Source organism: Agrococcus terreus (genome assembly GCF_014645235.1).
GTDB lineage: Bacteria > Actinomycetota > Actinomycetes > Actinomycetales > Microbacteriaceae > Agrococcus > Agrococcus terreus.
Window position 1 is genome coordinate 279,646 of record NZ_BMLM01000002.1, and the last position, 112,942, is coordinate 392,587.

Annotated in this window: 102 protein-coding genes, 2 tRNA genes, 1 other RNA gene and 1 riboswitch (2 of these 106 running past the window's edge); of the genes, 39 read left to right on the forward strand and 66 right to left on the reverse strand. The window is 73.9% G+C overall.

Annotated features, from left to right (window positions below):
• Both IEW90_RS11165 and IEW90_RS11170 read right to left on the reverse strand, forming a co-directional pair.
• On the reverse strand, positions 1-631 hold the 5' end (the start) of the coding sequence (locus IEW90_RS11165; RefSeq protein WP_188718367.1) for an ABC-F family ATP-binding cassette domain-containing protein. Its footprint begins 1,163 nt before the window's first position; only the first 631 of its 1,794 coding nucleotides appear in the window; it begins with the start codon at positions 629-631; the stop codon falls past the left edge of the window.
• 285 nt (positions 632-916) lie between these two features.
• Positions 917-1,840 carry a 4-(cytidine 5'-diphospho)-2-C-methyl-D-erythritol kinase gene (locus tag IEW90_RS11170; protein ID WP_188718368.1) on the reverse strand — a complete coding sequence of 308 codons (924 nt, stop codon included), beginning with the start codon at positions 1,838-1,840 and terminating at the stop codon, positions 917-919.
• Between the two features lie 98 nt (positions 1,841-1,938).
• Here IEW90_RS11170 and IEW90_RS11175 point away from each other — a divergent pair, with 98 nt between their 5' ends.
• On the forward strand, positions 1,939-2,328 hold the full coding sequence (locus tag IEW90_RS11175) for an MmcQ/YjbR family DNA-binding protein (protein ID WP_188718369.1): 390 nt from the start codon (positions 1,939-1,941) through the stop codon (positions 2,326-2,328).
• Positions 2,329-2,350: 22 nt separating this feature from the next.
• On the opposite strand, the gene IEW90_RS11180 is transcribed toward IEW90_RS11175, so the two are convergent.
• On the reverse strand, positions 2,351-2,881 hold the full coding sequence (locus IEW90_RS11180; RefSeq protein ID WP_188718370.1) for a hypothetical protein: 531 nt from the start codon (positions 2,879-2,881) through the stop codon (positions 2,351-2,353).
• 15 nt (positions 2,882-2,896) lie between these two features.
• Entirely contained in the window at positions 2,897-3,757 is an 861-nt protein-coding gene (gene rsmA / locus IEW90_RS11185; protein ID WP_188718371.1) for a 16S rRNA (adenine(1518)-N(6)/adenine(1519)-N(6))-dimethyltransferase RsmA, read from the reverse strand.
• A gap of 143 nt (positions 3,758-3,900) precedes the next feature.
• Here rsmA and IEW90_RS11190 point away from each other — a divergent pair, with 143 nt between their 5' ends.
• On the forward strand, positions 3,901-4,476 hold the full coding sequence (locus IEW90_RS11190) for a hypothetical protein (RefSeq protein WP_188718372.1): 576 nt from the start codon (positions 3,901-3,903) through the stop codon (positions 4,474-4,476).
• 53 nt (positions 4,477-4,529) lie between these two features.
• On the opposite strand, the gene IEW90_RS11195 is transcribed toward IEW90_RS11190, so the two are convergent.
• Positions 4,530-5,642, reverse strand: a complete 1,113-nt coding sequence (locus IEW90_RS11195; protein WP_188718373.1) for a mannose-1-phosphate guanylyltransferase — start codon at positions 5,640-5,642, stop codon at positions 4,530-4,532.
• A gap of 140 nt (positions 5,643-5,782) precedes the next feature.
• Here IEW90_RS11195 and IEW90_RS11200 point away from each other — a divergent pair, with 140 nt between their 5' ends.
• The 8 genes from IEW90_RS11200 to IEW90_RS11235 all read left to right on the forward strand — a co-directional run bounded on the left by IEW90_RS11200 (position 5,783) and on the right by IEW90_RS11235 (position 15,291).
• Complete coding sequence (locus tag IEW90_RS11200) at positions 5,783-6,934, forward strand: glycosyltransferase family 4 protein (RefSeq protein ID WP_188718374.1); 1,152 nt, start codon at positions 5,783-5,785, stop codon at positions 6,932-6,934.
• 185 nt (positions 6,935-7,119) lie between these two features.
• The gene (gene sdhC, locus IEW90_RS11205; protein ID WP_268236839.1) at positions 7,120-7,500 is read left to right on the forward strand and encodes a succinate dehydrogenase, cytochrome b556 subunit; all 381 of its coding nucleotides are present in this window, start codon (positions 7,120-7,122) and stop codon (positions 7,498-7,500) included.
• Positions 7,500-7,958: a succinate dehydrogenase hydrophobic membrane anchor subunit gene (locus tag IEW90_RS11210; RefSeq protein WP_188718376.1), complete on the forward strand. Its 459-nt coding sequence runs from the start codon at positions 7,500-7,502 to the stop codon at positions 7,956-7,958. Before sdhC ends, IEW90_RS11210 begins: the two co-directional genes overlap by 1 nt.
• A 28-nt stretch (positions 7,959-7,986) precedes the next feature.
• Complete coding sequence (gene sdhA / locus IEW90_RS11215) at positions 7,987-9,774, forward strand: succinate dehydrogenase flavoprotein subunit (RefSeq protein ID WP_188718377.1); 1,788 nt, start codon at positions 7,987-7,989, stop codon at positions 9,772-9,774.
• Positions 9,775-9,896: 122 nt separating this feature from the next.
• Positions 9,897-10,715, forward strand: coding sequence for a succinate dehydrogenase iron-sulfur subunit (locus IEW90_RS11220; protein ID WP_188718838.1), 819 nt, complete (start codon positions 9,897-9,899; stop codon positions 10,713-10,715).
• A gap of 112 nt (positions 10,716-10,827) precedes the next feature.
• Positions 10,828-11,646, forward strand: coding sequence for a TspO-related membrane protein (locus IEW90_RS11225; protein ID WP_188718378.1), 819 nt, complete (start codon positions 10,828-10,830; stop codon positions 11,644-11,646).
• A gap of 49 nt (positions 11,647-11,695) precedes the next feature.
• A complete protein-coding gene (locus tag IEW90_RS11230; RefSeq protein ID WP_188718379.1) occupies positions 11,696-13,636 on the forward strand; it encodes a dynamin family protein in 1,941 nt (646 codons plus the stop codon).
• Positions 13,633-15,291 (forward strand): GTPase family protein, encoded by a 1,659-nt coding sequence (locus tag IEW90_RS11235; protein WP_188718380.1) that lies wholly within the window; start codon positions 13,633-13,635, stop codon positions 15,289-15,291. The genes IEW90_RS11230 and IEW90_RS11235 overlap by 4 nt, the downstream gene beginning before the upstream one ends.
• 163 nt (positions 15,292-15,454) lie before the next feature.
• Here the strand turns inward: IEW90_RS11235 and ptsP are convergent, their stop codons facing one another.
• Positions 15,455-17,101, reverse strand: a complete 1,647-nt coding sequence (gene ptsP, locus IEW90_RS11240) for a phosphoenolpyruvate--protein phosphotransferase (protein WP_188718381.1) — start codon at positions 17,099-17,101, stop codon at positions 15,455-15,457.
• Positions 17,102-17,188: 87 nt separating this feature from the next.
• Here ptsP and IEW90_RS11245 point away from each other — a divergent pair, with 87 nt between their 5' ends.
• From IEW90_RS11245 to IEW90_RS11260, 4 genes are all read left to right on the forward strand, one after another.
• Positions 17,189-18,154 carry a YhjD/YihY/BrkB family envelope integrity protein gene (locus IEW90_RS11245; RefSeq protein ID WP_188718382.1) on the forward strand — a complete coding sequence of 322 codons (966 nt, stop codon included), beginning with the start codon at positions 17,189-17,191 and terminating at the stop codon, positions 18,152-18,154.
• Positions 18,155-18,219: 65 nt separating this feature from the next.
• The gene (locus tag IEW90_RS11250) at positions 18,220-19,047 is read left to right on the forward strand and encodes an exodeoxyribonuclease III (protein ID WP_188718383.1); all 828 of its coding nucleotides are present in this window, start codon (positions 18,220-18,222) and stop codon (positions 19,045-19,047) included.
• 9 nt (positions 19,048-19,056) lie between these two features.
• The gene (gene trpS, locus IEW90_RS11255; protein ID WP_229679646.1) at positions 19,057-20,052 is read left to right on the forward strand and encodes a tryptophan--tRNA ligase; all 996 of its coding nucleotides are present in this window, start codon (positions 19,057-19,059) and stop codon (positions 20,050-20,052) included.
• The gene (locus tag IEW90_RS11260) at positions 20,049-20,621 is read left to right on the forward strand and encodes a GNAT family N-acetyltransferase (protein ID WP_188718384.1); all 573 of its coding nucleotides are present in this window, start codon (positions 20,049-20,051) and stop codon (positions 20,619-20,621) included. Before trpS ends, IEW90_RS11260 begins: the two co-directional genes overlap by 4 nt.
• 18 nt (positions 20,622-20,639) lie before the next feature.
• On the opposite strand, the gene lipA is transcribed toward IEW90_RS11260, so the two are convergent.
• Positions 20,640-21,671 (reverse strand): lipoyl synthase, encoded by a 1,032-nt coding sequence (lipA, locus tag IEW90_RS11265; RefSeq protein ID WP_188718840.1) that lies wholly within the window; start codon positions 21,669-21,671, stop codon positions 20,640-20,642.
• Between the two features lie 65 nt (positions 21,672-21,736).
• Positions 21,737-22,420 carry a lipoyl(octanoyl) transferase LipB gene (gene lipB / locus IEW90_RS11270; RefSeq protein ID WP_188718385.1) on the reverse strand — a complete coding sequence of 228 codons (684 nt, stop codon included), beginning with the start codon at positions 22,418-22,420 and terminating at the stop codon, positions 21,737-21,739.
• A 129-nt stretch (positions 22,421-22,549) separates the two neighbouring features.
• Positions 22,550-22,677, forward strand: a riboswitch (FMN riboswitch).
• Between the two features lie 46 nt (positions 22,678-22,723).
• Between lipB and ribD the strand changes: the two genes are divergently transcribed.
• The 5 genes from ribD (at position 22,724) to IEW90_RS11295 (ending at position 27,674) form a co-directional block, all read left to right on the forward strand.
• On the forward strand, positions 22,724-23,737 hold the full coding sequence (gene ribD, locus IEW90_RS11275; protein WP_188718386.1) for a bifunctional diaminohydroxyphosphoribosylaminopyrimidine deaminase/5-amino-6-(5-phosphoribosylamino)uracil reductase RibD: 1,014 nt from the start codon (positions 22,724-22,726) through the stop codon (positions 23,735-23,737).
• On the forward strand, positions 23,737-24,348 hold the full coding sequence (locus IEW90_RS11280; protein WP_188718387.1) for a riboflavin synthase: 612 nt from the start codon (positions 23,737-23,739) through the stop codon (positions 24,346-24,348). The genes ribD and IEW90_RS11280 overlap by 1 nt, the downstream gene beginning before the upstream one ends.
• On the forward strand, positions 24,345-25,604 hold the full coding sequence (ribB, locus tag IEW90_RS11285; RefSeq protein WP_188718388.1) for a 3,4-dihydroxy-2-butanone-4-phosphate synthase: 1,260 nt from the start codon (positions 24,345-24,347) through the stop codon (positions 25,602-25,604). The genes IEW90_RS11280 and ribB overlap by 4 nt, the downstream gene beginning before the upstream one ends.
• Positions 25,604-26,077, forward strand: coding sequence for a 6,7-dimethyl-8-ribityllumazine synthase (gene ribH / locus IEW90_RS11290; RefSeq protein ID WP_188718389.1), 474 nt, complete (start codon positions 25,604-25,606; stop codon positions 26,075-26,077). Before ribB ends, ribH begins: the two co-directional genes overlap by 1 nt.
• A 238-nt stretch (positions 26,078-26,315) precedes the next feature.
• Positions 26,316-27,674 (forward strand): MFS transporter, encoded by a 1,359-nt coding sequence (locus tag IEW90_RS11295; RefSeq protein WP_188718390.1) that lies wholly within the window; start codon positions 26,316-26,318, stop codon positions 27,672-27,674.
• Between the two features lie 70 nt (positions 27,675-27,744).
• On the opposite strand, the gene surE is transcribed toward IEW90_RS11295, so the two are convergent.
• From surE to IEW90_RS11320, 5 genes are read right to left on the reverse strand one after another with little or no spacing between them, the layout of a single operon-like run.
• Positions 27,745-28,491 carry a 5'/3'-nucleotidase SurE gene (gene surE, locus IEW90_RS11300; RefSeq protein ID WP_188718391.1) on the reverse strand — a complete coding sequence of 249 codons (747 nt, stop codon included), beginning with the start codon at positions 28,489-28,491 and terminating at the stop codon, positions 27,745-27,747.
• A complete protein-coding gene (locus IEW90_RS11305) occupies positions 28,491-29,417 on the reverse strand; it encodes a 1-phosphofructokinase family hexose kinase (protein WP_188718392.1) in 927 nt (308 codons plus the stop codon). Before IEW90_RS11305 ends, surE begins: the two co-directional genes overlap by 1 nt.
• Before the next feature lie 57 nt (positions 29,418-29,474).
• Positions 29,475-30,311 (reverse strand): ABC transporter permease, encoded by an 837-nt coding sequence (locus tag IEW90_RS11310; protein WP_188718393.1) that lies wholly within the window; start codon positions 30,309-30,311, stop codon positions 29,475-29,477.
• Complete coding sequence (locus tag IEW90_RS11315) at positions 30,308-31,180, reverse strand: ABC transporter permease (protein WP_188718394.1); 873 nt, start codon at positions 31,178-31,180, stop codon at positions 30,308-30,310. Before IEW90_RS11315 ends, IEW90_RS11310 begins: the two co-directional genes overlap by 4 nt.
• The gene (locus tag IEW90_RS11320; RefSeq protein WP_188718395.1) at positions 31,177-32,103 is read right to left on the reverse strand and encodes an ABC transporter ATP-binding protein; all 927 of its coding nucleotides are present in this window, start codon (positions 32,101-32,103) and stop codon (positions 31,177-31,179) included. The genes IEW90_RS11315 and IEW90_RS11320 overlap by 4 nt, the downstream gene beginning before the upstream one ends.
• A 95-nt stretch (positions 32,104-32,198) precedes the next feature.
• On the opposite strand from IEW90_RS11320, the gene IEW90_RS11325 reads away from it, so the two are divergent.
• From IEW90_RS11325 to IEW90_RS11335, 3 genes are read left to right on the forward strand one after another with little or no spacing between them, the layout of a single operon-like run.
• Complete coding sequence (locus IEW90_RS11325; protein ID WP_188718396.1) at positions 32,199-32,402, forward strand: AsnC family protein; 204 nt, start codon at positions 32,199-32,201, stop codon at positions 32,400-32,402.
• Positions 32,403-34,193: an ABC transporter ATP-binding protein gene (locus IEW90_RS11330; protein WP_188718397.1), complete on the forward strand. Its 1,791-nt coding sequence runs from the start codon at positions 32,403-32,405 to the stop codon at positions 34,191-34,193. It begins immediately after the preceding gene.
• A 34-nt stretch (positions 34,194-34,227) separates the two neighbouring features.
• A complete protein-coding gene (locus IEW90_RS11335; RefSeq protein WP_188718398.1) occupies positions 34,228-35,136 on the forward strand; it encodes an NADP-dependent oxidoreductase in 909 nt (302 codons plus the stop codon).
• A gap of 55 nt (positions 35,137-35,191) precedes the next feature.
• Here the strand turns inward: IEW90_RS11335 and IEW90_RS11340 are convergent, their stop codons facing one another.
• The 11 genes from IEW90_RS11340 to topA all read right to left on the reverse strand — a co-directional run bounded on the left by IEW90_RS11340 (position 35,192) and on the right by topA (position 47,618).
• Positions 35,192-36,664, reverse strand: a complete 1,473-nt coding sequence (locus IEW90_RS11340; protein ID WP_188718399.1) for an NAD-dependent succinate-semialdehyde dehydrogenase — start codon at positions 36,662-36,664, stop codon at positions 35,192-35,194.
• Positions 36,665-36,725: 61 nt separating this feature from the next.
• The gene (locus IEW90_RS11345) at positions 36,726-38,885 is read right to left on the reverse strand and encodes an MMPL family transporter (protein ID WP_188718400.1); all 2,160 of its coding nucleotides are present in this window, start codon (positions 38,883-38,885) and stop codon (positions 36,726-36,728) included.
• A 50-nt stretch (positions 38,886-38,935) separates the two neighbouring features.
• Positions 38,936-39,508 carry an isochorismatase family protein gene (locus IEW90_RS11350; protein ID WP_188718401.1) on the reverse strand — a complete coding sequence of 191 codons (573 nt, stop codon included), beginning with the start codon at positions 39,506-39,508 and terminating at the stop codon, positions 38,936-38,938.
• Between the two features lie 9 nt (positions 39,509-39,517).
• Entirely contained in the window at positions 39,518-39,679 is a 162-nt protein-coding gene (locus IEW90_RS11355) for a hypothetical protein (protein ID WP_188718402.1), read from the reverse strand.
• Positions 39,676-39,939, reverse strand: coding sequence for a hypothetical protein (locus IEW90_RS11360; protein WP_188718403.1), 264 nt, complete (start codon positions 39,937-39,939; stop codon positions 39,676-39,678). The genes IEW90_RS11355 and IEW90_RS11360 overlap by 4 nt, the downstream gene beginning before the upstream one ends.
• 159 nt (positions 39,940-40,098) lie before the next feature.
• Positions 40,099-41,130, reverse strand: coding sequence for a hypothetical protein (locus tag IEW90_RS11365; RefSeq protein WP_188718404.1), 1,032 nt, complete (start codon positions 41,128-41,130; stop codon positions 40,099-40,101).
• A 116-nt stretch (positions 41,131-41,246) separates the two neighbouring features.
• Positions 41,247-41,319: transfer RNA gene (locus tag IEW90_RS11370), tRNA-Thr, on the reverse strand.
• An 86-nt stretch (positions 41,320-41,405) separates the two neighbouring features.
• The gene (locus IEW90_RS11375) at positions 41,406-42,968 is read right to left on the reverse strand and encodes an alpha/beta hydrolase (RefSeq protein ID WP_188718405.1); all 1,563 of its coding nucleotides are present in this window, start codon (positions 42,966-42,968) and stop codon (positions 41,406-41,408) included.
• Positions 42,969-43,044: 76 nt separating this feature from the next.
• Positions 43,045-44,190: a DNA polymerase III subunit delta' gene (locus IEW90_RS11380; RefSeq protein WP_188718406.1), complete on the reverse strand. Its 1,146-nt coding sequence runs from the start codon at positions 44,188-44,190 to the stop codon at positions 43,045-43,047.
• A gap of 51 nt (positions 44,191-44,241) precedes the next feature.
• Positions 44,242-44,874, reverse strand: coding sequence for a dTMP kinase (tmk, locus tag IEW90_RS11385; RefSeq protein WP_188718407.1), 633 nt, complete (start codon positions 44,872-44,874; stop codon positions 44,242-44,244).
• Positions 44,871-47,618, reverse strand: coding sequence for a type I DNA topoisomerase (gene topA / locus IEW90_RS11390; protein ID WP_373284784.1), 2,748 nt, complete (start codon positions 47,616-47,618; stop codon positions 44,871-44,873). Before topA ends, tmk begins: the two co-directional genes overlap by 4 nt.
• Positions 47,619-47,927: 309 nt before the next feature.
• Here topA and IEW90_RS11395 point away from each other — a divergent pair, with 309 nt between their 5' ends.
• Positions 47,928-48,866: an SDR family oxidoreductase gene (locus tag IEW90_RS11395; RefSeq protein WP_188718408.1), complete on the forward strand. Its 939-nt coding sequence runs from the start codon at positions 47,928-47,930 to the stop codon at positions 48,864-48,866.
• A 66-nt stretch (positions 48,867-48,932) separates the two neighbouring features.
• Positions 48,933-49,772, forward strand: a complete 840-nt coding sequence (locus IEW90_RS11400; protein ID WP_188718842.1) for a helix-turn-helix transcriptional regulator — start codon at positions 48,933-48,935, stop codon at positions 49,770-49,772.
• Between the two features lie 14 nt (positions 49,773-49,786).
• Here IEW90_RS11400 and IEW90_RS11405 read toward each other — a convergent pair whose 3' ends face one another.
• From IEW90_RS11405 to IEW90_RS11425, 5 genes are all read right to left on the reverse strand, one after another.
• A complete protein-coding gene (locus tag IEW90_RS11405) occupies positions 49,787-50,155 on the reverse strand; it encodes an Rv3654c family TadE-like protein (RefSeq protein ID WP_188718409.1) in 369 nt (122 codons plus the stop codon).
• A complete protein-coding gene (locus IEW90_RS11410; protein WP_188718410.1) occupies positions 50,155-50,490 on the reverse strand; it encodes a hypothetical protein in 336 nt (111 codons plus the stop codon). The genes IEW90_RS11405 and IEW90_RS11410 overlap by 1 nt, the downstream gene beginning before the upstream one ends.
• Complete coding sequence (locus IEW90_RS11415) at positions 50,471-50,644, reverse strand: DUF4244 domain-containing protein (RefSeq protein ID WP_188718411.1); 174 nt, start codon at positions 50,642-50,644, stop codon at positions 50,471-50,473. Before IEW90_RS11415 ends, IEW90_RS11410 begins: the two co-directional genes overlap by 20 nt.
• Before the next feature lie 150 nt (positions 50,645-50,794).
• Positions 50,795-51,643, reverse strand: coding sequence for a type II secretion system F family protein (locus IEW90_RS11420; protein ID WP_188718412.1), 849 nt, complete (start codon positions 51,641-51,643; stop codon positions 50,795-50,797).
• Entirely contained in the window at positions 51,640-52,665 is a 1,026-nt protein-coding gene (locus tag IEW90_RS11425) for a TadA family conjugal transfer-associated ATPase (RefSeq protein WP_188718413.1), read from the reverse strand. Before IEW90_RS11425 ends, IEW90_RS11420 begins: the two co-directional genes overlap by 4 nt.
• A gap of 295 nt (positions 52,666-52,960) precedes the next feature.
• On the opposite strand from IEW90_RS11425, the gene acs reads away from it, so the two are divergent.
• The gene (gene acs / locus IEW90_RS11430) at positions 52,961-54,904 is read left to right on the forward strand and encodes an acetate--CoA ligase (protein WP_188718414.1); all 1,944 of its coding nucleotides are present in this window, start codon (positions 52,961-52,963) and stop codon (positions 54,902-54,904) included.
• 189 nt (positions 54,905-55,093) lie between these two features.
• On the forward strand, positions 55,094-56,059 hold the full coding sequence (locus tag IEW90_RS11435) for a hypothetical protein (RefSeq protein WP_188718415.1): 966 nt from the start codon (positions 55,094-55,096) through the stop codon (positions 56,057-56,059).
• 96 nt (positions 56,060-56,155) lie between these two features.
• Here IEW90_RS11435 and IEW90_RS11440 read toward each other — a convergent pair whose 3' ends face one another.
• Together IEW90_RS11440 and sp36 are read right to left on the reverse strand one after the other, a co-directional pair.
• Positions 56,156-56,596 (reverse strand): RidA family protein, encoded by a 441-nt coding sequence (locus IEW90_RS11440; RefSeq protein WP_188718843.1) that lies wholly within the window; start codon positions 56,594-56,596, stop codon positions 56,156-56,158.
• A 14-nt stretch (positions 56,597-56,610) separates the two neighbouring features.
• Positions 56,611-56,778 (reverse strand): Sp36 family protein, encoded by a 168-nt coding sequence (gene sp36, locus IEW90_RS11445; RefSeq protein ID WP_188718416.1) that lies wholly within the window; start codon positions 56,776-56,778, stop codon positions 56,611-56,613.
• Positions 56,779-56,827: 49 nt separating this feature from the next.
• On the opposite strand from sp36, the gene IEW90_RS11450 reads away from it, so the two are divergent.
• The 3 genes from IEW90_RS11450 to IEW90_RS11460 all read left to right on the forward strand — a co-directional run bounded on the left by IEW90_RS11450 (position 56,828) and on the right by IEW90_RS11460 (position 60,484).
• Positions 56,828-59,431, forward strand: coding sequence for a transglycosylase domain-containing protein (locus IEW90_RS11450; RefSeq protein WP_188718417.1), 2,604 nt, complete (start codon positions 56,828-56,830; stop codon positions 59,429-59,431).
• Positions 59,432-59,459: 28 nt separating this feature from the next.
• Positions 59,460-60,365: a metallophosphoesterase gene (locus IEW90_RS11455; protein ID WP_229679647.1), complete on the forward strand. Its 906-nt coding sequence runs from the start codon at positions 59,460-59,462 to the stop codon at positions 60,363-60,365.
• Between the two features lie 45 nt (positions 60,366-60,410).
• Positions 60,411-60,484, forward strand: a tRNA-Pro gene (locus tag IEW90_RS11460).
• 70 nt (positions 60,485-60,554) lie between these two features.
• On the opposite strand, the gene IEW90_RS11465 is transcribed toward IEW90_RS11460, so the two are convergent.
• From IEW90_RS11465 to IEW90_RS11475, 3 genes are all read right to left on the reverse strand, one after another.
• Positions 60,555-61,148: a thymidine kinase gene (locus IEW90_RS11465; protein WP_188718418.1), complete on the reverse strand. Its 594-nt coding sequence runs from the start codon at positions 61,146-61,148 to the stop codon at positions 60,555-60,557.
• Positions 61,149-61,193: 45 nt separating this feature from the next.
• Positions 61,194-61,667 (reverse strand): helix-turn-helix transcriptional regulator, encoded by a 474-nt coding sequence (locus tag IEW90_RS13925; protein ID WP_188718419.1) that lies wholly within the window; start codon positions 61,665-61,667, stop codon positions 61,194-61,196.
• Between the two features lie 162 nt (positions 61,668-61,829).
• Positions 61,830-63,350 (reverse strand): malate:quinone oxidoreductase, encoded by a 1,521-nt coding sequence (locus tag IEW90_RS11475; protein ID WP_268236832.1) that lies wholly within the window; start codon positions 63,348-63,350, stop codon positions 61,830-61,832.
• A 107-nt stretch (positions 63,351-63,457) separates the two neighbouring features.
• On the opposite strand from IEW90_RS11475, the gene IEW90_RS11480 reads away from it, so the two are divergent.
• Complete coding sequence (locus IEW90_RS11480; RefSeq protein WP_188718421.1) at positions 63,458-63,856, forward strand: hypothetical protein; 399 nt, start codon at positions 63,458-63,460, stop codon at positions 63,854-63,856.
• Positions 63,857-63,916: 60 nt separating this feature from the next.
• On the opposite strand, the gene IEW90_RS11485 is transcribed toward IEW90_RS11480, so the two are convergent.
• The 5 genes from IEW90_RS11485 to ffs form a co-directional block, all read right to left on the reverse strand.
• A complete protein-coding gene (locus IEW90_RS11485; protein WP_188718422.1) occupies positions 63,917-64,993 on the reverse strand; it encodes an aspartate-semialdehyde dehydrogenase in 1,077 nt (358 codons plus the stop codon).
• Positions 64,990-66,264, reverse strand: a complete 1,275-nt coding sequence (locus IEW90_RS11490; protein ID WP_188718423.1) for an aspartate kinase — start codon at positions 66,262-66,264, stop codon at positions 64,990-64,992. The genes IEW90_RS11485 and IEW90_RS11490 overlap by 4 nt, the downstream gene beginning before the upstream one ends.
• Before the next feature lie 79 nt (positions 66,265-66,343).
• On the reverse strand, positions 66,344-66,943 hold the full coding sequence (recR, locus tag IEW90_RS11495) for a recombination mediator RecR (protein WP_188718424.1): 600 nt from the start codon (positions 66,941-66,943) through the stop codon (positions 66,344-66,346).
• A 4-nt stretch (positions 66,944-66,947) separates the two neighbouring features.
• Positions 66,948-69,233 (reverse strand): DNA polymerase III subunit gamma and tau, encoded by a 2,286-nt coding sequence (locus tag IEW90_RS11500; RefSeq protein WP_188718425.1) that lies wholly within the window; start codon positions 69,231-69,233, stop codon positions 66,948-66,950.
• Between the two features lie 132 nt (positions 69,234-69,365).
• Positions 69,366-69,462, reverse strand: an RNA gene (ffs, locus tag IEW90_RS11505) — signal recognition particle sRNA small type.
• A 76-nt stretch (positions 69,463-69,538) separates the two neighbouring features.
• Here ffs and IEW90_RS11510 point away from each other — a divergent pair.
• Positions 69,539-70,309, forward strand: a complete 771-nt coding sequence (locus tag IEW90_RS11510; RefSeq protein ID WP_188718426.1) for a cytochrome b5-like heme/steroid binding domain-containing protein — start codon at positions 69,539-69,541, stop codon at positions 70,307-70,309.
• A gap of 64 nt (positions 70,310-70,373) precedes the next feature.
• On the opposite strand, the gene IEW90_RS11515 is transcribed toward IEW90_RS11510, so the two are convergent.
• Both IEW90_RS11515 and pta read right to left on the reverse strand, forming a co-directional pair.
• A complete protein-coding gene (locus tag IEW90_RS11515) occupies positions 70,374-71,564 on the reverse strand; it encodes an acetate/propionate family kinase (protein WP_188718427.1) in 1,191 nt (396 codons plus the stop codon).
• On the reverse strand, positions 71,561-73,684 hold the full coding sequence (pta, locus tag IEW90_RS11520; RefSeq protein WP_188718428.1) for a phosphate acetyltransferase: 2,124 nt from the start codon (positions 73,682-73,684) through the stop codon (positions 71,561-71,563). The genes IEW90_RS11515 and pta overlap by 4 nt, the downstream gene beginning before the upstream one ends.
• 217 nt (positions 73,685-73,901) lie before the next feature.
• Here pta and IEW90_RS11525 point away from each other — a divergent pair, with 217 nt between their 5' ends.
• From IEW90_RS11525 to IEW90_RS11540, 4 genes are all read left to right on the forward strand, one after another.
• A complete protein-coding gene (locus IEW90_RS11525) occupies positions 73,902-76,952 on the forward strand; it encodes a S8 family serine peptidase (protein WP_188718429.1) in 3,051 nt (1,016 codons plus the stop codon).
• 253 nt (positions 76,953-77,205) lie between these two features.
• The gene (locus IEW90_RS11530; RefSeq protein WP_188718430.1) at positions 77,206-77,565 is read left to right on the forward strand and encodes a response regulator transcription factor; all 360 of its coding nucleotides are present in this window, start codon (positions 77,206-77,208) and stop codon (positions 77,563-77,565) included.
• Positions 77,562-78,530 carry a HEAT repeat domain-containing protein gene (locus IEW90_RS11535; protein ID WP_188718431.1) on the forward strand — a complete coding sequence of 323 codons (969 nt, stop codon included), beginning with the start codon at positions 77,562-77,564 and terminating at the stop codon, positions 78,528-78,530. Before IEW90_RS11530 ends, IEW90_RS11535 begins: the two co-directional genes overlap by 4 nt.
• On the forward strand, positions 78,527-79,993 hold the full coding sequence (locus IEW90_RS11540) for a glycosyltransferase family 2 protein (protein WP_188718432.1): 1,467 nt from the start codon (positions 78,527-78,529) through the stop codon (positions 79,991-79,993). The genes IEW90_RS11535 and IEW90_RS11540 overlap by 4 nt, the downstream gene beginning before the upstream one ends.
• 18 nt (positions 79,994-80,011) lie before the next feature.
• On the opposite strand, the gene IEW90_RS11545 is transcribed toward IEW90_RS11540, so the two are convergent.
• From IEW90_RS11545 to IEW90_RS11605, 13 genes are all read right to left on the reverse strand, one after another.
• Positions 80,012-81,664, reverse strand: a complete 1,653-nt coding sequence (locus tag IEW90_RS11545; RefSeq protein WP_188718433.1) for a sensor histidine kinase — start codon at positions 81,662-81,664, stop codon at positions 80,012-80,014.
• A gap of 2 nt (positions 81,665-81,666) precedes the next feature.
• Complete coding sequence (locus IEW90_RS11550; protein ID WP_188718434.1) at positions 81,667-83,556, reverse strand: helicase HerA-like domain-containing protein; 1,890 nt, start codon at positions 83,554-83,556, stop codon at positions 81,667-81,669.
• A 41-nt stretch (positions 83,557-83,597) separates the two neighbouring features.
• Positions 83,598-84,818, reverse strand: coding sequence for a multidrug effflux MFS transporter (locus IEW90_RS11555; RefSeq protein WP_188718435.1), 1,221 nt, complete (start codon positions 84,816-84,818; stop codon positions 83,598-83,600).
• Positions 84,815-86,035 (reverse strand): amidohydrolase, encoded by a 1,221-nt coding sequence (locus IEW90_RS11560; protein WP_188718436.1) that lies wholly within the window; start codon positions 86,033-86,035, stop codon positions 84,815-84,817. Before IEW90_RS11560 ends, IEW90_RS11555 begins: the two co-directional genes overlap by 4 nt.
• Positions 86,036-86,143: 108 nt before the next feature.
• Positions 86,144-86,620, reverse strand: a complete 477-nt coding sequence (locus IEW90_RS11565) for an SRPBCC family protein (protein WP_188718437.1) — start codon at positions 86,618-86,620, stop codon at positions 86,144-86,146.
• A 105-nt stretch (positions 86,621-86,725) separates the two neighbouring features.
• Positions 86,726-87,973 (reverse strand): multiple monosaccharide ABC transporter permease, encoded by a 1,248-nt coding sequence (gene mmsB / locus IEW90_RS11570; RefSeq protein WP_188718438.1) that lies wholly within the window; start codon positions 87,971-87,973, stop codon positions 86,726-86,728.
• Positions 87,957-89,507, reverse strand: a complete 1,551-nt coding sequence (mmsA, locus tag IEW90_RS11575) for a multiple monosaccharide ABC transporter ATP-binding protein (protein ID WP_188718439.1) — start codon at positions 89,505-89,507, stop codon at positions 87,957-87,959. Before mmsA ends, mmsB begins: the two co-directional genes overlap by 17 nt.
• A 93-nt stretch (positions 89,508-89,600) precedes the next feature.
• On the reverse strand, positions 89,601-90,725 hold the full coding sequence (gene chvE, locus IEW90_RS11580; RefSeq protein WP_229679649.1) for a multiple monosaccharide ABC transporter substrate-binding protein: 1,125 nt from the start codon (positions 90,723-90,725) through the stop codon (positions 89,601-89,603).
• 71 nt (positions 90,726-90,796) lie between these two features.
• A complete protein-coding gene (araA, locus tag IEW90_RS11585; protein ID WP_188718440.1) occupies positions 90,797-92,317 on the reverse strand; it encodes an L-arabinose isomerase in 1,521 nt (506 codons plus the stop codon).
• Entirely contained in the window at positions 92,314-93,024 is a 711-nt protein-coding gene (locus IEW90_RS11590) for an L-ribulose-5-phosphate 4-epimerase (protein WP_188718441.1), read from the reverse strand. The genes araA and IEW90_RS11590 overlap by 4 nt, the downstream gene beginning before the upstream one ends.
• Positions 93,021-94,751, reverse strand: coding sequence for a ribulokinase (araB, locus tag IEW90_RS11595; protein WP_188718442.1), 1,731 nt, complete (start codon positions 94,749-94,751; stop codon positions 93,021-93,023). The genes IEW90_RS11590 and araB overlap by 4 nt, the downstream gene beginning before the upstream one ends.
• A 340-nt stretch (positions 94,752-95,091) precedes the next feature.
• Positions 95,092-96,120, reverse strand: a complete 1,029-nt coding sequence (locus IEW90_RS11600) for a LacI family DNA-binding transcriptional regulator (protein ID WP_188718443.1) — start codon at positions 96,118-96,120, stop codon at positions 95,092-95,094.
• Positions 96,121-96,190: 70 nt separating this feature from the next.
• Entirely contained in the window at positions 96,191-96,631 is a 441-nt protein-coding gene (locus IEW90_RS11605; RefSeq protein WP_188718444.1) for an SRPBCC family protein, read from the reverse strand.
• Between the two features lie 102 nt (positions 96,632-96,733).
• On the opposite strand from IEW90_RS11605, the gene IEW90_RS11610 reads away from it, so the two are divergent.
• A complete protein-coding gene (locus IEW90_RS11610; RefSeq protein WP_188718445.1) occupies positions 96,734-98,080 on the forward strand; it encodes an MFS transporter in 1,347 nt (448 codons plus the stop codon).
• 381 nt (positions 98,081-98,461) lie between these two features.
• Here the strand turns inward: IEW90_RS11610 and galK are convergent, their stop codons facing one another.
• Both galK and galT read right to left on the reverse strand, forming a co-directional pair.
• A complete protein-coding gene (galK, locus tag IEW90_RS11615) occupies positions 98,462-99,607 on the reverse strand; it encodes a galactokinase (protein ID WP_188718446.1) in 1,146 nt (381 codons plus the stop codon).
• Positions 99,600-100,754 (reverse strand): galactose-1-phosphate uridylyltransferase, encoded by a 1,155-nt coding sequence (galT, locus tag IEW90_RS11620; protein WP_188718447.1) that lies wholly within the window; start codon positions 100,752-100,754, stop codon positions 99,600-99,602. Before galT ends, galK begins: the two co-directional genes overlap by 8 nt.
• Positions 100,755-100,811: 57 nt before the next feature.
• Here galT and IEW90_RS11625 point away from each other — a divergent pair, with 57 nt between their 5' ends.
• Entirely contained in the window at positions 100,812-101,660 is an 849-nt protein-coding gene (locus IEW90_RS11625) for a DeoR/GlpR family DNA-binding transcription regulator (RefSeq protein ID WP_229679650.1), read from the forward strand.
• A 317-nt stretch (positions 101,661-101,977) separates the two neighbouring features.
• Here IEW90_RS11625 and IEW90_RS11630 read toward each other — a convergent pair whose 3' ends face one another.
• Positions 101,978-103,132 carry a cystathionine gamma-synthase gene (locus IEW90_RS11630; RefSeq protein ID WP_373284764.1) on the reverse strand — a complete coding sequence of 385 codons (1,155 nt, stop codon included), beginning with the start codon at positions 103,130-103,132 and terminating at the stop codon, positions 101,978-101,980.
• Positions 103,129-104,499, reverse strand: a complete 1,371-nt coding sequence (locus tag IEW90_RS11635; protein ID WP_188718449.1) for a cystathionine beta-synthase — start codon at positions 104,497-104,499, stop codon at positions 103,129-103,131. The genes IEW90_RS11630 and IEW90_RS11635 overlap by 4 nt, the downstream gene beginning before the upstream one ends.
• Before the next feature lie 40 nt (positions 104,500-104,539).
• On the opposite strand from IEW90_RS11635, the gene IEW90_RS11640 reads away from it, so the two are divergent.
• On the forward strand, positions 104,540-104,905 hold the full coding sequence (locus IEW90_RS11640) for an MGMT family protein (protein ID WP_229679651.1): 366 nt from the start codon (positions 104,540-104,542) through the stop codon (positions 104,903-104,905).
• A 17-nt stretch (positions 104,906-104,922) separates the two neighbouring features.
• On the opposite strand, the gene IEW90_RS11645 is transcribed toward IEW90_RS11640, so the two are convergent.
• Positions 104,923-106,734, reverse strand: coding sequence for an ABC transporter ATP-binding protein (locus IEW90_RS11645; RefSeq protein ID WP_373284765.1), 1,812 nt, complete (start codon positions 106,732-106,734; stop codon positions 104,923-104,925).
• A 172-nt stretch (positions 106,735-106,906) separates the two neighbouring features.
• Here IEW90_RS11645 and IEW90_RS11650 point away from each other — a divergent pair, with 172 nt between their 5' ends.
• A complete protein-coding gene (locus tag IEW90_RS11650) occupies positions 106,907-107,380 on the forward strand; it encodes a DUF6226 family protein (RefSeq protein ID WP_188718452.1) in 474 nt (157 codons plus the stop codon).
• Here the strand turns inward: IEW90_RS11650 and IEW90_RS11655 are convergent.
• The 7 genes from IEW90_RS11655 to IEW90_RS11685 form a co-directional block, all read right to left on the reverse strand.
• Entirely contained in the window at positions 107,377-108,063 is a 687-nt protein-coding gene (locus tag IEW90_RS11655; RefSeq protein ID WP_188718453.1) for an MBL fold metallo-hydrolase, read from the reverse strand. The genes IEW90_RS11650 and IEW90_RS11655 overlap by 4 nt on opposite strands.
• Positions 108,060-108,272: a helix-hairpin-helix domain-containing protein gene (locus tag IEW90_RS11660; RefSeq protein WP_188718454.1), complete on the reverse strand. Its 213-nt coding sequence runs from the start codon at positions 108,270-108,272 to the stop codon at positions 108,060-108,062. The genes IEW90_RS11655 and IEW90_RS11660 overlap by 4 nt, the downstream gene beginning before the upstream one ends.
• A gap of 148 nt (positions 108,273-108,420) precedes the next feature.
• Positions 108,421-108,807 (reverse strand): 50S ribosomal protein L7/L12, encoded by a 387-nt coding sequence (rplL, locus tag IEW90_RS11665; protein WP_188718455.1) that lies wholly within the window; start codon positions 108,805-108,807, stop codon positions 108,421-108,423.
• Between the two features lie 33 nt (positions 108,808-108,840).
• Positions 108,841-109,359: a 50S ribosomal protein L10 gene (gene rplJ / locus IEW90_RS11670; RefSeq protein ID WP_021009793.1), complete on the reverse strand. Its 519-nt coding sequence runs from the start codon at positions 109,357-109,359 to the stop codon at positions 108,841-108,843.
• A 220-nt stretch (positions 109,360-109,579) separates the two neighbouring features.
• Positions 109,580-111,079 carry a sensor histidine kinase gene (locus tag IEW90_RS11675; protein ID WP_188718456.1) on the reverse strand — a complete coding sequence of 500 codons (1,500 nt, stop codon included), beginning with the start codon at positions 111,077-111,079 and terminating at the stop codon, positions 109,580-109,582.
• Between the two features lie 15 nt (positions 111,080-111,094).
• On the reverse strand, positions 111,095-111,838 hold the full coding sequence (locus IEW90_RS11680; RefSeq protein WP_188718457.1) for a response regulator transcription factor: 744 nt from the start codon (positions 111,836-111,838) through the stop codon (positions 111,095-111,097).
• Positions 111,839-111,965: 127 nt separating this feature from the next.
• Positions 111,966-112,942, reverse strand: partial view of a phosphotransferase enzyme family protein gene (locus IEW90_RS11685; RefSeq protein WP_188718458.1) — the 3' portion only. Its footprint extends 19 nt past the window's final position; 977 of the gene's 996 nt are visible here — the last part of the coding sequence; its start codon lies beyond the right edge, outside the window — the gene reads right to left on this strand; its stop codon occupies positions 111,966-111,968.

The following is a 112,942-nucleotide window of genomic DNA, read 5'->3' on the forward strand; positions in this document are numbered from 1 at the left end:
ATGCCGCGTAGCCGCCCTCGAAGGGCTCGACGATGCGGTCGTGGACCTCCCACGTGCCCGTGCACACCGCATCGAGGAACCAGCGGTCGTGCGTGACGGCGACGAACGCTCCGCGGCCGGTCGCGTAGCGGGCGTTCAGGTGGTCGGCGAGCCAGGCGATGCCCTGCACGTCGAGATGGTTCGTGGGCTCGTCGAGGAACAGCACGTCCCAGTCGCCCGCGAGCAGCTGCGCGAGCGCGACGCGGCGGCGCTGGCCGCCCGAGAGGTCGCCGACGCGGCCATCCCACGGCAGGTCGCCGACGAGGCCGGCGATGACGTCGCGGATGCGCGCGTCGCCCGCCCAGTCGTGCTCGTCGCGATCGCCGACGACGGCCTCGCCGATCGTCGCGTCGCCGTCGAGGGTGTCGCGCTGGTCGAGCACGCCCACGCGGATGCCGCCGCGGCGCGTGACGCGGCCGCTCGTCGGCTCGAGCGTGCCCGCGAGGATGCGGAGCAGCGTCGACTTGCCGTCGCCGTTGCGGCCGACGATGCCGATGCGGTCGCCGTCCTCGAGGCCGAGGGAGATGGAGTCGAAGACGGTGCGGGTCGGGAATGCGAGCCCGACCTTCTCGGCGCCCAGGAGATGTGCCATGTCCCCTCCATCCTCCCATCCGCCGCGCGCCGCCTCCGCCGCGGCCGCAACTGCTGCCCTGGCGCGCCCCGAGCGGCGGCGCCCGGCGATCGGCGGTCGTCGCATGCGGCCGATGGGTCACTGCTTGCGATCACTGGTCACGTCCTGCGGGGAGTGGTCGCTTCCAGCAGCCGATCCTGACCACTCGATGCAAGGAGTGACCACTCGGGCGCAGGACATGGCCGCTCGCGAGGGGGCGAAGCGGAAGGAGGCGAGCCGCGGAGCGGGGCGAGGCGGGCGCGCGACTCAGTCGACGAGGCGGGCGCCGCCGACGGGGCCCGTGACCTTCACCGCGTGGAGCTGCGCGGTCGACAGCGAGATCTGCAGCTCGATCGCCGACTCGAGGTCGTCGCAGAGGAACGCGACCGTGGGGCCGGATCCGGAGACGATGCCCGCGAGGGCGCCGGAGCGCTCCCCCAGCTCGAGCGTGCCCGACAGGCGCGGCATCAGGCGGAGGGCCGGCGCCTGCAGGTCGTTCTGCAGCGCGTCGGCGAGCATCGACGCGTCGCCGGCGCGCAGCGCCTGCAGCACGCGCGCCTCGACGGTCGGCACGTCGTGCGCCGGCGCGATGTCGGCGGCGTGCACGGCGCGGTGCTCGTCGAGCGCGCGGTAGACGTCGGGCGTCGAGAGGCCGCCGTCGGCGTAGGCGAGCACCCAGTGGAACTGCCCCTTCGCGAGCGCCGGGCTCAGCCGGTCGCCGCGGCCGGTGCCCACGGCGGTGCCGCCCGCGAGCGCGAAGGGCACGTCGGCGCCCAGCTCCGCGGCGATCTCGTGGAGCGCCTCGCGGCCGAGGTGCAGCCCCCACAGCTCGTCGCACGCCACGAGCGTCGCGGCCGCGTCGGCGCTGCCGCCGCCCATGCCGCCGGCGATCGGCACGTGCTTCTCGATCGAGAGCGAGACGCCCGAGCTGATCCGGCCGCGGCGCGCGAGCGCCATCGCGGCGCGGATGGCGAGGTTGTCGGCGCCGGTCGAGAGGCCCTCGTGGGCGATCGGGCCCGAGAAGCGCACCGAGAAGTCGTCGGCGTGCGTGGCCTCCACGAACTCGTAGAGGCTGACCGCCTGGTAGGCGGTCGCGACGTCGTGGTAGCCGTCGTCCTGCAGGGCGCCCACGCCGAGGTACACGTTGATCTTGCCGGGCGCCTTGGCCCGCACCGTGCTCCTCTTCACCACGGCTCGACCCTACTTGGATCGGGCATGCCCTCCTGCACAGCGGCTGGATGCGGCAGGCACCTCCGGACCGCGTGGGCGCGCGGGGCTAGCCTCGCCTCGTGGCGCACGGGATCACCTTCGACCCGGCGGATCCGCTGCTCGCGCGGGTGCGCGCGATCGCGGTGGCGCTGCCCGGGGCGCAGGAGAAGATCTCGCACGGCCGGCCGGCGTGCTTCACCCGCAAGGTCTTCGCGTTCTCCGCGGGCACGACGAGGGCGGAGCACGCCGAAGGCCTCCATCCGCACCGCCTGACCGTGCTGCTCGAGCCCGACGAGCGCCTGGCGATGCTCGAGGAGGGCGCGATCGAGCCCGCCTACCTCGGCCCCTACGGCTGGATCGCCGTCGACCTCGAGGGGGCCGACTGGAGCCTGGTGGCCGAGCTCATCGACGCCTCCTACCGCATGACCGCCACGAAGCGGCTCGTGGCCGAGCTCGACGCCCGCGGCTGAGCGCGTCGCCCGAGCGCGTCCCTCAGCCCGCGGCGGCGTCGAGGATCGCGGCGATCGCCTCGCGCGCGGGTTCCATCGCATCGGCGCTCGGCAGGCGCTCGATGGTGACGTTCACGGGGGTGCCCGAGCGGTTCGGCGGCTGCGCGGCGATCGCGAGCCGCGTGCCGTCGGCGAGCCGCCAGCGCACGACGGGCATCGACGCCGCGAGGTTCTCGCCGTGGGGCGCGCCGTGCCTCGCCTCGACCTCGGCGCGCACGCGGTCGAGCGCCTCGAGCCGGTCGCCGGGCATCGTGCGGGTGCGCGCCGCCGTGAAGGTGCCGTCGGCCTGCTGGCCCGGCAGCCGCCCCTGGTGCGCCTGCTCGAAGTCGACCGCGATGCCCTGCGCCCACCAGCCGTCGACGCCGTGCGCCTCCACGAGCCAGCGCGCGATCCGGGCGTGCGGCCAGGCCTGCGCACCGGCGTCGAGCAGCAGCGCCCGCCAGCCCTCGTGGTCCCGGCCGGTCGCGGCGCGCAGCGCCTCCGGCCCCATGCTCCGCTCGATCGGCCGCGCCATCGCCGGCTCCCCTCGTCAGTCGCGCAGCTGCTGCGCGATCCGGATGAAGTCGGCCAGGGCCAGCGCCTCGCCGCGCTCGGTGGGCGCGACGCCGGCGGCCTCGAGCGCCTCGGAGGCGGCGGCCGACGAGCCAAAGACGCCCGAGAGCGCCTGACGGAGCATCTTCCGTCGCTGCCCGAACGCGCCGTCGATCACGCGGAAGGTCGCGCGCCGCAGCACCTCGTCGCCGAGCGACGGGCCGCGCCGGAAGCCGACGAGCACCGAGTCGACGTTCGGCACCGGCCAGAAGATCTGCCGCGACACGTCGCCCTCGAGCGCCCACGGCCCCCACCAGGCGACCTTGGCGCTCGGCGAGCCGTACACCTTCGAGCCGGGCTTCGCGGCGAGCCGGTGGCCGACCTCGGCCTGCACCATGACGAGGGCGCGATCGACGCTCGGGAAGCGCTCGAGCAGGTGGATGAGCACGGGGACCGACACGTTGTACGGGAGGTTCGCGACGATCGCGCGCGGCTCGTGCGGCAGCGACTCGATCGTCAGCGCGTCGTGGTGCACCACCTCGAGCCGCGCCTCCGGCTGCTTCGCCGACACCGTCTCGGGCAGCAGGCGCGCGAGCCGCTCGTCGATCTCGACCGCCGTCACGCGGCAGCCGGCCTCGGTGAGCCCGAGGGTGAGCGAGCCGAGGCCCGGCCCCACCTCGACCACGTCGAGCCCGGCGACGTCGGCCGTGCGGACGATCCGGCGCACGGTGTTGGCGTCGTGCACGAAGTTCTGCCCCCAGCGCTTCGTGGGCGTGAGGTCGAGGGATGCGGCGAGGCGGCGGATCTCGGCGGCCCCCAGGAGGGCATCGGCACCGCGGTCGGTCGGGGTCTCGCTCACCCGGCCAGCCTACGCGGCGCGCGGGCGGCCGCCGCGGCGTCGCGAGCAGTTGCGCGCGGGCGGTGCGCGCGTGCAGAGCGCCCCCAGCACGGGCCGCCACACTGGGAGCGCGCCACGGCGGCGCGGAACGGACGGAGGCTCCCATGCGCACCTCGCACCTCGGCATCGCGGCGGTCGCCGCCCTCGCCCTGCTCGTCACCGGCTGCGCGTCGGCGCAGCCCGGCAGCACCGGAGCGCCCACCACGACCGCCGATCCCGCCCCCTCCGAGTCGGCGCCCGCGACCCCGACCCCGACCCCGACCCCGACGCCGTCGCCGAGCGACAGCGACGACGACATGGACGACGACGCCACGCCCATCCCCGACGCGCAGATCGCCGCGCTCGACGTCATGGACGCGGTGAGCACCGACGGCGCCGCCGCGCTCTGGGCGGAGCCGGGCACGTCGCTCGCCGTGTTCATCGGCGGCTCCGGCTCGTCGAGGTGCGTGCCCGAGCCCGACGGCGCGGAGGTCGAGGACGGCGCGATCGTGGTCGAGTTCACCGCGCCCGACCTGTCGGCGATCAGCTGCACCGCGGACTTCCGCGTCTACGGCTGGACGTTCCCGATCGACGGCCCGGTCGACGCGAGCATGCCCGTCGACGTGCGCGTCGAGGGGCTGAGCCCCGACGCGAGCTCGGTCGTCGAGCTCTCGGTCGGGCCCGACGCGCTCCTCCCGTAGCCGACGGCGCGCGACCGCGCGCGGTCGCGCGCGGTCGCGCGCGGACGCGCCGCCTACAGCGCGTCGGTGTTGCCGCTGCGGCGCACCGCGTCGACGACCTGCTTCACGCGCTGCGCGTTCGCGGTCGTCGTGACGAGCAGCGCGTCCGGCGTGTCGACGACGACGACGTCGCGGATCCCGACCACCGAGACGATGCGCTTCGACTGCGAGACGACGATGCCGGAGGCGGAGTCGGCGAGCACGGTGCCCTGGTCGCCGAGGATCGCGAGCCGGCCGCGGCGGCCGCCGTTGTGGAGCTTCGCGACGGCCGAGAAGTCGCCGACGTCGTCCCAGTCGAAGTCGCCCGGCACGACGACGAGCCGGCCCCGCGCGGCGGCGGGCTCGGCGATCGCGTAGTCGATCGCGATCTTCTTCAGCTGCGGCCAGATGCGGTCGACCGCGGGCCCGCGGCGGGCGGGCTCGTCCCACGCCTCGGCGAGCTCCTCGATCTGCGCGGCGAGCTCGGGCTCGCCCTTCGCGAGCTCCTCGAGCAGCACGTCGGCGCGCGCGATGAACATGCCCGCGTTCCACAGGTGGTCGCCGCCCTCGACGTACTCCCGCGCGACCTGCGCGGAGGGCTTCTCGACGAACGCGCGCACGACGGCCGCGCGCGGCGCGCCCTCGACGCCCGCGGGCTCGCCCGCGTGGATGTAGCCGAAGCCGATCGCCGGCTCGGTGGGCGTGATGCCGATCGTCGCGATCGCGCCGGCGCGCGCCGCGGCGACGGCCTCCGCGACCACGCGGCGGAAGGCGCGCTCGTCGTCGATGACGTGGTCGGCGGCGAAGGAGCCGACGATCACGTCGGGCTCGCGGCGGCGGAGGATGGCGGCGGCCAGGGCGATCGCGACGGTCGAGTCGCGGGGGTCTGCCTCGAGCACGATGTCGGCGTCGTCGAGCTCGGGGATCTGCGCCTCGACGGCGGCTCGATGCGCCCGGCCTGTGACGATCATCGTGCGACCTGGGCCCGTCAGCGGCACGAGCCGCTCGTAGGTCGCGCGCAGCAGCGTCTTGCCCGAGCCCGTGAGGTCGTGGAGGAACTTCGGCGCGTCGGCGCGCGAGAGCGGCCACAGCCGCGAGCCGACGCCGCCGGCCGGGATGATGCTGACGAAGTCGTCGATGGTGGTCACGCGGCCGAGCCTACCGACGAGCCGGGCAGCACCGGCCGCCGCCGATCGGGGCGCGGCGCCCAGCGCTTCCCCACGGGATGTTCACGGCGCGTTCACCGCCCGCTCCCGCTCGCGACGCGACGCGGACGTAGCGTCGGAGCGTGCGCATCGAGAGGGTGGCGATCGTCACCGAGAGCTTCCTGCCCACCGTCAACGGGGTCACCACCTCCGTCTGCCGCGTGCTCGACCACCTCGTCGAGACCGGCCGCGAGGCCATCGTCATCACGCCGCGCTGCGGCGCCCCGGTGCACTACCGGGGCGTGCCCGTGCACGAGGTGCCCTCCTTCGCCTACCGCCAGTTCCCCGTCGGGCTGCCGAGCCCGCAGGTCGCGACGCTGCTCGCGCGCTTCCAGCCCGACGTGCTGCACGCGGCGAGCCCCTTCATGCTCGGCGGCCAGGCGATCGCCGAGGCGTCGCGGATCGGGCTGCCGAGCGTCGCGATCTACCAGACCGACGTCGCGGGCTTCGCGCGCCGCAACCGGATGGGCGCCGGCGCCGCGTTCGCCTGGCAGGTCATCCGCGCCATCCACAACGCCGCCGACCGCACGCTCGCGCCGTCGTCGGCCGCGATCGCCGACCTCGAGGGCGCGGGCGTCAGGCGCGTGCACCGGTGGGCGCGCGGCGTCGACCTCGACGGCTTCCACCCCGACAACCGGCTCGGCCGCGCCGCCGCTGGCCTGCGGCGGCAGCTCGCGCCCGACGGCGAGACGATCGTCGGCTACGTCGGCCGCGTCGCGCCCGAGAAGGGGCTCGAGCGCCTGCGGGCCCTCGAGGGGCTCCCCGGCATCCGGGTCGCGATCGTCGGCGACGGCCCCGCGATGGCCGACGTGCGCCGCCAGCTCGCGCCGCTGCGGCCGATCATGCTCGGGCAGCGCTCCGGCGGCGCGCTGCGCGCCGCCTACGCCGCGATGGACGTGTTCGTGCACACGGGCGCCGAGGAGACGTTCGGCCAGACGCTGCAGGAGGCGGCGGCGAGCGGGCTGCCGGTCGTCGCGCCGCGCGCCGGCGGACCCATCGACCTCGTCGACCACGGCAGCACCGGCTTCCTCTTCTCCCCCGACGACGCCCCGGAGCTGCGGCAGGCCGTCGCGCTGCTCGCAGCCGACCCCGGCATGCGCGCCCGGATGGGCGAGGCGGGCAGGCGGCGCGTGCTCGGCCGCTCCTGGTCGGCGGTCTCCGAGGACCTCGTGCGCCACTACGAGCGGGCCGCCCGACGCGCGCTGCGCGGCGTGGACGACCTCGTCGACGCCTGACCCCGAGCCCGTCGACGACCCCGTCGACACCCGACGTCCGGCCCCGTTCGCGGCGGGCGTCAGGGGCCCGGCGTGTCGCGGGCATAGGATGGAGCCACTCAACCCGGCTACCGATGGAGGGATTGCGCGTGTCCGACACGACCAGCAGCCTCACCCTCCCCGACCCGGCCCCCAAGCGCGAGCGGATCGGCGGAACGCTGTACCGCGGCAACGAGGGCATGTGGTCGTGGGTGCTGCACCGGATCACCGGTGTGGCGATCTACTTCTTCCTGCTGGTGCACGTGCTCGACACGTCCCTCATCAGGGTCTCCCCGGAGGCGTACAACACGGTCATCGCGGCGTACAAGAACCCCATCATGGGCCTCGGCGAGGTCGGCCTCGTGGCCGCCGTCGTGCTCCACGCCCTCAACGGCCTGCGCATCATCCTCGTCGACACGTGGTCGTGGGCGACGAAGCACCAGCGCCTGCTGTTCTGGATCGTGGTGGGCGTCGCCGTCGTGCTGATGGCCTACTTCACGCCGACGCACCTCATCAACGTCTTCTCCCCGATCGAGGAGGGCCACTGATGACCGCGACGATCGAGAACCCGAACTACCGGTACCCGGCCCGCTCGAAGGGCCGCCGCGGCCCCAACCTCGAGAAGGCCGGCTGGATCTTCATGCGCGCCTCCGGCGTCGTGCTGATCGTGCTGATCTTCGGCCACCTGGCCTACAACCTGCTCTGGACGCCCGGCGGCATCCACGCCATCGACTTCGGCTTCGTCGGCGGCAAGCTCGCCCAGCCGTTCTGGCAGTGGTGGGACGTGCTGATGCTGTGGCTGGCGATCCTGCACGGCTCGAACGGCATGCGCACGATCGTGAACGACTACGTGCACCAGCCGCGCCTGCGCACGATCGCGCTCGGCGCGATCGCCGCCGCGGCAGCGATCCTCATCATCCTCGGCACGCTCATCACGTTCACGTTCGACCCGTGCCCCGCAGGCGCCGACGCCGCCCTGCTGCCCGAGTTCTGCGCCTCGCGCTAGTCACGACTCCCGGAGACCCACCGCATCCATGGCTGAGACCACGACCGTCACCGACGGCATCCACTACCACCAGCACGACGTCGTCATCGTCGGCGCGGGCGGCGCCGGCATGCGCGCCGCGATCGAGGCGGCGCCCAAGGCGTCGACCGCGGTCATCACGAAGCTCTACCCCACGCGCTCCCACACGGGCGCGGCGCAGGGCGGCATGGCCGCCGCGCTCGCGAACGTGGAGGAGGACAGCAACGAGTGGCACACGTACGACACCGTCAAGGGCGGTGACTACCTCACCGACCAGGACTCGGCCGAGATCCTGACGCGCGAGGCCATCGACGCGGTCTACGACCTCGAGAACATGGGCCTGCCGTTCAACCGCACGCCCGAGGGCAAGATCGACCAGCGGCGCTTCGGCGGCCACACGCGCGACCACGGCAAGGCGCCCGTGCGCCGCGCCTGCTACGCGGCCGACCGCACGGGCCACATGATCCTGCAGACGCTGTACCAGAACTGCGTCAAGCACGGCGTGGAGTTCTTCAACGAGTTCTACGCGCTCGACCTCGTCATGGCCGAGGTCGACGGCGTGCAGCGCGTCTCGGGCATCGTCGCGTACGAGCTCGCGACGGGCGAGATCCACGTCTTCCAGGGCAAGTCGGTCGTGTTCGCGACCGGCGGCTTCGGCAAGATCTTCAAGACCACCTCGAACGCCCACACCCTCACGGGCGACGGCGTCGGCATCATCTGGCGCAAGGGCCTGCCGCTCGAGGACATGGAGTTCTACCAGTTCCACCCGACGGGCCTCGCGGGCCTCGGCATCCTCCTCACGGAGGGCGCCCGCGGCGAGGGCGCGATCCTGCGCAACGCCTCCGGCGAGCGCTTCATGGAGCGCTACGCCCCCACCATCAAGGACCTCGCGCCGCGCGACATCGTCGCCCGCTCGATGGTGCAGGAGGTCCTCGACGGCCGCGGCGCCGGCCCGAACAAGGACTATGTCTACCTCGACACGACGCATCTCGGCGCCGAGGTGCTCGAGACGAAGCTGCCGGACATCACGGAGTTCGCGCGCACCTACCTGGGCGTCGACCCGGTGACGGAGCGCGTGCCGGTGTACCCCACGGCGCACTACGCCATGGGCGGCATCCCGACGAACAACGACGCCGAGGTGCTCAGCGACAACGACACCGTCGTGCCGGGCCTCTACGCGGCCGGCGAGTGCGCGTGCGTCTCGGTGCACGGCGCCAACCGCCTGGGCACGAACTCGCTGCTCGACATCAACGTCTTCGGCAAGCGCGCCGGCAACAACGCCGTCGCGTACGCGCTCGGCGCCGACTTCGTGCCGCTCCCCACGGGCGCGGCCGACGGCGTCGTGAAGCTGCTCGCGCAGCTGCGCGAGGGCACGGGCACGGAGTCCGTGGCCGAGATCCGCAAGGCGCTGCAGGAGACGATGGACCGGAACGCCCAGGTGTTCCGCACCGAGGAGACGCTGCAGACGGCCCTCGACGACATCGCCGCCCTGCGCGAGCGCTACCCGAACGTCCGCATCCACGACCGCGGCCGCCGCTTCAACACCGACCTCCTCGAGGCCGTCGAGCTGGGCTTCCTGCTCGACCTGGCCGAGGTGCTCGTGGTGTCGGCGATCAACCGCAAGGAGTCGCGCGGCGCGCACATGCGCGACGACTTCCCGAAGCGCGACGACGAGACCTACATGCTGCACACCATGGCGTACCGCACGGACGCCGGCGCGGCTGGTGCCCAGGGCATCCGCCTCGACTGGAAGCCCGTGCGCGTCACGCACTACCAGCCGCAGGAGCGCAAGTACTGATGAGCGACGACGAGAAGAAGAACGAGGACAGCAAGGGCTTCGAGGGAGCTGCCGAGACCGGCGACCCCACGGCCCAGGCCGACGCCGCCGCCGAGGCGACGACCGCCGACGCGCAGAGCGCGATGAGCTCGAGCGGCACGTCCGCCGAGCCCGCAGGCTCGGCCGCCGAGGCCGCCGACCGCGACGTCGAGCCGGCTCCCGCCGCCGCGGCGGAGCCGGTCGAGGCGCCGCAGTCGTTCCCTGTGACGGTCATCGTGCGCCGGTACGACCCGGAGGTCGACGACGAGCCGCGCTGGGTCGACTACGACGTGCAGATGTACCCGACGGAGCGCATCCTCGACGCCCTGCACCGCATCAAGTGGGAGCAGGACCCGTCGCTGGCCTTCCGCCGCTCGTGCGCGCACGGCGTGTGCGGCTCGGACGCGATGCGCATCAACGGCAAGAACCGCCTCGCCTGCAAGGCGCTCGTGAAGGACTTCGACACGTCGAAGCCCATCTACGTCGAGGCGATCAAGGGCCTGCCGCTCGAGAAGGACCTCATCGTGAACATGGAGCCGTTCTTCGACTCCTTCCGCGAGATCCAGCCCTTCCTCCAGGCGACGGGCAAGCCCGAGAAGGAGCGCCACCAGACGATCGCGCAGCGCGAGCGCTTCGACGACACGACGAAGTGCATCCTGTGCGCCGCGTGCACGACCTCGTGCCCGGTGTTCTGGACCGACGGCCAGTACTTCGGCCCGGCGGCGATCGTGAACGCGCACCGCTTCATCTTCGACTCGCGCGACGAGGCATCGCAGGTGCGCCTCGACATCCTCAACGACCAGGAGGGCGTGTGGCGCTGCCGCACGACCTTCAACTGCACGGATGCCTGCCCTCGCGGCATCCAGGTGACCAAGGCCATCGCCGAGGTCAAGCAGGCGATGATGACGGGCGTGAAGCTCTAGCCCCTCCCCCGCTCGACGGCCCGCGCCCCCGTGGCGCGGGCCGTCGTCGTCCGTGCTGGATCGGCGTCCCGGTTCCCGGCGGGCGCGGAGGTTCGATGTGTAGCGTGCCTGCATGACGAACGTGCAGACCCCGGCGTCCCGCCCGCGGACCCGCGCCGACCGCATCCGACCCTGGGCGGTGCTCGCCGCCATCCCCGTCACGCTCGCGATGGCCGGCATCGGCGGCGGCGCCATCGGCGGCTTCGAGGTGCAGAACGCCTCGGGCGGCGCGCTCTCGGCCACCGCGACGCCGCTCGCGCCCGCGGGCCCGGCGTTCTCGATCTGGAGCGTCATCTACCTCGGCCTGCTGCTGTTCGCTGTCTGGCAGGTGCTGCCCTCCAACCGCGGCAACCGGCGCGTGCGCGCCATCGGCTGGCTCGCCGTCGCGTCGCTCGTGCTCAACGCGCTGTGGATCATCGCGGCGATCGCCGGGCTGCTGCCGCTGACCGTGGTCATCATCCTGGCCCTGCTGGTCGTCGTCGCCCTCATCGTCGAGATCCTGCGCCGGCGCCGGCCCGACGGCCCGCTCGAGGCGCTCGTGGTCGACGGCACGTTCGGCCTCTACCTCGGCTGGGTCAGCGTCGCGACGATCGCGAACACCTCGGCGCTGCTCGCCGACTGGGGCGTGCGACCGGCCGCATGGGAGGTCTGGGCGATCGTCATGCTCGTCGTCGCGGCCCTCGTGGCGGGCGCGATCGCGCTCCGCACGGGCGGCCGGATCGCGCCCTCGCTCGCGATGACCTGGGGCATCGCGTGGATCGGCGTGGGGCGGCTCACGACCGAGCCCGCCTCGTTCGCGATCGGCGTCGCCGCCGCGCTCGTCTGCGTCGCGATCGGCGCGATGACGGTCGCGGCCCGGCTCGGCCGCGGCACGCAGGCGGCGACGCTGTAGGCGCGCGGCGCCCCTCCCCGCGCTCAGGCGCGTCGGGCAGACTCGCCGCATGACCGACGCGACCATCGCGGCGCTCGATCGGCTCGACGCGCTCCGCGACGCCCTCGACGGCGTCGCCCTGCCGCTGTCGATCGCCGGCGCCGACGCGGCACGCGACGCGCGGGCCGCTGCCGTGCGCCAGATCGACGACTACGTGCAACCCCGCCTCGCGCACCTCGACGCGCCCCTCCTCGCGGTCGTCGGCGGCTCGACCGGGGCCGGCAAGTCGACCGTCGTCAACGCGCTCGTCGGCGTGCCCGTGACGCGCACCGGCGTCATCAGGCCCACGACGCGGCAGCCGATCCTGCTCCACTCCCCCGCCGACGCCGCCTGGTTCGCCTCGCAGCGCATCCTGCCCGGCCTCGCCCGCACCACGGGCGTCGTGCGGGAGGCGCCCGCGAGCGAGGCGGGCGAGGCGCCCGATGCCGCGCGCATCGGCTCGGTCGTGCTCGTCGCCGACGAGCGCGTGCCCGCCGGGCTCGCCATCCTCGACGCCCCCGACGTCGACTCCATCGCGGACGAGAACCGCGCGCTCGCCGCGCAGCTGCTCGCCGCCGCCGACCTGTGGCTGTTCGCCACCACCGCGAACCGCTACGCCGACGCCGTGCCGTGGCGGCTGCTCGACGACGCCGCCGCGCGCGACATCACGGTCGGCGTCGTGCTGAACCGCGTGCCGCCGGGCGCCGAGGACGAGGTGGAGGCCGACCTGCGGCAGATGCTCGGCGAGCGCGGCCTCGGCGCGGCACCGGTGTTCGTCGTGCCGGAGACCGCGCTCGACGACCGCGGCATGCTGCCGCCCGGGCGCGTCGCCGGCATCCGCGGCTGGCTCGCCGGCATCGCGGGCGACCGCGCCGAGCGCGCACGGGTCGCCGGCCGCACGCTCGCGGGCGCCGTCGACCGCCTGGCCGTCACCGCTCGCGCCGTCGCCGACGCCCGCGACGAGCAGCTCGTCACCGCCGCCGACCTCCGCGGCACCGTCGACGACGCGCACCGGGACGCCGCCGCCCGCATCGCCGACGCGACGAAGGACGGCGCGCTGCTGCGCGGCGAGGTGCTCGCCCGCTGGCAGGACTTCGTCGGCACGAGCGACGTGTTCCGCTCGATCGAGTCGTGGTTCTCCCGCGCGCGCGACCGGGTCACCGCCTGGTTCCAGGGGCGCCCCGCCCCCACGATCGAGGTCGAGCGCGAGCTCGAGAGCGGCCTGCACGCCGTCATGGTCGACGAGGCCGAGCGCGCCGCAGCCGACGCGTGGCAGCGCATCCGGCACAGCGCCGTCGGCCGCGAGCTCACCGCCGGCAGCGACCTCTCGCACGCCTCGGCCGACCTCTCCGAGCGCGCGAGCCGCCTCGTGCGCGACTGGCAGCAGGGGCTCGTCGAGCTCATCTCGGAGCAGGCGGCCGGCAAGCGGACGAAGGCTCGCGTCATGTCGCTCGGCCTCAACGTCATCACGGTCGCGCTCATGGTCGTGGTGTTCGCCTCGACCGGCGGGCTGACCGGCGGCGAGCTGGCGATCGCGGGCGGCTCGGCCGTGGTCGGCCAGAAGCTGCTCGAGACGATCTTCGGCGAGGATGCGGTGCGGCGGCTGGCGGCGCAGGCGCGCGACGACCTCGAGCGGCGCGTCGACGGGCTGCTCGCCGCAGAGGCCGCGCGCTGGGACGCGCTGCTCGCCCCCGTCGAGGCCGGCATCGGCGGCGACGCCCTGCGCGACGCCGCGAGCGAGCTCGGCGCAGCGATGCGCGCGGTCGAGCACGAGCCATCGGGCGCGTCGCACGCCCTCGAGCGCAGCGACCTCGTCGAGGGCGAGGCGATGGAGGACCCGCAGGAGGCCGCGGTGCTGGGCGAGGCCGAGGACGTGCACGAGCTCGACGCGCATCCGGATGGGGCGCGCGGCGCGGGCGAGGGCGGCGGCGACGAGCGCGGCGTGGACGAGCACGATCGGCGGGCGCCGTGAGCCGCGGCGGGGGCCAGGGCGGGCACCGAGACGGGCCCGGCGACGAGCAGGGTGTCGACGCGCCGCTCGGCGCGCTCGCCGAGGCGGTCGAGCTCGGCGAGGGCCGGGTGGCCGAGGCCGACCTCGCGGCCGCGCGGCGGGTGGCGGCGCGCGCGGGCGAGCGCCGCGCGCTCTCGAGCGAGCACACCGTCGTCGGCTTCTTCGGCGCGACCGGCTCCGGCAAGTCGTCGCTCCTCAACGCCGTGGCGGGCGCGGCCGTCGCCCGCACGCACGTGCGCCGGCCCACCACCTCCGAGGCTCTCGCCGCCGTCTGGGAGCCGCGCGGGGCCGAGGCGCTGCTCGACTGGCTCGAGGTGCGCGAGCGCCGGGTGATGGATCGGCCCTTCGCCGGCGAGGGCGCCGCGCCGTTGCCGGTCGTGCTCATCGACCTGCCCGACTTCGACTCCGTCGCCCTCGAGCACCGGGCGATCGCCGAGCGGCTCGCCGGTCAGGTCGACGTGCTCGTGTGGGTCGTCGATCCGCAGAAGTACGCCGACGCCGTCATCCACCGCGACTTCATCGCGCCCCTCGCGACCCACGCCGCCGTCACCGCGGCGGTGCTCAACCAGGTCGACCTGCTGCCGCCCGCCGAGGTGCCGCGGGTCGCCGCCTCGCTCGAGCAGCTGCTGCGCGACGACGGGCTGGGACGCGTGCTCGTGCTGCCCGTCTCGGCCCGGACGGGGGAGGGCGTCGAGGCGCTGCGCGCCCGCATCGCGCGCTTCGCGACCGAGCGCCGGGCCGCGACGGAGCGCCTCGCCGCCGACGTGCGCGCGGCGGCCGGCCGGCTGGAGGCGGCGGGCACGCCCGGACAGGTGCGCGGTGCCGACGCGAAGGCGCTCGAGCGCGGCCTCGCGCAGGCGGCCCGCGTCGACGCGGTCGCGCAGGCGGTGGCCGGCTCGTACCGGAAGCGCGCCGGGCAGGCCACGGGATGGCCGGTGACCGCCTGGCTCCTGCGGCTCGCCCCGGATCCGCTCCGGCGGCTGCACCTCGCCGTCGGCCGCTCGCGCGACCGCGACGCCGACCTGCACCGCACGTCGCTGCCGCCGATGGGGCCGGCGCAGCGCGCCCAGGCCGGGCAGTCGGTGCGCGGATACGCGGATGCGGCGGCCGCGGGGCTCGGCGACGGATGGGCCACGGCGATCCGGGAGCGGGCCGCCGAGGCGCTCGAGGCGCTGCCGGCCGAGCTCGACCGCGCCGTGGCGCGCACCGACCTCGGCGCGCGCGGCTCGTGGTGGTGGCAGCTCCTCGGCGCGATCCAGTGGCTCGCGCTCGTCGTGGCCGTCGTCGGCGGCGTGTGGCTGCTGCTGCCCGTCCTGCTGCCGCTGTGGGGCATGGTCGCGCCGACGATCCCGCAGGTGGCCGGCACCGAGACGTGGTTCGACGGGTGGCCGATCCCGCTGCTGGCGCTGCTCGGCGGCGTCGCCCTCGGCGTGCTGCTCGGGCTGCTGGGCGCCGTGCTCGGCGGCGCGATCGGGGCGGCGCGTCGCGCACGGGCGCGGCGGCGGCTGACGGCGGAGGTGCGGCGGACGGCCCAGGAGGTCGTGGTCGCCCCGATCGAGGGCGAGCGGGAGCGGGCGCGCGCGTTCGCGGCGGCGGTGGCGCGCGCGATCCGCTGAGCGCGCCGCGCGGTGGTCTCGAGACGCGTGCGGCCTCCGCCCGCGCGCTCCTCGACCAGCGGAGACGGCGAGAGGTGCTGCTCCGCCCGAGAGGTGCTGGTCGACCGGCACCCCTCGGGCGGAACGGCACCTGTCGCGAGGCAGGTCCGCGCGTGCGCGCCGCTCAGCCGGCCGCGAGCCCCCGCGCCTCGGCCGCCGAGCGGGCCGTGATCGCGCGGGCGGCGCGCTCGCGCGCCTCCTCGAGCGTGACCGTGAGCAGCTCGGCGCGCACGTCGGCGAGGGCCGAGGGGCTCATCGAGAGCGTCGTCACGCCGAGGCCCACGAGCACGACCGCGAGCGCCGGATCCGCCGCGGCCTCGCCGCAGACGCCCACGGGCTTGCCGGTCGCGGCCCCCGCCTCGCCGAGCAGCTTGACGAGCCGCAGCACGGCCGGGTGCCATGGATCCTGGAACGACGAGACCGAGCCGAGCTGCCGATCCGCCGCCATCGTGTACTGCGTGAGGTCGTTCGTGCCGATCGAGACGAAGTCGGCCGCCTCGAGCACCTGGTCGGCGAGCACGGCGATCGACGGCACCTCGGCCATCGCGCCCACCGTGCGCAGGCCCAGCTCGCGGCCGAGCGCCACGAAGTACTCGGTCTCCTCGACGTCGGCGATCATCGGCGCCATCACCCAGAGCTCCGCATCCGTCGCGTCCTGGGCGTTCGCGAGGGCGGCGAGCTGGTCGCGCAGGATCTGCTCGGAGGCGCGGAGCGCCCGGATGCCACGGAGCCCGAGCGCCGGGTTCTCCTCGTGCGCGTCGTTGAGGAACGACAGCGGCTTGTCGGCGCCGGCGTCGAGCGCGCGCACGACGACCTTGCGGCCGGGGAACGCCTGCAGCAGCTCGGTGTACGAGGCGGTCTGCGCCTCGACCGTCGGCGCGGAGGTCGCGTCGAGGAAGAGGAACTCGGTGCGGAACAGGCCCACGCCCTCCGCGCCGAGCTCGACGGCCTTGGCCGCCTCCTTCGGCGAGCCGAGGTTCGCGAGCAGCGGCACCTTCGTGCCGTCGGCGAGCGCACCGTCGGTGATGGGGGCGGATGCGGCGGCGAGCCGCTCCTCGCGCTCCGTCTGCGCGGCGGCGACCGCGTCGTCCGACGGGTCGAGCTCGACGGATCCGGTGCGGGCGTCGACGATCGCGCGCTGGCCGTCGGCGACGGCGGCGAGGATGCCGGTCACGCCGACGACCGCCGGCAGCGACTTCGAGCGCGCGAGGATCGCGGTGTGCGAGGTGGGGCCGCCGTCCTGCGTGACGAGCGCGAGCGTCTTCTCGAGGTCGAGGGTGGCCGTGTCGGCGGGCGCGAGGTCGCGCGCGACGAGGATGAACGGCTCGTCCGAGGCGGGCACGCCGGGCGCGGCGACGCCGCGGAGGCGCGCGACGACGCGCTGGGCGACGTCGTCGAGGTCGGTGGCGCGCTCGGCCATGTAGCCGCCCATCGAGACGAGCATGTCGCGGAAGGCGCCGTACGCGTCCCACGTCGCACGCTCGGCGTTCGCGCCGCCCTCCATGCGGGTGCGCACGTCGTCGAGGATCGCCGGGTCCTGCGCCATGAGCGCCGCGGCCTCGAGCACCTGCTGCGCCTCGCCGCCCGCGGCGGCGGCGCGCGAGAGCAGCTCGGCGGCGACGTCCTGCAGCGCGCCCTGCACGCGCGCGGCCTCCTCGTCGACGGGCGCCGACAGCGGCGCGTCCCCGGGAGGGGCGAGCGGCTCCGGCATCTTCAGCACCTTCGCGGCGGCGATGCCGCGGCCGACCCCGACTCCTGAGAGCGCACTCATGCGGCCACCCTACGCTGGCGGGACTGCGAGTCGCCACGAGCCCGGACGAGCGCGCGCAGGAGCAGGCGCACGACGAGGAGGCAACGGATGCAGCAGCTCATCGCGCGGATCATGGCGTCGCGGCCGATGCGCGCCTGGCAGCGCTACTCGGAGCAGCGCGGGCCGGTGCTCTCGCAGGGCATGACGCTGCAGGCGTTCCTGTCGCTCTTCGCGGCGCTCTTCGTCGCCTTCACGGTGTTCATGGCGGTGCTCGGCGGCAACGTCGTGCTGCGCGACGCCGTCATCGACTCCATCGCGGGCGCCATCCCCGGCCTCATCGGCGACGGCGGCGCGATCGACGTCGACCAGCTCACCGAGTCGCGCGCCCTCGATGTCGCCGGCATCATCGCGTCGCTCTCGATCCTCGTCACCGCGATCGGATGGATCGGGGTGAGCCGCGAGGGCTTCCGCGCCATGTTCGGGCTCGGCGCGCCGCCGTCGAACGCCGTGCTGCTGAAGCTCGGCGACCTGGGCGTCGGCGTCGGCATCGGCCTGCTCGTGCTCGTCTCCGCCGGCGTGCTCGTCGTCACCGACGCGCTCGCGTCGGCGCTCGGGCTCGGCTGGGCGTCGACCCTCATCGGCATCGCGGTGCAGCTCGCGCTCGACACCGCCGTCGTGCTGCTGCTGTTCCGGTTCGGCGGGCGGCTGCGGCTGCCCGCCGGGCAGATCGTGCCGGCGGCCTTCGCGTGCGCGGTCGCATTCCTCGGCCTCAAGCTCCTCGCGTCGCGGCTGTTCGGCGCGGTCGAGAACAACCCGCTGCTCGCCGGCATCGCGGCGCCCGTGATCATCCTCATCTGGCTCGGGTTCATCATGCAGGTGCTGATGCTCGTGCTCGCGTTCGTCGCGGTCGGCGCGCACGGGCGCGCGTACACGCGGCTCGTCGAGATGCGCGGGATCGACGCGCAGCTCACGAAGGCGGAGGCGAAGGCGCTGCTCGAGGAGGTGCGCGCCAGCCGCCGCGAGGGCGGCGACGCGGCCGAGCTGCACCGGAGGCTCGTCAAGCGGCGCCGCTGAGCCGGACGCGGGGACCGCGACGAGCGCCGCCGCGGCACGTCGGCGGTCGTCGGTAGGCTCGGAGCATGGTCCGCATCGCCTCCGTCAACGTCAACGGCGTGCGCGCCGCCTTCCGCAAGGGCATGGGCGAGTGGCTCGAGGCCGGCGGCTTCGACATCGTCGCGCTCCAGGAGGTCCGCGCGCTCGACGAGGACCTCCTCCCCCTCGTGCCCGGTTGGCACGTGCTGCACGACCCCGCGACCGCGAAGGGCCGCGCCGGCGTCGCCGTGCTGTCGAAGGAGCCGTCGATCGCGCACCGCACCGACATCGGCCTGAAGACCTTCGACACGAAGGGCCGCTGGCTCGAGGCCGACTTCCTCATCGGCGAGACGCCGCTCACGGTCGTGTCGACCTACGTGCACTCGGGCGAGGTCGGCAGCCCCAAGCAGGCCGACAAGTACCGCTTCCTCGACTCGATGGCGAAGCGCCTGCCGAAGCTGCGCGAGCACACCGACCACGCCGTCGTCATGGGCGACTTCAACGTCGGCCACACGCAGCTCGACATCAAGAACTGGCGCGGCAACCAGAAGAGCGCCGGCTTCCTGCCGGAGGAGCGCTCCTACCTCGACCGCTGGCTCGGCACCGGCATGGTGACCGGCGTCGACGGCGTCCGCGGCCGCGGGCACGGCTGGGTCGACGTGGGCCGCACCGCGCATCCGGACGTCGACGGCCCGTACACGTGGTGGTCGCAGCGCGGCAAGGCGTTCGACACCGACACGGGCTGGCGCATCGACTACCAGATGGCCACCCCCGCGCTCGCCGCCGTGGTCCGCGACTACCGCGTCGACCGCGCGAGCGCATACGACACGCGATGGTCGGACCACGCGCCCGTCATCGTCGACTACGACCTCTAGGAAGCATCCATGGCCCTCCCCCGCCTCTACTCGGGGATGCAGCCCTCGTCGGGCTCGCTCCACCTCGGCAACTACATCGGGGCGCTGCAGCAGTGGCGCGCCATGCAGGACGACTACGACGCGTTCTTCTCGATCGTCGACCTGCACGCCATCACCGTCCCGCAGGACCCGGCCGTGCTGCGCGAGCAGGTGCGCACGCTCGCGGCGCAGTACATCGCCGGCGGCATCGACCCCGACCGCTCGTGCCTGTACGTGCAGTCGCACGTCGGCGCGCACGCGCAGCTGCAGTGGCTGCTCTCGACGATCACCGGCTTCGGCGAGGCAAGCCGGATGACGCAGTTCAAGGACAAGACCGCCAAGGGCGGGCAGGAGGCGGCCTCCGTCGGCCTCTTCACCTACCCGATCCTCATGGCGGCCGACATCCTGCTCTACGACACCCAGGTGGTGCCGGTCGGCGACGACCAGAAGCAGCACGTCGAGCTCACGCGCGACCTCTCCGAGCGGTTCAACAAGCGCTTCGGGAAGACCTTCACCGTGCCGAAGCCCGTCATCCTCGACTCCGGCGCCCGCATCTACGACCTCCAGAACCCGGCGTCGAAGATGTCGAAGTCGGCCGAGACCGACAAGGGCATCGTGTGGCTCCTCGACGAGCCCGCGCGCACGGCGAAGAAGATCCGCTCGGCCGTCACCGACACCGAGGGCTCGATCCGCGCCGACAAGGCCGAGAAGCCGGGCGTGACGAACCTGCTGGGCATCCTGTCCGCGACCACCGGACGCAGCGTCGACGACCTCTCTGCCGAGTTCGACGGCCAGGGCTACGGTGCCTTCAAGACGGCCGTCGCCGACGCCGTCGTCGCCGAGCTGGCGCCGGTTCGCGAGCGCACGCTCGAGCTGCTGGCCGACCCGGCCGAGCTCGACCGCCTGCTCGCGGCGAACGCCGATCGCGCGGCCGAGGTCGCCGACGCGACGCTGCGGCGCGCGCTGGAGGCGATGGGGCTGCGATGACCGGGCTCGACGGACCCTCGCTGCCCGTCCTCGGGCGCCGGGGGATGCTCACCGCGCTGCGCGAGGCCGACGTGCCGCGCGTGCTCGAGGCGTGCACCACGGAGGCCGCGGAGCGCTGGCTCGAGACGCCCGTGCCGTACCGGCTCGAGGACGCGGAGTCGTTCGTGCGCGAGTTCGTGCCGGCCGGCTGGCGCGGCGAGCACGACGAGCGCGTGTGGGCGATCCGCGAGTCGCTGACCGGGCCGCTCATGGGCGTCATCGGGCTGCGCGAGGGCTCGCGCGAGGTGGGCTTCTGGCTGCACCCGGAGGGGCAGGGCCGCGGGCTGATGGCCGACGCCGTGCGCACCGCCGTCGGCCACGCCGACGGCTGCCTCACCTGGCCGGAGGTGCGCTGGGCGTGCTTCGTCGGCAACGTCGCGTCGATGCGCGTCGCGAAGGCCGCGGGCTTCTCGTACCTCGGCGAGCGCGACGACCTGCACCGGGGCGCGCCGGAGCGGCAGCACCACGCGGTGCGCCTCGCCTCGGGCCAGCCGCCCGCCGACGCGCTCCCCTGGCCCGACCTGGCCTGAGCGCGCCAGCGGGCGGCCTCAGCGGGCGTTGTTCGTGATGCCCGCCGACACCGGGGCGGCGGCCGCCGCCGGGATGCGCTCCAGCGCGGAGGCGGGCGCGAGCGAGCCCGACGACGAGGCGCCCATGCCTGTGATGATCGGCTCGGGCGCCGCCCCTCCGCGCACCGCGAGCGCCTGCGCGTACAGCCGCCCGGCGCGGTAGCTCGAGCGCACGAGCGGCCCCGACATGACGCCCGCGTAGCCCATGCCCATCGCGAGCTCGCCGAGCTCGGCGAAGCGCTCGGGCTCGACCCAGCGGTCGACCGGCAGGTGCCGGGGCGAGGGCCGCAGGTACTGCGTGATCGTGATGAGCTCGGCGCCCGCGTCGTGCAGCTGCTCGAGCGTCTCCACCACCTCCTCGTCGGTCTCGCCCATCCCGAGGATGAGGTTCGACTTCGTCACGAGGCCGTCCTCGCGGCTCCAGCGCAGCACGTCGAGGCTGCGCTCGAACCGGAAGCCGGGGCGGATGCGGCGGAAGATGCGCGGCACCGTCTCGACGTTGTGCGCGAAGACCTCGGGCCGCGTGTCGAAGAGCTGCTGCAGCAGGTGCCGGTGGCCGGTGAAGTCGGGCGCGAGCATCTCGACGCCGACGCCCGGGTTCGCGGCATGGATCTGCCGCACGGTCTCGGCGTACAGCCAGATGCCCTCGTCGTCGAGGTCGTCGCGGCAGACGCCCGTGACGGTCGCGTACCGCAGGCCCATGGTGCGCACCGACTCCGCGACCCGGAACGGCTCCATCCGGTCGAGGAGCGCCGGCTTGCCGGTGTCGATCTGGCAGAAGTCGCAGCGCCGCGTGCACTGGTCGCCGCCGATGAGGAAGGTCGCCTCGCGGTCCTCCCAGCACTCGAAGATGTTCGGGCAGCCCGCCGACTGGCAGACGGTGTGGAGGTCCTGCGAGGCGACGAGCTCCTGCAGCGCGGTGTACTCCGGGCCCATGCGGGCGCGGGTCTTGATCCACGGCGGCTTGCGCTCGATCGGCGTCTGCGCGTTCCGCGCCTCGAGCCGCAGCATGCGGCGGCCCTGCGGCTCGACGCGGCCCGCGTCGGCGCCCGGCGCCCGGATGCCTGCCTCGGCGGTCACGCCGCCGCCCCCTCGCGCACGACCGCGAGCTGCGCGGTGGGCGGCGCCGCCGACTCGAACGGCTCGAACGCGAGCAGCGGCTCGAGCGCCGCGGCGAAGCGGCGCCCCACCGCCTCGACGGATGCGTGCGAGCCGGTCTCGTCGCGCAGCGTCGTCACGCCCGCGTCGGCGATGCCGCAGGGCACGATCGCCCCGAACGGCGCGAGGCTGTTCGCGACGTTGATGGCGACGCCGTGCAGCGAGGTGCGGGAGGCCACCCGCACGCCGACCTGCGCGACCTTCCGCTCCCCCGCGTCGTCGAGCACCCAGACGCCCGCCCTGCCGGCGACGCGCCGGGTCGCGAGCCCCTCGGCCGCGAGCGCGCGGATGACGGCCTCCTCGAGCCGGCGCACCCAGTCGACGACGCGCACGGCGTCGGGGAGCCGGACGATCGGGTACGCGACGAGCTGACCGGGGCCGTGCCAGGTGATGCGGCCGCCGCGGTCGACCTCGATCGCCTCGCTGCCGTCGGTCGGGAGGTCGGCGGGCTGCGTGGAGGTGCCCGCCGTGTAGACGCTCGCGTGCTCGAGCAGCAGCAGCGTCGGGCCGCGCTCGCCGGCGGCGACCTCGGCGTGGAGGCGGCGCTGCAGCGCCCAGGTCTCGCGGTAGTCGGCGCCCTCGCCGAGCCAGGTGGTCTCCATGCGGCTCCCGTCGTCGCGTTTCTGCACTGAGTATGACAATACATCGCGCGGGCGATCCGCGCCGCGGCCGCGGGTCGCACGGCGTCATGGGAATGGGCGGCGTGGGGCGCGAGTTGTACGCTGGCAGTGCAACGTGCCCGGGGTCAGTGCAAGTCTGAACCGGCGGTGAGAGTCCGCGACCCGATCGGGGATCCGATCGGTTGAGCTGGTGGAATTCCAGCACCGACGGTGAGAGTCCGGATGGGAGGCGCACGTGGGGTCGTCCGCGACCCCATATCCCCGCGCGCGTTCGGAGAGGACGTCATGGCTGGGATCTCGCCCGCCGAGCAGGCCGCGATGGCCCGCGCCCGCGAGCTCGCGCTGCGCGGCCCGCGCGGCGTCAACCCGCAGGTGGGCGCCGTGCTGCTCGCGCCCGATGGCGCCGTGCTCGCCGAGGGGTGGCACCGCGGCGCCGGCACGCCCCACGCCGAGGTCGACGCGCTCTCCCGCGTGAGCCCTGCGCAGGCCCGCGGCACGACCGCGGTCGTCACCCTCGAGCCCTGCAACCACACCGGGCGCACCGGCCCGTGCGCCGAGGCGCTCGTGGCCGCGGGCGTCGCCCGCGTCGTCCACGCATCCGCCGATCCCGGCGACGCCTCGAGCGGCGGCGCCGAGCGCCTCCGGGCCGCCGGCGTCGACGTCGCCCGCGCCGACGAGGCCGAGGGCGACGCGCTCATCGCCGACTGGCTCTTCGTGCAGCGCACCGGTCGCCCCCGCGTCACCGTGAAGTGGGCGCAGTCGCTCGACGGCCGCGCCGCGGCCGCCGACGGCACGAGCCGCTGGATCACCGGCCCGGAGGCGCGCGCGCACGTGCACCGCGAGCGCGCCGCGCACGACGCGATCGCCGTCGGCACCGGCACCGTGCTCGCCGACGACCCGCAGCTCACCGCCCGCATCGACGGCGAGGACGCGCCGCAGCCGCTGCCCGTCGTCTTCGGCGACCGGCCCGTGCCCGAGGCCGCGGCCCTGCGACGCCATCCGCGCGGCCTCCGCATCGCCACCCGCGACCTCGAGCGCGAGCTCTTCGCCCTCGCGGCCGACGGCATCCAGGCCCTCTACGTCGAGGGCGGGCCGACGCTCGCGAGCGCGTTCCTGCGCGCGGGCCTCGCCGACCGCCTCACCGTGTACCTCGCGCCGACCCTCCTCGGAGGCCCGCGCACCGCCCTCGACGACATCGGCGTCGGGACCATCGACGAGCAGCGCCGCCTCACGGTGTCGCGGCTCGAGCAGCTCGGCCGCGACCTCCTGGTCGAGGCCACGACAGAGAAGGAGCGGTGATGTTCACCGGCATCATCGAAGAGCTCGGCGAGATCGTCTCGTTCGAGCAGGCGGGCGACGCGTGGCGGCTCACCGTGCGCGGCCCCGTCGCCGTCAGCGACGCCGGCCACGGCGACTCGATCGCGGTGAACGGCCTGTGCCTCACCGTCGTCGAGCAGACCGCCGACGCGTTCACCGCCGACGTCATGCAGATCTCGGTCGACATGTCGACGCTCGCCGACCGGCGCGCGGGCGACCGCGTGAACCTCGAGCGCGCCGCGGCCCTCGGCAGCCGGCTCGGCGGGCACATCGTGCAGGGCCACATCGACGGCACCGCGCGCGTGCGCTCGGTCGCCGAGGGCGACGGCCAGCGCACCATCCGCTTCGCGCTCGACCCGGCGCTGGCGCACCTCGTGGTGCGCAAGGGCTCGATCGCCGTCGACGGCGTGAGCCTCACCGTCTCGGCCGTGAGCGGCGCCGACGAGGCCGAGCAGTGGTTCGAGGTCTCGCTCATCCCCGAGACGCTCGTCGCCACCACCCTGGGCTCGCTCGCCGCCGGCGACCGGGCCAACCTCGAGACCGACATCGTCGCTCGCCACGTCGAGCGCATGCTCCAGTGGGAGGGCCGATGAGCATCACCACCATCGACGTCGCCATCGCGGCGCTGCGGGAGGGACGCCCCGTCATCGTCGTCGACGACGAGGGGCGCGAGAACGAGGGCGACCTCGTCATGTCGGCGCAGCTCGCGACCGCATCCTGGATCGCGTTCCTCGTGCGCCACACCTCCGGCTACCTGTGCGCACCGCTCACCGCCGCGCGCGCCGACGAGCTCGCGCTGCCGCTCATGGTGCTCGAGAACGAGGACGAGCGGCAGACCGCCTACACGGTCACCGTCGACGCCGCCGACCGCTCGACCACCGGCATCTCGGCCGACGACCGCGCGCACACGCTGCGCGTGCTCGCCGACCCGGCATCGACGCCCGCGAGCCTCCGCCGCCCCGGCCACGTCGTGCCGCTGCGCGCCGTCGAGGGCGGCGTGCGCGAGCGCAAGGGCCACACGGAGGCGACCGTCGAGCTCCTGCAGCTCGCGGGCCTCGCGCCCGTGGGCGTGATCGGCGAGCTCGTCGAGGACGACGGCGAGATGCGCCGCCTCCCCTCGCTCATCCGCTTCGGCGAGGAGCACGACCTGCCGGTCATCACCATCGAGGACCTCGTCGAGCACCTCGACGCCGGCTCCATCCCCTCCGCCTGCCGCGGCGGCGCCTCGCAGGAGGACGCGCGCGTCTCGTTCGAGGTCGAGACGCACGTACCGACGCGCTTCGGCACGTTCCGGATGGCCGCCTACCGCGACCGCCAGACGGGCGCCGACCACGTGGCGATCGTCGCGGGCGAGCTCGGCCCCGAGGCGCTCGTGCGCGTGCACTCCGAGTGCCTCACGGGCGAGGCGCTGCACTCGCTGAAGTGCGAGTGCGGGCCCCAGCTCGACGCGGCCCTGCAGGAGATCCGGGCGAACGGATCCGGCATGGTCGTCTACCTGCGCGGCCAGGAGGGGCGCGGCATCGGCCTCATCAACAAGCTGCGGGCGTACCGCCTGCAGGAGGACGGCCTCGACACCCTCGACGCCAACATCGCGCTCGGCCTGCCGGCGGACGCGCGGGAGTACGGCGCCGCGGCGGCGATCATCCGGCAGCAGGGCGTCGAGCGCGTGCGCCTGCTGTCGAACAACCCGCTGAAGCGGGACCAGCTCGAGGCGCACGGCGTGCCGGTCACGGAGCTCGTGCCGCTCGTCGTCGGCGTCAGCGAGTTCAACGAGCAGTACCTGGAGGCGAAGCGGGACCGCATGGGCCACCGCCTCCCCCAGACCATCGAGCGGACAGGAGAGGCCTGATGGCCGGAGCAGGATCCCCCACGAACCAGGGCCTCGACGCGAGCGGCCTCCGCATCGCGATCGTCCACGGACGCTGGCACCAGCAGATCGCCGACGGGCTGCTCGAGGGTGCCCGCCGCGCGCTCGCCGAGATGGGCGCCGACGTGCTCGAGCTCCCCGTGCCGGGCGCGTTCGAGCTGCCGGTCGTCGCGCAGGCGGCGCTCGAGGCGGGCGCCGACGGCGCCGTCGCGCTCGGCGTCATCATCCGCGGCGGCACGCCCCACTTCGAGTACGTCGCGCAGGCGGCGACGGTCGGGCTCACGGAGGTTGCGGTGCGCACCGGGAAGCCGGTGGGCTTCGGCGTGCTCACGACCGACGACGAGCAGCAGGGCCTCGACCGCGCGGGCCTCGCGGGCTCGAAGGAGGACAAGGGCCGCGAGGCCGCCGAGGCGGTCGTCGAGGCCGCGCTCGCCCTGCGCTCGCTGCGCGGCTGACGCCGCAGCATCCCCGCCGACCACGGCCACCGACGACGCCCGGCGCCCTGTGCGCCGGGCGTCGTCGCGTCCGGCGCGCCGCCGGACGCGCATCGGGGGACGCGGGCGGCACTACGCTGGAGTGCCGCCTCCTGGGATCGACGACGCTCCCGAGACGGCCGGTGCGTCACGAGCGCGCCGTGCGCCACGGCCCGCAACCCGGTCACGACGCGTCGCAGAGCCACCCCTCCGGAGCAGCATGTCCACCCCCACCAAGACGACGGGCAAGGCGAACACGCCCCGCCGCGTCATCCTCGCCAGCCTCATCGGCACCTCGATCGAGTTCTACGACTTCTACGTCTACGCGACGGCAGCCGTGCTCGTCTTCCCCGCACTCTTCTTCCCCGCCGACGACCCCACGGCCCAGCTGCTGTCGTCGTTCGCGGTCTTCGGCGTCGCCTTCGTCGCGCGTCCCGTCGGCTCGATCGTGTTCGGCCACTTCGGCGACCGCATCGGCCGCAAGGCGACGCTCGTCGCCTCGCTCCTCACGATGGGCGTCGCGACGGTGCTCATCGGCTGCCTCCCCACGGCGCTCACGCCCGGCTGGGAGATCCTCGCGCCCGCGCTGCTCGCGGTGCTGCGCTTCTGCCAGGGCCTCGGCCTCGGCGGTGAGTGGTCGGGCGCCGCGCTGCTCGCCACCGAGAACGCCCCTCCCGGCAAGCGCGCCATCTGGGGCACCTTCCCGCAGCTGGGCGCCCCCATCGGCTTCATCCTCGCGAACGTCACCTTCATCGCCATCGCCTTCTCGATGAGCGAGGAGGCCTTCCAGGCCTGGGGCTGGCGCATCCCGTTCCTCGCCTCCGCGATCCTCGTGGTCGTCGGCCTCTGGGTGCGCCTGTCGCTCCTCGAGACGCCCGCCTTCACGAAGGTCGTCGAGCGCAAGGAGGTCGTGAAGCTGCCGCTCGCGTCGGTGTTCCGGCGCAACTGGGTGCAGCTCATCCAGGGCACGTTCATCATGCTCGCGACCTACGTGCTCTTCTACCTGATGACCACGTTCACGCTCACCTACGGCACGCGCGCGGTCGACGCGGAGGTCGCGGGCCTCGGCTACGAGCGCACCGACTTCCTGTGGATGCTCATCGTCGGCGTGGTCTTCTTCGGCGTCTTCACGCTCGTCGCGGGCCCGCTCGCCGAGCGCTACGGCCGCCGCAAGATGCTCGGCGCGGTCTCGGTCGGCATCGTGCTGTTCGGCCTCGTCTGGGTGCCGCTCTTCTCGGCCGGCTTCGCGGGCGCGATGGCGCTGCTCATCATCGGCTTCTCGCTCATGGGCCTCACGTTCGGCCCGATGGCGGCGTTCCTGCCGGAGCTCTTCCCCGGCAACGTCCGCTACACGGGCTCGGCGATCGCGTACAACTTCTCGTCGATCCTCGGAGCGGCGCTCACGCCGTTCGTCGCCACGGCGCTGTGGACGGCCGCGGGCGGCTCGACCGTGCTCGTCGGCCTCTACCTCGCGGGCGCCGCGATCCTCACGATCATCGCGCTGTGGCTCACGAAGGAGACGCGCGACCAGGAGTACGTCGAGAACAGCTCGGTGGTGGTCGCGGCCGAGGCGCCGTGACCGTCGCCTGACGTGCGACGAGGGGGCGGGGCCGTGCGGCTCCGCCCCCTCCGTCGTCTGTGGATGCGCGCTACGCGCCCCAGTCGACCGCGGTGACGGTCGCGAGGCCGGAGGCGAGCCGCTCCATGTCGGTGCCGGGCGCGTCGGCGGCGCTGTGCTGCCGGATCGAGAGGCGCACGTCGTCGCCGTCGACCTCGGTCATCGTCGTCTGGACGATGCCGAACGGGGCGAGCGGCGCCTCGACGAGCTCGACGCCCTCCGCCGTCGCGACGTTCGGCACGTTGAGGTTGTGCACGGTGCCGGCGGGCGAGGCGAGCAGCGTCGGCAGCACGCGGGCCACGACGTCCGCCGCGGTCGCCCAGTGGTGCTCCACGTCGTCTGCGAGGCCGACGTCGAGCGAGGCGGCGAGCGCCCGCACGCCGCCCTGACCCGCGGTGAGGGCCGCGCCGACGGTGCCGGAGTGCAGGATGGCGGTGCCGACGTTCGCGCCGCGGTTGATGCCCGAGAGCACGACGTCGGGCGTCGGCCCGAACGAGCCGTGCAGCGCGAGCAGCACGATGAGCGCCGGCGCCGCGTGGACCGCGTGGGCCTCCGCGTCGAGCCCCACGACCTCTCGGCGCTCGGAGCGCACCGTGCCCTTGCCCCCGGCCGCGGTCACCGCCGCGCCCTGCGTCGCGATGATCGAGGCGCTCGCGCCCGAGTGCTCCTCCGCGGGCGCCGCGATCACCACCTCGAGCCCCGCATCCGCCGCCGCCCGCGCGAGGGCGGCGAGCCCCGGCGAGTCGATGCCGTCGTCGTTCACGATGAGCGCTCGCATCATGCCTCCTCGATGTCGTCCAGCTCCACCTGCTCCGCGATCGCGCGGATGGCCTCGGCGTCGCCCGTGCCGAGCCCGCGCCGCGTCGCGTTGACCGCGCCGGCGGCCGCCCCCATCCGGATCGCGTCGGCCTGCGCGCCGCCCTCGGCGAGCACCGAGGCGACGCCCGCGGCATACGAGTCGCCCGCGCCGCGCGTGTCGACCGGCTCGAGCTGCGGCGCCGAGACGCGCCACGCGCCCGCGTCGCCCACGACGATCGAGCCTGCGTCGGCCCGCGTCACGGCGACGAGCGCGATGCCCTCCTCGTGGAGGGTCCGGGCGGCGGCGATGAGCTGCTCCTCGTCGTCGCCGTCGTCGACGCGGCCGTCGTCGACGAGCTCCTCGTGGCTCACCTTGAGCACGTCGACGCCGCCCTCGAGCGCCGCCTCGAGCCGCGGCCCGGCGAGGTCGACGAGCACAGTGGTGCCGAGCGCGCGCACGTCGGCGGCGAGCCGCCGGTAGACGTCGGGCTCGAGGACGTCGTCGCCGTCAGGGCCCGAGAGGATGACGAGGTCGGCGCGCGCCGCCTCGCGGAGCGTCGCCGAGTAGAGGTCGTCGAGGGCGTGGCGCTCGAGCGACGAGCCGTCCTCCTCCACGACCGCGACGCGCTCCCCCTCGCGACGGTCGTGCACGTACGCGGGCGCGATGCCGTCGCGCTCGATCGCGACGGTCTCGAAGCCCTCGTCGTCGAGGAGGTGCCGCACCACGGTGCCCACCTCGCCGGTGACCGTGCACGTGAGCACGACCTCGGCGCCGAGCGCCACGAGCATGCGCGCCTGCCAGACGCCCTGCCCGCCGACGTGGAGGTGGACGTCGGCCTCGTCGCCGAGGCGCTCGACGGTGACGGTGAGGGACGGGGCGGGAGCGAAGACGAGGATGCGCGGCACGTCCCCACGCTAGGAGGGCGACCTGGGCGGGTCGTGGAGGGTCGCGACCGACCGGCCTCAGCGCAGGAACAGCGACTTGAGCCGCGCCGTCGTGAACCAGAGGCCGAGCACGATCATGACGCCGAAGTACAGGAGGTGGATGCCGATGGAGGGCTGGATGAGCCCCGTCGTCAGCTGCCGGATCATGTCGACCCCGTGCCACAGCGGCATCGCCTGGATCACCCACTGCACGCCCTGCGGGTAGACCTCGATCGGGAAGAACGTGGCGGAGAGCAGGAACATCGGCATCATCACGAAGTAGACGTAGTCGAGGTGCTGGAACGTCTTCATGTAGCTCGTGACGGCCATGCCGAACGACGCGAACGCGAACGCGATGACGAGCGCGGCGGGGATCGCGAGGATCGCCGTCCACGACAGGTTGAGCCCCAGCAGCGTCGTCACGACCATGAAGCCGCTCGCGTAGAGCAGACCGCGGAAGAGCGCGAGCAGGATCTCGCCGAGCGCCACGTCGAGCGGGCCGAGCGAGGTCGAGAGCATCTGCTGGTAGAGGTTCGCGAAGTTCATCTTGAAGAAGACGTTCATCGTCGAGTCGTAGACGGCGCCGTTCATGGCGCTCACCGCCATGAGCGCGGGCGCGATGTAGGCGGCGTAGGGCACGTCGGCGCCGTAGAAGGAGACCGAGCCGATGAGGGCGCCGAGCCCGAGGCCCATCGAGAGCAGGTAGAAGACCGGCTCGAAGAAGCCCGTCATCACGACGATCCAGTTGTTCTTCGCGATCACCTGGAGGCCGCGGGCGACGACCGAGCGGGTGTTGCCGGCGTAGAGGCCGCGCAGCGGGCCGCGGATGCGCGGGGCGGGCGCCTCGAGCAGCTCGTAGGGCTTGAGCTCGGTCATCGGTCGAGCCTCCTGCGGAAGGTGCGGATGGAGAGCGCGCACGTGACGGCCGCGAGCGCCACGAGGAAGAGCACGTGCACGAGCACCATCCCCGGCGCGAGCTCGGCGCCGTAGAGCGCGACGCGGCCGAGCTCGGCCGCGTGCCACAGCGGCGAGATCCAGCCGATCCACTGCAGGTACAGCGGGAGCGTCTCGAGCGGGAAGTAGGTGCCCGAGAAGAGCGTGAGGGGCACGACCACGAAGCGCTCGATGAACGAGAGCTGCCCGCGGTCCTCGGTCTGCGTCGCGACCCACGACATGACGGCGAAGCCGACCGCGACCGAGAGCAGCAGGCCGATCGGGAGGAGCAGCAGGGCGCGCACGCCGTCGCCGATGCCGAAGACCGCGATGACGCCCGCGAAGGCCGCGAGCGGCAGGACGACGCGAGCGAGCACCGACACCTGGAAGCCGACGACGATCTGCCAGGCGCTGATGGGCGTGCCGTTCATGGCGAAGAACATCGGGAACCACTTGAAGCCGCCGAAGACGCCGTAGGTGTTCTCCTGCGAGGCCGTCTGCATGACCGTCGCCATCGCGAGCGCGGGCGCGAGGAACGTCAGGTACGGCACGCCGTCGACGCCCTCCGAGCCCTGGTTCGCGTCGACGAGGAGCCCGAGCCCGAGGCCGAGGCCCATGAGGTAGAGGAACGGCGAGCCGATGCCGATGAGCGCCCACGACGCGACGTACGAGCGCATCGCGCGGATGCGGTGCTCGGCCACGTACCACCAGCCCCACGCGCGGGCGGATCCGGCGACGGCCGCGTGGTCGACGTCGCCCGACACCCAACCGCTGCGGGTCGGCGCGGCGCTGCCGGGCTCGAGCGCGCTCATTCGACAAGGGAGCGTCCGGTGAGCCGGAGGAAGACGTCCTCCAGGCTCGACCGGCGCACCAGGCTCGTGATGGGCTGCAGCCCGCGCTCGTGCACGGCCGACATCGCCGCCTCGCCGTCGTCGTCGTAGACGAGGACGCGGTCGGGCAGCACCTCGATGCGGTCGCCGATGCCCTCGATGGCGCGCGCGGCCTCCTCGTTGCGCGAGGAGCCGAAGCGCACCTCGAGCACCTCGCGCGTGGAGTACTGGCGGATGAGCGCGGAAGGGCTGCCCTCGGCGACGATGCGGCCCTTGTCGACGACGACGAGGCGATCGCAGAGCTGCTCGGCCTCGTCCATGTAGTGGGTGGTGAGCACGAGCGTCGTGCCCTCCTCCTTGAGCCGGAAGAGGCGGTCCCACAGCACGTGCCGGGCCTGCGGGTCGAGGCCGGTGGTCGGCTCGTCGAGCAGCATCGCCTTCGGGCTGTTGATGAGCCCGCGGGCGATCGTGAGGCGCCGCTTCATGCCGCCGGAGAGGCCGTCGACGCGCGCCTTGCGCTTCTCGACCAGCTGCGCGAACTCGAGCAGCTCCTCGGCCCGCCGCTTCACGTACGGCAGCGGGAGGCCGAAGTAGCGCCCGTAGACGATGAGGTTGTCGATGACCCGCAGCTCCTCGTCGAGCTGGTCGGCCTGCGGCACGATGCCGAGCTGGGCGCGGATCTCGGGACCGTGGCTCTCGGGGTCGAAGCCGAGCACCGACAGCCGCCCGTCGCTGCGGGTGGAGGTGGCCGCGATCATCCGCATCGTCGTCGACTTGCCCGCGCCGTTGGGGCCGAGGAACCCGAACGCCTCGCCGGGCTCGATGGCGAAGTCGATCCCGTCGACGGCGGTGAAGTCGCCGTACTGCTTCCGCAGGCCCACGGCCTCGATGACTGGTGCTGGCACGAGACCCGAGCGTAGCCGCGGCCGGTGACACCGGCGAGCCCCCCGGCTCGTCAACCCGGGTTGACATCCGCCCGATCGTCAACCAAGGTTGACGCATGGCACGGATCACGGCGACGGGCGAGCAGCCCGAGGGCGTCCTCGAGCGGCTCGCGGGCACCGCTTCGGCGCGGCGCGAGCTCGAGCGCGAGGAGTCGGCGCTCGTGCGACGCGCAAGAATGGAGGGGTTTGCCTGGCAGGCGATCGCGGACGCGCTGGGCGTCACGCGCCAGGCGGTGCACAAGAAGCACGGGAAGCGGTAGATGAGCGAGCGACGAGGGATGTTCGGCAGGCGGCGCGGCGACGACGGCCCGCGCGCGAGCGTGCGGGAGCTGCTGCCCTACCTCTTCCCCCGCAAGGACCTCCTCGCCGGGGCGATCGTGCTCTCGGTGCTCGGCGCCGCGGCGGCGCTCGCGCAGCCGGCGCTCGCGCAGGAGCTCATCGCCCGCGTCGAGCGCTCGTCGCCGCTCGAGTGGCTGCCGGCCCTGCTGCTCGTGCTCGTCGTCGTCGGCGCCCTGCTCGACGGCTTCCAGCACTTCCTGCTCCAGGTGCTCGGCGAGCACGTGGTGCTCCTCACCCGCCGCACGCTCGTCGCGCGCATGCTCCGGCTGCCCGTCGCGGAGTTCGACGCCCGTCGCCTCGGCGACCTCGTCAGCCGCGTAGGCGCCGACACGACCCTGCTCCGGGCTGTGCTCACGCAGGGCCTCGTCGAGTCGGTCGGCGGCCTGCTCACCATCGTCGGCGCCGTCATCGCGATGCTCGTCATCGATCCGCTGCTGCTCGGCCTCACCGTGCTCGTGCTCGTCGGCGCGATCGTCGCGATGCTCGTCGTCATGCCGCTGCTCACGCGCGCCTCCGCCGCCGCGCAGGAGCAGGTGGGGCACCTCACCTCCGCGCTCGAGCGGGCCATCGGCGCCGTGCGGACCGTCCGCGCGGCCGGCGCGACCGACCGCGAGATCGCGACCATCGGCGAGCGCGCCGGCGCCGCGTTCGGCGCGGGCATCCGCGTCGCCCGCATCTCGGCGCTCGTCGTGCCGATCTTCGGCGTCGCGGTGCAGCTCGCGTTCCTCGTCGTCCTCGGCGTCGGCGGCCTCCGCGTCGCCACGGGCGAGATCGGCATCGCCCAGCTCGTGGGCTTCCTGCTCTTCCTCTTCCTCATGATCATGCCCCTCGGCCAGGTGGCCGGCGCGATCGCCGCCATCTCGGTCGCGCTCGGCGCGCTCGGGCGCATCCAGGAGATCGTGCGCCTGCCCGCCGAGGAGGACGGCGACGCCGAGGCCCTCCTCGTGCCGGTGCCGGATGCGCCCATGGTCGCCTTCGACGGCGTCGGCTTCGCGTATCCCGGCAGCGACGGCCGGAAGGTGCTGCACGACGTGTCGTTCGCCGTGCCCGCCGGCACCCGCACGGCGCTCGTCGGCCCCTCGGGCGCGGGCAAGTCGACGACCTTCGCGCTCCTCGAGCGCTTCTACGACGCGACCGACGGGCGCGTGCTCGTCGGCGGCGTCGACGTGCGCGAGGTGGACCGCGCGTCGCTCCGCGCCCGCATCGGCTACGTCGAGCAGGACGCGCCGGTGCTCGCGGGCACACTGCGCGACAACCTGCGGCTCGGCGCGCCCGATGCGACCGACGACGACCTCGAGGCGGCCCTCGCCTCCGTGAACCTCTCGTCGCTCGTGACGCGGTCGGATGCGGGGCTCGGCGCCGAGGTCGGCGAGGGCGGCGTGCTGCTCTCTGGCGGCGAGCGGCAGCGGCTCGCGATCGCGCGCGCGCTGCTCGCGGCCGCGCCCGTGCTGCTGCTCGACGAGTCGACCGCCAACCTCGACGCGCGCAACGAGGCGTCGCTCAAGGCGGCGCTCGACGTGGCGAGCGAGGGGCGCACGACGCTCGTCATCGCGCACCGCCTCGCGACGGTCGTCGACGCCGACCAGATCGTGGTGCTCGACGGCGGCCGGGTGCTCGCGGTCGGCACGCACGAGGAGCTCCTCACGGCATCCCCGCTCTACCGCGAGCTCGCCGCGCACCAGCTGCTCGCCCCCGCCGACGAGCCCGCGTAGGCGGGCCGCGGCGCTCGCCGCGTAGCGTGAGGGCATGCGCGCGGTGATGCACGACCGGTTCGGCGGGCCCGAGGTCCTGGAGCTGCGGGCGGTCGATGCGCCGCACGCGGGGCCGGGGCAGGTGCGGATCCGGGTGGAGGCCGCGGCGCTCAATCCGGTCGACTGGAAGATCTTCGGCGGCACCGCCGCCGCCACCGCGCGCGGGCTCGCGCCGCCGCTCGGCGTCGGCAACGACGTGGCCGGGACCATCGACGAGGTGGGCGAGGGCGTCGAGGGCTGGGCGGTGGGCGACCGCGTCTTCGGCTCCGCCCGCACGCGCGCGCTGCAGGAGCTGACGGTGGTGACGCCCGCGCGAGAGCGCATCGCCCGCATCCCGGACGGCCTCGACCCCGGTGTCGCCGCGAGCCTCGTCGTCGCGGGCCGCACCGCGTGGGATGCGGTGCGGAGCCTCGACGTGCGGGCCGGCGAGACGCTCTTCGTGCACGGCGCCGCGGGCGGCGTCGGGCGGATCGCGGTGCAGCTCGCCGTCGCGCGCGGCGCCCGCGTCATCGGCTCGGCGAGCCCCGCGAACCACGCGATGCTCCGCGGCCTCGGCGCCGAGCCGGTCGCGTACGGCGAGGGCCTCGCCGACCGCCTGCTGCACCTGCAGCCCATCGACGCGTGCTTCGACTGCGCGGGCGCCGAGGGCGTCGCCGCCGCGCTGGAGGCCGACGTCACGATCGACCGCTGCATCGCGATCGCGGCGAAGGGCGCGCACGGCGCCCGCGGCGTCGCGACCGACCTCGAGCGCACCGGCGCCCTCGACGAGCTCGCCGCGCTCGCCGCCTCCGGAGACCTCGACATCCCGATCCTCGAGCGCTACCCGCTCGAGCGGGCCGCGGACGCCTACCGCCGCCTCATGGACGGCCACGTGGCCGGCAAGCTCGTCGTCGACGTCGCCTGACACGACGGAGGCCCGCCCTCCGCGGCAGCGGCAGGCGGGCCTCCGGTCGAGCGGGTCAGGCGAACGGGTCGGGCATGAGCGTGTACTTCGTCTCGAGGTACTCGTGGATGCCCTCGGCGCCGCCCTCGCGGCCGAGGCCCGACTGCTTCACGCCGCCGAACGGGCCCGCGGCGTTCGAGACGACGCCCACGTTGAGGCCCATCATGCCGGTGTCGATGCGCTCGATCATGCGCTGGCCGCGCTTGGCGTCCTCGGTGAAGACGTAGCCGACGAGGCCGTACTCGGTCGCGTTCGCGAGGCGCACGGCGTCGTCCTCGGTCGAGAAGCGCTGGATGCCGACGACCGGGCCGAAGATCTCCTCGACCGAGACCGACATGTCGGCGCTGACCCCGTCGAGCACGGTGGGCTGGAAGAACGAGCCGGGGCCGTCGATGACCTCGCCGCCGGTCGTGACGCGGGCGCCCTTGGCGACGGCCTCGTCGACGAGGCGCTTGGCGTTGGCGACGGCCTTGTCCTCGACGAGCGGGCCGATCTGCACGCCCTCCTCGGTGCCGCGGCCGACCTTCATCGCCTGCACCCGCTCGGTGATGCGGCGGGCGAACTCGTCGGCGACCGACTCGTGCACGATGAACCGGTTCGCGGCCGTGCAGGCCTGGCCGATGTTGCGGAACTTCGCGAGCATCGCGCCCTCGACCGCCTTGTCGAGGTCCGCATCCTCGAACACCACGAACGGCGCGTTGCCGCCGAGCTCCATCGACGACTTCAGCACCTTGTCGGCCGCGAGCTTCAGCAGCTGCACGCCCACCGGCGTCGAGCCCGTGAATGACACCTTCCGCAGGCGGTCGTCGCCCAGCAGCCGCTCGGAGAGCGCGCCGGTCGACTTCGTCGTGATCACGTTGACGACGCCCTTCGGCAGCCCCGCCTCCTCCAGCAGCCCGACGAGCGCGAGCGTCGTGAGCGGCGTCAGGGTCGCGGGCTTCACGACCGCGGTGCAGCCGGCCGCGAGCGCCGGGCCGAGCTTGCGGGTGGCCATCGCGAGCGGGAAGTTCCACGGCGTGATGAGGAAGCACGGGCCCACCGGCCGGTGCGTGACGATCATCTGGCCGGTGCCCTCGGGCGTCATCGTGTAGCGGCCGTCGATGCGCACCGCCTCCTCCGAGAACCAGCGCAGGAACTCGCCGCCGTAGGCGACCTCGCCGCGCGCCTCCGCGAGCGGCTTGCCCATCTCGAGCGTCATGAGGAGCGCGAACTCCTCCTTGCGCTCCTGCAGCAGGTCGAACGCGTTCCGGAGGATCTCGCCGCGCACGCGGGCGGGCGTGCGGCCCCACGCCTCCTGCGCCTCCACGGCCGCGTCGAGCGCGCGCACGCCGTCCGCGACGGATCCGTTCGCGATCGTCTTGATCACGTCGCCGGTGGCGGGGTCGCGCACCTCGATCGTGCCGTCCTCGCCGTCGATCCACTCGCCGCCGATGAACAGGCTGCCGTGGACGGCGTCGAGCACCGCGGTCTCGCGAGCGGCGTCGGTCATGGGGTCCTCCTCCGGATGCGGGGCTCGGCCGGGCGGGCTGCCCGGCACGGCCCCGGCAAGGCTATCGCCCGGCGCCGACCCGCTCGCGCGCGAGCTTCGACGGCCACCACGTGCGCGGGCCGATCTCGAGCGCGAGCGCCGGCACGAGCAGCGACCGCACGATCGTCGTGTCGATGAGCACGCCGAGCGCCACGATGATCGCGAGCTGCAGCAGGAACAGCACGGGGATGACGCCGAGCGCCGCGAAGGTCGCCGCGAGCACGACGCCGGCCGAGGTGATGACGCCGCCGGTGACGCGGAGGCCCGTGAGCACGCCCTCGCGGTGGCCGCGGCGCGCGACCTCCTCGCGCACCCGCGTCATGAGGAAGATGTTGTAGTCGACGCCGAGCGCCACGAGGAAGACGAACGCGAACAGCGGCACCGACGGATCCATCGCGGGGATGCCGAGCGCGTGCAGGATGAGGGCGCCGACGCCGAGGGCGGTGCCGAACGACAGCACGGTTGTGAGGAGCAGCAGCACGGCGGCGACGATCGAGCGCAGCAGCAGCGCGAGGATCACCGCGATCACGACGAGGACGATCGGGATGATGAGCGCCCGGTCATGCGTCGACGTCACGTTGGTGTCGAGCGCGGCCGCGGTCGTGCCGCCCACGAGCGATCCCTCGCTCTCGGCGTGCACGGCGTCGCGGAGGGCGAGGATCGTGTCCTGCGCCGCGTCGGAGTCGGGGGCGTCGGCGAGCGTCGCCTGCAGGAGCACGCGGCCGTCGACCACGGTCGGCTCGGCGTCGGCGAACGCCGGGCCGGGCGGCGTGGGCACGGGGATGGAGCCCGAGGACGAGTCCTCGCTCGTGATCGCGACCCCGTCGACGCCGTCGACGTCGGCGACGACCTCGGCCGCGGCATCCGCATCCGCCTCGTCGACGAGCACGTAGGCGGGCGTGCCGGTGCCGCCGGGGAAGTGCTCGCCGAGCAGCGCCTGGCCGTCGCGCGCCTCCGACTCCCCCACGACGAACTCGCTCGAGGGCACGCCGTCGGCCTGCAGCTGCACGACGCCGACCGCGCCGGCGCCGAGCAGCAGCGCCGTGACGATCCAGGTGGCTCGGGCGCGGCGGTCGACGAGCCGCGCGACGCGGCCCCAGAGGCCGCGCTCGGGGTCGGCGAGGCGCGGCCGCTCGGGCGTCGGCGCGACGGGCCAGAAGGCGACGCGGCCGAAGGCGAGGAGCAGCGCCGGCAGCATCGTGAGGCCCGCGAGGATCGCGGCGCCGATGCCGATCGACGCGACGGGCCCGAGCTGCTGGTTCGAGACGAGGTCCGACAGCAGCAGGCACAGGAGGCCCGCGATGACGGTGCCGCCGGAGGCGAGGATCGGCTCGAACGAGCCGCGCCAGGCGCGCACGGTGGCCCGCCAGGCGGAGCGCTCCTCGCCGAGCGCCTCACGGAAGCGCGCGGTGTAGAGCAGGCCGTAGTCAGTCGCGGCGCCCACCACGAGGATGAAGAGGATGCCCTGCGTCTGCCCGGAGAGGGTGAGGATGCCGGCCTGCGCGAGGGAGAACACGACGAGGATGGCCAACGACAGCGCGGCGACCGAGGTCGAGAGCACGAGGATCGGGAGCAGCGGCGAGCGGTAGACGACGATGAGGATGACGAGGACGGCCGCGAGGGCGACGAGCAGCAGGATGCCGTCGATGCCCGAGAACGCCTCCGCGATGTCGGCGGTGAACCCGGCCGGCCCGGTGACCTCGACCACGAGGCCCGCCGGGAGGCCCGCGGCGGCGACGGCCGCCCGCACGGCCGCCACGGCCTCCGCGGGCTCGGGGGCGTCGTCGGACGCGTCGAGCACGGCCACGAGCTGGGCGGCCTGCCCGTCCTCGCTCGGGATGAGCGGCGAGGCCTCCACCACCACGGGCAGGTCGGCGACGTCGGCCGCGAGCGACTCGAGCGCCGCGAGGTCGTCGGCGTCGAGCTCGCGGTCGGCCGCGGCGACGACGATCGCCGGGAGCTCGTCGTCGCCGAGGAAGCCGGCGAGCGCCTCCTGCACCTGCGTCGACTCGGCGCTCGCGGGCAGGAAGCTCGTCTGGTCGTTCGTCGAGACCTCGGAGATGCGGCCGAAGAGCGGGCCTCCGGCGCCCGCGGCGCCCAGCCAGGCGACGATGAGCAGCGCGGGGAGGAGGATGCGCAGCCAGGTGTGGAGCCGGCGTCGCGGAGCAGGAGCCTCGTTCATGCAGACATACTACATATAGTCTGGCTACATGACTGCGCGGGAGGCCCGCGTCACGCGGAGGCGACCACCTGCACGCCCTTGTCGCGCAGCTCGTCGAGCGCGGCCGCGCGCGTCTCGGGCGAGACCGCCGAGGTGAGCCCGTCGATCACGCGCACGGCGCGGCCGGCGAGCGCCGCGTCGAGCGCGGAGGCCTTCACGCAGTGGTCGGTCGCGATGCCGACGACGTCGAGCTCGTCGATGCCCTGCTCCTCGAGGATCTCGTCGAGCGTCTCGCCGTCCTCCGTCTCGCCCTCGAAGGCGGAGTAGGCGGGCTTGCCCTGCCCCTTGCGGATGTGGACGTCGATCGCGAGCGCGTCGAGCGCGGGGTGGTACTCGGCGCCGGGCGTGCCCGCCACGCAGTGCACGGGCCAGGTGCCGACGAAGTCGGGCTCGCCGCTCGCGAAGTGCCCGCCGTTGTCGTTCTCGGCGTCGTGCCAGTCGCGGCTCGCGATCACGAGGTCGTACGGATGCGTGCGGAGGTGCTCGGCGATCGCGGCGGCCACCGCCGCCCCGCCCTGCGTGCCGAGCGCGCCGCCCTCGGTGAAGTCGTTCTGGACGTCGACGATGAGGATGCCACGGGCCATGCGTGCAGACTACCCAGCCGAGTCGTGCGCCGCGGCGCGCCGCGCATCGATGCCGGAGGGCGCCGCGGCGCGGATCCGCGCGGGCTCCGGCTCGGTGGCCGCGAGCACGGCGACGAGCAGGGCCAGGATGCCGGCGGCCGCGAGGATCGCGACCAGCAGCTCGGGGATCATGCCGCCTCGAGCGCGACCTCGGGCTCCGCCTCGGCCGTCGCCGCGGCATCGGCGAAGGCGCGCTGCGCAGCCTCCAGGCTCGAGAAGCGGCCGACGAGATCGCCGTAGCCGTCGACGGCGAGGTGCTCGCCGTTCACCAGCTCGACGAAGCCGAGGAACCAGGTGCGGTCGGCGTCGACCTGCGTGGCGACCCAGAGGTCGTCGCTCGGGCGCGCCCACTCGATCGGCAGAGCGAGGGCTTCGGACAGGGGACGGACCACGGCGACCTTCCTTCGATGATCGAACTGTTCGGCCCTCGAACAGTATCGATTCGAACGACTTCGCGCAAGCGCGATGCCGACGTCACGGCGCACGCTCAGCCTTGTGGGTCGACGGTCTGATCACAGCTCGCCCGGGACGGGCGAGCCAGCATGGATCGGTCAGGCCCGGCAGGGCTCCCACGCCTCGACGGCGCCCGCGATCGACGCCATCCGGCACTGCCATCGCGCGTCGGCGGCATCGGTCGAGAACCGCAGCTGCACGTCGCGCGCCGCGCCGTGGGTCGTCACCGGCAGGTGCAGCTCGAGATCGCGCCGCTCGGCGCTGCGCTCGCGCAGCCCGCCGATGCTCGCGTCGCCCGCCGCCTCCACCGGAGCGCCCTGCTCGAGCGAGCACTCCCCCGCCACCGCGCACGCGCGGGCGTGCGCGAGGCCCGTCGCCAGCGCCCGGGCCGCCACCTCGTCGTTCGGCCTCGGGAAGAGCGCGGAGCCGTGCGCGGTGGTCGACGTCCCGTCGACGACGAGCCGCTCCGGGTCGAGCGCGAGCGCCTCGTCCTCGAACGCGTCGGTCGTGTAGACGCCCGGGTAGAGCAGCGGCAGGTCGACCCCCGCGGTGCCGATCCCGCCGATGGACGGCGAGACGGTGCCGAAGCGGGGTACGAGCATCGGCTCGGCGAGCGTGGTCGCGACGCGCCACTCCCCCGCGTCGCGCAGGAGCTCGAGCTCGTGGCGCACCTCGCGCCCGTCGACCTCGAAGCGCACGCTCGCGGTGCCGCGCTGGCCGTCGACGTCCACCAGCCCCACCTCCGGCGCCCGGATGCGCTCCGCCGTCGCGAGGCTCGCATCTGTCAGCAGCCCGGCGCGCTCGTCGACCGGACCTATCGCGGTGGCGTCCCCGGCGCGGCCGTCGGCGATCGCGTCGAGGTAGGCCTGCGCGGTCGTGCGCGCCGACGCCTCGGCCGCGACGCCCGCGGCCGAGGCGGCCGCGTGGCCACCCGCGACCGCTGCGCCCCCGACGACGGCGCCGAGCACCGCTGCCGCGACGAGCGCGCGGGGCGAGCCGAGGGCCCGGCGCAGGCCGCCGCGGCGGGGCTTCGGAGCGCTCGGCCGACCGGGACGGTCGTCGCCCTGGGGCCCGGCCGCCGAGGCCTGGTGCTCCGGCGGCATCGAGAACTCGGGCATCTGGCGCGGCATGCATCGATCCTCGCGCATCGCAGGCGCGGACGTCCCCCAGAGGGCGCTCGCGTGGCCCCGCCTCGGCACGGGCGTAGGGACGACGAAGGCCCCCGCCGCAGCGGGGGCCTCTCCTGTGCCGCCTGGGAGAATCGAACTCCCGACCTATTCATTACGAGTGAATCGCTCTGCCGACTGAGCTAAGGCGGCGTGCCCTGGGCACGAACAACGATGCTACCGCATCCGCGCGCCCGCCGACGACCGCGCGGCGGCCTCGCGAGCCGCCGCGCGCGCCGTCAGCAGTCGAGCGCGCCGCTCGGCGCCGTGCCGGTGAGGAAGTACTCGTTCACCGGCTCGTCGACGCAGGCGTTCCCCTGGCCGTACTGGCCGTGGCCCTCGGCGTCGACCGAGATGAGCACGCCCGACTCGAGCATCTCCGCCAGGTCGACCGCCTGCTGGTACGGCGTGGCCGGGTCGTTCCGGCCGCCGATCACGATGATCGGCTCGGCGCCCGGCGCGGTGATCTCGTGCGGCTCGCGGGTGGCCTCGAACGGCCACGCCGCGCACGAGCCCAGGCCGATGAAGTCCGGCCCCAGCGTCGGCGCCGCCTCGAGGATCCGCTCGGCGTTCGCCCGCACCTCGTCCCAGTCGGTGACCGCCGCGTAGTCGAGGCAGTTCACCGCGATGAGCGCCTCGAGCGAGTTGTCGACGAAGGTGCCGTCGGGGTTCACGCCGTAGTACTCGTCGGCCGCGGCGTAGGCCGACTCGCCGTCGCCGTCGAGCACGTCGCCGATGATGCCGCGCAGCACCGGCCACTGGAAGTCGGCGTACAGGTTCGCCGCGATCGCGATGAAGAACGCGCCGGAGGCCAGCTCCCGGCCGTCGGCGACCGGGATGGGCTGCTCGTCGAGGCGGTCGATGAGCGCGCGCGTCTCGGCGAGCGCGCCGGCCTCGTCGGTCGCCGCGAACGGGCAGTCGTCCTGCTGCAGGCAGTCGGCGACGAAGTTGCCGTAGGCGAGCTCGAAGCCCGAGGCCTGGAAGAGGGTGCCGTCGAAGTCGGTCGCGTCGGGCGAGACGGCCGCGTCGAGCACCATGCGGCCGACGTTCTCGGGGAAGAGGTCGGCGTAGGTCGAGCCGATGAGCGTGCCGTACGAGACGCCCAGGTAGTCGAGCTGGTCCTCGCCGAGGAGCGCCCGCATGAGGTCCATGTCGCTCGCGACCTGCTCGGTGCCCACGTGCTGGAGGTACTCCCCCGTGTGCTCGAGGCACGCATCCGCGAACCACTGCGCCGAGTCGAGCTGCTCCTGCAGGTCCTCGTCGCTCAGCGGCTCGGGGGCCGGCCCCTCCGGCACCTCCCAGAGCCAGTCGTAGAGCTCCTTCGGATCGTCGTAGCAGGAGATGGGCGTCGACTGCCCGACCCCGCGCGGGTCGAAGCCGACGAGGTCGTAGTGCTCGCGCACCTCCGGCAGCAGCAGGTAGTCGGCGTACTGCTGCACGTAGTCGAGCCCGGAGGCGCCGGGGCCGCCCGGGTTGTAGAGGATCGCGCCCTCGCGCTCGCCCGTGGCGGGGGCGACGGTGACGGCGAGCTCGACCGTCTCGTCGCCCTGCCCGAACCAGTCCATCGGCGCCGTGATCGTGCCGCACCAGTTGGCGCCGCAGTCGGTCCAGTCGACGTCCTGCCCGTAGTACTGCTCGAGCTCGGGCGCGACCTGCTCGCCGGTGGGGCTCCACGGCGGGGATCCGTCGGGGGCGGCGGTCGGACCGGTGATGGCGGGCGGCGGCATGAGGCAGCCGGCGAGGCCGACCGCGACGGCCGCGGCGACGGCGATCGCGGCGGGAGCGCGGCGAGAGTGGTGCATGCTCCAACGCTACGCGGCGGCGCTGTGGACGGGGCCAGCGGCGCGGCGGCGCCGGCGAGCCCGACCGCGAGACCGGCTAGCGACGCTGCGCGGCCCGCGCGGCGCGCACGAGCATCGCCTCGAGCGCGAGCAGCGGCGGCACATTGCCCTCGATGCGCTCGCGCGCGAGCCGCAGCTGGTCGAGCACGTCGATCACGTCGGCGCGCCGCAGGTAGTCGGCGGCCGCCTGCACGGTGGGCCGCATCGCCTCGTTGACGAGCTCGCGGCCGACGCCGAGCTGGGTCATGAGGATGTCGCGGTAGAGCGAGAGCAGGTCGACGAGGATGCGGTCGACGCCGTCGCGCATGCCGCGCTTCGCGCGCGCCTTCTGCGCGTCCTCGAGCTCCTTGAGCTGCCGGCGCAGCTGCGGGGGCACGGTGCCGCCGGGCTCGACGCCGAGCTGGTGGAGCGCCTGCGTGCGCTCGGCCTCGTCGCGCTCGGCCGAGAGCGCGTCGGCGTCGGCGGTGGCGATCTCGACGTAGCGGGCGGCGGCGAGCACGGCGGAGGCCGCGGTCGAGACGCGCATCGCGATCTGCAGCGTCTCCTCGCGTCGGGCGCGCGCCTCGTCGCTCGTCGCGAGCCGGCGGGCCATGCCGATGTGGCTCTGCGCCTCCCGCGCCGCACGCTCGGCGAGCGTGGGGTCGACCCCGTCGCGCTCGACGAGCAGGCGCGCGACCTCGCTCGGGTCGGGCACCTGCAGCGTGACCGTCCGCACGCGGGAGCGGATCGTCGGCAGCAGGTCGGCCTCGCTGGGCGCGCACAGGATCCAGACCGTCTCGGGCGGCGGCTCCTCGAGCGCCTTGAGCAGCGCGTTGGAGGTGCGCTCCGCCATGCGGTCGGCGTCCTCGACGACGATGACCCGGTGCCGCGCGGTCGACGGCGCGAGCGCGGCGCGCTGCACGACGGCGCGCGCCTGCGCGATCGTGATGAGCACGCCCTCGGTCGAGAGCGTCACGAGGTCCGGGTGCGTGCGGGCCTCGACGAGCGTCTCGACCTCCGGCTCGATGCCGTCGGGGCTCGACAGCAGCGCCGCGGCGAAGGCGTAGGCGAGGTTGGAGCGCCCGGAGCCGGGCGGCCCCGTGAGCAGCCACGCGTGCGTCATCGCGCCCGGCTCGCCGGAGGCGGCGCGGCGCAGCTGCGCCACCGCCTCCGCCTGGCCGACGATCCCGCTCCAGCCGCTCATGCGCCCCCGCCTGTGCCTGTGTGCCCGTGCCTGTGCCTCGTGCGCGCCGCGTCAGCCGCGCGCGTCGAGCATCGCACGCACGTGCGACACGACGCGCTCGTGCACGGCCTCGGGCGATCCGGATGCGTCGACGACGGCGAACCGCTCCGGCTCGGCAGCGGCGAGCACGAGGTACGCCTCGCGCACGCGCTCGGCGAACGCCTCCCCCGCCTCCTCGAGGCGGTCGTAGGGCGCGTCCTCGCGGCCGGCCATGCGCTCGCGGCCCTGCACGGGCGGCAGGTCGAGCAGGATCGTGAGGTCGGGCAGCAGGCCGTCGGCGGCCCACAGAGAGAGCTCGCGGATCTCGTCCGGCTCCAGCTCGCGGCCGGCGCCCTGGTAGGCGACCGACGAGTCGAGGTAGCGGTCCTGCAGCACGACCTCGCCGCGCTCGAGCGCCGGGCGCACGAGCGTCGCGACGTGGTGGGCGCGGTCCGCGGCGTAGAGGAGCGCCTCGGCGCGCGGCGCCACGTGCCCCTCGGTGTGCTGCACGAGCCGGCGGATCTCGCCGCCGAGCTCGGTGCCGCCGGGCTCGCGCGTGCGCACGACCGTGCGGCCCTCCGCCTCGAGCCACGCCTGCAGGAGCGCCGCCTGCGTCGACTTGCCGGAGCCGTCGCCGCCCTCGAGCGTGATGAAGGCGCCGGTCACGACTCGGAGGCCGGCTTCTTCGGGGCGGCCTTCTTCGCGGGCGCCTTCTTCGCCGGCGCCTTCGTGGCCGCCTTCGTCGTCGCCGCCTTCTTTGCCGGCGCCTTCTTGGCGGCGGGCTTGCGGGCCGGCTTCTTGGCCGGGCCCTTCTCGCGCTTGATCTGCAGCAGCTCGATCGCGCGCTCGAAGGTGATCGCCTCGACGTCCTCGCCGCGCGGGATCGTGGCGTTCGTCTCGCCGTCGGTCACGTACGGGCCGAACCGGCCGTCGCGCACCTTCACCGGCTTGCCGCTCACGGGGTCCGCGTCGAACTCCTTCAGCGCGCTCGCCTGGCGGCGCGCGCCGTACTTGGGCTGGGCGAACTTCTCGACCGCCTCCTCGACCGTGATCGAGAAGATCTGGTCCTCGCTGTCGAGCGAGCGGGTGTCGTCGCCCTTCGAGAGGAACGGGCCGTAGCGGCCGGGGCGCGCGGTGATCTCGACGCCCGACTCCGGGTCGACGCCCACGACGCGCGGCAGCGCCAGCAGCTTGAGCGCCGTCTCGAGGTCGATCGACTCCGGCTCCATCGACTTGAAGATCGACGCGCGGCGCGGCTTGGGCGCCGCCTTGCCCTTCTTGGGCGCGACGGGCTTGCCCTCGTCGTCGAGCTCGACGGGCAGCGACTCCTCGATGTACGGGCCGAAGCGGCCGTCCTTGACGACCACGTCGAGGCCCGTCTCGGGGTGCGGGCCGAGCACGCGGTCCTTCACGGGCTCCGCCTCGAACAGCTCCACGGCCTTCTCGGCGGTGAGCTGGTCGGGCGTGAGGTCCTCGGGGATGTTGGCGCGCTTGACCTCGCCGTCGGGGCCGGTGCCCTCGAGGTACGGGCCGTACTGGCCCACGCGCAGCGTGATGCCGTCGGCGACCGGGATCGAGTTGACCGCGCGGGCGTCGATCTCGCCGAGCTCCGAGACGGTCGCGTGGAGGCCGGGCCGCTGGCCGTTGCCGAAGTAGAAGCCCTTGAGCCACGCCTCGCGCTCGAGCTCGCCGTCGGCGATGCGGTCGAGGTCGGCGAGCATCTCGGCGGTGAAGTCGTAGTCGACGTAGTCGCCCAGGTGCTCCTCGAGCAGGTTCATGGTCGAGAACGCGATCCACTCGGGCACGAGCGCGCCGCCGCGGACGGTGACGAAGCCGCGCCGCACGATCGTGTCGATGATGGAGGCGTAGGTCGACGGGCGGCCGATCTCGAGCTCCTCGAGCGCCTTCACGAGGCTCGCCTCGGTGTAGCGCGGCGGGGGCGTCGTCTGGTGGTCCTTGCGCTCGAGCTCGGCGAGGCCGACGGCCGCGCCCTCGGCGACGTCGGGCAGGCGCGCCTCGCCCTGGGCGCCCTCGGCGGGCGCCTCGTCGGCGTAGCGGGCGTCCTCCTTCGACTCCTCGTACGCCTGCAGGAAGCCGGGCTCGGTGATGACGGTGCCGGAGGCCGTGAACTCGGCGACGCCGCGGCTCGTGCGCTCGGAGGCGATCGTGATCGTGGCCGTCTGCCCCGTCGCGTCGATCATCTGGCTCGCCACGGTGCGCTTCCAGATGAGCTCGTAGAGCCGCTGCTCGTTGGGCGTGAGCGAGCCCTTGACCTCGCCGGGCGTGCGGAAGGTCTCGCCCGAGGGACGGATGGCCTCGTGGGCCTCCTGCGCCGACTTCGACTTGCCGGCGTAGTGGCGCGGCGTCTGCGGGATCGAGCCCTGCCCGTACAGCTTCGTCGCCTGCGCGCGGGCGGCGTCGAGCGCCTGCTTCGACAGCGAGGGCGAGTCGGTGCGCATGTAGGTGATGTAGCCCTGCTCGTAGAGCGACTGGGCGACCGACATCGTCTGCTTCGCCGAGAGCTTGAGCTTGCGGCCCGCCTCCTGCTGCAGCGTGGAGGTCGTGAACGGTGCGGAGGGGCGGCGGCGGTACGGCTTCGACTCCACACCGGCGACGCGGAACGCCGTCTGCTCGAGCTCGCCCGCGAGCGCCTGCGCGCCCTCGGCGTCGAGCACGGTGCGCACGCCCTTGATCTCGCCGCGGTCGTCGAAGTCGGAGCCGGTGGCGACGCGCGCGCCGTCGAGGCGCACGAGGCGGGCGCCGAAGCGCGAGCCCTCGGCCTCGAACTGCGCCGAGAGGCTCCAGTAGCCGGCCGAGACGAACGCCATGCGCTCGCGCTCGCGGTCGACGATGAGGCGGGCGGTCGGCGACTGCACGCGGCCGGCCGAGAGGCCCTGCCGCACCTTGCGCCACAGCACCGGGCTCACCTCGTAGCCGTAGAGGCGGTCGAGGATGCGGCGCGTCTCCTGCGCGTCGACGAGCGGCATGTTGAGCTCGCGCATCGAGTCCTTGGCCTGCTCGATCGCGTCCTTGGTGATCTCGTGGAACACCATCCGCTGCACGGGCACCTTGGGCTTCAGCACCTCGAGCAGGTGCCACGCGATGGCCTCGCCCTCGCGGTCCTCATCAGTGGCGAGGATGAGCTCGTCGGCGTCCTTGAGCGCGCGCTTGAGCTCGGTGACCGTCTTCTTCTTCTCGTCGGAGACGACGTAGTAGGGGGCGAAGCCGTTGTCGACATCGACGGCGAACTTGCCGTAGGCGCCCTTCTTGAGGTCGGCGGGCAGGTCGCGCGGGCTCACGAGGTCGCGGATGTGGCCGACCGATGCCAGCACCTGGTACCCCTCACCGAGGTACCGCTCGATGGTCTTGCCCTTCGCGGGGGACTCGACGATCACGAGCTTCTTGCCCATGCTCACGCTCACTGCTCTTCTTGGGGGTTCCGGCCCGACCGGGCCACGACTCGACACAATACACATGGAGCCATTGCGCGCTCATGGCCCGCTCCGGGCCGTTCGCCGCTGGCGGATGCGCACGCTCCACGGCCTCGCGCGGGCGCGCACGAGACCCCGCCTCGTCCGGCGGACCGCCGCATCAGGCCTCGCCGAGCGCAGCCAGGGATCGGCGATCCCGGGTTCCTCCGGTCCTGCCGCGCATCGCCCGGCGGCGCGACGCTGGATCGCACCGGGCCCGCCGCGGCCCATCCACCGGAGGAGCCCATCATGCCGAAGACCATCGACATCGCCGTCCCCGACCTCGCCGGGCGGCGCGCCGTCGTCACGGGCGCGAGCGACGGGATCGGCGTGCACATCGCCGAGCGCCTGGCGCGCGCCAGCGCCGAGGTGGTGCTGCCGGTGCGCAGCCCCGCGAAGGGCGAGGCGGCCGCCGCGGCCATCCGCGAGCGCGTGCCGGGCGCGCGCATCGACCTCAGGGAGCTCGACCTCGCGTCCCTCGACTCGGTCGCCGCCTTCGCCGATGCCGCACTGGACGACGGCCGGCCGATCGACATGCTCATCAACAACGCGGGCGTCATGACGCCGCCCACGCGACAGGAGTCCGCCGACGGGCATGAGCTGCAGCTGGCCGTGAACCACCTCGGCCACGTCGCGCTCGTCTCGCGCCTGCTGCCGCTGCTGCGCGAGGCCCGCGCCCGCGTCGTGACGCAGGTGAGCGTCGCGGCCGACGAGCGCGCCGTGCTGTGGGACGACGTCCAGTCCGAGGGCCGGTACCGGCCGATGGACGCCTACAGCTCGTCGAAGATCCTGCTCGGCCTCTTCGCGGTCGAGCTCGAGCGGCGCTCGCAGGCGGGCGGCTGGGGCGTGGCGTCGGTGCTGTCGCACCCCGGCATCTCGCCCACCAACCTGCTGTCGGCGCAGCCCGGCCTCGGGCGGCCCCGCGACACCGCTTCGGTGCGGGTGATCCGCTGGCTCTCGCGCCGCGGCATCCTCGTCGGCACGCCCGAGACCGCCGCGCTGCCCGCCGTGCTCGCGGCGACCGATCGCTCGATCGCCGGGGGCACGCTCGTCGGCCCGAGCGGGCCGCGCCACCTGGGCGGCGCCCCCGCGCCTCAGGCGCTGTACTCGCGCCTGGCGGGCGCCGACGACGCGGCGCGGGCCTGGGAGCTCTCCGAGCGCCTGCTCGGCGCGCGCCTGCCGGTCTGACGGATCGATGGCGCACGCGCGGCGGATGCTGGACGATCGGATGGACGGAGGGAACCCGCGATGACGATGGATCGGGAGCAGCTCGCCGACTTCCTGCGGCGACGACGGGAGTCGCTGCAGCCGGAGGACGTGGGGCTGCCGCGCGGGCCGCGGCGACGCACGGGCGGCCTCCGCCGCGAGGAGGTCGCGGTGCTGGCGGCGATGTCGACCGACTACTACACGCGACTCGAGCAGCAGCGCGGGCCGCGGCCGTCGGAGCAGATGCTCGCGTCGATCGCGCGCGGGCTCCGCCTCACGCTCGAGGAGCGCGACCACCTGCTCCTGCTGGCCGGGCACACGCCTCCGTCGCGCGCCGCGGGCGGCCAGCATGTCTCCCCCGGCCTCATGCGCATCCTCGACCGCCTCGCCGACACCCCGGCCCAGGTGATGACCGCGCTCGGCGAGACGCTCGTGCAGACGCCGCCGGCGCGGGCGCTCTTCGGCGACGAGACGCGCTTCGAGGGCTCGATGGCGAGCGTGGGATATCGCTGGTTCGTCGATCCCGCCTCCCGCGGCGTCTACCCGGAGGAGGACCACCCGGTCCACGCGCGCGCCTTCACCGCCGACATCCGCGCGGTCGCGGCCGCGCAGGGCCCAGGCTCGCGTGCGGCCTCGCTCGTCGCCGAGCTGCTCGACGCGAGCCCGGAGTTCGCCGAGCTGTGGGCCGCGCACGAGGTGGGCGCGGGGCACTCCCGGCAGAAGCGGCTGCAGCACCCCGAGGTCGGCGTCATGCACCTCGAGTGCCAGGTGCTCCACGACCCGGTGCAGGGCCACACGCTGCTCATCCTGACGGCGGCGCCGGGGTCGGAGAGCGCCGAGCGGCTGCAGCTGCTGTCGGTCATCGGCGCGCAGGAGCTCGCGGGCTGAGGCGCTCGCAGCGCTCATCGCGGCGGCCCAGCGACAGCGGTGGCGGATGCGGTGAGCGGACCGACCGGCACGGCCGTCGTGATCCGCGCGTCGAGCCCGTCGAGGGCGCACGACGTGAGCCGGGCGCCGCTCGCCGCCGCGACCGCGCCGGCGAGCGCGCACGGCTCGCCCACCGCGTAGCCGCTGAGCGCGTCGGCGGCCGTGAGGGCCGCGGCGTCCGCGGCCGCGGCCGCTCGAGCCTGCGCGATGCTCGCGGTGCCCGCGCCCACGACGAGCAGCGCGAGCGCGAGCGCGGCCGATGCGATCGCGAGCACGAGAGCCGTGCCCGCGCCGCGGTCGTCGCGCAGCGCCGGCAGCGGCCGCCCGCCGGCGCGCAGGCGCATCACCGACCGCCCGCGTGCGCGCATCCGGTTGCCGAGAGCGTGAGGGCGCCGCCGAGCACCGAGCGCTCGAGCACGGCGCACACGAGCTCGCCGCGCGTCTCGAGCCGGAGGGCCGCGCCGTCCGCGTACGCGCCCGGGTCGTCGCCGCGGCCCGCCGCGCGCGCCGCCGCGCCCGCGGACTGCTCGAGGCCGACCTGCGCCGCCGCGGCCGCGACCGCGCCCACCGCGATGGCGAGCGCGAGCACGGCCGCGGGCAGCGCCGCGGCGAGCTCGGCGGCGACCGCCCCGAGCTCGCCACGGCGGCCCGCGAGGGCCCTACTGGACAGTGAGGGCACGCTGCACCATGTCGGTGAGGATCCCGCGCACCTCGTCGGAGCGCAGGATCACCACCAGCAGGCCCGCGAACCCGACCGCCGCCATCGTCGCGATGACGTACTCGGCGGTCGCCGCGCCCTCCTCCTCGTGCACCAGCCTGTCGAGCATCCGCATGCTCGCCTCCTCTCAGTCGTGGATGGAGGTGTCAGGGTGCGCCGAGCGGCGGCTCCCGCGCGCCGCCTCCACGTGCACCTGTGGAGGAGCGCGGCCGCGGGGCGGCGCGAGGCCCGGCGGCCGAGCGGCTCGAGCCGGCGCCCGGCCGGCTCAGGCGAGCGGCGCGAGCGACGCCTGCAGCATCGAGACGACGAGCGGCACGACCGCGACCAGCGTGAACGCGGGCAGCACGCAGACGCCGAGCGGCAGCGCGAGCCGCACGCCCGCCCGCTGCGCCCGCGCCTCCGCGTCGAGCCGGGCGCGGGTGCGCGCCGCGGTCGCCTCGGCGAGCAGCAGCCCGCGCACGGGCACGCCGGCGCGCTCGGCGAGCGCGAGCGCCTCGTCGACCGCCGCCCAGTCGGCGGCGTCGACGTCCGCGCCGTCGAGCGCCGCCGAGGCCGCGCGCCTCGCCGCCGCCGCGGCCCCGCCGCCCGCGAGCGCCACCGCCACGAGGTCGAGCGGCAGGCCCGGCGCGGGAGTGCCGCGCGCGGCCTCCGCGACGATCCTGCGCGACCACGCCCAGGCCGCCACGAGCAGCAGCGCGCCCGCGCCCATCGACCAGGTCGCCAGCCCGCCACCCGCCACCGCGCCGACGACGTCGAGCCCGAGCGCCGCGCCGAACCCGAGGCCCACGAGCGGCAGCAGCGCCACGAGCCGCGCCGTCGCGCGCGGCCCCGCGAGCACCGCCTCGAGCGCGCGACGCTGGGCGGCCTGCTCGCGCAGCAGGCCCGCGAGCCGCTCGAGGGTCGCCGCGGTCGGCGCGCCGGACGCGGCGGACACCTCGAGCACCGCTGCGACCGCACCGCCGGCCTGGGCATCCGCCGACTCCGGAGACGCGCCGACGAGCGTCCACGCTCGCTCGAGCGGCAGCCCGCCCGCCGCGAGCGCCGCGACCCGGTGCACCGTCGCCGCGGCGCCCTCGAGCCGGGCGGCGCCCGAACCCGCCCGCTCCCGCCTCACGGCCCGGCGCCCGCGCTCGCCCGCACCACGAGCCGCTCGCGGTCGAGCCCGAGCGCCCCGATCGCGGCCACCCGCCGGCCCTGCGCATCCCGCTCCACGTGGAGCACCGCGCCGATCGCGCTCACCGCCTGCCGCGCGAGCGCCGCGGGCGAGAGGCCCGCGAGCGCGCCGAGCGCCTCGAGCCGCGCCGGCACGTCGTCGAGCGAGTTCGCGTGGAGCGTGCCGGCGCCCCCGTCGTGCCCCGTGTTCAGCGCGGCCAGCAGCTCGCGCACCTCCGCGCCGCGGCACTCGCCGAGCACGAGCCGGTCGGGCCGCATCCGCAGCGCCTCGCGCACGAGCCGCTCGAGCCCCACCGCGCCCGCGCCCTCCGCGTTGGCCTGCCGCGCCTCGAGCGCGACGACGTGCGGGTGGCGGATGCGCAGCTCGGCGACGTCCTCGATCGTGACGATCCGCTCCCCCGGTCCCGCCTCGGCGAGCATCGCGCCGAGCAGCGTCGTCTTCCCCGAGCCGCCCGCGCCGGTGACGAGCACGTTCGCGCGGCTCGCGACGAGCGCCCGCACGCGCCCGAGCGGCACGCGCACGAAGGCGCCCGAGGCCTCGAGCGCGGCGAGCGAGAGCGCCTCCACGCGCGGCAGGCGGATCGACAGCTGCGCGCCCGCGACGGCCACCGGCGGCAGCACGGCGTGCACGCGGATGCCGTCGTGCAGCCGCACGTCGGCGCACGGCGTCGCCTCGTCGACGTGCCGGCCGCCCGCGCCGACGAGCGCGACCGCGAGCGCGCGGGCCCGCTCGGGGCCGAGCACGAGCGGCGCGCGCTCCGCGCCGCCGCCGCGGTCCGCCCACACCTGGCCTCCGGTGACGAACACGTCGGTGACCGCCGGATCCGCGACGAGGGGAGCGAGCTCGCCGAACTCGGTGAGCGCCGCGCCGTCGAGCGCCGTGCGGGCGCTCGCGACCGCGGCCCGATCGGCGCCCGCGACGAAGGGGATGCCCGCCGCACGGGCGGTCGAGGTGGCCTGCATGGCGGCACCGTAGGCGTCGCCGGGCGCTCCGGTGCGGGGTCGGGGCAGCGGCTGTGGAGACGTGCCCGCGCGACCCCGACGCATCCGCAGACGGAGGCGGCGCCCGCCTGGGGGGAGGGGGCGCCGCCGCGGGCTCGCGGATGGGGGATCCGCACTGCGCCCGCCGATCGTCGGCCGAGCCGACGGCACCATGGTAGGCCGGACGCGGTGTCCACGGGCACGCAACACGACGCAACGGCGCGCCCAGCGCCCGCGTATAGGCTCGCCGGGACGACGGAGTCAGGAGGAGCCACCAGTGTCCGACCGCATCGATCACCTGCTCACCGAGACGCGACGATTCGCGCCCCCGGAGGCGCTCGCGCAGGCGTCCGCGACCACGAGCGACCTCTACGAGCAGGCCGCGGCCGACCGGCTCGGGTTCTGGGCCGAGCAGGCCCGCACCCTCACGTGGGCGACGCCGTTCACCGAGGTGCTCGACTGGCAGCCGCCGCACGCGCGGTGGTTCCACGACGGCACGCTCAACGTGGCCGTCAACTGCCTCGACCGGCACGTCGAGGCCGGGAACGGCGACCGCATCGCGCTCCACTGGGAGGGCGAGCCCGGCGACCGCCGCACCGTCACCTACGCGCAGATGACCGCCGAGGTGAAGCGCCTCGCGAACGTGCTCACCGACTTGGGCGTGCGCGCCGGCGACCGCGTCGCCATCTACCTGCCGATGCTGCCGGAGGCCGTCGCGGCGATGCTCGCGTGCGCCCGCATCGGCGCCGTGCACACCGCCGTCTTCGGCGGCTTTTCGCCCTCGAACCTCCGCAGCCGCATCGACGACGCCGGGGCGACCCTCGTCATCACGACCGACGGCGCCTGGCGCAAGGGCAAGGTCTTCCCGCTCAAGCCCACGGTCGACGAGGCGCTCCGCGAGCCCGGCCACGGCGTGCGCAACGTGCTCGTGGTGCGCCGCGGCGAGAACGAGATCGACTGGGACGACAGCCGCGACGTCTGGTACCACGAGGCGATGGCGGAAGCCGCGCCCGAGCACCAGGCCGAGGCCTTCCCCGCCGAGCACCCGCTCTTCATCCTCTACACCTCCGGCACCACGGGGAAGCCGAAGGGCATCCTGCACACGAGCGCCGGCTACCTCACGCAGACGGCGTTCACGCACCGCCACGTGTTCGACCTGAAGCCCGAGACCGACGTCTACTGGTGCACCGCCGACATCGGCTGGGTCACCGGCCACAGCTACATCGTCTACGGGCCGATGGCCAACGGCACGACGCAGGTCATGCACGAGGGCACCTTCGACACCCCCACCCCCGAGCGGCCGTGGCAGATCATCGAGCGCTACGGCGTGACCATCTTCTACACGGCGCCCACGGCCATCCGCACGTTCATGAAGCTCGGCCGGCAGCACACCCAGTCGAGCGACCTCTCGAGCCTGCGGGTGCTCGGCACGGTGGGCGAGCCCATTAACCCGGAGGCGTGGATGTGGTACCGCGACGTGGTGGGCGGCGGCAGCACGCCCGTCATGGACACGTGGTGGCAGACCGAGACCGGCGCGATCATGATCTCCGGCCTCGCATCCGTGACGTCGCTGAAGCCCGGCAGCGCGCAGGTGCCGATCCCCGGCATCGACATCGACGTGGTCGACGAGGCCGGCGCACCCGTCGGCGACGGCGACGGCGGCCTGCTCGTCGTCACCTCGCCGTGGCCGTCGATGCTCCGCACGATCTGGGGCGACGACGAGCGCTACCGCGAGACGTACTGGGAGAGGTTCGGCGACCGCTACTTCGCGGGCGACGGCGCGCGCAAGGACGACGACGGCGAGATCTGGCTGCTCGGCCGCGTCGACGACGTCATGAACGTGTCGGGCCATCGGCTCTCGACGGCCGAGATCGAGTCGTCGCTCGTCGCGCACGAGTCGACCGCCGAGGCCGCGGTGGTGGGGGCGAGCGACGAGACCACCGGCCAGGCGGTCGTCGCGTTCGTCATCCTGAAGTCGCGGTTCGCGGATGCGATGTCGGTCGAGGAGTCGGAGGGCGTGCTGCGCCAGCACGTCGCCGGCGACATCGGCGCGATCGCCCGCCCGCGGCAGGTGTTCATCGTGCCCGACCTGCCCAAGACGCGCTCGGGCAAGATCATGCGCCGCCTGCTGCGCGACCTCGCCGAGGGCCGCGAGCTGGGCGACACCACCACCCTCGCCGACCAGAACGTCGTCGACGCGATCCGCTCCCAGCTGCGCTGACCCGGCCGGCCGCGCCGCGCCAGCGCCGCGCCCGCCCGCCCGCCGCGCACCCCGTCTCGTCACCGAACTTCCCCGAATCCGACGTTGTCGCCTCGAAACGTCGAGTTCGGGGAAGTTCGCGCTCGGCCCGGTCCACAGGGGCGCTCGGCCGCGCCGCGCCGCGCGTCGCGAGCGGTGCAGTGTGCGCGCATGCACGATGGATGGGCACTGCCAGCGGCGCTGCGGGGCGCCACGTTCACAGCGGCGGATGCGAAGGCGCACGGCGTCGCGGAGCGCCGCCTCAGGAGCGACCGCGCGACGCAGCTGCATCACGGCGTGTGGGCTGATGCGGGGACCGAGCTGACGGTGGCGCAGCGGGCGAGCGCGGCACTCAGCGCCACCTCGCCCGACGCGTGGATCAGCCACGCCGCCGCCGCGCACCTGCTCGGGCTGCGCGTGCCCCCGAGGCTCCGCGCCCTGGACCGCATCGACGTCACCGTCCCGACGCCGATGCACGCGCCGCGCGGCCGGGGCGTTCGCGGACGCCAGCGGTCGCTCACGCCCAGCGCGATCGCGATGATCCACGGCATCCGCGCCTCCAGCCCGGCTCAGGCCTTCGTGGACGGTGCCGACTACCTAGCCTTCGCGGACCTGGTCGCGCTCGGCGACGGGATCGTCGACCTACGCCGCCCGCTCGCGAGCGCCCCAGAGCTGCGGCGAGCGATCGGGGAACATCGCGGCCAGCGCGGCCACCGTCGGCTCCTGGCGGCCTCGCATGCGGTCCGCCCGACGTCACGCTCGTGGGCCGAGACGGTCACGCGTCTCGAGCTGGAGGCGATGGGCGCGCCGCCCGCCTGGTGGAACGTCCCGGTGCACCTGCCGGGCGGAGAGGAGCTCGCGCCTGACGCAGCCTTCTGGCAGGCGGGAGTGCTGCTCGAGGTCGAGGGCGACCAGCATCGGACCGACCGCGCCCAGTGGCTGACCGACCTCGACCGCTACAACCTGGTCCAGCGCTACGACCTCGAGCCGCATCGCATTGTCGTCACCTCACCCGCGGAGACGAGGGCTCGGCTCCGACCCATCGTCGACCGCATCCTGCGGCGCTGGGACCCGACGCGGGCCGCCGCGCCGATCGCTCCCTGGTACTCGCACCCGCCCGAGTTCCCCGAGGGCTAGCTGCTCTCCGCCCCGTGAACGACGAACTTCCCCGAATCCGACGTTTCCACGCGGAGAGGTCGGATTCGGGGAAGTTCGGTGAAGAGGGGCGCGGAGCTAGGCGAACTCGGCGATCAGCTCGATCTCGACCGGCGCGTGGAGCGGCAGCTCCGCGACGCCGACGGCCGAGCGGGCGTGGATGCCGGCGTCGCCGAACAGCTCGCCCAGCAGCTCGCTCGCACCGTTCACGACGCCGGGCTGTCCGCTGAAGCCCGCCGCCGAGGCGACGAAGCCCGTCACCTTCACGATGCGGGTGATGCGGTCGAGCGAGCCGATCTCGGCGTCGATCGCCGCGAGGGCGTTGAGGATGCACTGGCGCGCGTCCGCGTGCGCCTCGTCGGCCGAGACCTCGGTGCCGACGAGGCCCGTGCGCAGCAGCTGCCCGTCGACCATCGGCAGCTGGCCCGAGGTGAAGACGAGGTGGCCGGACACCACGGCGGGCACGTAGGCCGCCACGGGCTTGGCGACCGGCGGCAGCGCGATGCCGAGCTCGGCCATCCGCGCGACGACGCTCACTCGGCGGCCTCGACGGGGCGCTTCAGGAAGGCGACGAGGCCGCCCTCGGGGCCGTTCGCGACGTGCACGAGCTCCCAGCCGTCGGAGCCCCAGGTGTTGAGGATCGCGGTCTCGCGGTGGATGAGGAGCGGCGTGGTCGCGTACTCCCAGGTGGTCTTCGGCATGGCGCGGTGCCCTCAGCTCTCATAGGTCGGTGCCGTACCCTCGTATGCTATGGCCGCCACCAAGCACAAGCCGGGATCCCTCCTGGGCGCGATCCTCGGTCTCATCGGTTTCAGCGCCGCCGCCGGCGTGCTGGTCTCCGCGACCCTGACCCCCGCCCTCGCCATCGCGTCGAGCACCGCCAACAGCGGCCTCGACGTGTTCGAGAGCCTCCCCTCGTACGCGCAGATCACGCAGCAGGCCGAGCGCAACCGCATCTACGGCATGCGCGACGGCGAGCCGGTCGAGATCGCGCAGTTCTACAGCCAGGACCGCCAGGTGCTCACCTGGGAGCAGGTGCCGCGGACGGCGGTGGACGCCCTCGTCGCAGGCGAGGACCGTCGCTTCTACTCCCATGGCGGCGTCGACGCTCCCTCCGTCGCCCGCGCCGCGCTCTCGCAGCTCGGGTTCGGCGGCGACTCCGGAGCGTCGACCCTCACGATGCAGCTCGTGCGACAGCAGATCGCGATCGACGCCTGCCTCACCGACACCGAGGAGGCGCAGGCGGTCTGCGATGCGCAGTACAGCCAGTCCTACCAGCGCAAGCTCGCCGAGATGCGCCTGTCCATGGGCCTCGAGCAGCGATACACGAAGAACGAGATCGCCCTCGCATACCTGAACATCGCGAACTTCGGCGGCAACATCTACGGCATCGAATCGGGAGCCCAGCGCGCGTTCGGCAAGCCCGCGTCGGAGCTCAGCATCGCCGAGTCCGCCGCGCTCATCGCCACGGTCCAGAACCCGTCGACGCGCAACCTGTTCAACAGCGCCAACTGGCCACGGAACCAGGAGCGACGCGACTTCATCATCCGGGCGATGGCCTCGGAGGGCTACATCACCGCCGAGGAGCGCGACGAGGCTCTCGCGACCCCCGTCGACGAGGAGTTCGTCAATCCTCAGCCCGCGAACAACGGCTGCATCTCGGGCCATGACTCGACGCGCTTCTTCTGCGACTACGTGCAGCGGACGCTGTCCAAGGCGCAGGTCGACGCCAACGGGAACGAGAGCTTCATCCTCGGCGCGACCGCGGAGGACAACGCACGCGTGCTCGCCCAGGGCGGCCTCCGCATCTACACCAGCATCGACGTCGGTCTGAGCGACGCGGTGCAGGACCTCGTCGACCAGTACGTCCCCAACACCGAGACGCGCTGGAACTCGGGAGGCGCCGTCACGCAGCTCGAGGTGGGCACAGGGCGGATCCTGACGATGGTCCAGAACAAGGACTACTCGCCGACCGAGGACGCGCCGCCGACGGCGACGAGCATCAACTTCAACGCGGACGCGCAGCTCGGCAGGTCGAACGGCTTCCAGCCGGGCTCCGGGTTCAAGATCTTCACCCTCGCGCAGTGGATCATCGACGGCCGCTCCGTCAACGAACAGGTCGATGCGACCGCGGAGGAGTGGCGCCAGGGCGACTTCCAGGCCTCCTGCCAGCCCGGCGGCGTGCTGAACTTCGGCGGCGAGTACGATCCGCAGAACAACGAGGGCAACGAGTACGCCCGCATGACCCCGACGCAGATCATGGTGAACTCCGTGAACACGGGCACGCTGCGCATGGCGAGCGAGCTCGACTACTGCAAGATCGTCGACCTGGCGAGCGCGATGGGAGCGACGCCCGCGAACGGCGACTGGGACTACTTCCCCTCGGGCATCATCGGTGGCGCGACGACCGTCACCCCCATGGGGATGGCCCAGGCGTTCGCGACCATCGCCAACGGCGGCACGCACTGCGAGCCGCGCGCGATCGATCGGATCGTCGCTCGCGACGGCAGCGAGATCCTGCCGCCGTCGCAGCAGTGCGAGCAGGTGCTCACGCCCGAGGTGGCCTCGGTCATGCAGCTCGTGCTCGAGGAGGTCACGCAGGGGAACTTCCTCAACAACCCTGCAGGGCCGACCCCGGTGATCTCGAAGACCGGCACGACGAACAACGTGGAGCAGACCTGGGTGAACGGCGCCAGCCCGGAGGTCGCCAGCTCCGTCTGGGTGGGGAACATCACCGGGCCGAACCGCAACCTCGAGGATCGCTGGAACGTCCGCTCGTACATCTTCAAGGCGGCGATGGAGGAGGCGATCGCCCGTTACCCCGGGGGCGAGTTCCTCACGCCTGACAGCGAGACGCTCGCGGGTGACGCCAACGCGCTCCCCGACGTCACCGGCCAGCCGGTCGACCAGGCGCAGGCCGCCCTCGAGGGCGCCGGCTTCACGGTCCAGGTCGCCAACCCGGTCGACGGCCTCCAGGCGGAGGGCCTCGTCGAGTACACGGCTCCCGGCGCCGGCACGCAGGTGACCACGTCGACGCCGATCATCCTCTACCCCTCCAACGGTGCGCTCGCGCCGGGCGCGTCGCCGTCCGAGACGGGGACGCCCGAGACGGCGGCGCCGGAGGGCCAGGCGTGGCCCGACCTCGTCGGGCAGGTGCTCGCGGATGCGCGGACCGCCGTGCAGGGCGCGGGCTTCGACCCCGCGAACGTTCAGGTCACGTGGCAGGACCACGGCGAGGGCAACCGCTGCGTGGTGCTCGCGCAGAACCCGGCGGCCGGCACCGCGGGCCAGCCCGCGGATCCGATCTCCGTGGTCGTCGGGTCCGACGCATCCGGCGGCGACCCTGGCTGCTAGCCGGGCGCTCGGCGCGGTCGTCGGCGGCGTGCTCGCCGCCGGGGCCGCGGTCGCCGCCTACGCCACCGCCGTCGAGCCGCGGGCCTTCCGCATCCGCAGCGAGACGCTGCGCATCCTGCCCGAGGGCGCGCGGCCGATCACCGTGCTGCACCTCGCCGACATCCACCTCGCGCCGTGGCAGGGCACCAAGCTCGACTGGCTGCAGGGCCTCGCGACGGTGGAGCCCGACCTGATCGTCAACACCGGCGACAGCCTCGGCCACGCCGCGGCGCTGCCGGTGCTCGCGGATGCGCTGCAGGTCTTCCGCGGCGTGCCCGGCTTCTTCGTGCACGGCTCGAACGACGTGCACGGCCCGCAGCTGAAGAACCCGCTGCGCTACTTCGCCGGGCCCTCGCAGCAGCGGCGCGACGCGCCCGTCGAGCGGCTCGACGTCGCGGGCCTCGAGCGCGCCTACGCCGAGCTCGGCTGGCTCGACCTCAACAACACGGCCCGCGCGGTGGAGGTGCGGGGCACGACCGTCGCGGGCTTCGGCGTCTCGGACGCGCACCGCGACTGGGACCGCCTCGACGAGGCCGAGGCGGCGCTCTCGCGCATGCGCAAGGCGCTCGGCGCCGACGCGATCGGTGCGACGCTCGGCGTGACGCACGCGCCGTACCGCCGCATCCTCGACGCCTTCGTCGACCTCGGCGCCGACGCGATCCTCGCCGGCCACACGCATGGCGGCCAGGTACGGGTGCCGGGCGGCCACGCGATCGTCACGAACTGCGACATCCCTCGCGAGCAGGCCTCGGGCCTCTCCACGTGGCGACACGACGGCCGCGAGGCGCCGCTCAACGTCTCGCAGGGCATCGGCGCCTCGATCTATGCGCCGTTCCGGCTGGGCACGCCCCCGGAGGCGGTCGTCGTGTCGCTCGCGCCTCGCAGGATCGGGTAGACTGGCCAGGTTGCACGGACGGAGCCTCGGCTCCGGATGGCACACCGGGGTGTGGCGCAGCTTGGTAGCGCGCGTCGTTCGGGACGACGAGGTCGCAGGTTCAAATCCTGTCACCCCGACCGCAGAGGCCCCCACCGCTCAGGTGGGGGCCTCTTCCGCGTCCGGGAGGCGCGAGCGGCGCCCGCTCCCCTACCCGAGCCGGCCGCCCGACTCCTCGAGGTAGCAGGTGGCGCAGAGCGACTCGTAGTGCACCGTCTCGCCGTCGATGGCGACCTGGTCGCCATCGAAGACGAACCGCTCGCCGACGCGGCGCCCGTTGAAGAGCGCCTTCCGGCCGCAGCGGCAGATGGTCTTCAGCTCCTCGAGCGAGTGCGCGAGCTCGAGCAGGCGCGCCGAGCCGGGGAACGCGCGCGTGCGGAAGTCGGTGCGGATGCCGTAGGCCAGCACGGGCACGCCGCGCTCGACCGCGATGCGCAGCAGCTCGTCGACCTGCGCCGGCCGCAGGAACTGCGCCTCGTCGACGAGCAGGCACGCGACCGGAGCGGGATCGGCCGCGGCGGCCTCGTCGAACCGCGCGACGAGCGAGTCCTCCGGCCCGACGAGCACGTCGACCTCGCGGGTCATGCCGAGGCGCGAGACGACGTCCCGCTCCCCCTTCGTGTCGGTCGCCGGCTTCGCGAGCAGCACGCGCTGGCCGCGCTCCTCGTAGTTGAACGCCGCCTGCAGGAGCCCGGTCGACTTGCCGGAGTTCATCGCCCCGTATCGGAAGTACAGCTTCGCCACGACGACCATCCTGCCGCCTCGGCGCGCCGTCCGGCGCCACGTCGGCTAGAGGATGCCGTCCTCCTCGGCGCGCACGATGAGCTCGGAGCGCTTGCCGGCGGGCCGGTCGAGCGCCGCGTACTTCGCGCGCACGCGCCGCAGGAAGGTCTTCGCGGTCTCGTACCCGACCTGCATCTCGTCGGCCACCTGCACGGTCGTCCGACCCTGCACGTAGTAGGCGAGCGCGCGCCGCTCGCGCGGCGAGAGGCGCGGCCGAGCCGGGCCGACGCCCATCCTGCCGCGGCGCCTGCCGGGATGCCGGGCATCGCGGATGCTGGCCGAGAGCGCGTACCCGTCGGTATCGGCGGGGAGCACGACGGCCCCGGCCTCCGCGAGCTCGTCGGCGAGCGACGGCTCGGCGTCGACGAGCACGACGACGACGGCGCCCGCGGCGATCGCGGTGCGCGCGTGCGCGAGCAGGGGCGGGCCGGGTTCCTCGATGAGGACGATGGCGTCGCCGGGGAAGCCGTCAGCCGTCACGAGATCGGTGAACCTCCCCTCGACGGCTTCGAGCCTGAGGGCTGGCTGCTCCGCGATCGCATCGCGGAGAGCGTCGGCCGCCGTGCCGGTGGCGACGGCGGTGACGCTTCGTGGTGCACGGTCCGATGGAGCTTCCGTGGCAGACATGGGGTGGTCCTGGGGCTAGGGGGACGCGGCGCCCGCCGCCGCTGGGTGGATCTCTCGCGCGGCCTCATCGCTGAGTCCGAGCGCTCGGGCGGTGTGCGCGATGCTCGCACGGGCCGCGTCGCGGTCCGCGTTGAGCTTCGTGCCGTAGCTGGGGATCAGCTCACGGATGGTGTCCTCCCAGCGCGGCATGTGCTCCGGGAAGCAGCGGCCCAGGATGGTCAGCATGATGTGGACGGCCGTCGAGGCGCCCGGCGATGCGCCGAGCAGGCCTGCGATGGTGCCGTCGGCCCCGGTGACGACCTCGGTGCCGAACTGCAGCACGCCGCCCTTCTCGGGGTCCTTCTTCATCACCTGGACGCGCTGGCCCGCGGTGATGAGGCGCCAGTCCTCGTCGCGCGCGTTCGGCATGAACTCGCGGAGCGCGTCGAGGCGCTTCTGCCGCGAGGCGAACACCTCGCCGGCGAGGTAGGAGACGAGCGGGAGGTTGGCGAGGCCCGCGCGGATCATCGGGTACAGGTTGTGCCCCTTGATCGTCTCGAACATGTCGGTGTAGCTGCCGGTCTTCAGGTACTTCGGGCTGAAGCCCGCGTACGGGCCGAAGAGCAGGCTGGTCTCGCCGTCGACGACGCGCGTGTCGAGGTGCGGCACCGACATGGGCGGCGCGCCCACGCTCGCCTTGCCGTAGACCTTCGCGGTGTGGCGCGCGACGACCTCGGGGTCGTCGGTCCGCAGGAAGGCGCCCGTGATGGGGAAGCCGGCGAAGCCCTTCGCCTCGGGGATGCGCGACTGCTGCAGCAGCTTCAGCGCGCCGCCGCCCGCGCCGACGAACACGAAGCGCGCGTGGACGTCGCCGGGCGTCTGGCCGATCTCGCGGCGCAGCTTGATGCGCCACGTGCCGTCGGCCTCGCGGCGCAGGCCCTTGACGGCGACGTTCGTGTGCACCTTCGCGCCCGCCTCCCGGAGACGGCCGAAGAGGAGTCGCGTGAGGGCGCCGAAGTCGACGTCGGTGCCGTCGGTCGAGCGGGTCGCCGCGATCGGCTGCGACTTCGCGCGGCCGGGGATGAGGGTGGGCGCCCACTCGCGGATGACCTCCGCGTCCTCCGAGTACTCGATGCCCTCGAAGAGCGGCTCGTCCTTGAGCAGCTCCCAACGGCGGCGGAGGTAGTCGACGTTCGCCTCGCCCCAGACGAAGGTCATGTGCGGGGTCGCGGCGATGAACGCGGACGGCTCGGGGAGCGTGCCGTCCTCGACGAACGATGCCCACAGCTGCCGCGAGAGCTGGAACTGCTCGTTGATGTCGACGGCCTTGGCGGTCGACAGCTCGCCGTTCGGGCCCTCCGGCATGTAGTTCAGCTCGCAGAGCGCCGCGTGCCCGGTGCCGGCGTTGTTCCAGGGGTTCGACGACTCCTGGCCGACCTCCGGGAGGCGCTCGAAGACCTCGATCGACCACGACGGCTCCAGGCGGTTGAGGAGCGCACCGAGCGTCGCGCTCATGATGCCTCCACCGATGAGGGCCACGTCGATCGTCTTCGTCACGCCAACGATCCTACGCCGACGCCCCTGCGCTGTCCGACAGCGGCCTGGTGGTGCGGCGCAGCGCACCCCTAGCATGAGGCCCACGATCCTCAGGAAGGGAGCGTGCGATGGGCATCCTCGACGACGCGAAGGACCGGCTCGGCGACGCGGCCGGCTGGGCGAAGGAGCAGGCGGAGCGGCTCGGCGACCGGGCGGGCGACGCCGGCCAGGCGATCGGCGCGGGCGCCGCGGAGGCCGCCCACTGGGCGCGCGAGCGGATCGCGGCCGCGCAGCCGGGCGACGGGGTCGACCGCGCCGGCGCGTCCGTGGCCGCGCTCGACGATGCGCGATCGGGCGGCGGCCCGGGCGCGCCCTCGGGCGAGCCCTCGGCCGACGGCGGCGTGCCCGCGACCGAGTGGGTCGAGCAGTCCCGCGACCACGCCGAGCCGCACGCCGGCGCGCACGCCGACGAGCAGCCGCCCGTGCAGCACGAGGTGCCGCCCGTTCCCGAGGAGCCGACGCCCTAGGCGGCCCGGCGCCGTGCAGGCCGGCTCTGTCCGGGCCGGCTCCCGGCGGGCCGGCCGGCCTCAGCCGAGGCGCTGCGCGACGAGCTCGGCGAGCTGCACGGCGTTGAGCGCCGCGCCCTTGCGCAGGTTGTCGTTCGAGACGAAGAGCACGAGGCCGTGGCCCGGCTCGGCCGACCCGTCGGCGCGGATGCGGCCCACGAGCGACGCGTCGGCGCCCGCCGCCTGCAGCGGCGTCGGCACGTCGACGAGCTCGACGCCGGGCGCCTGCTCGAGCAGCTCCCGGGCGCGCTCGGGGCTGAGCTCCCGCTCGAACTCCGCGTGGATCGCGAGGGAGTGGCCGGTGAAGACGGGCACGCGCACGCAGGTGCCGGCGACGCGCAGGTCGGGGCGCTCGAGGATCTTGCGCGACTCGTTGCGGAGCTTCTGCTCCTCGTCGGTCTCGAGCGATCCGTCGTCGACGATCGAGCCCGCGAGCGGCAGCACGTTGTGGGCGATGGGCTGCGTGTAGACGCCCGGCTCCCCCAGGTCGACCGCCGAGCCGTCGTGCGCGAGGCGCTCGGGGTGCTGGCCCGCGGCGCGCTCGAGCTGCCCGCGCAGCTCCTCGACGCCCTTGAGGCCCGAGCCCGAGACCGCCTGGTAGGTCGCGACGACGAGGCGCTCGAGGCCGGCCTCGCGGTCGAGCGGCTTCAGCACGGGCATCGCGGCCATCGTGGTGCAGTTGGGGTTGGCGATGATGCCCTTGGCCGCGCCGGTGATCGCGTGCGGGTTCACCTCGGACACCACGAGCGGCACGTCGGGGTCCATGCGCCACGCGGACGAGTTGTCGATCACGACGACGCCCGCCTCGGCGAACCTCGGCGCGAGCCGCTTCGAGGTCGCGCCGCCGGCGGAGAAGATCGCGATGTCGAGGCCGCTGGGGTCGGCCTCGTCGGCGTCCTCGACCACGACGTCGCGGCCCTGGAAGACGATGGTGCTGCCCGCGGAGCGGGCGGACGCGAACAGCCGCAGCTCGTCGATCGCGAGGCCGCGATCGGCGAGCAGGCGCAGCACGACGCCGCCGACCTGGCCGGTGGCGCCGACGACGCCGAGGCGCAGCGGACGCGCCTCGTGGGCCTCGTCGGCCAGCCGGCGGATCATCGGCCCGTCCCTGCGTGCACGACGGCCTCCTGCTCGGCGTCGAGCTCGAAGGCGGAGTGCACGACGCGCACCGCGTCGACCAGCTGGTCGGCGCTCGTGACGACCGAGATGCGGATCTCGGAGGTCGAGATCATCTCGATGTTGATCCCGGCGTCGGAGAGCGCGCGGAACAGGCGCGCGGACACGCCCGCGTTGGTGCGCATGCCGGCGCCGACGAGCGCGAGCTTGCCGATCTGGTCGTCGTGCTGGAGGTGCTCGAAGCCGACCTCGTCGCGGTGCGCCTCGAGGGCCTGCAGCACCGCGCCGGCCTCCTCCTTCGGCAGCGTGAACGAGATGTCGGTGCGGCCGGTCGCGGCGGCGGACACGTTCTGGACGATCATGTCCAGGTTCGCGCCCGTCTCGGCGACGATCGTGAAGATGCGCGCGGCCGTGCCGGGCACGTCCGGTGCGCCCGCGACCGTGACCTTCGCCTCGCTGAGGTCGTGGGCCACGCCCACGATCATCGGCTCTTCCATTGCGGACCCCGCTCTCTCTGGGTCGTAGACGATGGTGCCCTCGTCGTTCGTGAACGAGGATCGCACGTGGAGGGTGACGCCGTGGCGGCGCGCGTACTCGACGCTGCGGACGTGCAGCACCTTCGAGCCCGCCGCGGCCATCTCGAGCATCTCCTCGCTCGTGATGCGGCTCACCTTGCGGGCGCGCGGCACGACGCGGGGATCGGCGCTGAAGACGCCGTCGACGTCGGTGTAGATCTCGCACACGTCGGCATCGAGGGCCGCAGCGAGCGCGACGGCGGACGTGTCGGAGCCGCCGCGGCCGAGGGTCGTGATGTCGCCCGTGACCTTGTTGAAGCCGGCGAAGCCCTGCACGATCGCGATCTGGCCCTCGTCGAGGGCCTGTCGGACGCGGCCGGGCGTGACCGAGACGATCCGGGCCGAGCCGTGGCGGTCGTCGGTGAGCATGCCGGCCTGGCTGCCCGTGAACGAGACGGCCTCCGCGCCCTGCGACTTGATGGCCATCGCCAGCAGCGCCATCGAGATGCGCTCGCCGGCGGTGAGCAGCATGTCGAGCTCGCGGCCGCCCGTGGGCAGGTTCGGCACGACGGCGTGCGCGAGGTCGAGCAGCTCGTCGGTGGTGTCGCCCATGGCGGAGACCACCACGACGACGTCGTCGCCGCGCTTGCGCGTCTCGACGATGCGCTTGGCGACGCGCTTGATGCTCTCGGCGTCGGCCACGCTGGACCCGCCGAACTTCTGCACGATGAGGCTCACACCGCTCCTCGAGTCCCGGAGATCTCAGTCTAGGCGCCGGGCGCATGCCGACCGCGCCGAGGGCGCGGCGGCGTCGGCCTCAACGCTCGATGGTGCGACGGCCCTCGAAGGCGCGACCGAGCGTCATCTCGTCGGCGAACTCGAGGTCGCCGCCGACCGGCAGCCCGCTCGCCAGGCGCGACACCCGGATGCCGAGGGGCAGCAGGGAGCGGATGAGGTAGGTGGCCGTGGCCTCGCCCTCGACGTTGGGGTCGGTGGCGATGATGACCTCCTCGACCGTCGCGTCCTGCAGCCGCGTCATGAGCTGCGCGACGCGGAGCTGGTCGGGGCCGACGCCCTGCATGGGGTTCAGGGCGCCGCCGAGCACGTGGTACAGCCCGCGGTACTCGCGGGTCCGCTCGATGGCGACGACGTCCTTCGCCTCCTCGACGACGCAGATCGTGTTCGGCACGCGGCGCGGGTCGCGGCAGATGGCGCAGCGCTCCTCCTCGCCGATGTTGCCGCAGATCACGCAGAAGCGGACCTTCTCGCGCACCGTCTGGAGGATCGTCGCGAGCCGATCGACGTCGAACGTCTCGGTCTGGATGATGTGGAACGCGATGCGCTGAGCCGACTTCGGGCCGACGCCAGGCAGCCGGCCGAGCTCGTCGATGAGGTCCTGGACGATGCCGTCGTACACGCGCTCAGCGCTCCCCTCGCACCCGCGGGCGCTCCTCGATCAGCTCGGCGCCCAGCTCCTCGCGCACGACGGCCTCGCCGTAGCGCGCCGCCTGCGACGCCGACAGCGCCTGGACGGGCTCGGGCGCGCTGCGCATCGCCTCGGCCATCGGCGAGGGCTGCGGCGGGCGGGCGCCGCTCGGCTCCTGCGCCGCCGGGGAGGTCTCGATCGCCGCGGCCTCGGGCGCCGAGACGAACGAGAACGGGTCGGGCTCGGGCTCGTCGGGCAGCGCCTGCTCGGGCAGGTCGGCGGGCGGCGCCTCGGCGTCGCTCGGGATCGCGGCCACGGCCCAGCCGACCACGGGTGCCGCCGGCTCGGCCGTCGATCGCGCGGCCGGCGCGCTGCGCGCGGGATCCGGCTGGCGGGCGGCTGCCGGCGCCGCGGCAGGCGCCGCCGGTGCGACCGAGGGCGCGGGTGCGGAGGCGGGCCCGGGGGCCGCGGCTCGGGAGCCCTCCTCTGCGGGCGCGGGCTCCTGCGCGTCGCGGCGCGGGCCGCTCGGCTGGCGCGTGCGCGGCACGTAGCGCACCTGGATGCCGAGCAGCTCGTCGATCGTGCCCCGCAGCACCTCCGCGACGCTCGGCGCGCCGGGCTTGTGCTCCTTGAAGCGCTCGACGTCGGCGTCGGAGGTGAATCCCACGACGAGCACGTCGCCGTCGCGGAGGTCGATCGGGGTGATGTTCGACACGAGCATGAAGGCCTTGCGGTCGTGCTCGCCGAGGCGCTGGAGCACCTCGTCCCACGCGTCGCGCAGCTGCGCGAAGCCGATCGGCGCGGCGGGCGCGGCGACCGCGGGCTCGGGCGCGGCGACGGCGGGCGCGGGCGCGGCGGCCTCGGGCGACGGCGTCGAGGCGGCGGCTGGCGCGGTCACCGGGCCGTCCGCGGTCCACACCTCGCGCTGGCCGGCGGCCGGGGCGGGGGCCGCTGCGGTCGCGGGCTCGGATCGAGGTGCGGGCTCGGGCGCCGGTGCGACCGGCTCGGCCGGGCGCTCGGACGCGGGGGCCGCCGGCTCGGCCGGGCGCTCGGGCGGCGCGGCCGGCGGCTCGGCGGGCGCCGCCGCGGCTGCCGCGGACGCGTCGACCGACCCGATGACGACGCCGTGCTCGAGCCGCTGCTCGAGCCGCTCGACGCGCGCGATCGTGCCGACCTGCGGGTCGCCGGTCTCGGGCACGAGCAGGCGCGCGGCCATGAGCTCGAGGTGGAGGCGCGGGCTCGTCGCCCCCGCCATGTCGGTGAGCGCCTTCGCGACGATGTCGGCGGCGCGCGAGAGCTCGGCGTGGCCGAAGCCGCGCGCCTGCTCGACGAGCGCCGCGAGCTCGTCCTCGGGCACGCCGTGGAGGATCGCGGCCGGGTCCTGCGCGGCCTGGGCGACGATGAGGTCGCGGAGGCGCTCGAGGAGGTCCTCGACGAAGCGGCGGGGATCCTGGCCCGACTGCACGACGCGGTCGATCGACTCGAACAGCCGGGGCGCGTCGTGGGCCGAGAGCGCGTGCACGATCGCGTCGAGCAGCTCGCCGTGGGTGAAGCCGAGGAGGCCGACGGCCTGCTCGTACGAGACGGTGCCCTCGGATCCGGCGATGAGCTGGTCGAGCAGGCTCAGGGTGTCGCGCGCGGAGCCGCCGCCGGCGCGCACCACGAGCGGCAGCACGCCGGGCTCGACCTGCACGCCCTCCTTGGCGCACACGGCCTGCACGTGCTCGAGCATGGGCGCGGGCGCGATGAGCCGGAACGGGTAGTGGTGCGTGCGCGAGCGGATGGTGCCGATGACCTTCTCGGGCTCGGTCGTCGCGAAGATGAACTTGATGTGCTCCGGCGGCTCCTCGACGATCTTGAGGAGCGCGTTGAAGCCGCCGGACGTGACCATGTGGGCCTCGTCGATGATGAAGACCTTGTAGCGGTCGCGGCTCGGCGCGAAGGTGGCGCGCTCGCGCAGGTCGCGGGCGTCGTCGACGCCGCCGTGGCTCGCTGCGTCGATCTCGACGACGTCGAGCGAGCCGCCGCCGTCGCGGCCGAGCTCGACGCACGAGTCGCACACGCCGCACGGGTCGGGCGTCGGGCCCTGGGCGCAGTTGAGGCAGCGGGCGAGGATGCGCGCGCTCGTGGTCTTGCCGCAGCCGCGCGGGCCGGAGAACAGGTAGGCGTGGTTCACCCGGTCGGCGCGCAGCGCCGTGCGCAGCGGATCGGTGACGTGGGCCTGCCCGATGAGCTCGGCGAACGACTCCGGCCGATAGCGGCGGTAGAGGGCGGCGACCATGCGCACCAGGCTACTTCCCGCCGCTGACGCGCCGAGCCGGGTGGGTCGGGGCCGGACATGAGGGACTCCCCGCGCACCCGCGACGCATCGCGTCGCGGCGCGAGCCCGACCCGGCCATCATCGGGGCCGGACACGAAGGACTCCCCGCGCACCCGCCAGAGCCCGGTTGCCCTTGCTTCGTCTCCGACCTGGGGGATTTGGCCTGGATGGCGCCACGCGGGGAGCCACCACCATCGTACCCGCCGCGGCGGGCGGTCGCATCACGCTCTGGGCGGAGGCATGGCGGACGCCGCTAGCGTGTGCCCATGCCGATCGCCCTCGCCGCCACGGTCTCCGGCCTGCCGCTGCATCCGCTCGCCGTCCACGTGCCCGTCGTGCTGCTGCCGCTCGGCGCGCTCGGCCTCCTGCTGCTGCTCGTCGTGCCGCGCTGGCGCGCGCAGCTGGCGTGGCCGGTCGTCGCCGTGCTCGCCATCGCCACGGTCGGCGCGCTGGTCGCGAAGCTCTCGGGCGAGGCGCTCGCCGCCCAGGTGGGCGTGCCGGCGCAGCACCAGCAGCTCGGCAACTGGCTGCTCGTGATCAGCGCGATCCTGCTGCTGGCGACGATCGCCTGGTGGCTGTGGGAGCGCCGCGCCTCGCGCCGCCGCCGCCCGACGGGCGTGGTGGGCGTGCTCGTCGCGCTCGTGCTCGGCACGCTCGCGGTCGGCTCGCTCATCGTCGCGGTGCTCACCGGCCACTCGGGCGCAGAGGCCGTCTGGGGCGACCGCCTCCCGAGCGGCGACGACGCGACCGCCACGAGCGAGTCGGCCGAGCCGGGCGCCGCCGCGACGGCGGGCGCCGACGAGCCGCTGACGCTCGCGGTCGTCGCGCAGCACGACGACTCCGCCTCCTGCTGGGCGGCGATCGAGGGCCAGGTGTACGACCTGACGGAGTGGGTGACGCAGCACCCGGGCGGCGCCGACCGCATCCTCGCGATCTGCGGCACCGATGCCACCGAGACGTTCGAGGGCCAGCACCGCGGCCAGGCGGAGCCCGAGGAGCAGCTGAGCCGCTTCGCGATCGGCGCGCTCGAGGAGTGAGCGCCGCGGCCGCGCACCGCGGCCGCGCCATCGGGCTCGATCGGCTCGATCGGCTCGAGCCGGCCTAGCCGTCGACGAGCGCCGCCACCTGGCGGGCGATCTCCAGCTCCTCCTGCGTCGGCACGACCCACACCTCGATCGGCGAGCCGTCGGCCGAGATGCGGCGCTCGCCGCGGCCGGCGTTCCGCTCCGGATCGAGCACGATGCCGAGCCCCTCGAGCCCCGCGAGCGCCGCGGCCCGCACGGGCGCGGCGTTCTCGCCGACGCCCGCGGTGAAGGCGATGGCGTCGGTGCGGCCGAGGTGCGCGAGGTAGGCGCCGATCGTGCCCCGGAGGCGGTGCGCCACGATCTCGAGCGCCTCGACGGCGCGCGGGATGCCGGCGTCGGCCGCCTGCTGCACGTCGCGCATGTCGCCGGTGCCCGTGAGGCCGAGCAGGCCCGAGCGCTTGTTGAGCAGCACGTCGATCTCGTCGACCGAGAGGCCCGCGACGCGGTGCAGGTGGAAGACGACCCCGGGGTCGATGTCGCCGGAGCGCGTGCCCATCACCAGGCCCGCGAGCGGTGTCATCCCCATCGACGTCTCGACGCTGCGGCCGCCGCGCACGGCCGTCGCCGAGGCGCCGTTGCCGAGGTGGAGCACGATCGAGCTCACGTCCTCGATCGGCCGCCCGAGCAGCTCGGCGAGGCGGCGCGAGACGAACTGGTGGCTCGTGCCGTGGAAGCCGTACTTGCGGATGCGGTGCTCGGCCGCCACCTGCGCATCGATCGCGTACCGGTGCGCGGCCGGCGGGATCGTGAGGTGGAACGCGGTGTCGAACACGGCGACGTGCGGGTAGCCGGGGAAGGTGGCGCGCGCCGACCGGATGCCCTGCAGGTTCGCGGGGTTGTGGAGCGGCGCGAGCGGCGACAGGTCGTCGATCTGCGCGGCCACGTCGTCGTCGACGAGCACGGCGCGGTCGAAGCGCGCGCCGCCCTGCACGACGCGGTGGCCGACGCCGACGAGCCCCGCCTCCTCGAGCGCGGGGCCGTGCGCCTCGAACTGGCGCAGCACCCAGCCGAACGCCTTCCCGTGGTCGGTGATCACCCGCTCCTCGCGGACCGGCTCGATCCCGGGCGCCTCGTGCTTCGCGACCGCGGCCGTCTCGCCGATCCGCTCGACGATGCCGCTCGCGAGCGCCGTCCCCGCGTCGACGTCGACGAGCTGGTACTTGAGGCTCGACGAGCCGGCGTTGATGACGAAGACGGAGCGGGTCACGCGTCGACCTCCCAGGTGGCGGCGGGGCGCTCGGTGCGCGACTGCGCCTGGATCGCCGTGATCGCGATCGTGTTCACGATGTCGCTCACGAGCGCGCCGCGCGAGAGGTCGTTGACGGGCTTCGCGAGCCCCTGCAGCACGGGGCCGATCGCGAGCGCGCCCGCGCTGCGCTGCACGGCCTTGTAGGTGTTGTTGCCGGTGTTGAGGTCGGGGAAGACGAAGACGGTCGCGCGGCCGGCGACCTCCGACTCCGGCATCTTCTTCGCGGCGACCGCCGCGTCGGCGGCGGCGTCGTACTGGATGGGCCCCTCGACGAGCAGCTCGGGCGCGCGCTCGCGCACGAGGCGCGTGGCGGCGCGCACGCGGTCGACCTCGGCGCCGGTGCCCGACTCCCCCGTCGAGTACGAGAGCATCGCCACCCGCGGCTCGATGCCGAACTCGGCGGCGGTGCGCGCGGACGAGACGGCGATGTCGGCGAGCTCCTCGACGGTCGGCTCGGGGATGACGGCGCAGTCGCCGTAGACGAGCACGCGGTCGGCGAGGGCCATGAGGAAGACGCTGGAGACGACCGAGACGCCGGGCGCGGTCTTGATCGTCTCGAACGAGGGCTTGATCGTGTGCGCGGTCGTGTGCGCGGCGCCCGAGACCATGCCGTCGGCGTCGCCGGTGTGGACCATGAGCGTGCCGAAGTAGCTGACGTCGCGCAGCCGCTCGGTCGCCTGCTCGATCGTCACGCCCTTGTGCGCGCGGAGCCGCTGGTACTCGGCCGCGTAGCGGGGCAGCAGCTCGCGGTCATCGGTCGCGACGATCCGCGCCGCCGACAGGTCGAGCCCGAGGGCCGAGGCGCGCTGCCGCACGGCGGCCTCGTCGCCGAGGATCGTGAGCCGGGCGATGCCGCGCGCGAGCACCGTCGAGGCGGCCTGCAGGATGCGGTCGTCGTCGCCCTCGGGGAGCACGATGTGCCGCAGGTCGCCGCGCGCCCGCTCGACGAGCGAGTGCTCGAAGATGAGCGGCGTGACGACACCGGTGCCCGTCACCTCGAGGCGCCCGAGCAGCGCCTCGACGTCGACGTGCTCCTCGAAGAGCGCGAGCGCGAGGTCGCGCTTGCGCTGCGTGCCGTCGGCGAGCGAGCCGCGCGTCGTCGCGATGCGCCGCGCGGTCTCGTAGGTGCCGTGCGGGCTCAGCCCGATGGGCAGGTCGAGCTCGAGGCCGTCGAGGAGGCGCTGCACCGAGGGGTGCAGGTCGAAGCCGCCGTTGAGCACGATGCCGGCGATCGACGGGAACGTGTCCGACTGCTGCGCGAGCAGGGTGCCGACGACGACGTCCGAGCGGTCGCCGGGCATGACGAGGATGCCGCCCTCGATGAGCCGCTCGAGCACGTGCTCCATCGACATGCCGGCGACGACGGTGCCGAGCGACTCTCGCGTGAGCAGCTCGCGGTCGCCGCGCAGCAGCTCGGCGTCGACCGCGCGGAAGAGGGTGCCGACGCTCGGGGCGCTCAGCAGGCCGTCCTCGGGGATCGACCAGATGGGGAGGCCGTCGGGCACGGCGCCGACGAGCGCCTCCGGGATGCCCGCGATCGCCTCGGGGTCGGCCCGGTTCACGACGACGCCGGCGATCGAGGCGTGCGCGGCCGCGAGCTCGGCGGTCGTCACGTCGGCGAGCTGGCGGAGGTCGTCGGCGGTGCGGGGCGCGTCGGTCTCGGGGTCGCGGCCGCCGAGCACGAGCAGCACCGAGGCGCCGAGGTTCGCGGCGACGCGCGCGTTGAAGCCGAGCTCGGTGGGGCTGCCGACGTCGGTGTAGTCGGAGCCGAGCACGACGATCGCGTCGAAGCGCTCGTCGATGCGGTGGTACCGGTCGACGATGCGCGCGAGCGCCGCCTCCGCGTCGTCGTGGACCTCGGCGTACGTCGCGCCGATGGCGTCGTCGTACGCGAGGTCGACCGCGTCGTGGGCGAGCAGCAGCTCGAGCACCCGATCGCGCTCGTCGACGGAGCGCGCCACGGGCCGGAACACGCCGACCCTGCCGACGCGGCGGCTCAGCGCGTCGACGAGCCCGAGCGCGACGATCGACTTGCCAGCGTGCCCCTCGGGGGAGGCGATGACGATGCGGGTCGGCACGCGCCCAGGCTACGTCGTGCCGCCTGGATTCGCCCCGGATCCTGCGCGGATCCGGACGCGTCCCGCCCGCCGTGGGGTCGGGATCCGGATGCTGGGAGTCCAAGGAGCACCGGGTCACGAAACGGTAACGAATCGTTCATGACCTGAACACACCCTCAGCACAGGGTGAAGATTGACGCCGACGCCAACGACGGCGTCGCCCATCGAAGGGAAGAACGTGACGCATCACAGCACAGCGCGGACGACGCTGCGCCGCGCGGTCGCAGTCGGCACGGCGGTCGCGGTCGGCGCGAGCGCCGCCGTGTTCGGCGCGACGACGGCCAACGCGGTCGCAGCACCGTCCAGCACGCCCGCATACGAGGACGGACGCTACATCGTCGTCCTCGCAGAGGACGCCCTCGCAACCTATGAGGGCGGCATCACGGGTCTCGCACGCACCGCGCCCCAGCGCGGGCAGGACCTCGACACCGGCTCGAACGCCTCCCGCGCGTACCGCGCGCACCTCGCCGACCGCCAGCAGGACGTGGCGGCCTCGGTGGGTGCGGAGGTCGACGTCGAGCTGACCGCGGCGGTGAACGGCTTCGTCGCCGACCTCACCGGCGACCAGGCCGCGCAGCTCTCGCGCCAGGCCGGCGTCCGCTCGGTCGAGGCGAACGAGATCCTGCAGGTCACGAGCTCTCCCGCGAACGACTACCTCGAGCTCCCCGAGCTCTGGGAGCAGGTCGGCGGCATGGGCGAGGCGGGCAAGGGCGTCGTCGTCGGCGTGCTCGACACGGGCATCGCGCCCGAGAACCCCTTCTTCGCGGGCGAGCCGCTGGGCACGACGGCCGGCGACGAGCCCTACCGCGCCGCGGACGGCACGATCGTCTACGAGAAGTCCGACGGCGGCACCTTCACGGGCGTCTGCGAGACGGGCTCCGGCTTCACGGCCGACGACTGCTCGACGAAGATCGTCGGCGCGCGCTACTACGTCGACGGCTTCGGCGAGTCGCGCCTCGGCACCGAGGACCAGGTCCCCGGCGAGTACCTGTCGCCGCGCGACGGCGACGGCCACGGCTCGCACACGGCCTCGACGGCCGCGGGCAACGCCGACGTCGCGATCCAGTCGGTCGGCGGCGCCGACCTCGGCACCATGTCGGGCGTCGCGCCCGAGGCGCGCATCGCCGCGTACAAGGTGTGCTGGTCGGGTCCGGACCCCACGGTGACGACGGACGACGGCTGCGCCTCGACCGACCTCGTCGCGGCGATCGACCAGGCCGTCATCGACGGCGTCGACGTCATCAACTACTCGATCGGCGGCGGCGCCGCGACCTCCGTGGTCGCAGCCACCGACCTGTCGTTCCTCGGCGCAGCTGCGGCTGGCGTCTTCGTGTCGGCCTCGGCCGGCAACTCGGGCCCCGGCGCCTCGACGCTCGACCACGCCTCGCCGTGGTACACGACCGTCGCGGCCACGACCGTCCCGAACTACGAGGCGACGGTCACGCTCGCCGACGGCGAGAAGATCCCCGGCGGCTCGATCACGGTGCCGTTCGACGGCGAGGTGACGGGCCAGCTCGTCGCCGCCCGTGCGATCCCGGCAGCCGGCCAGACCGCCGACGACGCCGCGCTGTGCCTCCCCGGCACGCTCGACGCCGCCGCGGCCGACGGCAAGATCGTGCTCTGCGAGCGCGGCGTGAACGCCCGCGTCGAGAAGTCGGAGGTGGCGGCCGATGCCGGCGCCATCGGCGTCGTCCTCGCGAACGTCACGCCCGGCTCGATCGACCTCGACGACCACGTCGTGCCGACCGTCCACGTCGACGCGCAGTTCTACGAGGCCGTCGCGGCCGCAGCAGCCGCCGGCGAGACGATCACGCTGAGCCCCGGCAACACCTCGGGCATCGAGACCGTGGCCCCCGTGGTCGCAGGCTTCTCGTCGCGCGGTCCGGTGCTCGCCGACGGCTCGGACGTCATCAAGCCCGACATCGCGGCGCCCGGCGTGGGCATCATCGCCGCGTCCTGGCAGGCACCGGGCGGCCCCGACCGCTACGAGTTCCTCTCGGGCACCTCGATGGCCGCACCGCACATCGCGGGCCTCGCCGCCGTCTACCTGTCGGAGCACCCGCTGGCCAGCCCCGCGGAGGTGAAGAGCGCGCTCATGACGAGCGCGGAGGACACCTTCCTGTCGGACGGCGCCCGCGAGACGAACCCGTTCAACCAGGGCGCCGGCATCGTCGACTCGCCCTCGTTCCTGAACCCCGGCCTCATCTACGAGAACGGCACCGAGGACTGGTACGGCTACCTGCGCGGCCTGGGCTACGGCCTGCCGGACTCGTGGGTGGGCGAGGCGATCGACCCGAGCGACCTCAACATCCCGTCGATCGGCATCGGCTCGCTCGCCGGCACGCAGACCGTGACGCGCACGCTCACGGCCCTCGAGCCCGGCAGCTACGAGGTGTCGGTCGAGGGCGTCCCGGGCGTCGACGTGTCGGTCTCGCCGCAGGTGCTCGACTTCACGGCCGCCGGCCAGGAGCTCTCGTACGAGGTGACCTTCACCACGACGACGGCGACGCCGGACGAGTGGTCGACGGGCTTCCTCACCTGGTCGAGCTCCGCGAACGCCGTGCGCTCGCCGATCGCGGTCAACCCGATCGCGGTCGACGTGCCCGAGTGGATCCAGGGCGAGGGTCGCCGTGCGTCGCTCACGGTCGACGGCGTCGCCGGCGCCACCGGCACGCTGACGACCTCGACGGCCGGCTTCGCCGCCTACCAGCGCCTCGGCGCCGACAGCGGCACGACGGGCGACGAGTTCCAGTACCCGTTCACGGTCGGGCAGGGCGAGCTCGTCCACGACATCGTCCTCGCGGGCGACGAGTCGGTGGCCGACCTCGACCTGTACGTCTACCGCCTGAACGACGCCGGGCAGCCGGTCGAGCAGTGGGTCGGCGGTACGCCGTCGGCCGACGAGGCCGTCCTCCTCGAGGACCCGCAGCCCGGCCGCTACATCGCGCTCGTCGACGTGTACTCGGTGGCGGGCGGCGGCGAGACGCCGTTCATCCTCGAGCACGCGGCCGTCAAGCCGGGCGGCAAGGGCAAGCTCACCGCGAGCCCTCGCTCGCAGGACGTGCAGGCCGGCGAGGACTTCCAGGTGAACGTGACCTGGAACGGCCTCGGCGCCAACGAGCAGTACCTCGGCGTGGTGCTGTACGAGCTGGCCGGAGCGACGGAGCGCACCTACGTGTACGCCGAGTCGGCGCCCGGCCCGCAGACCGGACGCGGCCAGCTGCCGTAACCTCCGGGACCGACAGCGGCGGGGCGGGGGCGCGAGCCTCCGCCCCGCCGTGGTCCCTGTCCGGGCAGGCACCCTCGGATGCCGTAGGATCGCACGGNTTCGAATCCCCCATCCTCCGCCAGCGCGTCCGCGCGCACCCCCAGCTCCACGGCCGCCGCGTGTACGGTGGTCGTCAGGCCAGATCGACTCGTCACGTTGGAGCCCCCATGCGCCCAAGCAGTCGTCCGCGCTCGTCCGGCAACGAGGTGCGCGCGTGAGCGGCCGCGTCCTCGTCGTCGACGACGACCGCGACATCCGCGACCTCGTCGCCATCAAGCTCGAGTCCGCCGGACTCGACGTCGAGACCCGCCCCGACGGCCCCCAGGGGCTCGAGGCCGCGCTCGACGGCAGCTGGGCGGCCATCGTGCTCGACGTCATGATGCCCGGCATGTCCGGCATCGACGTGCTCCGCTCGCTGCGCGAGCGCGGCGTGCAGACGCCCGTGATCCTCCTGACCGCCCGCGGTCAGGAGAAGGACGTCGAGGCTGGCTTCGCCGCCGGCGCCGACGACTACGTCACCAAGCCCTTCAGCCCCCGTGCCCTGCTCGCCCGGGTGACCGCCGCGCTCGGATGATCACGCCCCTGCCCGCCGAGTTCCTGTGGGTGGTGCTCATCGCGTCGTCCGCGCTCATCGTCGGGTCGCTGGCCGCGCTGCTCCTGCAGCGCACGCGCCGGCACGCGCGGGCCCGCCGGCGCGAGGCGCTCGACGCGCAGCTGCGCCCGCTCGTGCTCGAGGCGACCGTCGCCGAGGGCGACGAGATCGACGACGTGCTCGAGCGCGTGCGCGCGCTCGCGCGCGTCGAGCGCGAGCACATCGGCCGCACGGCGTACCAGATGCTCCGCGACATCACGGGCGAGGCCGCCACGAACCTGCGCGCCGTCGCCGACGCGGCGGGGCTCGTGCCGCGCGTGGTCGCCGACACCCGCAGCCGCGACGCGGTGATCCGGGCGGACGCCGCGGAGGCGCTCGGCCTCCTCGCGCCGGAGGGCGCGCTCGAGCGCCTCCGCGAGCTCGCCCGCGACCCCTCCCCCGAGGTGCGGACGGTCGCCGTGCGCGCGCTCGGCGGCTTCGACGACGACGCCGCGGTGCGCAGCATCGTGGCGGCGCTCGCCGCCGACTCCGGCGTCCCCGCGACCGTCGCGACCACCGCGCTGCTCCAGCAGGGCTGGGCGGCGGGCGACCGCGTGCGCCTCGCGCTCGAGGACGAGGACCCGAGCGTGCGCCGCGGCGCCGCGCGCGTCGCCGGCATCCTCCAGGCCCCCGGATCCGCGGAGCGCCTCGTCGCGCTCGTCGACGATCCGCTGGAGTCGGTCCGGATCGCCGCCATGCGCTCGCTCGAGCGCGTGCCGAGCCGCGACGCCGTCGGCCCGCTCGTCCGCGCCGCGCTCGAGGGCGGCGTGCTCGGCGAGGCCGCCGCCACGACCCTGCTCGCGATGCCGGGCGCCTGGACGCGCGAGGCGATCGCGCGCATCGACCACGAGGCCGAGCCCGGCGTGCGCCGCGCCGCCGGCCTGCGACGCAAGGAGGCGGCGGCATGAGCTGGGACTGGCTGCGCGAGGCCCTGACGACGTTCTTCGCCGTCACGATGTGGCCGACGGGCATCTACTTCCTGCTCGCGAACACGGCGATGCTCGTGCTCATCGTCATCGCCGCGCGCCACTTCTCGCGATACCTGCGCCGCAGCGAGCACCGCGGCGAGGACGCGATGGCCGGCTCGCCCGTGAGCCTGGGCGTCAGCGTGATCATGCCCGCCTACAACGAGGAGGCGGTGATCCGCACGAGCGTGCGGTCGGTGCTCGACCTGCGCTACCCCGACCACGAGGTCATCGTGGTGAACGACGGCAGCGCCGATGCCACGATGCAGGTGCTCAAGGACGCGTACGGCCTGGTGCTCGACGACCGCGACGTGCCCGGCCGCATCCCCGTGCGCGGCACGATCCGCGGCATCTGGCGCGCCCCCGACGGGGCCGTGCCGCTGACCGTCGTCGACAAGGAGAACTCCGGCCGCTCCGACTCCGTCAACGTCGGCCTCGACCTCGCGAGCAAGGACCTCGTGGTGATGGTCGACGCCGACTCGATCCTCGAGCCGGACTCGCTGCTGTCGGTGTCGAAGCCGTTCGCCGACGACCCGGAGCGCGTCGTCGCGACCGGCGGCGTCGTGCGCATCGTCAACAACAGCCGCGTGCAGGGCGGCCGCATCGTCGACGTGCGGATGCCGAAGCAGACGATCGCGCGCATCCAGGTCGTCGAGTACCTGCGCGCGTTCCTCCTCGGGCGCACCGCGTGGTCGGACCTGGGCGCGCTCATCCTCATCTCGGGCGCGTTCGGCATGTTCCGCCGCGACGTGCTCATCGATGTCGGAGGCCTCGACCCCGATTCGATCGGCGAGGATTTCGAGCTCGTCATGCGGATCCAGAAGTGGATCAAGGAGGGCAAGCGCGACCTGCGGGTCGAGTTCGTCGCCGAGCCCGTCAGCTGGACCGAGTGCCCCTCGACCGTGAAGGTGCTCGCGCGCCAGCGCCGTCGCTGGCACCGCGGCCTGTGGGAGGTCCTCTGGGGCTACCGCGCGATGCTGCTGAACCCGAAGTACGGCAAGGTCGGCATGGTCGCCCTCCCCTACTACTGGCTGTTCGAGCTGTTCGCGCCGCTCGTCGAGATCGCCGGCATCATCCTCGTGCCGCTCGGCCTGTTGCTCGGCGTCGTCGACCCCGCCTTCGCGATCCTGCTCATCGTCGTCTCGTACGTCTACGGCACGCTCGTCACGCTCGCGGCGGTCGTGGTCGAGGAGTCGTCGTTCCACCGCTACGAGCGCTGGAGCGACCTGGGCGCGACGCTGTGGGCCGTGATCGCCGAGAACTTCGGCTACCGCCAGCTCACCGCCATCTGGCGTCTGCAGGGCTGGTGGGCCGGCCTCACGAACCAGAAGCAGGTGTGGGGCGAGATGACCCGCGCGGGCTTCTCGGAGGAGGCCGACGAGCCGACGGGCACGCCCGCCCGCTGAGCCCCGGAGAGCCGGCGGTCAGCGCTGCGCCGCCGCCGGCAGGCTGAAGGTCGCCGTCGAGCCGACGCCGCGCCGGCTCGTGAACCGGAGCGACCCGCCGTGGGCCTGCGAGATCATGCTGCAGATCCAGAGGCCCAGGCCCGCGCCCTGCACACCGGAGGCGCGCGCCTCGGCCGACCGGAAGAAGCGCTCGAAGACCCGCGCGGCCTCCTCGGGCTCCATGCCGATGCCGTCGTCGCTCACCGCGATCGTCGGCCCGTCGCGGTCGTCGGTCACGACGACCTGCACGGAGCCGTCGTCGCGCGTGTACTTGATGCCGTTCGAGATGAGGTTCTCGATCACCTGCGCGATGCGGCGCGGGTCGCCGTCGGCCCAGGCGCTCGGGCCGTCGACGAGCTCGAGGCGCACGCCGCGGCGTCGCGCGCGGTGCGCGAGGAGCGCGACGGCATCCTGCGCGAGCTCGCGCAGGTCGATGCGCTCCACCTCGAGCCGCAGCTCGCCCCGCGCCATCTCGCCGACGATGAGGAGGTCCTCGACGAGCGCGCGCAGGCGCGCGGTGTTGCGGCGCATCGTGTGCAGCCAGCCGACCACGTGCTCGGGGAGCTCCTCGTCGAGCACGAGCTCGAGGTAGCCGCCGATCGACGTGAGCGGCGTGCGGAGCTCGTGCGAGACGAGGGCGACGAACTCGTCGCGGTCCTCGAGCATCCGCATGTAGCTCGTGACGTCGTCGACGGCGACGATCGAGCCTCGGAAGTCGCCGTCGACCATGAGCGGCCGGGACGACACGGTGATCGCGATGAGGTCCTGGCCGGGGCGCTGCGCCCAGACGACGTCGTTGTCGAACGACTCGCCGCGCGCCGCGCGCACGAACGGCGTCTCCGGCCGCCGGATGGGCCGCCGGCTCTCGAGCTCGAGGAACGTGGCGTCGAGCATCGCGGCCCGCGCGCCGGAGCCCTGCATCGCGGGGTGGTCGCGCAGCGTCGGGTTGATGCGCTCCACCTTGCCCGAGGCGTCGATGAGCACCAGGCCGATGCGGACCGTCTCGAAGATGGCATCGAGCAGGATGCCGTCGGCGGCGTGCTGCTGCAGCAGCGCGCCGCGCTCCTGCTCGCGCTGGAGCAGCGCGGCCTGCTGCCGCTCGAGGTGCTCCGTGTATCGCTGCGCGAGCCAGGCCGCACCGATGAGGCTCACGGGGATCAGCACGGCGCCGACCGAGTTCGCGGTCAGCACCACGCCCTCGGTCGAGGGGATCCGCAGCGCCATCCCCGCTCCGAGGACCAGGCCTGCGATCGCGGTGATGACGAGGCCGCGGCGGCGCTGCGAGAAGCCGAGCCAGAACGCGGGGAAGCAGGCGAGCAGGCCGACGTTGCGGGGGATCTCCGCATCCGCGTGCAGCACGACGACGGCGAGCAGGTCGAGCACGGGCACGAGCGGCAGCGAGGCAGGAGCGAGCCGAGACCCGAGGCGACCGGATCCGAGCGCGATGAGTGTCGCGAGCGCGATCAGTCCAACGGCGGCAGGCACCCAGGGCCTGACCCACAGCTCGGGCGCGGACAGCGAGGCCACCCCGAGCACGGCGAGCGCCGCGCCGGCGAACACGAGCTGGAGGCGCCGGCCCTCGCGGGCGGGGCTCGACGACGCGGTCGAGGAGGGCCATCCGCGCGCTGACACGCTCACCGTCGTCGGTTGCCCAGGATGCCGCGGACGATCTCGCGGATGATGGTCTGGCCGGTGCGCGATCCGATGAAGTCGGTGACGACGCTGCCCCCGCCGCGCGACCCGCCCGAGCGGCTCCCGCCCGACCGCGAACCGCGGTTGGCGCGCGCCTCGCGCTCGAGGCGTGCGGCCTCCTCCTCGGCGGCCTTCCGCGACTCCTCGTCCTGCTGCGCCTCCTGCGCCGCCGCGAGGCGGGCCTGCAGGATCTCGTAGGCCGACTCGCGGTCGATCGCCGGGCCGTAGGTCGCGAGCAGCGGCGAGGCGTCGACCGCCTGCCGCATGGTCGCCTCGGGCGTCGGGTCCATCGAGCCCTGCGGCGCGCGCAGGCGGGTCCAGGCGACGGGCGTCGGCGCGCCCTGCTCGCCCATCACCGTGACGATCGCCTCGCCGATGCCGAGCGAGGTGAGCACCTGCTCGAGGTCGTAGCCAGACCTGGGGTAGGTGCGCACGGTGGCGCGCAGTGCCGTCGCGTCGTCGGGCGTGTGGGCGCGCAGCTGGTGCTGCACGCGCGAGCCGAGCTGCGCGAGCACGTCTCCCGGCACGTCCTTGGGCGTCTGCGTGACGAAGACGATGCCGACGCCCTTCGAGCGGATCAGTCGCACGGTCTGGGTGATGGCGGACAGGAAGTCCTTCGAGGCGTCCTTGAACAGGAGGTGCGCCTCGTCGAAGAAGAACACCAGCTTCGGCTTCTCAGGATCGCCGACCTCCGGCAGGTCCTCGAACAGGTCGGCGAGCAGCCACATGAGGAAGGTCGAGAAGAGGGCCGGCTGGCTCGCGACCCCCGGCAGCTCGAGCAGGCTCACGACCCCGAGGCCATCGGGGGTGGTGCGCAGCAGCTCTCGCGTGTCGAACTCCGTCTCGCCGAAGAACGCGTCGGCGCCCTGCTCGCTGAACGCCGTCAGCTCCCGCAGGATGACGCCGGCGGTCTGCGTCGAGATGCCGCCGAGCCGCTTGAGCTCGGGCTTGCCCTCGTCGCCCGTGAGCCACAGCAGCAGCTCGCGGAGGTCCTTGAGGTCGATGAGCGGCAGCCGCTGCTCGTCGGCGTAGGCGAAGACGATGCCGAGGCTCGACTCCTGGGTGTCGTTGAGGCCGAGCACCTTCGCGAGCAGCGTCGGGCCGAACGAGAGCACCGTCGCGCGGATGGGGACCCCGATCCCCCGCCCGCCGAGGGCGTAGAACTGGGTCGGGAACGCCTTCGGCTCCCACGCCTGGCCGATGCCGGCGGTGCGGGCGAGCAGCTTCTCGCCGGACTCGCCGGGCGAGGCGAGGCCCGAGAGGTCGCCCTTGATGTCGGCGGCGAACACGGGCACGCCGGCGGCCGAGAGCTGCTCCGCGAGGCCCTGGAGCGTCTTCGTCTTGCCCGTGCCGGTCGCGCCCGCGATGAGGCCGTGGCGGTTGAGCATGCGCAGCGGGATGCGCACCTGCGTCTCGGGGTCGGGGTCGCCGTTGACGAGCGCCCCCATCTCGAGCGACGCGCCCTCGAACGCGTAGCCCTCGCGGATGGCGACGACCTCCGCGGGCGTCAGCGGCCCCTCGGCGTCCTTCGGCTCGACGACGGCGCCCGGCTCGGCCGGCTCGTCGGGGTCGGCCGGCACGGCGCCGTCGACCGGCGCCTCGACGACGCCGTCGACCGGCGGCTCGTGCTCAGGGACGGGCTCGGCGGTGCGAGGGTTGGTGGCGGCCGCCTCCGCGGCCGCCGCAGCGACCGCCGGATCGTGGGCCGGATCGGCGGGGCCGGGTTCGACGATCCCCGCCTCCTGGAGCTCCGCGAGGCGCGCCTCGGCCTCCGCCTGCGCCTTGCGCGCGGCCTCGACCGCGGCCCGCGCCTCCGCCAGCTCGTCGCTCATGGGTGCATCCTATGGGCGGGCGCCCGAGGAGCGGGCGCGGCTCACTCGATCGGCGCCACCCGCCTGGGCTGCACGACGAGCCACAGGGCGCACGTGGCGAGCACGCCGCACGCGAGCATGACGACACCCATGGGGATCGCGTTCTCGATGCGGAAGAGACCGACGACGGGGCTGATGAGGCCCGCGATCGACATGTTGAGCGCGCCGAGGAGCGACGCCGCCGTGCCCGCCTCGCGCGCGTGGTTCGCGAGCGCGAGCGACTGCACGCACGGCATCGACAGCCCGAAGGCGAAGGCGTAGAGGATGAGCGGCGGCACGAGGCCCGCGACGCCGCCGCCGGCGAGGTCGAGCGTGACGATGAGGATGGCCGCGACCACGAGCAGGCCGGTCGAGACCGAGAGCACCCACTGCGGGCCGACGCGGTTGGCGGCGCGCCCCGCGGTCTGCGTGCCGGCGAGGACACCGAGCGAGCAGAGCGCGAAGATGAGGCCGAACTCCCCCGCCGAGAAGCCGTAGACCTCCTGCAGCAGCAGCGACGAGGTGGAGAGGTAGGCGAACATGCCGCCGAAGATGCTCGCGCCGATGATCGCGACGCCCACGAACACGCGGTCGGTGAGCACCGCCCGGTAGCGCTGCCGGAGCGTGGAGTGGCCGGGCAGGGTGCGGAGCTGCTTCGGCAGCGTCTCGCGCAGGAACACGACCTGCAGCACGATGACGAGCACGGCGTAGCCGGCGAGTACCCAGAACAGGCCGCGCCAGTGGAGGATGCCGAGCAGCCACGAGCCGAGCACCGGCGCCGCGATGGGCGCGAGGCCGATGACGAGCGCGAGGCGCGACAGCGCCGTGACGAGCCGCTTGCCGCTGAAGAGGTCGCGCACCATCGCCATCGCGACGACCGTGCCGGCCGCCGCGCCGAACCCCTGCAGCACGCGCAGCGCCAGCAGCGACGCGATGTCGGGCGCGAGCGCGACCCCGACGCTCGCGATCACGTGCACGCTCGTCGCGACGAGCAGCGGGCGGCGCCTGCCGACGCGGTCGGAGAGCGGGCCGACGATGAGCTGGCCGAGCGCGAAGCCGAGCGTCGTCGCCGAGAGCGTGAGCTGGACCGTCGCGTCGGTGGTCGCGAACTCGTGCTTGAGCTCGGGGAACGCCGGCAGGTACAGGTCGATCGTGAAGGGGCCGAGCCCGGCCAGCAGGCCGAGCACGACGAGGGTCGTGATGCGGCGGCTGCGGGTGAGCTGGTCTCCGGGGTGGCCGGTCACCGGGCGGCGGGCGCGTCGAGCGCGAGCGGGACGTCGGCGCGGTCGGCCACGCGCTCCTCACCGGTCGCGGCGTCGTGCTCGAACACGACCCGGCCGTCGATGAGCACGGTGCGCGGGCGGGCCATCGGGTCCATCCAGTCGCCGCCCCAGACCACCAGGTCGGCGCGCTTGCCGGGCTCGAGCGAGCCCACCTGGTCGGCGATGCCGAGCACCTTCGCCGGGTTGATCGTGATGGCGCGGAGCGCCGTCTCGCGATCGAGCCCCTCGCGCACCGCGAGCGACGCCTGGAGCACGAGGAACGAGATCGGGATCACCGGGTGGTCGGTGATGATCGAGAGCTCGACGCCCGCCTTCGCGAGCTTGCCGGGGTTCGCGATCGAGCGCTTGCGCAGCTCCATCTTCGACTTCGTCGTGAAGAGCGGGCCGATGAGCACGGGCACGCCGCGCTCGGCGAGGAGGTCGGCGACGACGTGCGCCTCGGTGCCGTGGTCGATGACGAGGTCGTAGCCGAACTCCGCCTGGATGCGGAGCGCCGTGACGATGTCGTCGGCGCGGTGGGCGTGCTGGCGCCACGGGATCTCGCGGCGCAGCACCTTGCCGAGCGCCTCCATGGTGAGGTCGACCTCCGCCGGCTTCTCGGGGTCGGCCTGGCGGGCCGCGTAGTTCTGCGCGGCGACGAAGGCGTCGCGGATGATCTTCGCGGTGCCGAGGCGGGTCGACGGCGTCTGCTTCTTCTCGCCGTAGACGCGCTTGGGGTTCTCGCCGAGGGCCGACTTCACGCCGGCGGGCTCGCGGAGGACCATGTGGTCGACGATGCGTCCGTGCGTGTGGAGGGTGGTGGCCTGGCCGCCGATCGGGTTGCCGGAGCCCGGGTTGACGTTGACGGTCGTGACGCCGCCCGCGAGCGCGAGGTCGAAGCCCTCGTCGAAGGGGTCGATCGCGTCGATGGTGCGGACCCCGGCGGTGTTGGGGTTCGTCATCTCGTTCGTGTCGTTGCCGGCCGAGCCGTCGCCCTCCGGGTGCACGCCGAGGTGCACGTGCGCGTCGACGAGACCGGGCGTGACCTGGGCGCCCGCGACGTCGAGGACCTCCGCGCCCTCGGGCGCCTGCACGTCGGCGCCGAGCGCCTCGATGCGGCCGTCGCGGACGACGATGGTGCCCTCGAACTCCTCGCCCTCGACGGGGACGACGCGGGCGTTGACGATGGCGAGCAGCATGGAGTCCCTCTTCGTATCTGATTCCGTGCTCCCCAGCCTACGCCTCCTTAGCCCGGCGAACGACATGCGATCCGCGGGGATCCGCGGCGGCAGGCTCCGGGGCGCGGCTCAGGGGCAGGCTGCGGGGAGGTGCGCGAGCGTGTCGCGCCAGCCGACCTCGTAGTCGGCGGCCGCTGCCTCGCGGGTCTCGTGGCGCACCGTCACGAGGGTGCCGACCGCCTGCGCGGCGGCGCGCGGTTCCTCCGCTGCGCCCGTCGCGGCAGACCCCGCGTCGTCGGCGTCGACCGGCTCGTCCGTGAGCAGCACCTCGACGACGTCGACCTCGGCCTCCGGCTCGCCGTCGTCGATCCAGCGCCACGTGAGCACGATGCGGTCGTGCGGCTCGAGCGCCCGGTACTCCCCCGTCGCGCCCCAGCCGGCCGCCGCGTCGAAGCGGTACGCGCCGCCGACCCGCGCATCCGCGGCGATCCTCGTGCCGGGCAGCTCGTGCCACCACCAGCGCGCGATCGCCTCGGGGTCGGTCCAGGCCCGCCAGACCGCCTCGCGATCCGCGGCCACCCGCTGCTCCACCACCAGCTCCACCATCCGCGCCTCCTCGCTCGTGCGGTCAGCGTGGCAGGCGTCGCTGGGAGCCGCGGACGAGTCGACGGCCCCGGCGCGCGGAGCGCCGAGGCCGTCGGGTCGGAGGGGCTACCCCAGGGAGCGGGCGCGCCGCTTGTTGTAGACGTCGAACGCGACGGCCAGCAGCAGCACGAGGCCCTTGATGAACTGCTGGTAGTCGGTCGAGACGCCCATGAGCGACATGCCGTTGTTCAGGACGCCCATGATGAGGCCGCCGGTGATGGCGCCGATGACGGTGCCGATGCCGCCCTGCACCGCCGCGCCGCCGATGAACGCCGCCGCGATGGCGTCGAGCTCGAACAGGTTGCCGGCGCCGGGGCCCGCGGAGTTCAGGCGGCCGGCGAACACGATGCCGGCGAGCGCCGCGAGGATGCCCATGTTCACGAAGAGCATGAAGTCGATGCGCTTCGAGCGGATGCCCGAGAGGTCGGCCGCGTGGCGGTTGCCGCCGACCGCGTAGATGTGGCGGCCGAAGCGCGTGCGCGTCATCACCACGGTGTACGCGACCACGAGCACGCCGAGCACCACGAGCACGATGGGCGTGCCGCGCGAGCCCTCGGCGAGGCCGAGCAGGTACGTGATGAGGACGATGAGCAGGATGCCGAAGCCCGTGCGGGTCCAGAACCACCAGGCCGGCTCGCCCTCGACGCCCAGCTTCGTGCGCTTCGCGCGACCGCGCAGCTGCGACGAGACGAACAGCACGAGCGTGAGCACGCCGAGTCCCACCGTGATCCACTCCGCCGGGCTCGTCGATGCCGGGAACAGCTGCGGGAACAGGTACCCGCCTCCGAGCTGCCGGTACTCGGTGGGGAACGGGGTGATCTGGGTGTTGCCGAGCGTGATCTGCGTGAGGCCGCGGAAGATCAGCATGCCCGCGAGCGTCACGATGAACGCCGGGATCCCGACCACCGCCACCCAGAAGCCCTGCCAGGCGCCGACGATGGCGCCGAGGAGGATGCCGACCAGGATGCCGGCCCACCACGGCCAGCCCCACTGCACGATCATCACGCCGGTCGCGGCGCCCACGAAGGCGGCGACCGAGCCGACCGAGAGGTCGATGTGCCCGGCGATGATGATCATCACCATGCCGATCGCGAGGATCAGGATGTAGCTGTTCTGGACGATGATGTTCGCGACGTTGCCCGCCGTGAGCAGGCGTCCGCCGGTCAGGCCCTGGAACAGCAGGATGATCACGACGAGCGCGATGAAGATGCCGATCTGCTGCACGCGCGAGAGCAGGAACGAGCCTGCCGTCCGCAGCTGCGACGGCGCGAGGTCCTTCGCGGCGTCGCGCTTCGTGTCACTGGGCGAGGACATGGTCCGACTCCTTCTCCTGGGTCATGCGCTGCATGAGGGCCTCCGGGGTGGCCTCGGCGATCGGGAACTCGCCCGTGATCCGGCCCTCCGAGAGCGTGTAGATGCGGTCGCAGATGCCGAGCAGCTCCGGCAGCTCCGACGAGATGACGACGACGGCCTTCCCGTCGGCGACGAGCTGGTTGATGATCGTGTAGATCTCGTACTTCGCGCCGACGTCGATGCCGCGGGTGGGCTCGTCGAGGATGAGCACCTCGGGGTCGGTGAAGAGCCACTTCGAGAGCACGACCTTCTGCTGGTTGCCGCCCGAGAGCTTGCCGACCACGGCGCCGACGTTCGGCGTCTTGATCCGCATGCTCTTCCGGTATCCCTCGGCGACGATCGTCTCCTCGTCGCCATCGACGAGCCCGCCCTTGACGAGCTTGCGCAGCGCGGCGGCCGAGATGTTGCGCTTGATGTCCTCGATGAGGTTGAGGCCGTACGCCTTGCGGTCCTCGGTCGCGTACGCGAGGCCCGCGGCGATCGCGGCGGGCACCGAGCGGAGGTCGGCCTCCTTGCCGTGGATGAACGCGCGGCCCGTGATGCGCGAGCCGTAGGAGCGGCCGAAGACGCTCATGGCGAGCTCGGTGCGGCCGGCGCCCATGAGGCCGGCGATGCCGACGACCTCGCCGGCGCGCACCGTGAGGTTCGCGTCGTGGATGATCACGCGGTCGGCCTCGGTGGGGTGGTGCACGCGCCAGTCCTCGATGCGCAGCACCTCGTCGCCGATGCTCGGGGTGCGCTCGGGGTAGCGCGACTCGAGGTCGCGGCCGACCATGCCCTTGATGATGCGGTCCTCGGAGACGTCGTCGTGGACGAGGTCGAGCGTCTCGATCGTGCGGCCGTCGCGGATGACCGTGACCTTGTCGGCGATCGCCTTGATCTCGTTGAGCTTGTGGCTGATGATGATCGACGTGATCCCCTGGCCCTTGAGGTGCCGGATCAGGTCGAGCAGGTGGGCGGAGTCGTCGTCGTTGAGCGCCGCCGTCGGCTCGTCGAGGATGAGCAGCTTCACGTCCTTCGAGAGCGCCTTCGCGATCTCGACGAGCTGCTGCTTGCCGACGCCGACCTCGTTCGCCTTGACGGCCGGGTTGTCTCCGAGGCCCACGCGCGCGAGCAGCTTCTGCGCCTCGACGTTCGTCTCGTGCCAGTCGATGAGGCCGCCGCGGCCGACGCGCTCGTTGCCGAGGAAGATGTTCTCGGCGAGCGACAGGTGCGGGCTGAGCGCCAGCTCCTGGTGGATGATCACGATGCCGCTGCGCTCGGAGTCGTTGATGGAGTGGAACGCGACGGGCTCGGCCTCGTACACGATCTCGCCCTCGTAGGTGCCGTGCGGGTACACGCCCGAGAGCACCTTCATGAGGGTCGACTTGCCTGCGCCGTTCTCGCCGCAGATCGCGTGCACCTCGCCGCGCTCGACCGTGAGGTTCACGTCGGAGAGGGCCTTCACGCCCGGGAACTCCTTGGTGATGCCCCGCATCTCGAGGATCGCCGTCATGGCGCCCTCCCTTCCCTGCGTCGTGCCGGCTCGCGCCGGCGGTGGGTGGCGGAGGGGGCGGGACCCAGCGGGCCCCGCCCCGACCGGTGCTGGTTAGAGCTCGTCCTCGGTGTAGTACCCGGACTCGACGAGCACCTCCTCGTAGTTGTCGATCGTGACGATCGTCGACTCGAGCAGGTAGGAGGGCACGATCTTGTTGCCGTTGTCGTACGACTCGGTGTCGTTGACCTCGGGCTCCTCGCCGTGCATGAGCGCGTCGACCATGGCCACGGCCTGCTCGGCGAGCAGTCGCGTGTCCTTGAAGATCGTCGAGTACTGCTCGCCCGCGATGATCGACTGCACCGAGCCGACCTCGGCGTCCTGACCCGTGATGACGGGCAGGGCGTCGGTCGCGTAGCCGCCCGAGGTCAGCGCCGAGATGATGCCGATCGAGAGGCCGTCGTAGGGCGAGAGCACGCCGTCGAGCTGCGTGTCGCCGATGACGGTGAGCAGGTTCTCCATGCGGGCCTGCGCCGTCGCGGGCAGCCAGCGGAGGATCGCCGCCTGCTCGAACTCGGTCTGGCCGCTGGGCACCTCGAGCACGCCCTCGTCCATGTAGGGCTGGAGCGTGTCCATCGCGCCGTTCCAGAAGAACGTCGCGTTGTTGTCGTCGGGGCTGCCCGCGAAGAGCTCGACGTTGAAGGGGCCGGTCTCGCCGGTCTCCTCGCCGTTCTCGTCGAGCACGCCCAGGCCCGTCAGCAGGCTCGTCGCCTGCTGCACGCCCACCTGGTAGTTGTCGAACGTCGTGTAGTAGTCGACGTTCTCCGTGCCGTTGATGAGGCGGTCGTAGGCGATGACGGGGATGTCGGCGTCGCCGGCCTGCTGCAGGACGTCGGTGAGCGTCGTGCCGTCGATCGAGGCGATGATCAGGGCCTCGGCGCCCGAGGAGATCATGTTCTCGATCTGCGAGACCTGGGTGGGGATGTCGTCGTTCGCGTACTGCAGGTCGACGGTGTAGCCCATGTCCTCGAGCTGCTGCTTGACGTTGTCGCCGTCGGCGATCCAGCGCTCCGACTGCTGCGTCGGCATCGCCACGCCCACGATCTGGCCCTGGCCGCCCGGCTCTGCAGCGCCGTCGCTGCCGGCCGGCTCTGCGGTGCCGCCGCGACCGCAGCCGGTCGCGACGAGCGCGATCACGCCTGCGGCGGCGACAGCGCCGAGGATGCGGTGCTTCTTCACTGTGGTTCCTCTCCTTGGTGCCGCGGAGCGGCTGGGGTGGTGCGACCGGGAGGTCGCCGCACGGGCTCGGCTCAGCCGAGGCCCTGTGCGAGTCGGTGGTAGGCGGCGTTCCAGCGCACCTCGCGCTCGAAGCCCTGGACGGTGGTGCCCTCGTGGATCTCGAGGAGCTCGATGCCGGACTGGCGGGCGAGCTCGCGGAAGGCGTCGATGCCGACCTGGGTCGACATGACGGTGTGGTGCGCGGCCCCCGCGGTGAGCCACGCGGCCGCGGAGGTCGCGAGGTCGGGGGCCGGGCGCCAGACGGCGTGCCCGACGGGCAGCTTGGGCATCGGCTCGGGGAGCGCGACGTTCTCGACGACGTTCGCGACCATCCGGAACCGCTCGCGCATGTCGCTGAGCGCGACGACGACGGCGGGGCCGGGGTCGGCCGTGAACACGAGCCGCACGGGGTCGTCCTTGCCGCCGATGCCGAGCGGGTGCACCTCGAGGCGGGGCCGATCGGTCGTGAGGCTCGGGCTGACCTCGAGCATGTGGGCGCCGAGGATGAGCTCCTCGCCGTCGACGAGGTGGTACGTGTAGTCCTCCATGAGGCTCGCGCCGCCCGGGAGGCCCGCGCCCATGTGCGCGGCGGCGTGCACCAGGATCGCGGTCTTCCAGTCGCCCTCTGCGCCGAAGCCGTAGCCGTCCGCCATCAGGCGCTGCACGGCGAGGCCGGGCAGCTGGCGGAGGCCGCCGAGGTCCTCGAAGCTCGTCGTGAAGGCGCCGAAGCCGCCCGCCTCGAGGAAGCCGCGCAGGCCCGCCTCGATGCGCGCGCCGTCGCGGAGCGAGCGGTGCCGCTCGCCGCCGGGGCGCAGCTCCTCGGCCACGTCGTAGGCGTCGAGGTACTCGGCGACGAGCGCGTCGACCGCGGCCTCGCCGACGGCGTCGACCGCCTCGGCGAGCTCGGTGACGCCCCACGTGTTGATCTGCGCACCGAGCTTGATCTCGGCCTCCGTCTTGTCGCCCTCCGTGACCGCGACGAAGCGCATGTTGTCGCCGAAGCGGGCGACCTTGAGGCCGCGCAGCGCCGCGGTGCCGAGCGCGGCGCGCGACCAGGTGCCGACCTCGGCGCGCACGCGCGGGCTCGCGGCGTGGCCCACGACGATCGTGCGGGGCGTGCCAAGGCGCGCGGCGATGTAGCCGAACTCCCGATCGCCGTGCGCGGCCTGGTTGAGGTTCATGAAGTCGAAGTCGATCTCGCCCCACGGCAGCTCGCGGTTGTGCTGCGTGTGGAGGTGGAGGAGCGGCTTCTGGAGCGCCTCGAGGCCCGAGATCCACATCTTCGCGGGGCTGAACGTGTGCATCCAGGCGACGACGCCCACCACGCGGTCGTCGGCGTTCGCCTCGAGCGCGGCTCGGCGGATCGCGTCGGGCGAGGTGAGTACGGGGCGGTGCTCGACGGTGACGGGGATCTCCTCGGCGTCCGCGAGCAGGCCGGCCACCTCGCGCGACTGCGCGGCCACCTGCGCGAGCGTCTCCTCGCCGTAGAGGCCCTGGCTGCCCGTGAGGAACCAGACGACCTTCGTGGCGGGGTCGGGGATGATGCTCGTCACTGCTGGGCCTCCTGGGCGGGGGTCTCGGCGGCCGGCTGGCCGTACACGTTCTGGTAGCGGTCGAAGAGGCTGTCGAGGTGCGCCTGCTCGATGGGGATGGTCGCGCCGCCCTGGCGGGCGAGGTGCATCGTGCGGGCGACGTCCTCGCACATGACGGCGGCCTTCACGGCGTCGCGCGCATCGCGGCCGATGGTGAAGGGGCCGTGGTTCTGCATGAGCACGGCGCGCGAGCGGTGGCCGGAGAGCGTGTCGACGATGCCGCGGCCGATCGAGTCGTCGCCGATGATCGCGAACGGGCCGACCGGGATCTCGCCGCCGAACTCGTCGGCCATGGCGGTGATGTGGCACGGGATCGCCTCGCCGCGCGCCGCCCAGGCGGTCGCGTACGTCGAGTGGGTGTGCACGACGCCGCCGACCTCGGGCATGTGGCGGTACACGTAGGCGTGCGCGGCGGTGTCGCTCGAGGGCGAGCGCTCCGAGCCCTCGGAGCCGGGCACGACGGCGCCGTCGAGGTCGCAGAGGATCATCGACTCCGGCGTCAGCTCGTCGTACGAGACGCCCGAGGGCTTGATGACGAAGAGGTCCTCGCCGGGCACGCGGCCCGACACGTTGCCGCCGGTCCACACGACGAGGCCGTAGCGGATGAGCTCGCCGTGCAGCGACGCGACCTCCTCGCGGACCCGGCGGATCGCATCCTCGCGGCTCATGCCGTGGCCTCCTGCGGCTGCGGCGCGGCGGCCGGCGCGGCCGCGCGGGCCTCGCGGCGGATGGCCTTGAGGCGCCGCATGACGTCGCTGCCGCCGCGGCCGAACAGGTCATGCAGCTCGCGGTACTCGCGGTAGAGCGCGTCGTACGGGGCGGCATCCGGGCCCGGCACGTACGCCTCGTGGACCACGTTGCCCATCGCGTCGCCCGCGACGACCGCATCCGGGTACGCGCCCGCGGCGACGGCCGCGTGGATCGCCGAGCCGAGCGCGGGGCCCTGCTCGCTGCCGATGACCGAGATGGGCATGCCGAGCACGTCGGCGTACGTCTGCATGAGGCGGCGGTTCTTGAGCAGGCCGCCGGCGGCGAAGAAGCGCTCGACCGGCACGCCGGAGGCGCCGAAGGCCTCGACGATGACGCGGGTGCCGAAGGCCGTGGCCTCGACGAGCGCGCGGTAGACCTCCTCGGGCCGGGTGGCGATCGTCGTGCCGACGAGCAGGCCCGAGAGGCTCGCGTCGACGAGCACCGAGCGGTTGCCGTTGTGCCAGTCGAGGGCGACGAGGCCGTGCGCGCCGACCGGCTCGGCCCACGCGAGCTCGGTGAGGTGCTCGTGCACGCTGCGGCCCGCCGCGCGCGCCTCCTCGTGGATCGCCGGCGGCACCTGGTTGGCGACGTACCAGGCGAGGATGTCGCCGACGCCCGACTGGCCGGCCTCGTAGCCCCAGAGCCCTGCGACGATGCCGCCGTCGACGACGCCGCACATGCCGGGCACCTCGGTGAGCGTCTCGCTCGACATGACGTGGCACGTGCTCGTGCCCATGATCGCGAGCATGTCGCCCGGCGCGGTCGCCTTCGCGGCCGGCGCCGTCACGTGCGCGTCGACGTTGCCGACGGCGACGGCGATGCCGGCGGGGAGGCCCATGAGGGCGGCGGCCGCGTCGCTGAGCGTGCCGGCGCTGTCGCCGAGCTGGCCGATGGTGGCGTCGAGCTTGCGCTCGAAGTCGGCGAAGCCGGGGTTGAGCGCGGCGAGGTACTCGCGGCTCGGGTAGGCGCCGTCCTGCAGGATGCCCTTGTAGCCGGCGGTGCAGGCGTTGCGCACGTAGGTGCCGGTGAGCTGCCAGACGATCCAGTCGGCCGCCTCGACCCACTTGTCGATCCGGGCGTAGACCTCCGGGTCCTCCTCGAGGATCTGCAGGGCCTTCGCGAACTCCCACTCGCTCGAGATGGCGCCGCCGTAGCGCGCGAGCCACGGCTCGCCGCGCTCGGCCGCGAGGGCGTTGATGCGGTCGGCCTGCGCCTGGGCGGCGTGGTGCTTCCAGAGCTTCGGGTAGGCGTGGGGGCGGCCGCCGAGGCCGTCGACGCGGCAGAGCGGCGTGCCGTCGTCGGTGACGGGCATCGGCGTGGAGGCCGTGAAGTCGGTGCCGACGCCGATGACGGTCGCCGGGTCGATGCCGGAGTCGCGCACGGCGGCCGGGACGGCGCGGCGCAGGACCTCGAGCCAGTCGTTCGGCTCCTGCAGCGCCCACTCGGGCGCGAGGCGCTCGCCGGTGGCGGGGAGGCGGTCGTCGATGACGGCGTTGGCGTACTCGTGGACGGCGGTGCCGAGCTCGGCGCCGTCGGCGACCCGGACCACGATCGCGCGGCCGGAGAGCGTGCCGAAGTCGATGCCGATCACGTGCTGGTCGCCGGGGGCGGCCCCCTGCGCGCTCGGTGCGGCGCTCTCTCGCATGCTGACTCCGTCGTCTCGTGCGGCTGCTGCCGCGGTGCAGTGCGGCCACTGTATGCGAAACGGTCACAACTTCGCCACTCCGTGATCGATTCGTGATGTCTGACCGGCTCCTGTCGCTGGTCGAGGAGCGCGCGGCGCAGCCGCACGCGCCTCGAGACCACCCCGCTTCGCTGGTCGAGGAGCGCGCGGCGCAGCCGCACGCGTCTCGAGACCACCCCGCTTCGCTGGTCGAGGAGCGCGCGGCGCAGCCGCTCGCGCCTCGAGACCACCGCCGCGACTCGCTGGGTGGTCTCGAGACGGCGGCGCCCTGCGGGCGCGGCCTCCTCGACCAGCGAGGGGACTAGCGGACGCGCGCCGTCGAGCCGCGCTCGACGAGCGTCGGCGGGATGCGCAGGTGCACGAGCCCGGCGCGGCCCGCGAGGTCGTCGAGCAGCACGCGCATCGCGGCGGCGCCGACCTCCTCGAACTCCTGCCGGATCGTCGTGAGCGCCGTCGGGTAGTGAGGCGCCTCGGGCACGTCGTCGAAGCCGACGACCGAGCGGTCCTCCGGCACGCGGAGCCCCGCGTCCCGGCACGCGTGCAGCAGTCCGAGCGCCATCTGGTCGTTGCCGACGGCGATGCCCGTCGCGTCGAGCGCGAGCACGTCCGGCCCGCGCTCGTAGCCGGAGCGCGGCGTCCAGTCGCCCTCGACGGTGCCGACGAGCTCGAGCCCGAGCTCGGCCGCGCGCTCCTCGACGCCGCGGGCGCGGGCGCTCGCGTCGATCGAGCCGCGCGGGCCGCGCAGCTGCGCGATGCGCCGGTGGCCGAGCGCCGCGAGGTGGTCGACGGCCATCCGCGCGCCGAGCCGCTGGTCGATGGCGACGCTGTGCCCGAACGCGAGGCCGGTCGGCTCGAGCGTGACGTACGGGACCTCGACGCGCAGCTGCCCGAGCGCCTCGAGCACCGCCGTCTCGGCGACGCTCACGACGAGGGCGTCGACGTTCGTCTCGCGGAGGAACGTGAGGCCCGCGGCGAGGTCCTCGACGCTGCCGGAGGCCGCGTTGGTCAGCGCGATCCGGTAGCCGGCGTCGCGCGCGGCCGTCTCGATCGCGATCTGCTGGGTCTGCGGGCCGTAGTCGGTCGTCGGCAGCGTGAGCAGCCCGATGGTCTGCGAGCGCTGCCGCACGAGCGCGCGGGCCGCGGCGTTCGGGCGGTACCCGAGCTCGACGATCGCCGCCTCGACCTTCGCGAGCGTCGCGGCCTTCACGTTCGGGTGCCGGTTCAGGGCGCGCGAGACGGTCTGGTAGCTCACGCCGGCGCGCGCCGCGACGTCGCGGATGTTGGGCCGCCGCTCCCGCTCGCTCGCCATCGTGCCTCCCGGTGCGCGCATCTCGCGCCCTGACAGCATCCCACCTCCCGGTCACGGATGGTGACCGTTTCGCATGAGCGTGCCGCGGGCGTCACCAGCCGTCGGCGAGCTCCTCGAGGCGCGTGAGCGAGTCCTGCCAGCCGTCGCGGATGTCGTCGACCTCGTCGAGCGGCGCCGACTGCTCGACGCGCACGAGCGTGCCGCCGTCGCGCTCCGAGAGCCGCACCTCGACGAGCTGCTCGGCCCGCGCGCCCTCCGCGGCCATCCAGTCCCACGAGAACACCAGCCGCCGGCCCTCCTCGACCGCGACGTAGCGGCCCTGCACGCCGACGCCGCCGGAGGCGGTGCGGAAGCGGTACCAGCCGCCGACCCGCGCATCCGCCTCGTACCGCGCGTCGTCGAACATCGGCCACCACCAGCGCTCGAGGCCCGCCGGTGTCGTCCACAGCTCCCACACCTCGTCGACCGGGGCGTCCACCCACGCGTCGACGACCGCGCGCTCCTCGCCGTCGGCCCCGCTCCAGTCGCTCATCCCGCCACCGTATCCGCCCGTCGCATCCCGACGCCGCGCGGCCCCGCACTATCGTGGCCGAGAGGGCGCACGGTCCCGCGCCCCGCCACGAGAGGCCACAGCATGACCGCCCTCCCCCCTGCCGACGGCCTGACGCGCGCCGAGCGCCTCGACCGCCTGCCCTTCACCCGCCGCCACGGCCGCCTGCTCGGCACCTCCGGCATCGGCTGGGCGCTCGACGCGATGGACGTCGGGCTCGTCTCGTTCGTCATCGCGGCGCTCGCCCAGCAGTGGAGCCTCGACCGCACCGAGACCAGCTGGATCGCGTCGATCGGCTTCGTCGGCATGGCGATCGGCGCGACCGTCGGCGGCCTGCTCGCCGACCGCATCGGCCGCCGCAGCGTCTTCGCGCTCACGCTCCTGGTCTACGGCCTCGCGACAGGCGCCTCGGCGCTCGTCGGCAGCCTCGCGGCGCTGCTCGTGCTGCGCTTCGTCGTCGGCCTCGGGCTCGGCGGCGAGCTGCCCGTCGCGTCGACGCTCGTCAGCGAGTTCGCGCCCAAGCGCATCCGCGGGCGGGTCGTGGTGTGGCTCGAGGCGTTCTGGGCGGTCGGCTGGATCGCCGCCGCCGTCATCGGCACCTTCGTCATCGGCGCCTCCGACGACGGCTGGCGGTGGGGCCTCGCGATCGGCATGGCGCCGGCGCTGTTCTCGATCGTCGTGCGGCTCTCGACGCCCGAGTCGGTGCGCTACCTCGAGTCGCGCGGCCGCTTCGTCGAGGCGGAGCGCACCGTGCGCGGCTTCGAGGAGTCGGCGGGCGTCGCGGCGCCGCGCGACGAGCCCGCTGACGCGGCAGCCGCGGCCGCGCCCGCGGCGGCGGACGGCGAGCGCCCGTCGATCTGGTCGAAGGCGCTGCGCGGCCGCACGATCGCGCTGTGGACGGTGTGGTTCTGCATCAACTTCTCGTACTACGGGGCGTTCATCTGGATCCCGTCGCTGCTCGTCGAGCAGGGCTTCACGCTCGTGCGGTCGTTCGAGTTCACGCTCATCATCACGCTCGCGCAGCTGCCCGGCTACGCGGTCGCCGCGTACCTCATCGAGCGCTGGGGCCGCAGGCCCACGCTGACGCTCTTCCTCGTGGGCTCGGCGCTCGCCGCGGGCTGGTACGGCACGGCGGATGCGGAGGCGGCGATCATCGCGGCCGGCTGCGCGCTGTCGTTCTGCAACCTGGGCGCCTGGGGCGCGCTGTACGCGATCGGGCCGGAGCTGTACCCGACGGACGTGCGCGGCACGGGCACGGGCGCCGCGGCGGGCTTCGGCCGCATCGCGTCCATCCTCGCGCCGCTCGCGGTGCCGCCGCTGCTGGGCATCGGCGGGACGCCCGTGCTGTTCGGGGTGTTCGCGGCCGCGTTCGCGATCGCCGCGATCGCGGCGTGGCGCATCCCGGAGCTGCGCGGCACGGCGCTGCAGTAGGCCGCTCCCCCGCGCGCTGTGGTCTCGAGACGCGGCCGGCTCCGCCGGCAGCTCCTCGACCAGCTGAGGGAGCACCCGCCGGTCGAGCCGCTCCGCCGCCGCACCTCCGCTGGTCGAGCCGCTCCGCCGCTGCAGGCGGCTGAGCGAGTCGAGACCACAGCATGGCGAGCTGCTCGCCGCGCTGTGGTCTCGAGACGCCGCCGGCTCCGCCGGCAGCTCCTCGACCAGCGGAGGGGGCGCCACCTCGCTGGTCGAGGAGCGCGCGGCGCAGCCGCACGCGTCACGAGACCCGCCCCGCCGACCGGTCTCGTGACGGCAGCGCCCTTCGGGCGCGGGCTCCTCGACCAGCGGAGGGAGAGCGGCGCCTCGACGGACGAGGGCCTACGCCTCCGGGTCGCGGCGCGCGCCCTGCGACGCGTGCACCGCGAACACCACCGGGCGCGCGTGCCCGGCGGCCTCCACCGCATCCGCCACCTCGCGCTGGATGCGCGGCGACGCCGCCACGTCGACGAGCGCGATCGCGGCGCCGCCGAAGCCCCCGCCCGTGAGCCGCGCGCCGAGCGCACCCGCCGCGACCGCCGCATCCACCGCCGCGTCGATCGCGGGCACCGAGTCCTCGAAGTCGTCGCGCTGCGACCGGTGCCCGTCGGTGAGGATCGGCCCGATCTCCCGCGGGCGCCCCGCACGCACGAACCCGGCGACGCGCGCCGCTCGATCGGTGTCGGTCACGACGTGCCGGAGCCGCCGGTGCACGGCCGCGGGCATCCGCCCGGCCCACGCCTCGACGTCGTCCACCGCGATCTCCCGCAGCGTCGGCACCCCGGCGATGCGCGCGGCCTCCTCGCACTCGCGCCGGCGCTCGCCGTAGCCGCCCGTCGCGTGGTCGTGCCGCACGAGCGAGTCGATCACGAGGATCTCGAGCCCCGCGGCCTCGAAGCCGAGCGGCACCTGCTCGGCGGTCCCCGCCCGGAAGTCGAGCAGCACCGCGTGGTCGCGCTCGGCGAGCAGCACCGCCGACTGGTCGAGCGTGCCCGTCGGCGCGCCGACCACCTCGTTCTCGACGAGCTGCCCCAGCCGGATCATCGCCCGGCGCTCCACGCCGAGGCCCCACAGCTCGTCGAGCGCGACGAGCACCGCCGACTCGAGCGCGGCCGACGACGAGACGCCGACCCCTACCGGCACGTCGCTCGAGACCAGCGCGTCGAAGCCGGTGCCGGGCACGCCCAGCTCGCGGCGCAGCACGTGCGCGGCGCCCAGCACGTAGCGGCTCCAGCCGCTCGCCTGGGCCGCGCGGTCGAGCGTCGTCTCGACGACGCCGCCGGCCTGCGCATCCGCGAAGTCCGAGGCGACGCGCACGACGTGGTCGTCGCGGAGGCGCACCGCCACGCGCGTGCGCCGGTCGATGCCGAAGGGCAGCGCGAGGCCGCCGTTGTAGTCGGTGTGCTCGCCGATCAGGTTGACGCGGCCGGGCGCCGACCAGATGCCCGCCGCCTCGGCGCCGAACGCCACCGCGAACGCCTCACGCACGCTGCACCTCCTGCCACGGCAGGGCCTCGACGGGCCGCTGCTCGTCGGCCCGCGCGATCGCGTCGCGCAGCCGCGCCGCGCCGTCCTCGGGTGCGATGTCGCCCACCCAGGCGCCCATCGCCGCCTCGCTGCCGGCGAGGAACTTCAGCCGGTCGGCCGCGCGGCGGGGGCTCGTCACGTGCCAGGTGAGCCGGATGTCGTCGCGGTGCGCGTCGACGGGCGCCTGGATCCAGCCGGCGATGTACGGCAGCGGCGCGTCGTAGAGCGCGTCGAGGCCGCGCGCGATGCGCAGCGTGAGGCGGGCGAGCTCGTCGCGCTCGGCCGGGGTCGTCGCGGCGAGGTCGGCGACCTGCCGGTGCGCCATGAGCTGCACCTCGACGGGCCAGCGGGCCGCGTAGGGCACGAAGGCGGTGAAGTGCTCGCCCTCGAGCAGCACCCGCGGGCCCTGCCGCTCACCCTCGAGCACCTCGGCGAAGAGGTCGCCGTCGTGCGCCTCGACCGACTGCGCGATGCGGCGGATGCGGGGCGGCACGTACGGGTAGCCGTAGATCTGGCCGTGCGGGTGGTGCAGCGTGACGCCGATCTCGACGCCGCGGTTCTCGAACGGGAAGACCTGCGCGATGCCCGGCACGGCCGAGAGCGCGCGCGTGCGCTCGGCCCACGCCTCCACGACGGTGCGCGCGCGGAGCGTCGACTGGGTGCCGAACGAGCCCTCGCGGTCGGGGCTGAACGCGACGACCTCGCAGCGGCCGACCGCGGGCCGTGCGGCGCCGATCGCCTGCTCCCCCGCTGCGTCGGCGCCCTCCGGCGCCGGCACGTCGTCGAGGGTGGCGGGGCCGAAGGAGGGCGAGCGGTTCTCGAACACCGCGACGTCGTAGTCGTCGGGGATCTCGCTCGGGTTGCCGGCGCTCTGCGGCGCGAGCGGATCGGCGTCGGCCGGCGGCAGGTGCACGCGCGACTGGCGCGCGGTGGCGACCGTGATCCACTCGGCGCTCAGCGCGTCGAAGCGCATGGTCGGCGTCGCGGGGCGCGGGTCGAGCGCGCGCTCGTCGGCGCGACGCGCCCGCTCGGGCGTGCCGGCGTCGTCGAAGTAGACGAGCTCGCGGCCGTCGGCGAGCCTCGTCGAGGTCTGGCGGATGCTGGTCACCCGTCGATCATGCCGCAGGGCGTGCGTGCATGCGCGAATCTGTGCGAAGGTGTGCGCATGGATCCGCAGCGCACAGCGTCGCCGAGCACTGGCGACGCCCGCGCTGCTGGCGGCCCCCGAGCATCCGGCGCGCCGGCGCTCGAGGCGGGCCTGCACGACGTCGAGCGCCGCGAGCGGATCGTCGCCGCGCTGCGCGACGGCGGCGTCGCCCGCGTGGCCGACCTCGCCGCGGCGCTCGGCGTCTCGGCCATGACCGTGCGCCGCGACGCCGACCGGCTCGAGGCCGAGGGCGTGCTCGAGCGCGTGCGCGGCGGCGTGCGCCGGGTGCGGCCGCCGCTCACCGAGGAGCCCGCCCCGCTCGCGAAGGCCGCGCTGCACCGCGACGAGAAGGCCCGGATCGCCGCGGCGGCCGCCCCGCTCGTGCGGCCGGGCACCGCGATCGGCATCGGCGCGGGCTCGACGGCGCTCGCGCTCGCGCGCCTCGTCGCGGACGCGCCGGGCGTCACGATCGTGACGAACTCGCTGCAGGTCGCGCTCGCGCTCGAAGGCCGCGACGGCGTCGTGCTGACGGGCGGCGAGCGCACGCGGTCCGATGCGCTCGTCGGCCCGGTCGCCAACCGCGCCGCCGCCTCCATCGGCCTCGACGTGCTCTTCCTCGGCGCGCACGGCATCGACGCGGCACGCGGCTGCACGGCGCCGAACCTCGCGGAGGCCGAGACGAACCGGGCGCTCATGGCCTCGGCGCGCCAGGTGGTGGCGCTCGTCGACGCGTCGAAGTGGGGCGAGCAGGCGCTCGCGACGTTCGCGGCGCTCGACGAGCTCGACGTGCTCGTCACCGACGCGTCGCTGCCCGCCGCGGCGCGCCGGGCGGCGCGCGCCGGCGTCGGCCGCCTCCTCCTCGCCTGACCCGCTCCGCTTGTCCGACACGCTCCCCACGTCGTGTGGTCAGAGATGGCCCTCCGCTGGCTCGCGCGAGGGCCATCTGTGACCACAGCCTGAGCCGCGATCGCTCGGTGTGGTCACGAACGGCCCCTCTCGCGTGCCCGAAGGGGCCATCTGTGACCACAGCCGGCGCTGCCGCAGCGGGATGTGGTCACGAACGGCCCCTCGCGGGCGCGCTGGAGGGCCGTTCGTGACCACAGCGGATGCGGCGGCACGGATGCCTGCCAGGTCCGGCCAGGTCCGGCCAGGTCCGGCCTGGCCGGGGCCGGAGCGGCGCGGCGCTACAGCCGGTCGAGCGCCTCGCGCAGGTCGGCGACGAGGTCGTCGGCGTCCTCGAGGCCGACCGAGAGCCGCAGCAGGTCGTCCGGCACGGCCAGCTCGGTGCCCTTGACCGAGGCGTGGGTCATCTCGCTCGGGTAGCAGACGAGGCTCTCGACGCCGCCGAGCGACTCCGCGAGCTGGAACAGCCGCGTGTGCCGCACGAGCTCGAGCGCCGCGGGCGCACCGCCCGCGAGCTGCATCGACACCATGCCGCCGAAGCGCCGCATCTGCCGCGCCGCGAGCTCGCGGCCCGGGTGCCCCTCGAGGCCCGGATAGTGCACGGCCGTGAGCGCCGGATGCCCGACGAGCGACTCGGCGACGGCCTGCGCGTTGTCGCTGTGCCGGTCCATGCGCACGCTCAGCGTCTTCAGCGAGCGGGTGGTGAGCCACGCGTCGAAGGGGCTGTTCACGGCGCCGACCGCGAACTGCACGAAGCCGATCTGCTCGGCGAGCTCGGCGTCGGAGGTGACGACGGCGCCGCCGACGAGGTCGGAGTGGCCGCCGATGTACTTCGTCGTCGAGTGGAGCACGAGGTCGGCGCCGAGCGCGAGCGGCTGCTGCAGCGCGGGCGTCGCGAACGTGTTGTCGGCGACCACGACGGCCCCCGCGTCGTGGCCGATCTGGGCGAGGCCCGCGACGTCGGCGATCTTCATGAGCGGGTTCGACGGCGTCTCGACCCACAGGATCCGCGTCTCCGGGCGCATCCCGGCGCGCACGGCGTCGAGGTCGGAGGCGTCGGCGGTCGTGATCGAGACGCCCCAGCGCTCCCACACCTTCGACACGAGCCGGTGGGTGCCGCCGTAGACGTCGTTGCCCATGAGCACGTGGTCGCCGGGCTTCAGGATGGCGCGCAGCACCGCGTCCTCGGCGGCGAGGCCGGAGCCGAACGCGTAGCCGTGGGTGCCGCCCTCGAGGCTCGCGAGCTGCTCCTGCAGCGCGTCGCGCGAGGGGTTGCCGCCGCGCGAGTACTCGTAGCCGTCGCGGAAGCCGCCCACGCCGTCCTGCACGAAGGTGGAGGTCATGAAGATGGGCGGGATGACGGCGCCGGTGCGCGGGTCGAACGCCTGCCCGGCGTGGATGGCCCTGGTGGAGAAGCCGCGGTCGTCGGTCATCATGCCTCCTTCGCGAGGAACGTCAGCAGATCGGTGCGGGTGACGACGCCGATGGGCTTCGCCTCGTCGAGCACGAGCAGGGCGTCGGCGTCGCGGAGCGCTGCCTGCAGCGCCTCCGACCCCTCGCCCGCGCCGATGCGCGGCAGCTGGGCGCCGAGGTGCTCGGCCACCGGGTCGGCGAGCCGCGCGCGGCCCGCGAAGACGGCGTCGAGCAGGTGCCGCTCGTCGATCGAGCCGGCGACCTCGCCGAGCACGACGGGCGGCTCGGCGCGCAGCACGGGCAGCTGGCTCACGCCGTACTCGCGCATGATCTCGATCGCGTCGTGCACGGTGTCGGTCGGATGCGCGTGCACGAGGGCGGGCGCGCTCGCGCCCTTCGCGGCGAGCACGTCGCGCACGGTCGTGCCCTCGGCCGCGTCGGCGAAGCCGTGGGCGCGCATCCACGGGTCGGAGTAGACCTTCTGCAGGTAGCCGCGGCCGGAGTCGGGCAGCACGACGACGACGACCGCGTCGGCCGGGAGCTCGCGCGCGACGCGCAGCGCGACGACGACGGCCATGCCGCTCGAGCCGCCCACGAGCAGCCCTTCTTCGCGAGCGAGGCGGCGGGTCATCGCGAACGACTCGGCGTCGTCGACCGCGAGCACCTCGTCGATGACGGACGGGTCGTAGTTGCCGGGCCACATGTCCTCGCCGACGCCCTCGACGAGGTACGGCCGGCCGGTGCCGCCCGAGTAGATCGAGCCCTCGGGGTCGGCCCCGACGACGCGCACGGCGCCCTCGGACGCGCGCTTCAGGAACCGCGCGGTGCCGGTGATCGTGCCGCCCGTGCCGACGCCGGCGACGAAGTGCGTGATGCGGCCGTCGGTGTCGCGCCAGATCTCCGGACCGGTCGTCGCCTCGTGCGCGGCGGGCGCGGCGGGGTTGAAGAACTGGTTCGGCTGGAACGCGCCCTCGATCTCGTCGGTGAGGCGGTTGGCGACGCCGTAGTACGACTCGGGGCTGTCGGGCGCGACGGCGGTGGGCGTCACGACGACCTCGGCGCCGTAGGCGCGCAGGGTCGCCCGCTTGTCCTCGGCGACCTTGTCGGGGCAGACGAAGACGCAGCGGTAGCCGCGCTGCTGCGCGACGAGCGCGAGGCCGACGCCCGTGTTGCCGCTCGTCGGCTCGACGATCGTGCCGCCGGGCCGCAGCAGCCCGCGCTCCTCGGCGTCGTCGATCATCGACTGCGCGATGCGGTCCTTGACGGAGCCGCCGGGGTTGAAGAACTCGACCTTCGCGAGCACGGTCGCGGCGATCCCCTCGGTGACCTTCGACAGCCGCACGAGCGGGGTGTCGCCGATGGTCTCGAGGATCGACTCCGCGTAGCGCATCGCCCCAGCCTATCGGCGCGCCTGCGGCAGGATGGGGGCCGTGGACGCACGCCGGGAGCTCATCGTGGAGCGCGTGCTGCGCGCCGTCGAGCTCGTGCCGCCCGGCCGCGTCGCCTCGTACGGCACGATCGCGCGCATCTGCGGCATCGGGCCCCGCCAGGTCGGCTCGATCCTGCGCCACTGGAGCGACGGCCTGCCGTGGTGGCGCATCACGAGCCACGCGGGCGACTTCGGCGGCGACCTCCTGCAGCGCGCCCTCCCCCACTGGGACGAGGAGGGCATCCGGGTGAAGCCGAACGGCCTCGGCTGCCGCTACGCCGACTACGCCGCCGACGCGGACGAGCTCGAGCGGCGCTGGCGGGAGGCGGTCGCCGACCTGCCGGACCCGGACGACGTCGAGGGCTGACCCCGGACGCCGCCGCCTCAGTCGCGCGCCTGCTGCGCGAAGAGCGAGGCGTAGGTGCCGCCGCGGGCGATGAGCTCGTCGTGCGTGCCGCGCTCGACGATGCTGCCGCCGTCGACGACGTGGATGACGTCGGCGTGCCGGATGGTCGAGAGCCGGTGGGCGATCGCGAGCGTCGTGCGGCCGCGGGCGGCCGTGTCGAGCGCCTGCTGCACCACGCGCTCCGAGACGGTGTCGAGCGCGCTCGTCGCCTCGTCGAGGATGAGCACCTCGGGGTCCTTGAGCAGCACGCGGGCGATCGCGAGGCGCTGCTTCTCGCCGCCCGAGAGCCGGTAGCCGCGCTCGCCGACGATCGTGCCGTAGCCGTCGGGGAAGCCGGCGATGGTCTCGTGGATGCTCGCGGCGCGGGCCGCGGCCTCGAGCTCGTCGTCGGTGGCGTCGGGCTTCGCGTAGCGGAGGTTGTCGGCGATGGAGGCGTGGAAGAGGTACGGCTCCTGGCTGACGATGCCGATGTGGTCCGAGAGCGACGAGGGCGCGAGCTCGCGCACGTCCGCGCCCGCGAACCGCACCGAGCCGTCGGTGGCCTCGTAGAGCCGCGGCAGCAGGTAGCCGATCGTGGTCTTGCCGGCGCCGGAGGGGCCGACGAACGCGGCGAAGGTGCCCGGCTCGAGCCGGAACGAGACGCCGTCGAGCGTGCTGCGCTCCTCGTCCTTCGCGTCCGGGTAGCGGAAGACGACGTCGTCGAACTCGACCTCGCCGAGCCGCGACTCGTCGAGGGGCACCGGCCGCGCCGGCGGCTCGATCGCGGGCTGCAGGTCGAGGTACTCGAAGATGCGGGCGAACAGGGCCGAGGAGGTCTGCAGGTCGAGCGCGACGCGCAGGAGGCCCATGAGCGGCATGAGCAGGCGCGCCTGCACCGTGGTGAACGCGACGATCGTGCCCGCGGTGACGAGGCCGTCGCCGCCGGCGATGAGGTAGCCGGAGATCAGGTAGACCATCGACGGCAGGATCGAGATGAACACCGAGACCACGGCGAAGAACGTCTGGCCGCTCATCGTCAGCCGCACCTGCAGGCGGATCTGCTCGTCGTTCTCGGCGCCGTAGCGGCGCAGCTCGTCGTCCTGCCGGCCGAACGCCTTCGCGAGCAGGATGCCCGAGACCGAGAGCGACTCCTGCGTGATCGCGCTCATCTCGGAGAGCGACTCCTGCGTCTTCGTGGCGATGCGGGCGCGCACCTGGCCGACGCGCCGCTGCATGAGCACGATGAGCGGCAGCAGGATCACCGAGACGATCGTGAGCTGCCACGACAGGATGAGCATCGTCACGAGGCTCGCGATGACCGTGACGACGTTGCCGACGATCGACGAGATCGTGTTCGAGAGCACGCCAGCGACGCCGCCGACGTCGTTCTGGAGCCGCGACTGGATGACGCCCGTGCGCGTGCGGGTGAAGAACGCGAGCTCCATGCCCTGCAGGCGGTCGAAGAGCTTCGTGCGGAGGGCGCCCATGACGGTGTTGCCGACCCGGGCCGTCAGCCACGTCTGCCAGACGCTCAGCGCGTTGGCGACGATCCAGAGCCCGACCATGGTGAGCACGAGGATCCACAGCAGCTGCAGGTTCGCCACGCCCTCGGGCGGGAAGAGCGCCTCGTCGAACACGCGCTGGATGAGCAGCGGCGGGATGACCGCGATGGCCGCCTCGAGCAGCACGAGGCCGATCGTCAGCGAGATGACGCCCTTGTGCGGCGCGAAGAGCGCCATGACGCGCTTGCCGAGGTCCGGGACGCGCGGCGCGTCCTCGTTCGCGGCGCGCTGCGCCGACTCGTCGCGCATCGCGACCCGACCCCCGCGGCGGGGCCCCCCGCCCATCATGCTCATCGAGGTCAACGGTACTGCCGCGCGCCCACGCGGCTGGCCGCGTTCGCCGAGGGCGCGCCGCAGGCCGGCGCGGCAGCCGGATGCGTCGTCGCGGGACCGTCGCAGGCCGATGCGGCACGATGGCGGCATGCGCGACTGGATGCCGGCGCTGCGGCCGGTGACGATCCTCGGCGACGACGGCCGCCCGATCCCCTTCGGCGAGCGCTGGGGCGCGGCCGGGCCACCGGACGACGCGTACTCGCGCGTGACGCATCCGGAGCGCTACGCGCAGCTGCACGAGGTGGCGGATGCGCTGCTCGCGCACCTGCTGGCGACCTACGAGTGCGAGGCGGTCGAGGATCGCGAGCTGCGCGCCGAGGACCGCGAGCTGCGCGCCGTGGTCGTGCGGGCAGCACCAGGCACGTGGCCGCTCCGGCTGTCCTGGACCGCGTTCCCCGGTGCGCTCGCCGAGGTCGGCGACGACGTGCCGGCCGGTGGCCCGATCTGCGGCTGCGACGCGTGCGACGAGACGCTCGAGCGCGCGGTGGACGCGCTCGTCGTCCCCGTGCTCGACCTCGCCGCCGGCCGCGGTCGGGGGCTGGCCTGGCCCGAGCGCCCCTAGACGCGGCGGCGCCGGTCGCCGAGCAGCGCCCGGTGGTGCGCGAGCCGCTCGTGGCCGCACGGGTCGCCGTGACCCGGCACGAGCAGCGGCTGCGCGTGAGCCGCGAGCGCGTCGAGCGCGCGCAGCCAGCCGGCGATGTCGGTGGAGTCGTCGGCCTGCGGGTCGTCGGCGGTCTCGACGAGGTCGCCGACGATGGAGGCGCCCGCGGTCGGCACGTGCACGACGAGGTCGCCGCCGGTGTGGGCCGGCCCGAGCGGGTCGAGCCCGACCTCGATGCCGCCCACCCGCAGCGCGCGCCGAGACGGCACGGGCGCGTCGGGCAGCACGATCGGCAGGGCGCGCACCGCCTCGGCGGTTGCCGGCCCCGCGAAGCCGAGTACCGCCGCCCGCTGCGCCTCGCCGTGCTCGCGCAGCTCGTCGATCGCGGCGGGATGCGCGAGCATCGGCAGCCCCGCGAACGCCGAGAGCGCGAAGCAGTGGTCCCAGTGGGCGTGCGTGATCGCCACGGCGACGACGCGGTCGCCGCGCGCCTCGATCGCGGCGCGCAGCTCGGCGGCGCGCGCGGGCAGCGTGCCGGGGTCGACGACCAGCGCCTCCCCCGCGTCCGCGACCACGACGGCGCTCATCGACGCCTCCGGCATGACCCAGCGGTCCACGCCGGGCGCGACGCGCTCGAGCGTCACGGTCCGAGCTCGGCGCCCTGCTCGCGCAGCGCCCGCCGCAGCAGCTCGACCGCCTTCGGCCCCACGCCGTGCATCGCGAGCAGCTCGCGCTCGCCGAGCGCGGCCACGCCCATGAGCGTCGTGGCGCCGCGGGCGATGAGGGCGCTGTTCGCCGGGCGCCCGATCGGTGGCAGGTCGCCGATCTGGGCCGGCACGTCCTTCGTCGACATGCGACGAGCATCGCAGTCCCGGCTGGAGACGGGCAGGGCCGGATCCGTCGGGCATGACGAAGGGCCGCATCCCCAAGGGGTCCGGCCTGGCATGACGAAGGGCCGCATCCCCGAGGGGATGCGGCCCGACGTGCAGGTGCGGGGAACGCTACTTGAGCGTGACCGTCGCGCCGGCCTCCTCGAGGTCGGCCTTGGCCTTCTCGGCGTCCTCCTTCTTCGCGCCCTCGAGCACGTTCGAGGGAGCGCCGTCGACGAGCGCCTTGGCCTCGCCGAGGCCGAGCGACGTCAGGGCGCGGACGACCTTGATGACCTGGATCTTGGCCGAACCGGCCGACTCGAGGACGACGTCGAACTCCGTCTTCTCCTCGACCTCCTCGGCGGCAGCGCCACCGGCGGCGGGGGCCGCGGCGACCGCGACCGGAGCGGCGGCGGTGACCTCGAAGGTCTCCTCGAAGGCCTTCACGAACTCGCTGAGCTCGATGAGGGTGAGCTCCTTGAACTGCTCGAGCAGCTCCTCAGTCGACAGCTTTGCCATCGTCTTCTCCTTGTTTCTGGTACCGACCGGGCCTTACTCGGCCGCGGACTCCTGCTTGACCCGCAGCGCGTCGACCGCGCGAGCGGCCTGGGCGAGCGGGGCGTTGAACATGTAGGCAGCGCCGAACAGCGAGGCCTTGAAGGCACCGGCCAGCTTCGCCAGCAGCACCTCCCGCGACTCGAGGTCGGCGAGCTTGTTGACGTCGTCGGTCGAGAGCGGGTTCCCGTCGAAGAAACCGTTCTTGACCACGAGCGCCGGGTTCGCCTTGGCGAAGGCACGCAGCTCCTTCGCGACGGCGACAGGGTCGCCGTGCACGAATGCGATCGCCGACGGGCCGACGAGCGAGTCGTCGAACGCGTCGATGCCAGCCTTGTTGGCGGCGATCTTGGTGAGCGTGTTCTTCACCACGGCGTACGTCGCGTGCTCACTGATCGAACGGCGCAGCGTCTTCAGCTGGCCGACGGTGAGACCGCGGTACTCGGTCAGCAGGACGGCGTTCGAGGTCTCGAAGAGGTTCGAGAGCTCGGCGACCGCAGCTTCCTTGTTCGCCATGGTGCTCCTTGCTTCAATGCTGGCTGCCCTGGCCCGAACATGGGAAAGAGCTCCGGCGCACGCGCACGGAGCTCTGGGATCTCGACGGATCTTCGGCACCTGCGCGGGACGACGCTCTTCGAGCGAACCTTCGGCCGGCGCATTCCCTCTCGGGCGCACGCCAGCGACCAGCGGTCTTTGGTATGCGGCAACTGTAGCGGGCGCGCAGGGTGCCGCGCAACTACACCGCGGACTGCAGCGGCGACTCCGCGCCGCCCTCCGCCGCCGGCGCCGCGACCTCGGCCCACAGCGGCAGGCGAATCGTGAATGCCGTGCGCCCCGGCTCGCTCTCGAGCAGGATCGATCCCTGGTGCGCCTCGACGAGCGCCTTCACGATCGCGAGGCCGAGCCCGGAGGATCCGGTGGCGCGCGACCGCGACGAGTCGCCGCGGGCGAACCGCTCGAACACCGAGCGCTGAAGGCCGTCCGGGATGCCGGGGCCAGCGTCGACGACGTCGACGACGGCGTGGTGCTCCTCGGCCCGCAGGCGCACGTCGATCGGCGTGCCGTCGGGCGTGTGCACGCGCGCGTTCGCGAGCAGGTTCGCGATCACCTGCTGCAGCCGCAGCAGGTCGCCCGCGACCACCACCGGCTCCTCCGGCAGCTCGAGCGCGATGGGATGCTCGCGCCCCGCCGCCTGCGCGTCGGCGACCGCCTCGACGACGAGGAGCGAGAGGTCGACCTCGCGGAGATCGACGTCGCGGCCCTCGTCGAGGCGCGCGAGCAGCAGCAGGTCGTCGACGAGCGCCTGCATGCGGTGCGCGGCCGCCTCGATGCGCTCGAGCGACTCCTTCGCCTGCGGCTGCAGCGTCGTGTCGTGCTTGCGGGTGACCTCGGCGTAGCCGCGCACGGCGGCGAGCGGCGTGCGCAGCTCGTGCGAGGCGTCGGCGACGAACTGCCGCACGCGGCGCTCGCTGAGCGCCCGCGCGTCGAACGCCTCCTCGATGTGCGTGAGCATCCGGTTCATGCTCTCCTGCACGCGGCCGACCTCGGAGGCCGGCTCCTCGATGCGCACGCGGTTCGTGAGCTGCACGTCGCCGGAGGCCAGCGGCAGCTGCGAGATGCGCTCGGTCGTGGCGATCATCGCCGTGAGCGGCCGCAGCGCGCGGCGGATGATCATGTCGCCGAGCATGAGCACGAGGATCACGGCCGCGAGCGCCGAGACGGCGATGATGAAGGCCAGCGCGGCGAGCGTCTGGTTCGTCTCGCCCATCGAGAGGCCGACGATGACGCGGACGTCGCCCACGTCGTGCGCGACCACCCGGTAGGCGCCGTAGGTCGGCAGCGTGACGTTGGCGCGCCGGTCGCTCTCGAGGCCGACGAGGTCCTGCTTGCCCGCGACGGGCAGCGCGAGCTGCGAGCCGAGGTGCGTGATGATCTTCGCCTCGGTGATCTCGCCGCCCTGCTCGATGGCGAAGAGCGCGCCGGTGGGCGTGGTGCGCGGGTCGACGAGCGCCTGCCCACCGGTCTCCACCGCGCGCTGCACGTCGACCGCCGTGCGGTCCGCGAGCTGCATGAGCTGCTCGTCGACGCGGCTCTCGAGCACGAACCGCATCGTCATGACGCTCGCGATCGCGACCGCCGCCGTGAGCAGCGCGAAGAGCGCGGCCACGACGACCAGCAGCCGTCGTCGCAGCGACCACGACGACGGCTTCTGGATGCGGCGCGCCTGCTGCGTCACCCGGTGCGGCCCCCGCTACTCGGCGGCGCGCAGCTGGTAGCCGACGCCCCGCACGGTGTGGATCATGGCCGGCCCGAGCGTGTCGATCTTCTTGCGCAGGTACGAGATGTAGAGCTCGACGACGCTCGCGCGGCCGCCGAAGTCGTACGACCACACGCGATCGAGGATCTGCGCCTTCGACAGCACGCGGCGCGGGTTGCGCATGAGGTAGCGGAGCAGCTCGAACTCGGTGGCGGTGAGGTCGACCTGCGTGCCGCCGCGGCGCACCTCGTAGGAGTCCTCGTCCATCATGAGGTCGCCCACCCAGAGCACGCTCGACTCCTCGGCGGCTGCGGCGGTGCGGCGGATGAGGCCGCGGAGGCGCGCGACGACCTCCTCGAGGCCGAAGGGCTTCGTGACGTAGTCGTCGCCGCCGGCGGTGAGGCCCGCGACGCGGTCGTCGAGCGAGTCCTTGGCGGTGAGGAAGAGCACGGGCACGTCGAAGCCGGCCGAGCGCATCCGCTGGAGCACGGTGAGGCCGTCGAAGTCGGGGAGCATGATGTCGAGCACGACCGCGTCGGGACGGAACTCGCGCACCGCCTGGAGCGCCTGCTGCCCGTTCGCGGCCGTCTTGACCTCCCAGCCCTCGTACTTGAGGCCCATGGCGACGAGGTCGGCGAGGCTCTGCTCGTCGTCGACCACGACGATCCGGATCGGCGAGCCGTCCGGACGCGTGAGGCGGGGCTGCGCACGCAGCTGCTGCTGAGCGGTGTCGGTCATGCCATCCATTGCGCCAGAGCCTCCTATGCGTGGCGCACGCGCCGGCCTTTGCGGTTCCTGTGCGTCGCCTGTCCCCCGTGCATCCTGCCGCATCCGGTCTGCTCGCGCCCCGGTTCGGGCCCCCGGCTCAGGCAAGGGCGCGCGTGAAGACCCCGGTGCGCAGCCAGTGCTGCAGGCGCGCGAGCGAGACCTGCGCGTAGTCGACGGCCTGCGCGCGGAGGTCGGCGGTGCTCGACGTGAGCACGGCGTTGAGGAGCAGCAGCTGCCGCGCGGCAACGAGCGCCTCGTGGTCGGCGGGGTCGAGCTCGGGCAGCGGCGCGACCTCGGCGTACCCGGCGCGCAGGGCCGGCTCGAGGGCGTCGTCGCCGCCGCGCAGGTAGAAGGCGGAGATCGCCAGGTCGAGGGCGGGGATGCCGAGCCCCGCGTCGTCGAAGTCGAACACCGCGATCCGGCCGTCGTGCCACTTGAGGTTGCCGCCGTGGAGGTCGGCGTGGAGCGCCCGCAGCGAGGCGCCGCGGTGCAGGCGCTCGAAGGCCTCGCCGGCGCGCTCGCGCGCGGCCGCGAGCGCCGCGCGACCCTCGCGGTCGAGCCCGGGCGCCTCGCAGAGCGCGTCGCGGTCGCCGAAGAGCGGCTCGACGAAGCGGGTGAGCGTGCCGTCCTCGGGCACGCGCCACCCCTCGGCCTGCGCGTGGAGCGCCGCCATCGCCCGCCCGAGGGCGTGGGCGGCGTCGACGTCGAGCACCTCCGCGTCGGGGCCGTCGAGCCACGAGGAGGCCGTGACGAGGAGCGGGCGGCCGACGGCGTCGTTGTCGACCTCGACGCACCACTCCCCCGCCGGCGTCGCGAGCGGCACCGGCACCCGCACGTCGGTCTCGGCCGCGATCGCGCGCTGCCACGCCTGCTGCGCGATCGCGTGCTCCCGCGTGCTCTGCGAGTTCGTGCCGACGCGCAGCGCGAAGCGGCGGCCGTCGGCGGCGTGCAGCCCGAAGGTCGTGTTGTAGCCGTGCAGGACGAGCTCGAGCCGCGCGACCTCGAGGCCGAGCTCGGCCGCCGCGAGCAGCGCGGTGGGGCGCAGCGCCTCGACCTGCTCGGCCTCGCTGCGCT

Coding starts and splice junctions, on each gene's coding strand:
- IEW90_RS11335 (WP_188718398.1), top strand. CDS start 34,228: ATGCGCGCGGTGATGCACGACCGGTTCGGCGGGCCCGAGGTCCTGGAG.
- IEW90_RS11190 (WP_188718372.1), top strand. CDS start 3,901: ATGCGCACCTCGCACCTCGGCATCGCGGCGGTCGCCGCCCTCGCCCTG.
- IEW90_RS11350 (WP_188718401.1), bottom strand. CDS start 39,508: ATGGCCCGTGGCATCCTCATCGTCGACGTCCAGAACGACTTCACCGAG.
- IEW90_RS11450 (WP_188718417.1), top strand. CDS start 56,828: ATGGCCGCCACCAAGCACAAGCCGGGATCCCTCCTGGGCGCGATCCTC.
- ribB (WP_188718388.1), top strand. CDS start 24,345: ATGAGCATCACCACCATCGACGTCGCCATCGCGGCGCTGCGGGAGGGA.
- topA (WP_373284784.1), bottom strand. CDS start 47,618: ATGGGCAAGAAGCTCGTGATCGTCGAGTCCCCCGCGAAGGGCAAGACC.
- sp36 (WP_188718416.1), bottom strand. CDS start 56,778: ATGCCGAAGACCACCTGGGAGTACGCGACCACGCCGCTCCTCATCCAC.
- IEW90_RS11295 (WP_188718390.1), top strand. CDS start 26,316: ATGTCCACCCCCACCAAGACGACGGGCAAGGCGAACACGCCCCGCCGC.
- IEW90_RS11440 (WP_188718843.1), bottom strand. CDS start 56,596: ATGGCCGAGCTCGGCATCGCGCTGCCGCCGGTCGCCAAGCCCGTGGCG.
- IEW90_RS11180 (WP_188718370.1), bottom strand. CDS start 2,881: ATGGCGCGGCCGATCGAGCGGAGCATGGGGCCGGAGGCGCTGCGCGCC.
- ribD (WP_188718386.1), top strand. CDS start 22,724: ATGGCTGGGATCTCGCCCGCCGAGCAGGCCGCGATGGCCCGCGCCCGC.
- IEW90_RS11210 (WP_188718376.1), top strand. CDS start 7,500: ATGACCGCGACGATCGAGAACCCGAACTACCGGTACCCGGCCCGCTCG.
- IEW90_RS11630 (WP_373284764.1), bottom strand. CDS start 103,132: ATGATGACCGACGACCGCGGCTTCTCCACCAGGGCCATCCACGCCGGG.
- IEW90_RS11540 (WP_188718432.1), top strand. CDS start 78,527: ATGAGCTGGGACTGGCTGCGCGAGGCCCTGACGACGTTCTTCGCCGTC.
- IEW90_RS11610 (WP_188718445.1), top strand. CDS start 96,734: ATGACCGCCCTCCCCCCTGCCGACGGCCTGACGCGCGCCGAGCGCCTC.
- surE (WP_188718391.1), bottom strand. CDS start 28,491: ATGCGAGCGCTCATCGTGAACGACGACGGCATCGACTCGCCGGGGCTC.
- IEW90_RS11560 (WP_188718436.1), bottom strand. CDS start 86,035: ATGCTGCTCGCCATCGTCAACGCCCGCGTCGTCCCCGTCGAGGGCGAG.
- IEW90_RS11680 (WP_188718457.1), bottom strand. CDS start 111,838: ATGACCGACACCGCTCAGCAGCAGCTGCGTGCGCAGCCCCGCCTCACG.
- ribH (WP_188718389.1), top strand. CDS start 25,604: ATGGCCGGAGCAGGATCCCCCACGAACCAGGGCCTCGACGCGAGCGGC.
- IEW90_RS11340 (WP_188718399.1), bottom strand. CDS start 36,664: ATGACCGACGCCGCTCGCGAGACCGCGGTGCTCGACGCCGTCCACGGC.
- IEW90_RS11330 (WP_188718397.1), top strand. CDS start 32,403: ATGAGCGAGCGACGAGGGATGTTCGGCAGGCGGCGCGGCGACGACGGC.
- IEW90_RS11220 (WP_188718838.1), top strand. CDS start 9,897: ATGAGCTCGAGCGGCACGTCCGCCGAGCCCGCAGGCTCGGCCGCCGAG.
- IEW90_RS11405 (WP_188718409.1), bottom strand. CDS start 50,155: ATGCGCCTGCGCGCCGGCGGGCGGCCGCTGCCGGCGCTGCGCGACGAC.
- IEW90_RS11280 (WP_188718387.1), top strand. CDS start 23,737: ATGTTCACCGGCATCATCGAAGAGCTCGGCGAGATCGTCTCGTTCGAG.
- araB (WP_188718442.1), bottom strand. CDS start 94,751: ATGCGAGAGAGCGCCGCACCGAGCGCGCAGGGGGCCGCCCCCGGCGAC.
- IEW90_RS11500 (WP_188718425.1), bottom strand. CDS start 69,233: ATGGTCGCCGCCCTCTACCGCCGCTATCGGCCGGAGTCGTTCGCCGAG.
- IEW90_RS11535 (WP_188718431.1), top strand. CDS start 77,562: ATGATCACGCCCCTGCCCGCCGAGTTCCTGTGGGTGGTGCTCATCGCG.
- IEW90_RS11435 (WP_188718415.1), top strand. CDS start 55,094: ATGCACGATGGATGGGCACTGCCAGCGGCGCTGCGGGGCGCCACGTTC.
- rplL (WP_188718455.1), bottom strand. CDS start 108,807: ATGGCAAAGCTGTCGACTGAGGAGCTGCTCGAGCAGTTCAAGGAGCTC.
- IEW90_RS11315 (WP_188718394.1), bottom strand. CDS start 31,180: ATGAGCGCGCTCGAGCCCGGCAGCGCCGCGCCGACCCGCAGCGGTTGG.
- IEW90_RS11395 (WP_188718408.1), top strand. CDS start 47,928: ATGCCGAAGACCATCGACATCGCCGTCCCCGACCTCGCCGGGCGGCGC.
- IEW90_RS11425 (WP_188718413.1), bottom strand. CDS start 52,665: ATGCAGGCCACCTCGACCGCCCGTGCGGCGGGCATCCCCTTCGTCGCG.
- IEW90_RS11415 (WP_188718411.1), bottom strand. CDS start 50,644: ATGCGGATGCTCGACAGGCTGGTGCACGAGGAGGAGGGCGCGGCGACC.
- IEW90_RS11605 (WP_188718444.1), bottom strand. CDS start 96,631: ATGAGCGACTGGAGCGGGGCCGACGGCGAGGAGCGCGCGGTCGTCGAC.
- IEW90_RS11380 (WP_188718406.1), bottom strand. CDS start 44,190: ATGAGCGGCTGGAGCGGGATCGTCGGCCAGGCGGAGGCGGTGGCGCAG.
- IEW90_RS11510 (WP_188718426.1), top strand. CDS start 69,539: ATGCCGATCGCCCTCGCCGCCACGGTCTCCGGCCTGCCGCTGCATCCG.
- IEW90_RS11245 (WP_188718382.1), top strand. CDS start 17,189: ATGCAGCAGCTCATCGCGCGGATCATGGCGTCGCGGCCGATGCGCGCC.
- IEW90_RS11400 (WP_188718842.1), top strand. CDS start 48,933: ATGGATCGGGAGCAGCTCGCCGACTTCCTGCGGCGACGACGGGAGTCG.
- mmsB (WP_188718438.1), bottom strand. CDS start 87,973: ATGTCCTCGCCCAGTGACACGAAGCGCGACGCCGCGAAGGACCTCGCG.
- IEW90_RS11480 (WP_188718421.1), top strand. CDS start 63,458: ATGGGCATCCTCGACGACGCGAAGGACCGGCTCGGCGACGCGGCCGGC.
- IEW90_RS11485 (WP_188718422.1), bottom strand. CDS start 64,993: ATGATCCGCCGGCTGGCCGACGAGGCCCACGAGGCGCGTCCGCTGCGC.
- IEW90_RS11565 (WP_188718437.1), bottom strand. CDS start 86,620: ATGGTGGAGCTGGTGGTGGAGCAGCGGGTGGCCGCGGATCGCGAGGCG.
- IEW90_RS11625 (WP_229679650.1), top strand. CDS start 100,812: ATGGATCCGCAGCGCACAGCGTCGCCGAGCACTGGCGACGCCCGCGCT.
- IEW90_RS11550 (WP_188718434.1), bottom strand. CDS start 83,556: ATGAGCGACGAGCTGGCGGAGGCGCGGGCCGCGGTCGAGGCCGCGCGC.
- IEW90_RS11260 (WP_188718384.1), top strand. CDS start 20,049: ATGACCGGGCTCGACGGACCCTCGCTGCCCGTCCTCGGGCGCCGGGGG.
- IEW90_RS11590 (WP_188718441.1), bottom strand. CDS start 93,024: ATGAGCCGCGAGGATGCGATCCGCCGGGTCCGCGAGGAGGTCGCGTCG.
- IEW90_RS11375 (WP_188718405.1), bottom strand. CDS start 42,968: ATGCACCACTCTCGCCGCGCTCCCGCCGCGATCGCCGTCGCCGCGGCC.
- IEW90_RS11355 (WP_188718402.1), bottom strand. CDS start 39,679: ATGATCCCCGAGCTGCTGGTCGCGATCCTCGCGGCCGCCGGCATCCTG.
- IEW90_RS11365 (WP_188718404.1), bottom strand. CDS start 41,130: ATGCCGCGCCAGATGCCCGAGTTCTCGATGCCGCCGGAGCACCAGGCC.
- mmsA (WP_188718439.1), bottom strand. CDS start 89,507: ATGACGGCGATCCTCGAGATGCGGGGCATCACCAAGGAGTTCCCGGGC.
- IEW90_RS11645 (WP_373284765.1), bottom strand. CDS start 106,734: ATGCGCGACGAGTCGGCGCAGCGCGCCGCGAACGAGGACGCGCCGCGC.
- IEW90_RS11600 (WP_188718443.1), bottom strand. CDS start 96,120: ATGCGCGCACCGGGAGGCACGATGGCGAGCGAGCGGGAGCGGCGGCCC.
- IEW90_RS11650 (WP_188718452.1), top strand. CDS start 106,907: ATGCGCGACTGGATGCCGGCGCTGCGGCCGGTGACGATCCTCGGCGAC.
- lipA (WP_188718840.1), bottom strand. CDS start 21,671: ATGCTGCGGCTCGAGGCGCGGAACGCGCAGACGCCGATCGAGCGCAAG.
- IEW90_RS11250 (WP_188718383.1), top strand. CDS start 18,220: ATGGTCCGCATCGCCTCCGTCAACGTCAACGGCGTGCGCGCCGCCTTC.
- sdhA (WP_188718377.1), top strand. CDS start 7,987: ATGGCTGAGACCACGACCGTCACCGACGGCATCCACTACCACCAGCAC.
- IEW90_RS11345 (WP_188718400.1), bottom strand. CDS start 38,885: ATGAACGAGGCTCCTGCTCCGCGACGCCGGCTCCACACCTGGCTGCGC.
- IEW90_RS11325 (WP_188718396.1), top strand. CDS start 32,199: ATGGCACGGATCACGGCGACGGGCGAGCAGCCCGAGGGCGTCCTCGAG.
- trpS (WP_229679646.1), top strand. CDS start 19,057: ATGGCCCTCCCCCGCCTCTACTCGGGGATGCAGCCCTCGTCGGGCTCG.
- ptsP (WP_188718381.1), bottom strand. CDS start 17,101: ATGAGTGCGCTCTCAGGAGTCGGGGTCGGCCGCGGCATCGCCGCCGCG.
- IEW90_RS11225 (WP_188718378.1), top strand. CDS start 10,828: ATGACGAACGTGCAGACCCCGGCGTCCCGCCCGCGGACCCGCGCCGAC.
- rplJ (WP_021009793.1), bottom strand. CDS start 109,359: ATGGCGAACAAGGAAGCTGCGGTCGCCGAGCTCTCGAACCTCTTCGAG.
- IEW90_RS11635 (WP_188718449.1), bottom strand. CDS start 104,499: ATGCGCTACGCGGAGTCGATCCTCGAGACCATCGGCGACACCCCGCTC.
- lipB (WP_188718385.1), bottom strand. CDS start 22,420: ATGGAGACCACCTGGCTCGGCGAGGGCGCCGACTACCGCGAGACCTGG.
- IEW90_RS11660 (WP_188718454.1), bottom strand. CDS start 108,272: ATGTCGACGAAGGACGTGCCGGCCCAGATCGGCGACCTGCCACCGATC.
- IEW90_RS11310 (WP_188718393.1), bottom strand. CDS start 30,311: ATGACCGAGCTCAAGCCCTACGAGCTGCTCGAGGCGCCCGCCCCGCGC.
- IEW90_RS11230 (WP_188718379.1), top strand. CDS start 11,696: ATGACCGACGCGACCATCGCGGCGCTCGATCGGCTCGACGCGCTCCGC.